Origin of the sequence: Methylorubrum sp. Q1, from assembly GCF_004683995.1 — a bacterium.
GTDB lineage: Bacteria > Pseudomonadota > Alphaproteobacteria > Rhizobiales > Beijerinckiaceae > Methylobacterium.
The window spans coordinates 1-111,088 of record NZ_SRHQ01000015.1; the positions used below are offsets into that span (position 1 = coordinate 1).

Below are 111,088 nucleotides of genomic sequence, written 5' to 3' on the forward strand. Positions count from 1 at the left end.
GCCCGGCAGGGCGAGGCAGGCGGCAAGGATCGCCAGGGCCGCAGCGCACTTCATCGGAGTCTCCATCCGGGTCGAGGCGGGGCGTAACGCCACGTCCGTCCCCTTTCCGATCGTCACGCAGTCACTGCGATCCATTGAATACGGGCCCCGGCCTGATGCTTGACTGACGCGTACGATGCGCCGACGGCCGGCGAGGGCTCACGCAGCAATGCGTCACCACCGTGGCACGGCTACGCTTATCCCCCAAATCCTGAACGTTTCGGGGTGACGGCGTCCCGCAGGACACAGCCGAGCTGTGCCGCGGTGAGATCGATCCGGGCGGGGGCCGGGCTGCCGTCCCGGCCGAAACGGAACAGGGCGTAATCCGTCGCCATCGGGCCGGATTCCGGCGGACGGAGGTCCGGCAGCGAGGGCGCATGGTCGCCGAACACGCAGAGGGTCGCCCGCCGACCGGCGAGCCCGTCGATCAGCCGCTCGATCGCTTGGCCGGTATGGGCGACGTGGTGGAGGTACTGCGCCAGCGGCGCGTCGATGGCGGAGAGCCGGCCCGGCTTCCAGGGTCCGTGATTCTCCATCGTGACGGAGAAGACGAACGTGCGGTCCTTCGCCCGCCCCTGGCCCAGCGCCACCTCCGCCAGAATGCGGTCGGCGACGGCGACGTCGCCGATATAGGGGCCGATCCGACGTGCGCCGGCGAAATCCTCCTCCATGACGAGGCGCTCGAAGCCGAGGCGCTGAAACACCCGAGCCCGGTCAAAGAAGTCGCGGTGGAAGGGGTGCACGAACACAGTCTCGAACCCGGCGGCGCGGGCGAGGCGGGCGAGGCTGGTCGGCTCCTCACCCTTGCGCGCGAGGTAGGGGTCGTAGCGGCCGAAGCCGAGGCTTTCCGGGTCGAGGCCGGTGAGGACGGCGTGCTCGGAACGCATGGTGTAGGCGCCGTGCGCGGGTACCGCGAGGCGACCGTACTGCGCCGCCAGCGCCCGGATCCGCGCCATCGCCGGGAGGTCCGGACCGCCCAGACGTGCCGGATCGAGGAAGGATTCGAGCTGGACGACCACGACGACCTCGTCATCGGGACTGCCTTCACCACGCACCGGCACCGGCCGCGCATCGTCCTCGCCGAGGCGGCGCAGGGCGTAGCCCATCATCGTCGCGACGAGCCCGTAGCGAGCGACGTCGCGGGCGAGGTCCGGGTGCGGGAAGATGTGGCGCAGGGCCCTCTGCCCGAGCGGCGTCAGGCCCGCGAGCGCCAGCGCCGCCAGCGCCGCCGGCAGGCCGAGGATCGCGAGGATGGATGCCCCCGTCCCGCTCGGCAAGGCGGCGGGTTCCAGAACATACCAAGCGACGACGACACAGACAGCGAGCAGCAGTGGCCCGGCGATCCGCAGATCGGTGATCGGCAGGGTGTAGTAGAGCTGCGGGTGGCGCGGCACCTGCGCGAGCAGCGCGAGGTCGCTGAACACCACCGGCTCACCGATCACCCGGCGCTTCAGGCGGTCCACCACCGAGAGGATGGCGAGCGTCAGCAGGCACGAGGAGGCCGCGAGCCAGGGCCGCCACGAGAACTGGAACCAGAACAGCGTGATCAGCGCGTAGCCGGCGGCTCGGATCGCCAGATCGCCGGGCCGGAGGCTCGGGCGCTGCGGCGAGGCCGCCGCCTCGATGGCGAAGGCGCCGGTGACCGCGACCGCGAGGGGCACAAAATAGGTCGCGAGGCTCATGCCTGTCTCAGCGGCCGGATTCGCTGCGCACGCCGCGGCGGGCGCGCAGGCGGCGTATGACCGGATTGATCAGGGCATAGCGCAGCCGCATCGTCGCGTGACGGACCGCGCCGAGGGCGAGACGCGAGGGCGGCGCGGCGGCTCGGGCCTCGCTGAGCCGGTCGAGCAGTTGCTCGGGCGTGCACGGTTTCATCGCCACCGGATCGAGATAGAGCGGGTAGAGGATCAGCGCACCGGCCACCAGGGCGTCGAGGGACAATGTGCGGCCGCGGTCGGCCCCCGGCGCCAGATCCTCGGTCAGCCCCCAGCCGGCATAGAAGGGGCGGCCGTGGACCGCCACGCTCAGCCCGCGGATCAGCGCCTCGAAGCCCGCCAGCGAGGTCATGGTCTCGACATGGTGGCAGCGGTCGAGCAGGTCGACGATGGAGAGGCCGCCGACGACACGGTCCGCGAGCGGCCGCACTTCCTCCTCCGGGATCGCGCCGGGACGGAACCCGGCCTCGACGTCGGGATGCGGCTTGTAGAGCAGGAAGGCGTCCGGGTTGCGGGCGCGGGCGGCCTGCAGAAGGGCGAGGTTGCCGCGCACCTTGGGCGAACCGGTCAACACCGAGGCGTCGTCCTCGACCTGGCCCGGTACCAGCACGATCCGCCGGTCCGTGGGCCAGTCCTCGCCGACACCTTCGAGGCCGACATTGTACTTGCTCAGGCGCCGCGCCACGATCGATTCGCGCAAGGCGGCGGCGCGGGCAGTCAGGCCGGGCGGGAATTCGGCCTCCTTCAGGGTGCGGGCCAGCCGGCTCTCCACCCGCGGGTCGTAATAGATGCCGAGGTCGTCCACGACGATGGAGGCACCCGGCTCCAGGCTGGCGCCGAGCCCGACCGAGCGCAGGAAGCCGTCCTCGATCCGCGCGAAGGGCAAGCCGGCTTCCGCACAGAGGCGCGGGAGCTGCTCCGGGCAGCGGGTCGCCCAGGCCTGGACCCGGCCGTCCTGCGAGCGGGCGAGCGCCACCGCCTCGTCCGCGATCATGGTGTGGAGTGGTGGTCCCGCCGGCCCGGTGGCGAAGACATCGAGCGCGGCCCGCTTCCAGCCGGATACGCCGACGAGGACGACGCGGCGGTCGTTGCCGAGGAAGCGGTCGCGCAGCCACGCCACGCGCTCCACCGCATCCGCGAGCGGGATCGGCCGGCGCGTCCACGGATCGAAGCCGTGCACGCCGATGCCGTAACGGAGCGCCAGGAACGCCGCCGCATCCGCTGGGCGCGGACCCGCCGCAGGGTCGGGGCAATGGGTCTCGAAGCCGGCCAGCGCCGGTTCGCAGGCCGCATCCCAACGCGCCACGTGGATGTGTGCCGCGAGGGGAAACAGCAGCCAGGGATCGGCTGGGTCCGCGATCACGGTCAGCCGGGGATCGGTCGGCGTGCCATTGCGCGGGCATCCGTCGGGCCCGGCGGCGACGAAGCGCGTCCCCGGATTCTCGGCGAGAAGCCGCGTCAGGAAGGTTTGCAGGGCCGCGCCCGACGCGGCGGTTTGCGGGTCGATCAGGGCGAGGGCAGGCCGCGTCTGACTCAAGAAGGGATCGGCTGCTCCATCCGGAAGCGAGCCGGCGAACCGGTTGGAGCCGGCAAGGCCGCGCGCGCGAAGAAGGTCGCCGAAGTCCGGGGAGGGGGGCTCGCCCCCGACGGGCCGGCCGGCATAGCTGAGCCGAAGGCTCGAAAGGCCGCTGTCGGGCGAATCGTAGGGGCTGAGCAGTGGGCCCGGCGCGACCCGCAGAACCGCTTTGCCGTCCGCCGCCGCAGACCACAAAGCCGGCGGGCCGGGTGAGCGGAAGGTCAGCGACGCGCCCGTTGCCGCCTCGATCTGCGCGCGCAGAAGCCGGACCGTCCGGCCGAGCGGCAGGTAGGAGCGGGGCAGCCCGGTATCGCCGTGCGGCTCGATGGGGCGCAGGTCGGTCATGGCCGGTCGATCATGGCGGGGCCTGCTCCATAGCCCAAGCCTCGTCCTGGGCCCAGGCCGGTCCGAGCATGGGCTGCAACTTCCTATGCGCCGGCACCGTCGGTACGGCGCGCTTCGGCCACGGCTGTGAAGAACGCACTTTTCCGGGGATGGATTGGCACCGGACACAACGGAGCCGCAATCTGGCGCGAGAGGTGCCTCGACCGATCGTCACAGTCGTGGCGTGATCGATCGGCAACGGAGGCTGCAAATTCTCCCGGTCGCCTCGCGCAGCGGTTGTCGTTCGCGGGGCTGTCGTGAGAGGCGTTCGGCCAGATGACGCAACGCACACCGCTTCACGACTAGGGATTGAGCGCCTGGGAATGACGCAGCCTCGTGCCCATGCCATAGGCCCCCGCGCCGCCACCTTCCTGTTCCTGCAGGGGATCGCCTCCCCGTTCTTCTCGGTCCTCGGCAGCGCCCTGCGCGAGCGCGGCCACGGGGTTCGCCGCATCAATTTCTCGGCCGGCGACTGGTTGTTCTGGCCCTTTCCCGCCGACCACTACCGCGGCAAGCGCGACGGCTGGGACGCCTATCTCGAAGCCTATATCCGCACGCACGCCGTCACCGACATCGTGCTGTTCGGCGATTGCCGGCCCTATCATCAGGCGGCGGTGCTCGTCGCCAAGCCGATGGGCGTGCGCATCCATGTGTTCGAGGAGGGCTACATCCGGCCCTACTGGATCACCTGCGAGGCCGGCGGGGTGAACGGCAACTCGACCCTGCCGAAGCGGGCGGAGGAGATCCGGGAACTCGCCCGCAAGCTGCCGCAGCCCGGACGGGCCATGCCGCTCACCGGAGACATGGGCCGGCGCAGCCTGTGGGATATCGGCTTCAACATCGCCAATATCGGCTTTCCCTACCTCTATCCGGGCTTTCGCACCCACCGGCCGAACCACATCGCTGCCGAATATGCCGGCTGGATCCGGAAGTTCGTGCGCCGCCGCCGCACCCGCCGCGAGGCGGCGCGGGTGAACGAGATCTACCACGCGATCAACGCCGATTACTTCCTGCTGCCGCTCCAGCTCGACAGCGACTACCAGATCCGCGTCCACTCGCCGTTCCTCGGCGTCGAGGGCTTCATGGACCGGGTGATCGCCTCCTTCGCCAAGCATTCGCAGGCGCCGACGCGGCTTCTGGTGAAGCTGCACCCGCTCGACAGCGGCATCATGAACTGGCGCAAGCGCGCCCGCCAATCGGCCAAGCGCCACGGCTGCAACGACCGGCTCGACTTCATCGACGGCGGCGACCTGCCCAAGCTCATCGACGGCAGCCGCGGCGTCGTGCTGGTGAACTCCACCGTCGGGATGCTCGCCCTCGAGCGCGGACGGCCGACGCTGGCCTTCGGCTCGGCGGTGTACAACCTGCCGGGCCTGACCCATCAGGGCGACATCGACACCTTCTGGAGTGCCCCGCAGGGACCCGACGCGGCGCTGATGCAGGATTTCTTCCGGGTCGTCATGCACCGCACCCAGATCAACGGCGGCTACTTCTCCCGCTCGGCGATCGAGCGGGCCGTGGCCGGCGCCGTGCCGCGTCTCGAGGCGGCGCTTCCGCCTGCCGCGCTGGCGGCCGCCCGCGACACGCTGGAGCAGGCCGGGCGCGACGAAAGCCTCTCCCCCGCCTATTGATCGCCGGCCTTCGACACGGTCACGACCCGGCTCCTCAGCGGAAAGACCCCTCTCCTTGCCCGTCATCCTGATCACCGGTGCCTCCAGCGGCATCGGCGCAGCCCTCGCGCGCTTCTACGCCGAGACCGGTGCGAGCCTCGTGCTCACGGGCCGCGATCGGGAGCGGCTGGACGCGGTGGCGCAGGAGTGCCGGACGCGCGGAGCCGAGGTTCTGACGCGGCTGATCGACGTGCGCGAGCGGGAGGCGGTCGGCGCCTGGCTCCGTGAGACCGATGCGGCGACACCGCTCGATCTCGTCATCGTCAACGCCGCGGTGAACGGCGGGCATCCGTCCGGCGGCCTGGAGACCGAGGCGACGGCCTTCGAGACGGCGGACATCAACCTGACCGGGGCGCTCAACGTGATGCTGCCCTGCGTGACCCTGATGAGCGGGCGCGGCCGGGGGCAGATCGCGCTGATCTCCTCGCTGGCGGCCTACGCGCCGCTGCCCGACGCCCCGGCCTATAGCGGCGCCAAGGCGGCGCTCCTCGCCCACGGCCTCGCGCTCCGCCAGAAGCTGAAGCCTCTGGGCGTGCGCCTCAGCGTGGTGACGCCGGGCTACGTCAAGACGCCGATGGGCGGGGTCATCAAGGGTTGGCGCCCCCTGGAAATGACGGCGGACGAAGCCGCCGCCCGCATCGCCCGCGGGTTGGAGCGCGACCAGGACGTCATCGCCTTCCCGGCGATCCTCGCCGCGCTCGCCCGCGGCGCGCTGTTGGTGCCCGAATGGCTGCGTAGCGCGGGTCTCAGCGGCTTCCGCTTCCGCAACCGGCCGCGGCGCTGATGCCGTCCCTCCGGATCGCCCTGTTCGCGCTGGAGGCGCTGCCGAACGCCCGCGCCGTGCGTCGCTTCGTGGCGGATCACGCGGCGGCGATCGCCTTCGTCGGCCTCTCCAACGCCGAGCGGCCGGCAACCGGCGGGCTCGTCGGTCAGATCCGGCGGCATCTCGCCCGGTCCGGCCCCGGCTTCCTGCCCTATCTCGGCGTGAATTTCGGGCTGCCGGACCTGCTGCGCCCGCTCTCACCCCTGACGCAGCGCCTCGCCGGCAGTCGCGCGACGCCCGAGGCGACGCCGCTCGCCGCCCTCTGCCGCCAGTTCGATATCCCGGCCTTGCGCGTCGACGACGTGAACGGCGAGGAGGTGGCTCAGGCCTTCGCAGCGCACGCGCCCGACCTGATCGTCACCTTCCACTTCGACCAAATTCTGTCCGCAGCGACGCTCGCGCGGGCGCGGCTCGGCGGGATCAACCTCCACCCGAGCCTGCTGCCGCTCCATCGCGGCCCCGTGCCGACGATTCACGCGTTGGCGGACGGGAAGGCGGAGTTCGGCGTCACCGTTCACCGCCTCGCGCCCGCGATCGATGCCGGGGCGATCCTGGCCCAGGAAGCGGTCGCGCTGCCCGACGGCACAACGGCCACACGCGCGGCCGTGCGCCTGCACGAGCACGGTCGCCTCCTGGTCGATCGCGTGCTCGGCGAGATCGCCGCCGAGGGGACGATGCCGGCGGGTCGAGCCGGTCCGGTGCTGCCCTACCGCGGCTTTCCCGACCGGGCGCTGCTGGCGCGGATGCGCCGTGAGGGCCTGCTCCTCACCGACGGGCACGACCTGCGGGACGCGCTGACGCTGTCCCGCAAGGGCTGAGGCTCACGCCCGCAGGGCGTCGTCGAGATCGTCGATGAGATCCTGCGCATCCTCGATGCCGATCGAGAGGCGCACGACCTCGGGGCCGGCGCCTGCCGCCCGCTTCTGCTCGTCCGTGAGCTGGCGGTGCGTGGTCGAGGCCGGGTGGATCACCAGCGAGCGGGTGTCGCCGATATTAGCGAGATGGCTGAAGAGCTGGAGATTCGAGACCAGTTTCACGCCGGCCTCGTAGCCGCCCTTGAGGCCGAAGGTGAATACGGCACCCGCGCCCTTGGGCGTGTAGCGCTGCGCGAGCGCGTGGTAGCGGTCGCTCGTGAGGCCGGGATAGCTCACCCAATCGACGTCAGCGTGGTCCTTGAGGAAGGTCGCCACCTTTAGGGCGTTGTCGGAGTGGCGCTGCATCCGGAGCGGCAGGGTCTCGATGCCGTTGAGGATCAGGAAGGCGTTGAACGGCGACAGCGACGGCCCGAGATCGCGCAGGCTCAGCACGCGCACGGCGATGGCGAAGCCGAAATTGCCGAAGGTTTCGGCCAGCACCATCCCGGCATATTCCGGCCGCGGCTCCGACAGCATCGGATAGCGCGCATCGCCCTGCCACGGGAACGTACCGCCATCGACGATGAGGCCACCGATGGAATTGCCGTGGCCGCCGAGGAACTTGGTGGCCGAATGCACGACGATGTCGGCGCCGTGCTCGAACGGCTTGATCAGGTACGGCGTCGCCATCGTGTTGTCGACGATGAGCGGGATGTTGTGACGCTTGGCGATCACCGAGAGGGCGGCGATGTCGGTGATGACCCCGCCCGGGTTGGCGATGCTCTCACAGAAGATCGCCTTGGTGCGCGGGGTGATGGCGCGCTCGAACGAATCCGGATCGTCGGTGTCCGCCCAAACCACCTGCCAGCCGAAGTTCTTGTAAGAGTGGTTGAACTGGTTGATCGAGCCGCCGTAGAGCTTGTTGGCCGCGATGAACTCGTCGCCCGGCCGCATCAGCGCGTGCAGGGTCAGGAATTCGGCGGCGTGGCCCGAGGCGACGGCGAGCGCGGCGGTGCCGCCTTCGAGCGCGGCGATGCGCTCCTCCAGCACCGCGTTCGTCGGGTTGGTGATGCGGGTGTAGATGTTGCCGAAGGCCTGGAGCCCGAACAATGAGGCGGCGTGGTCCACGTCGTCGAAGACGAAGCTCGTCGTCTGATAGATCGGCGTTGCCCGCGCGCCCGTGGCGGGGTCGGGGCTCGCGCCGGCGTGGATCGCGAGGGTGTTGAAGCCGGGCTGGCGGTCGGTCATCGAAAAACTCCTCAAGACGCGTCGTTTACGCCCGTGCTCTTCGGCGGTGCAAGCGCCCGAAGCCGCTTGGGCGGCTTCGCCGCGCGAAGAGTGCGGCGCGGAGCGGGCTTTTCAGGGCTTCGGTCCTGCAAGGCATCGAGCGGAGCGGCAGCCTGAGGCCGCGGAGGCGGACGCCGGCGCCCGAGGCCGGAGAAAAGAATGCAGAGCGATCGCTCTGCGGTCGGCGACCTTGCGCATCGGCCATGGGCGGCCGTCCGGGGCGGGCTCCGACGGAGGCCGAAACGCCCGGATGGTGTACCGGGGTAACGATCGGTAGCGAACGTTGCGGCACTGCACAGCGCTCAAGCGCAGCAGTCTAGACATGTTCGCATCTGACATGTCACAGAGCCGCGCGAACCAAACGGTAATCCGGTGACCCACGGTCGCATTGATTGCCCCGGCGCAATGGTGTCTGCCGTTGCGTCAGACTTTGAATTTGAAAGCCTTCAAGGTGCGCGCGGGCGAAATCGCCGGAGCGCTGCCCGGAGAGGCTCGGCGCGGCGGCTGACGGGAGGACCACCTTGGCGGACGAAGGGCCTCAGGGCACCAAGCGAGATTTCCTCTTCCTCGCGACAGGCGCGGGATTGGCTGTCGGGGCCGGCGCGGTGGCGTGGCCGTTCGTGGCCTCCATGGCGCCCGATGCGGCGACCGTCGCGGCCGGTGCGCCGCTCGATGTCGATCTCAGCCCGATCCAGGAGGGCCAGATCGTCAACGTGTTCTGGCGCGGCAAGCTGATCTTCGTGCGCAAGCTCACGGAGAAGGAAGTCACGGACATGAAGGCCGTGCCGCTCTCCGAGATGATCGACCCGGCCGCCTTCGACGCCCGCGTCAAGTCCGGCCACGATCGCTGGCTCGTGGCCTACGGCAACTGCACCCATCTCGGCTGCGTGCCGATCGGCCATTCCGGCAATTACGAGGGCTGGTCCTGCCCCTGCCACGGTTCGCAGTTCGACGCCGTCGGCCGCGTGCGCCGCGGCCCGGCGCCGACCAACCTGCCGATTCCGCCCTACGCCTTCGAGTCCGATACCAAGATCAAGATCGGCGAAGAAGGCGGCAAGGCGGTCGCCTGACAACAGGACACGAGAAGCCGGAGCGGGCAAACCGATGAGCAGCGCACACGCGACCTCGACCTACGTACCCAAGAGCCGCCTCGCGAAGTGGTTCGAGTCACGGCTGCCGCTGGTCGGGCTGGTGCACTCGTCCTTCGTCGCCTTCCCGGTTCCGCGTAACCTCAACTACTTCTGGACCTTCGGCGCGATCCTGATCGCCTTCCTCGGCATCCAGATCATCACCGGCGTCTGGCTGGCGATGCATTACGATCCGAATGCGAGCAACGCGTTCGAGAGCGTCGAACACATCATGCGCGACGTGAATTACGGCTGGCTCTTGCGCTACGCGCACGCCAACGGCGCGTCGATGTTCTTCGTGGCGGTCTACGTCCACATCTTCCGCAACCTCTATTACGGGTCGTACAAGGCCCCGCGCGAGGTGCTCTACCTCCTTGGCGTCATCATCTACCTCTTGATGATGGCCACCGCCTTCCTCGGCTACACCCTGCCGTGGGGCCAGATGAGCTTCTGGGGCGCCACCGTCATCACCAACATCCTGGCGGCGATCCCGGTCGTCGGCGACACGATCCAGAGCCTGCTCTGGGGCGGCTACTCGGTCGGCAACCCGACCATCAACCGCTTCTTCTCGCTGCACTTCCTGCTGCCGTGGATGATCGCGGGCGTCGTCGTGCTCCACGTCTGGGCGCTGCACGTCACGGGCCAGAACAACCCGGCCGGCATCCCGATCAAGTCGAGCAAGGACGCCGTGCCCTTCACCCCCTACGCGACCATCAAGGACGTGTTCGCGGTGGTGGTGTTCATGATCCTGTTCGCATGGTTCATCTTCTACCAGCCGAACTATCTCGGCCACGCCGACAACTACGTCCCGGCCAACCCGTCGGTGACGCCCGCGCACATCGTGCCGGAATGGTACTTCCTGCCCTTCTACGCGATCCTGCGTGCGGTGCCGGATAAGCTCGGCGGCGTGATCCTGATGTTCGGCGCGGTGCTGATCCTGGCCTTCGCGCCCTGGCTCGACACCTCGCGGGTCCGCTCCTGCAACTACCGTCCGGTCTACCGGGTGTTCTTCTGGGTCTTCCTCGTCAACGCCATCATCCTCGGCTGGCTCGGCGCGAAGCCCCCGGAGGGCGGCTACGTCCTCGCCTCGCGGATCTGCACCATCTACTACTTCGCCCACTTCCTCATCGTCATGCCGCTGGTCGGCCTGTTCGAGACGCCTGACCGCCTGCCGGGCTCGATTCTCGAGACCGTGACCGGTCTGGGCAAGCAGGTGAGCGGATCCGGCATGCCCGCGGGTGCTGCGGCCGAACCGGCCAAGCGCGCCTAAGGCCCGAGGGAGAGAACAACGATGCGCATCGCACGCCTCGCCGCCGCGACCCTGCTCGCGGCCTCCCTCGGTGCCGGCTCGGCTCTGGCCGATGACGGACACGGCACCAACCCGCCGCGGGAGAAGTGGAGCTTCGCCGGCATGTTCGGCCGCTTCGACCAGGCGCAGCTCCAGCGCGGCTTCCAAGTCTACAAGGAAGTCTGCGCGAGCTGTCACTCCATGCGGCTGGTCGCCTTCCGCAACCTCGCGGAGCCGGGCGGACCCGGCTTCACGGAAGGGCAGGTCAAGGCGCTCGCCGAGACCTACAGCGTCAAGGAACTCGACGATTCCGGTGCCGAGAAGGAGCGCCCGGCCCGTCCGGCCGATCGCTTCCCGTCGCCCTTCCCGAACGACAAGGCCGCCGCCGCGGCCAATGGCGGCAAGGCGCCGCCGGACTTCTCGGTTCTGGCCAAGGCTCGCACCTACGAGCGCGGCTTCCCGCTGTTCGTGTTCGATGCGCTGCCCTTCACCGGCTATTCCGAGCAGGGCGTCGATTACATCCACGCGCTCCTGACCGGCTACGAGGACGCCCCGAAGGGCTTCACGATGCCGGACAGCGGCTACTACAATAAGTACTATCCCGGCCACGTGATCGCGATGCCGAACCCGCTGAGCGAAGGGCAGATCACCTACCCGAAGAACGACAAGGGCGAGCCTGTCGTGCCGGAGACGGTCGAGCAGTACTCGCACGACGTGGCGGCCTTCATGGCCTGGGCGGCCGAGCCGCACATGATGGCCCGCAAGTCCCTGGGCCTTCGGGTGATCCTGTTCCTCTTCGTTCTGGCGGGTCTGCTGTTCTACGTGAAAAAGCAGGTCTGGAAGAAGGTCGGGGGCGAAGTTCACGGCCTCCAGCCCGAGCTGCACAAGACCTACTGAGCGAAAGCTCCCACGATCGAACCGACGAACGGGCCCCTCGCGGGCCCGTTTGCGTGTGGGGGAACGCCTACGGTAAAGGTTCCGCAGCGCCGGACGAACCGATTCGGGCGCATTCAAACCGTCATCGCCGGGACTTACGACGCTTTACGCGCAGCAGATGCGCCGCGTGCCTTCCGGCCTTGGCCACGTTCTACACACAAGGGATTTTTGCATGACGGCAGCGGTTCTCGGCGTGATCGGCGGCTCGGGCGTCTACGACCTGCCCGGCCTGGAGGATGTCCGCGAGGAGGCGATCACGTCGCCCTGGGGCGAGCCCTCCGACGCGCTGCGGATCGGCCGCATCGGTGGGACCAAGGTGGTGTTCCTGGCCCGGCACGGGCGCGGCCACCGTTTCTCGCCCACCGGCATCAACTACCGCGCCAACATCGACGTGCTGAAGCGGGCCGGTGTCACCGACATCGTTTCGCTCTCGGCCTGCGGCTCATTCCGCAACGAGTTGCATCCCGGCCTGTTCGTGCTGGTCGATCAGTTCATCGACCGCACCTTCGGGCGCGCGACCTCGTTCTTCGGCAATGGCTGTGTCGCTCACGTGCCCTTCGCCCACCCCGTCGGGCCGCTGCTGCAGCGGCGCATCGCCGCCGCGGCGGAAGCCGAGGGCATCACGGTTCACAAGGGCGGCACCTACGTCTGCATGGAGGGGCCGCAATTCTCTTCCATGGCCGAGTCGAAGCACTACAAGGCGGCGAATTTCGACGTCATCGGCATGACCAACATGCCCGAGGCCAAGCTCGCCCGCGAGGCCGAGATCACCTACGCGACCATCGCCATGGTGACGGATTACGATTGCTGGCACCCGAGCCACGACAGCGTGGACGTGGCCTCTGTGGTCGCCGTCGCCCGCGCCAACGCCGACAAGGCGGCCCAGCTCGTCTCCCGCGTCGCCTGCGATTTTCCGGCCGAGCGCGAGGAGTGCCCGGCGGGCTCGCACCGGGCGCTCGACGGCGCGATCATGACGGCGCCCTCACACCGCGACCCGGCGCTGCTGGCCAAGCTCGATGCGGTCGCCGGGCGCGTGCTGAACGGCTGACGGCTGCTTCGGGGCGGACCGTCACATCAATCAGTGACGCGTCCGCCTCTCCCAGTATGCGGAGAGAGGCAGGCGCTCGCCGTCATGGAGAGCGCCTGCAAAAAAAATCAGCGCGCGCAGCCGTTGTCGCGTTCCTGGCGCTGGATGTCGGCGATGTCGGCGCGCTGGCGGGCGGAGAGCGGCACGTCGGCCAGTGCGTCGTACTTGCAGCCGGAATTGCCGAAGGCGCGAATCGCGCGCTCGGTGCGGAAGCAGTAGCCGGCATCCTTGTAGATCGCGTTGCGCTCGCCCCACAGCTCGTCGCAGGGGAAGGCCGCGAGGGCAGGCGAGGCCGTAAGTGACACGAGAATGGCGGCGGCGAGGAAACGCATGGCTGGTGCTCCGAGCCGTCGGAGCCCGGGCGTCCTCAGGCGGTCTTGAGGGTCAGTGAGCGGTTCGGCTCGCGGCCGAACCCGCGGATCTCCAGGCGGTCACCCGCGATCTCCACCACGGCGAAGGCCGAGCTGTCCGGCGTGTCTACCATGCCGTGGAAGTTGACGTAGTGGATTCCGTCGCGCTCGGCGTAGTTGCCCGCATGATTGTGACCGTTGAAATAGGCGATAACGTGTGGCTGCCTCGCCAGCAGTCCCGTGAGCCGTCCGGCATCCCAAAGGTTGTGCGGGTTCTCGGGCGCGACGGGGTAGTGGTTGAGCACGACGACCCGCTCGCCGGCGATCCGCGCCGCCGCCAGCCTTCGCTCCAGCCACGCGAACTGCGACTCGCTGAGGGATCCGTTCCAGGGCTTGGCGTTGACGAGCCCCTCCGCCTTGGCCTGCTCCAGGCGCTCCGCCGCCAGCGTCCGGCGCGGATCGTCCGGTGGCGGGGCGAACAGCGAGACGTCGTTGCCATCGAGCACGATGAAGCGGAGGCCGGCCACCACGAAATCGTAGTACGGGCCCTCCATGCCGAGCAGGCCCGGCACCCGCCCGCGCTGTTCGGACGCCACGTCGAAATCGTGGTTGCCGAGCAGGAACCGGGTCTCGTGGCGCAGCGTCCGGTAGATCGGCAGGATGCGGTCGTAGCTCGCCACGTCGCGGTCGATTATGTCGCCCAGCGTCACGACGAAGCGCAGCTCCTCCCCATTCAGGGCCGCGACCGCGGCCCGCATCTTATCGAGGCTGTTGGCGTAGTAGCGGCCGAGCGTCAGGTTGGGCGGCGCCTCGGCATATTGCGGATCGGCGATCACGCCGAAGCGCAGCGGCCCGTCGGCGGCTCCCGCTCGGGCAGCAAGGAGCGCGGCGCTGGCGGCGAGGACGGAACGGCGGGACAGCATGCGGCTTCTCGGCATCGGTGACCCCGGCAGGCTGGCGCGCCGGCATGACCAGCGGATGACGCCGAGCGGCTTCGCGGGGCGGCTCACGCGGGATCGCCGCCAGGACCCTAAAGCAAGACCCTTCAAGACCCTTCCCCCGCCGGGCAAAACCACACTACAAGGCAGGCCCGGCCGGCCGCTGAAGGCCCGCTGCCCGTTTTCAGGATCAGACGCCCGTATCCGATGCGTACAGCCAGCATCAGCCGCCGCACGGCGGAGACCGACGTGTCCGTCTCGATCGATCTCGACGGCACCGGCAAGGCCGCGATCGCGACCGGCGTCGGCTTTCTCGATCACATGCTGGAGCTGTTCGCCCGGCACGGCCTGTTCGACGTGACGATCAAGGTCGCCGGCGACCTGCACGTCGATCAGCATCACACCACCGAGGATACCGGCATCGCGCTGGGCCAGGCGGTGGCTCAGGCGCTCGGCGACAAGCGCGGCATCGCCCGCTACGCCGACATCCACCTGCCGATGGACGAGACGCTGAGCCGCATCGCGATCGACATTTCCGGCCGTCCGTTCCTCGTGTTCCGCACGAGCTTCCGCGTCGAGAAGATCGGCCAGTTCGACACCGAACTGGTGCGGGAGTTCTTCCAGGCCTTCGCGATGAATGCCGGCATCACGCTGCACGTCGAGACTCTCTACGGCGAGAACGCGCACCATATTGCCGAGAGCGTCTTCAAGGGGCTGGCCCGGAGCTTGCGCAAGGCCGTCGCCATCGACCCGCGTGAGGATGGCCGCGTTCCCTCCACCAAGGGATCGCTCTGAGACCATTTGAGGAGGAGCGAGGATGCGGACCTACACGCTGCACGTTCCCGAGGGCTCGGTTCGGGGTGACCCGCGGGCGCTGGAACAGGCGCATCTCGTGCGCGACGGCTTCTCTTGGAGCGCCTTCGCCTTCACGGTGCTGTGGTTCCTGCGCCACCGTCTCTGGCTCGCCTCGCTCCTCGTGCTGGTGGGGCTCGTCGGGCTTGCGCTCGCGGGCCGGGCGCTCGGCCTCTCGCCCTTCGCGGCGCTGATCGTCACGGTGCTGGTGAGCCTGCTGATCGGCATGGAGGCGTCGAGCCTGCGCCGCTGGACCTATGGCCGCCGGGGCAAGCCGGCCCAGGACGCGGTGATGGCCGGCTCGCAGGAGGAGGCCGAACTGAAGGCCGCCGCCCGCTGGCTCGATGCCGCGTCGGTTCCGGGCGTCGCCGCGCCGGGTTTCGCCGCGACGGCCGTCAGCCGCCCGACCCATCGCCGCGGCGATGATGCGGTGATCGGGCTTTTCCCCGCGAGCGAGGGTGGACGGTGAGCGAGCAGACCGTCGCGATCATCGATTACGGATCGGGCAATCTCCATTCGGCGGCGAAGGCGTTCGAGCGCGCGGCGCGCGAGGCCGGGCTCGACGGCACCCGCATCGTCGTCACCGACGTGCCGGAAGCCGTGGCCGCTGCCGACCGTGTGGTGCTGCCCGGCGTCGGCGCCTATGCCGATTGCCGCCGCGGCCTCGATGCGGTGCCCGGCATGGTCGAGGCCATGACCGAGGCCGTCAGGGCGCAGGGCAAGCCGTTCCTCGGCATCTGCGTCGGCATGCAGCTCATGGCGAGCCGCGGCCTCGAATACGAGGAGACCGCGGGCCTGAACTGGATTCCGGGCGATGTCGCCCCGATCGAGCCGGCCGACCCGGCGCTCAAGATCCCGCATATGGGCTGGAACACCCTGCATCTCGACCGCGAGCACGCCCTGCTGCGCGACATCGCGATCGGGGAGGGCGGGTTGCACGCCTATTTCGTCCACAGCTTCGCGCTGAAGGCTGCCGAGCCGGCGGACGTGATCGCCCATGCCGAGTATGGCGGGCCGGTCACGGCCATGGTCGCGCACGACAACATGGTCGGCACCCAGTTCCACCCCGAGAAGAGCCAGCACCTCGGTCTCGCGCTCCTCGGCAACTTCCTGCGCTGGCGCCCCTGAAGGCCGCCTTTGTCCGACACATCGTATTCGCGAGTTGACGCGTGATCCTGTATCCGGCCATCGACCTCAAGGAAGGGCGCTGCGTCCGCCTCGTTCAAGGCGACATGGCCCAGGCCAAGGTCTTCAACGACGACCCTGCCGCGCAAGGGGCGGCCTTCGAGTCTCAGGGGTTCTCCTGGCTCCACGTGGTCGATCTCGACGGTGCCTTCGCCGGGGAGCCCCGCAACGCCGCGGCGGTCGATGCGATCCTGGCGCGGGTGAGCCTGCCGGTGCAGCTCGGCGGCGGCGTGCGCGAGATGCGCACCCTCGAAGGCTGGCTGGAAAAGGGCGTGAGCCGCGTCATCATCGGCACCGCGGCCGTGCGCGACCCCGCCTTCGTTCGCGAGGCGGCCCGTCGCCATCCGGGGCGCATCGCCGTCGGCATCGACGCCAAGGACGGGCGCGTGGCGGTGGAGGGCTGGGCCCAGACCTCCAGCATGACCGCGGAAGAGCTCGGGCAACGCTTCGAGGATGCGGGTGTCGCCGCCATCATCTACACCGACATCGCCCGCGACGGCATCCTCAAGGGCCTCAACATCGAGATGACGCTGGCGCTGGCCTCGGCCGTCAGCATCCCGGTGATCGCCTCGGGCGGCCTTGCCTCGATCGCCGACGTCGAGCGGCTGCTGGAGCCGGACTGCGCCGTGCTGGCCGGCGCCATCACCGGCCGCGCCCTCTACGACGGACGGATCGACCCGAAGGAAGCGCTCGCCGCCATCGCCCGTGCCAAGGGGGGCGCGGCATGAGCGTCGTCCGACCGCCGGCCCCGACAGCCTGAAGGCATTCACGCGTGCTCAAGACCCGCATCATCCCCTGCCTCGACGTGAAGGACGGGCGCGTCGTGAAGGGCGTGCAGTTCCTCGAACTGCGCGATGCCGGCGATCCGGTCGAATCGGCCAAGGCCTACGATGCGGCCGGCGCCGACGAACTCTGCTTCCTCGACATCACCGCGAGCCACGAGGCGCGCGGCACCCTGCTCGACGTGGTGAGCCGCACGGCGGAAGCCTGCTTCATGCCGCTCACCGTCGGCGGCGGGGTGCGAACCGTGGCCGACGTGCGCACGCTCCTGCTCGCGGGCGCCGACAAGGTCGGCATCAACACAGCCGCCGTGAAGAACCCCGATTTCGTCGCCGAGGCGGCGGAGAAGTTCGGCAGCCAGTGCATCGTGGTCGCGATCGATGCCAAGCGGGTCTCCGGTCCGGACGAGGCCGCGCGCTGGGAGATCTTCACCCATGGCGGGCGCAACCCGACCGGGATCGATGCGGTCGAATTCGCCCGCACGGTCTCCGAGCGGGGCGCGGGCGAACTCCTCGTCACCTCCATGGACAAGGACGGCACCCGCTCCGGCTACGACCTCGCGCTCACCCGTGCCATCGCCGATGCGGTGAGGGTGCCGGTGATCGCCTCCGGCGGTGTCGGCGGGCTCGACGACCTCGTGGCGGGCGTCCGTGACGGCGGCGCGAGCGCGGTGCTGGCGGCCTCGATCTTCCACTTCGGCCAGCACACGGTCGGCGAGGCCAAGACCCATATGGCCGCCGCCGGACTTGCGATGCGGCTCGATCCGTAACGGGTATCCGCTGCGCCGATGCCCGCGCCCCTTGACCGGGGGGCTGAGCCTGCGCAGGGTTCGGGGTGCCGGTATCCGATCATGCGATGCCGCATGATACGGTTTCCGCTTGCGCGCCTTATGACGAAGTTCAGCCTCGACGACCTCGCCGCCCTCGTGGACAGCCGCGCCGGCACGCCCCCCGAGACATCCTACACCGCCAAGCTGCTCTCCGAGGGGCCGGCCAAGGCCGCCAAGAAGCTCGGCGAGGAGGCGGTCGAGGCCGTCATCGCGGCCGTGCAGGGCGACCCCAAGGCGCTCGTCTCGGAAGCGGCGGACGTGCTCTACCATCTCGTCGTGACCTTGAAGGCGGCGGGCGTGCCGCTCGACGACGTGATGGCGGAACTGGGTCGGCGCACCGCTCAGAGCGGTCTCGCCGAGAAGGCGGCGCGGAGGCACACATGATCGGCGCTCCGATCCCGTCGGCGGGGATCGAACCGGAGGAGCGCCAGAATCCGGTCACCGGCCACGGGCCGGGCCGTCTCTCGCCCTATCGGATCTTTTCGCGGGACGAATGGGCGCAATTGCGCGCCGACGCCCCACTGACGCTGAGCGCCGAGGATATCGGCCGGCTGCAATCCCTCAACGATCCGATCTCGATCGAGGAGGTCGTGGCGATCTACCTGCCGCTCTCGCGCCTGCTCTCGCTCTACGTCGCGGCGACGCAGGGGCTGTTCAAGGCGACGCAGCGCTTCCTGCTCGCCGAGCACGACCACAAGGTGCCCTATATCATCGGCCTTGCGGGCTCGGTGGCGGTCGGCAAATCGACCACGGCGCGGGTGCTGAAGGCGCTGCTCGCCCGCTGGCCCAACACCCCGAAGGTCGATCTCATCACGACCGACGGCTTCCTCCACCCCAACGCCGAATTGCAGCGCATGGGCGCGATGGAGCGCAAGGGCTTTCCCGAAAGCTACGACAGCGCCGCCCTGCTGCGCTTCCTCGCCGACATCAAAGCCGGCCACAAACGGGTCTCCGCCCCGGTCTATTCCCACCTCGTCTACGATGTGGTGCCGGGCGAGGAGCAGGTGATCGAATCGCCCGATATTCTCATCGTCGAGGGCCTGAACGTCCTCCAGCCGGCACGCCTGCCGCTGGACGGCACCGCGATCCCCTTCGTTTCCGACTTCTTCGATTTCTCGATCTATCTCGACGGGCACGAGGACGACCTGCACCGCTGGTACGTCAACCGCTTCCTGCGCCTGCGCCAGACCGCCTTCCGCGATCCGCTCTCCTACTTCCGCAAATACGCCGAGGTCTCCGAGAACGAGGCGCTGGAGATCGCCGACCGGCTCTGGACGACGATCAACCTGCCGAACCTGCGCGACAACATTCTGCCCACGCGCCAGCGGGCGAGCCTGATCCTGGCCAAGGGGCCGAGCCACCGCATCGAGAGCGTGGCGTTGCGGCGGCTGTGACCGGCGACGCGCAATAGCTCGGCCATAGCCCCCGCGTCGCGCGTTCGAGCATGTGCCCATCCGGATCTCGGCAATAGAGGCTCGTCGCCCCGCTCGGCCACGCGACACGCCCTTCGATGGCGATACCCCGCGATGCGAGCTTCGCCTCCCATGCCGGCAGGTCGTCTTGCGTCGTCCCGAAACAGAGATGCAGCGGCCCTGTCCCGTCATGCGGCGGGATCGACCCGCCATGCAGGCACTGCGGTGACACGGATGCGCCGCGCCTGAACAGCAGAAGCACGTTCCGCCCGCCGACATCGTAGGCCCAGAGTGTCTCCGACTGCAGGACGCGCTCGAGACCGATGACGGTTTCATAGAACGCATGGGCTCTCTGTAAGTCATCGACGTACAGGGCCGTCTCCAAGATGCGATCGGGCCGAAGCATCGTCGAGGGCCTTCTTCCGTCGATGGTGCAACGCGGATCGGCGCGCACCGCATTCTCCTCCGATCTTGTCGGCTGTGAACCTCAACGCCGGTGGAAAACATCGGGGACAGCCGGTGAAACGGCTCAGCTTGCCTGCAAATTGCCGCGGCTTGCCCTGGGGATGCCACAACCTCGGCCGTGTTTGCGCCACATCCGGCGGCGTAAGTGTGGCCCACACGCCGCTGGCGCCATCACGAAGAGTGAGCGACGACAACGATGCAGGGCCGTTCGATCGGATCGCCGCGGACCACCAAGATTTCCTCCCACGCTCCTCGCAAGAGCGGGCGTCCCACCCCGTCCTCCGACGCCATCACCCTCAATTCCCGGACGGGGCGCGACCATGGCAGCCGCACGGCGCTGGTCCGCTCCATCCTTTCCATGACCCTGCTCGCCGGCGGCTTGAGCGCGGTTCTGCTCAATGCCGGCACTGATTTCGGCCGGGCCGAGGCCTCGACCAAGGTGTCCGACCTCGCCATGCCGAAGCCGCGCCTTCAGGCGCTCGCGCCCGAGATGCCGGTGTCGAGCGTGCTGGCCGCCTCCGCGAGCTTCCACCCCATAGGCGATCTCGACACCGAACTCGGTGCCAACACGGTCGACCGCGTCTCCTACGACTTCCTGCTCTCGCAGACCTCGACCGGCGACCCGAACGACATCCTCGAATTCGGGCCGATGAAGATCCGCCGCCACCTCGTCCAGACGATCGTGAAGGCGGCTCAGGCGGTCCAGACCGATCCGGTCCTGCTCATGGCGGTGGCCGACAAGGAGTCGAGCTTCATCACCGCCGTCCAGGCCAAGACCTCTTCGGCCACCGGCCTGTTCCAGTTCATCGAACGCACCTGGCTCGGCGTGATCCGCGATTTCGGACCCCGATACGGATACGAGAAGGAGGCCGGCCTGATCGTCCCGGACGGCAACGACCGGCCGTCGATCCAGGATCAGGCCGAGCGCTCCCGCATTCTCGATCTGCGCCGCGACCCCTACCTCTCGGCCGTCATGGCCGGCGAGATGCTGAAGCGTGACGCCGGACGCATCGCCCTGAAGATCGGCCGCGAGCTGACTCTCGGCGAGGTCTACCTCGCGCACTTCCTCGGGCCGGACGACGCCGAGAATTTCCTGTCTCGAGTGGTCGACAAGCCGACCGCCGCCGCCGCGACCCTGCTGCCGGGCCCGGCTCGGGCCAACCGGTCGATCTTCTTTGCCGGCACCACCGGCCGGGGCCGTCACCGCAAGCCCGCGAGCCTCTCGGTCGCGCAGGTGCACCAGAAGTTCGAGGCCATGATGAACGCCCGCGGCGACCGCTATCGCGACGTCCGCACCGTGGCCGGCCTCGTCGCGCTCGCCGACGCAGAGGCGGTTCAGTAGACGTGCGGCCGCCCGCCGCGCGACGGGCCCGCGACGGTGAAAATCTTCCTCCAACGCAACTGAGCGGCCCCCACCCGCTTTGTTGTGTTGTGGTGCGGCCCGGACGCGCAGGGAGGATCGTTTCGCCTTGAACGACACGTTTCGAGACCGATCGCATCGGGGGCCCGCCGATGATCCGCTTCTGCCGAGCATGAAACTCGATCAGATCGGGCAGGCGCTCGCCTCCTGCTACGACAACCTCGTCGCAGAGGGCATTCCCGACCATCTCGCTGCCCTGGTTCGGCGGGTCGATTTCGCCGAACGCGCCGCGCCGACGAAGATCGAGCGTCCGGACGCCCGCATCGCCCTCGTGGTCGAGGACGAGCGCGAAACCCGCGAACTGGCCGAGAGCGTGCTGGAGGAGACCGAGATGCGCGTGATCGGCTGCGACAGCGCCGAGCGTGCCTTGAGCGTCCTGCAGGAGAGAGGCGGCGACGTCGCTCTGGTCTTCGCCGATATCCGTCTCGCGGGGGCGATGGATGGGCTTCAGCTTGCCCGAGCCATTGCCACCCTCTGGCCGCGCACCCGGCTGGTCGTGACCTCCGGCGTCGAACCGGAACACGGCACGGCCTTGCCGGAGGGGGCGGTGTTCATCCCGAAGCCGTGGCGCGCCTTCGACGTACTGGTCGAGGCCGAGCGCGCCGCCCGCGATCCGTCGCCCCCGGTCAGTTGACCACGCGGGACGCGTGGTCTTGAGGCATCGAGGTGCCGTGCCGGGTGATCGTCAGGCCGCGACTGCGTCGCGCCGACGACGCCAAGGCAGGAAGAACAGCGCCGCCCCGATTAGTCCGACGACGCCCGCACCCATGCCGACATAGACGAGTTCCTGGTCGGTCCGCTCTTGATGCGCGGTGTCATCCAAAATGATGACGTTGTCGTCCGCTCTCCGTGATCCCGCTTCACCGGCAATGTATTTGATGGGCAGGCGGTCGCTGGCCAACTGGTTGTCGACGATGATCTGAGCGGCCAGCGCATGCGAAATCGTGACGCCTTCGGCCTTATGCCGTAGGCCGCCGCGATCCATCCAACTCAGGTCGAGCTTGTAGTTCGTTCCGTCGCGGCGGCGCTTGACCCGTGTCGCGCTGTCGATCGTCGCCTCGGTCTGGATGCCCATTGCCATCACGTCCCGCCGACGATTGCCGTCCTGCCAGCAGGCGAAAGCCAAGATCGGTCCGCCGATTGCGCAGAGAACCGTAAGCCACTTCAGTTTGCCGAGGATCCAACCGACCATACCTTCGACCTCTTCCAGGTTTCGAGGCGATCAGGCTAGGCGGGACGATCGAAGAAATCAAACGAACCGCGGATTGATTGGGTTCGGAGACGACTTTGCTGCACGAAGTCAGGGCGTTGAGCCGGCTCTATTGATGGGAGTTCTCGCGGAGCGCCACAGCCTTGCCGGCAAGCGCCGGGCCGGAGGTTTTGCCGAATCGGCGACCCGGGCAATCTCCGCGCCCCGTGCCTGACGCGCAGCGACGGCCCAGGCTGATGATGGATCGGCGGCCGACCGTCCGTGGCAGTGCCATGGTGCTCGGATGACGGCCCGAAGCGGGTCACGCGTCACGCCGGGCCGTGCCCGATTCGGGAGTAACCACATCGCTACGGCTAAGCTGATGTGAGCCGCCGCACGGCCGAATCGTGGAAAATCCGTAAACAGCGTGGAACCGACCAAGCACAGTCACGCTTGTAATGGCAAAGATTACTGCACAGGTAGGCACCTGCGATGAAGACCTTGGCATCTGTTCTCGCCGGCGTTGTCGGCGTCTGTGTTCTCACGATGGGCGCTGCAAACGCCGCCCCTTACGATCCGTTCGGCTCGGACGGCGACGATTATCAGGAGCAGTCGTCGCCGGGCGGCTGGCCTGTCTACGATCCCTACGCCACGCAGCGCGGCTCCAGCGCGCGAGGCTACGGCCAGGGATACGGAGAGGCCGAGGCCGCTCAAGCGCAGGTGGCGCGTATTCCCCGCGAAATCGTGGAGTACAATAGCCGCTACGCGCCGGGCACGATTGTCGTCTCCACGGCCGAGCGTCGTCTCTACTACGTGCTGCCGGGCGGGCAGGCCGTTCGTTACGGTGTCGGCGTCGGGCGTCCGGGCTTCACTTGGAGTGGCGTGAACAAGATCACCGCCAAGCGTGAATGGCCGGGCTGGACGCCTCCGGCGGCGATGATCGCCCGTCGTCCCGATCTGCCGCGCTATATGGCCGGCGGCATCGAAAACCCTCTCGGCGCCCGCGCGATGTATATCGGCAGGTCGGAATACCGGATCCACGGCTCCAACGAGCCGGACACGATCGGGCAGGCGGTGTCTTCGGGCTGCATCCGCATGACCAATGAGGACGTCACCGACCTCTATTCCCGCGTGAAGGTGGGTGCCACCGTGATCGTCAACTGACGCGCGGGATCATCGAGACCTTCGAGAAGAGCCGCGCCGGTCATCCCGGCGCGGCTCTTCTCATATCGGTTCGGTGCCCGTGCATCATGACGCGCCGAGCGGTGACCGACGTCGTTTGGGAAATGTTTAAGGTGAGACGCGTCCGACGGCCGTACGCGGACCGTTCAGGAACGACACCGGCATGTCGCAGAAGCAGCGGGCTCCCAGCGGGCGCGGGCCCGGCAGAGGGCAGGAGAACGGCTGCAGGCCGCTGATGCCCGATTGCACCGCATCGCAATTGAGGCCCATAGCGCGGCGCGGCGGCGGGCCATCAAAGTCGCGATCGCGATAGGCGCGCGCGCGGGGCGGAGGCGCATCGTAGCCGTCGTCGTAATATTGTGCCTGGGCGGGCGCGAGGCTTCCGGCCGCGACGGCGATCAGGGCCGCGAGGCCGAGAGTACGAACGGGACGCATCGTGTCCAAAACCTCCGCTGGGCCGCCTCAAACGGAGCCGGCGAGGTGGGGAGCCTTGCGGTGTCCCGGCGGCGGAAAAGAGGCGGAGCGGGAGACGGCTTGACTGGATGAATGTTGCATTGTGCGCCCTGAAATGAGGACGGCCCACTCCGTTGGGAGCGGGCCGTCGGCCTTACGTGCCGTTCAAACCGAAGTTCGGAGGGTGCGTCAGGAGGTGGCCTTCTGCGCGTCGTTGGCCGTCTCGCGGGCCGTCTCGACGCCCTGCTCATAGGCTTGGCGGGCGTCGGCGGCACCCTGCTGCATGACGCTCTTGGCGTTCTCGGCGCTCTGCTGAAATGCGCTCTGTGCGAGGCCACCGAACTCCTTGGCCTGCGCCTGAATTGCCGCGAACTGCGCGCGCACGAACTCGGCCTGGTGCTGCATGGCCTCCTGGACATCGCGCGAGCGCACGAGCTTCTGCGCCAGGTCGAACGCAGCGTTGACGTTCTGCTCAGCGTACTCGAAGCCGCGCGAGGAGATGCTGGTGGCGTTGTTGCGGGCGAGGTCGGTCGAGCCCTGGACGGTGTCGGCGGTGCGGCGGGCCGCGCCGATGAACGAATCGAACGCCTTGCGGGCCTGCTCGACGCTCTTCTCAGCGAAGTCGCGCATCTCGGTCGGGACTTCGTAATTCGGGGTGTTCGTCACGTCTCTCTCCTGATGTTCGCATCGAGCGCTCGTTGTGCGGCGCACAATGTGCACTGCACAATAGCGCGGGGATAACCTTTTTTCCAGCCCCGGGGGGGCAATTGAGGTTACCAGTTGATAAACGTGTGGCGGCAGGCTTCAGTGTCCACGTCTGGCCGCAGTTAAGTTACACAGGGCTCAGGTGTTCATGCCCCGAACGACCGGCGACAGGGCGATGAAGGGGTTCATGACCAGGGTTCGGATGTCGGACCGCGTAATGCAGGCTTCCTATCCGGGCGACGACGCGGCCCTTCGTGACGCGTTGGCGCGCTGGAAAGACGACGCATCGATCGCGCCTCTCGTTCGCGAGGGCAGCGCTTTGCTCGTTCTCGATGGGGCGGCCGAGCGCATCCTCTACGCCGCCGGTGCGGCGCTCCCGCTGCGGGCGGGCGTCGCCGGTTCGGACGGCGCCGTCCTGCCGGCTCTTCGCCTGTCCGAGCAGATCCGCCGCGCCGGTGCCCTGGGCACGCGGCCGCGCATGGTCCGCTTGCGCTTCGATCCCCGCGGTGTGGCGCCGCCTGTGGTCGCCCTCGCCGCGCGGGTCGAGATGGACGAGGGGCATCCGGTCCTGCTCCTCGCACCGATCGGGCCGTTGCCGGCCTTGCGGCCGTTCGACAGCGGGCCGGCCAAGGCCAGTCCACCCTCGGCGGAGGCGGGCCCGGATGTCGCGAAGCCCGAGGCTCCGTCGCCATCTCCGGCGCCGGAAGTGGAAACGGAAACGGAAACGGCGGAACTGCCGCTCCGTGTGATTTGGCGCAGCGACGCCGATGGCGTGCTGACCCATGTGTCGCGCACCCATCCCGACCTCGCCGAAGCCCTGTCCGGCCGCTCCTGGGCGATGCTCGCCGCGGACGGTGTGATCGAGGGCGCGGCGCTGACGGAAGCGCTCGCGGGCCGACGCACCTTTCGTGCCCTGTCGCTTCTCGTGCGCGGACGTGCCTACGAGCACGCGGTTGAGATCTCAGGCGCTCCTGCGGGCCGTTCGACGGACCACTTCTCCGGGTTCGGCGGCTTCGCGATCCTCGGCGAGCGTCACGCGCGCGCGACGGAGAGTCCGGTCGAGGATGAGGAGGACGGACCTGAGAACCCGCAGGAGGAGGCCCCGGTCGATGAGAGCGAGGCGGAATCCGGCCTGTCGGTGAACGAGCATGCCGCCTTCCGCGAAGTCGCGCGCGTTCTCGGATTGCGGTTCGCGCCGGACGAAGACGGGGACGACGCGGCGCCGCTGCCTGTGCGTCCCGAATCCGCACCGAGCGGCTCGGTGATGCCCTTCCCGATCCCGCAGGGCCGCCTCCCGGAGGCCGAGGCGCGCGCGCGGCTCGCACTCACCGAGCTGCTCGAAAGCCTCCCCCTCGGTGTGTTCGTCTACCGCGGCAGCGAGATGCTGTTCGCCAGCCGCACCTTCCTCGATCTCACCGGCTACGCGGATCTGCCGGCCCTGCGTCAGGCGGGCCTCGCGCATCTCTTCCGCGGCCTTCCGCCCAGGGATCGGGAGATCATCGGGCCGGTGCCCTTCGCGCGGCCGGAGGGCGGCACGGTGGCGCTCCTCGTCGATCGGGCCGGTCTCGTCTGGGAGGGGGCGGCGGCCGAGATCTGCCTTGCGCGAGCCATGCCGTCTGCCGGCGACATCCAACTCCCCGCCGTTCCGGCCAATGCCGCGCGGCTGCGGGCGGAGAAGGTGCTGGACAGTCTGGAGGACGGCGTCGTCACGCTCGATGCCGAGGGCCGCGTCGTCGGCCTGAACCCGAGCGCTGCCGAACTCGTTCATGCCCATCCCAAGGAGATCGTGGGCGGGCGCTTCGCCGACCTGTTCGCGCCCGAGAGCCTGTCGGCGCTGGAGACGGCCGTCACCGCTTCCCGCCGCTCGGGGACGAGCGAGATCCACGGCGTGACCGTGCGCACCGGGGCGGCGGCATTGCGCCTGCGTATCGCCCGGCTGCTCGGGGAGGATGCGCCGGGTTATTGCGCCAGCCTGCGCGAGATCCGCGACGAGGACGCGGCGCCTCCAGTTCCGGTCGCGGACGCCGCGCGGCGGAGCGAGCCTGAGGCGGAAGGCGCTTGGAAGGCGAACGCGCTCGCGCGGGTCAGCCGCGAGATCCGCCCTTCGCTCAACGCGATCCTCGGCCTCACCGACATGATGCTATCCGACCGCTTCGATCGGGCGGATGCCGAGCGTCTCGAGGCCTATTTACGCGAAGTGCGCCTCTCCGGCGGCCGGATCGCCGGCCTGATCGACGACTTGCGCGATCTCGCGGAGATTCAGGCTGGCCGCGGCAAGCTCACCTTCGCCGACCTTGCGCTGAACGAGCTCGTCGCTTCGTGCATCGCCGCGCAGCAGCCTCAGGCTGCGCGCGATCGCATTGTCCTGCGCACCAGCCTCGCCCCCAACCTGCCGGCGATGAAAGCGGACGCGCGTTCGATCCGGCAGGCGGCCCTGACCGTGCTCGGAAACGCGATCCGCGTGACCGAGGCCGGTGGACAGGTGATCGTCTCGACCACGCTCGCCGAGCAGGGAGAGGTCGCCCTGCGTGTGCGCGACACGGGCACCGGCATGACCGAAGACGAGCTGCTGAGCGCACTCGAGCCGTTCCGGGCCGATGTCGGACCCGCGGCGGAGGGCGACGAGAAGGGGTTCGGGCTGACGCTGACGAAGGCCCTCGTGGAAGCCAATCGCGGGCGCTTCCGCATTACCAGCCGCAAGGACGAGGGCACCCTCGTCGAGATGCTGTTCCCGGCCGCCTGACCGCCCGACCGGGGCGGGAGCCGGCCGCGCGCGGCCAGAGCTCGCCGGCTCAATTCTTACGACGCGACAAACGTTTCCCGGTCTTGCTTCAGCGGACCGGCGGTCTCTGCGCGGCCTGCAATGAATTAACGTACAACTTGATTGCGCAAAATCGCGGAACTCGACTTTTTGGTGCTTGCCGGGTGTATTCAACTGCGCTTAAGAGTTCTGAGGAAGCCCCGGCTGCGCGGACCTTCGCGATACGATCGGGCACCGGCAGGGAAGAAACCAAATGAGCGAGAAGGTCATCGACGTTCAGGATGCCTGGCGCGACCGGGCTTTGATCGATGAGGCCCAGTACAGGGAAATGTACGAAGCTTCGGTTTCCGATCCGGAGACGTTCTGGGCCGAGCATGGCAAGCGCATCGACTGGTCGACGCCCTTCACCAAGGTCAAGAATACGAGCTTCGCGCCTGGCGATGTGTCGATCAAATGGTTCGAGGACGGCAAGACCAATGTCGCACTAAACTGCATCGACCGCCACCTCGAGACCCGCGGCGACCAGACCGCGATCATCTGGGAGGGCGACGACCCCAACGAGTCGAAGCACATCACCTACCGGCAGTTGCATGCCGAAGTCTGCCGGATGGCCAACGTCCTGCGCAATCGCGGCGTCGGCAAGGGTGACCGCGTCACGCTCTACCTGCCGATGATCCCCGAGGCGGCCTACGCGATGCTGGCCTGCGCGCGTCTGGGCGCCATCCATGCCATCGTCTTCGGCGGCTTCTCGCCCGACTCGCTGGCGAGCCGGATCAAGGGCTGCGGCTCGAAGCTCGTCATCACCGCCGACGAGGGCCTGCGCGGGGGACGCAAGGTGCCGCTCAAGGCCAACGTGGACGAGGCGATCAAGCGTCTCGACAAGGATCTTGTGGACCACGTCGTCGTGGTCAAGCGCACGGGCGGCAACGTGGCGATGGAGCCGGGCCGCGACGTCTATTACCACGAGGCCGCCGAGCAGGTGACCGACGAGTGCCCGGCGGAAGCCGTCGAGGCCGAGCACCCGCTCTTCATCCTCTACACCTCGGGCTCGACGGGCCAGCCGAAGGGCGTGGTGCACACCACCGGCGGCTACCTCGTCTACGCTTCGATGACCCACCAATACGTCTTCGATTACCACGATGGCGACGTCTACTGGTGCACGGCCGATGTCGGCTGGGTCACCGGGCACAGCTACATCGTCTACGGTCCGCTCGCGAACGGCGCGACCACGCTGATGTTCGAGGGCATCCCGACATATCCGTCGAATTCCCGCTTCTGGGAGGTGATCGACAAGCACAACGTCAACATCTTCTACACCGCGCCGACCGCGATCCGCTCGCTCATGGGCGGCGGCGAGGGCCCGGTGAAGAAGACCTCGCGCCAATCCCTGCGGGTGCTGGGCTCGGTCGGCGAGCCGATCAACCCGGAGGCCTGGGACTGGTACTACCGCGTCGTCGGCGATTCCCGCTGCCCGATCGTCGATACGTGGTGGCAGACCGAAACCGGCGGCATCCTCATCACCCCGCTGCCGGGCGCGACGCGGCTGAAGCCCGGCTCGGCCACACTCCCGTTCTTCGGCGTGCAGCCGGTCATGGTCGATGCCGAGGGCAAGGCGCTCGACGGGGCCTGCGAGGGCAACCTCTGCATCAAGGACAGCTGGCCGGGCCAGATGCGCACGGTCTACGGCGACCACGAGCGCTTCGAGCAGACCTACTTCTCGACCTACAAGGATCTCTACTTCACCGGCGACGGGGCCCGGCGCGACGCGGACGGCTATTACTGGATCACCGGCCGCGTGGACGACGTCATCAACGTTTCCGGTCACCGCATGGGTACGGCGGAGGTCGAATCCTCCCTCGTTGCCCATCCGAAGGTCTCGGAAGCCGCAGTCGTCGGCTATCCGCACAACGTGAAGGGCCAGGGCATCTACGCCTACGTCACCCTCAACGAGGGTGAGGAGGGCACGGAAGAACTGCGTAAGGAGCTGGTCATCTGGGTCCGCAAGGATATCGGCCCGATCGCCTCGCCCGATCTGCTTCAATTCGCGCCGGGGTTGCCCAAGACCCGCTCCGGCAAGATCATGCGCCGCATCCTGCGCAAGATTGCCGAGGACGATTTCGGCTCGCTCGGTGACACCTCGACCCTGGCCGAGCCGGCCGTGGTCGATGACCTGATCGAGAACCGCCAGAACCGCTCGGCCTGAGCGTATCACGACAGCGCCCGCCGCACGCGGCGAGCGCCGATCCGGGCACGACCCCGATGCCTGGAATTCACGGTGCCGGTTGCCCGCTTCGGGCGGGCCGGTGCCGGTTTAGGCCGGAGCGGATGCCAACGCCTCGGTTGTCACCATCACAGAATAAGCAGCCGATCACCCGGTTCCATGCCGCGGTGAAACAGGATCGCGCGGGAGGAGATTGATGAGTAGCATCCAGACGGTGAGGCCGTCCGCGACGTCGGGCGCCCGCACACTCCAAGGGGCGGGCGCCCTCGACATGCCCGAGCCCGATCCGCGGCTCGACCGGATCGCCGAAGACCCGATCTTCAAGACGCTGGTTCACGAGCGCACGCGCTTCGGCTGGATCCTCACCGGCCTGATGCTGTTCGTCTATTTCGGCTTCATCGGCCTCATCGCCTTCGACAAGGCGCTCCTCGCGACGAAGGTCGGCGGCACGGCTTCGCTCGGCTTCTACATGGGCATGTTCGTCATCGTCTTCGCCTTCATCCTCACGGGTATCTACGTCGCCCGCGCCAACACCCGCTACGACCGGCTCTCGGCCGAACTCATCCGGAGCCTTGCGAAATGATCCGTCCCGTTTCCCGAACCGTTTCGCTCCTGGGCGCGAGCCTCACGCTCGGCGCCGGTTCGGCGCTTGCCGCCGGCCCCGACATGGGCGCCGTGCAGCAGCAGGCCACGAACTGGCCCGCGATCTTCATGTTCCTGTTCTTCGTGCTGTTCACCCTCGGCATCACCTACCGGGCGGCGAAGGGCTCGAAGTCGGCGGCCGACTTCTACGCGGCCGGCGGCGGCATCTCCGCACGCACGAACTCACTCGCGATCGCCGGCGACTACATGTCGGCGGCGTCCTTCCTCGGCATCTCCGGACTCGTCTATTCCTCGGGCTTCGACGGCCTGATCTACTCGACGGGCTTTCTCGTCGGCTGGCCGATCGTGCTGTTCCTGATCGCCGAGCGACTGCGGAATCTCGGCAAGTTCACCTTCGCCGACGTGGCGAGTTTCCGCCTCGACCAGACCTCGATCCGCATCATCTCGGCGACCGGCACCCTCGTCGTGGTGGCGTTCTACCTGATCGCGCAGATGGTCGGCGCGGGTAAGCTGATCCAGCTCCTGTTCGGCCTGCCCTACCTCTACGCGGTGGTGATCGTCGGCGCGCTGATGATCATCTATGTCGCCTTCGGCGGCATGAAGGCGACGACCTGGGTGCAGGTCATCAAGGCCTGCCTGCTGCTCGGCGGGGCGACCTTCATGGCCGGCGCCGTGCTCTACAAGTACGGCTTCAGCCCGGAGAAGCTGTTCGCGGCGGCGGTGCAGACCCATCCGAAGGGCGATTCCATCATGGCGCCCGGCGGCCTCGTCACGAACCCGATTGACTCGATCTCGCTCGGCGTCGGCCTGATGTTCGGCACCGCGGGCCTGCCGCACATCCTGATGCGCTTCTTCACGGTGTCGGACGCGCAGGCGGCGCGGAAGTCGGTGTTCTACGCCACCGGCCTGATCGGCTACTTCTACATCCTCACCTTCATCATCGGCTTCGGCGGCATCGCCCTGCTGATGTCCGACCCGAGCTACTTCAAGCTCGGCGCCGACGGTGTGGCCTACGACAAGATCAAGGACATGGTCGGCGGCACCAACATGGTGGCGGTGAACCTCGCCAACGCGGTGGGCGGGCCGTACTTCCTCGGCTTCATCTCGGCGGTGGCCTTCGCGACCATCCTCGCGGTGGTGGCCGGCCTGACGCTGGCCGGCGCCTCGGCGATCAGCCACGACCTCTACGCCCAGGTCTTCGCCCGCGGTCGCACCACGGAGAAGGCGGAGGTGAACCTCTCCAAGCTCTCCGCCGTCGGCATCGGCATCGTGGCGATCTATCTCGGCTACGTGTTCGAGAATCAGAACGTCGCCTTCATGGTCGGCCTCGCCTTCTCGGTGGCGGCGAGCTGCAACTTCCCGGTCCTGACGATGTCGATCCTCTGGCGCGGCACCACGACCTGGGGCGCCCTCATCGGCGGTCTCGTCGGCCTCGTCGCGGCGGTGAGCATGGTGGTGCTGTCCGATGCGGTCTGGGTGAAGACCTTCGGGCATCCCGCGGCCCTGTTCCCCTACGCGAACCCGGCCCTGTTCTCAATGCCGCTCGCCTTCATCACGATCTGGGGCGTCTCGCTGATGGATCGCACCCGCCGGGCCAATCGGGAGCGCGCCGCCTTCGATGCGCAGTTCGTGCGCTCGGAGACCGGCATCGGAGCCTCGGGGGCACACGCCCACTGACACGTTGCCCACCGACGCCGGTCCGGAGCTTCTGAAGATCCGGACCGGCCGCGATATCGCTCTCCTGCGCTCCAAAACATCGTAGGGACGCGCTTTCTGTCGGTGAAATAAAAAAGGCCCCGCTTTCAAGCGGGGCCTTTTTTGGTTCGATGCGTTCGTGTCAGTGCCGGAAGTGGCGCACGCCGGTGAACACCATGGCGAGCCCCGCCTCGTCGGCGGCCCGGATCACCTCGTCGTCGCGCATCGAGCCGCCGGGCTGGATCACGGCCGTGGCACCGGCCTCGGCGGCGGCGAGCAGGCCGTCGGCGAAGGGGAAGAACGCGTCGGAGGCCACCGCCGATCCCTTGGCGAGGCTCTCCGACAGCCCGAGGCGCTGCGCGGCTTCGGCCGCCTTGCGCGCGGCGGTGATCGAGGAATCCACCCGCGACATCTGCCCGGCGCCGATGCCGACCGTGGCCCCACCCTTGGCGTAGACGATGGCGTTCGACTTCACGTGCTTGGCCACCCGATAGGCAAAGCGCATGTCGGCGAGTTCCGCCTCGCTCGGGGCGCGCTTGGTCACGACCGTCAGGTCCATGTCGTCCACGCTGAGCGCATCCCGGCCCTGGACCAGGAAGCCGCCCGCCACGGTGCGGATGACCTCGCCCTTCGCCCGCGGATCGGCGAGGCCGCCCGCCAGCAGAAGCCGCAGGTTCTTCTTGGCGCCGACGATGGCGAGCGCCTCGTCGGAGGCGTCGGGGGCGATGATGACCTCGGTGAAGATCTCGACGATTTTTCTTGCAGCCTCGGCGTCGAGAGGCCGGTTGAGGGCGACGATGCCGCCGAAGGCCGAGGTCGGATCGCAGGCAAGCGCCTGCTCATAGGCCGACAGCAGATCCGCGCCTTCCGCCACGCCGCAGGGGTTGGCGTGCTTGATGATCGCCACCGCCGCCGTGCGGGCCGGGTCGAACTCGGCGACGCATTCGTAGGCCGCGTCGGTGTCGTTGAGATTGTTGTAGGACAGCTCCTTGCCCTGGACCTGCCGGGCGGTGGCGATGCCGGGGCGCAGTGTGCCGGGCAGGCGGTAGAAGGCGGCCGACTGGTGCGGGTTCTCGCCGTAGCGCAGGTTCTGGGCGAGCGTACCGCCGAGCGCCTTGAAGGTCGGGGCCTTGTCGCGTCCCTCGACCGCGGCGAGCCAGTTGGCGATTGCCGCGTCGTAGGAGGCGGTGCGCGAGAACGCCTTCTGCGCGAGCCGGCGGCGGGTCGTGGCGGTGAGGTTGCCGTCATGCGCCGCGAGTTCGGCGAGGATGGCGCCGTAGTCCGAGACATCCACCACCACGGCGACGTCGGCATGGTTCTTGGCCGCGGCGCGGATCATCGCCGGGCCGCCGACATCGATGTTCTCGACGCAGTCGTCATAGGCCTTGCCGGCCTTCAGCGTCACTTCGAACGGGTAGAGGTTGACGACGAGCAGGTCGATCGCGCCGATGCCGTGGGCGGCCAAAGCCGCCTGATGCTCGGGGTTGTCGCGGACCGCGAGCAAGCCGCCATGGACGGCCGGATGCAGCGTCTTCACCCGGCCGTCCATCATCTCGGGGAAGCGGGTCAGCTCGGAGACTTCCCGGACGGCGAGCCCCGCTTCGGTCAGCGCACGGTGGGTGCCGCCCGTCGAGACCAGTTCGACGCCCCGCTGGCTCAGCGCCGCAGCGAAGTCCGTGAGCCCGGTCTTGTCCGAAACGGAAAGGAGGGCGCGGGTGACCCGGATCTGGTCGCGCGGCATGGGGATCGCCTGTGTCGTCGGTTAAGGAGTTTGCGCGCGCGGTAGCACGGAACCGGCCGGGGCGGCCAGTTGGGGCGGATGATGTCCGGCCACAGAGGCACCTGTTTCAACCGCGACACTCAAGAGCCGCACCGAAGCCGTCGTCGGGGGCTCCCGTGCATCCGGCGGAGGCCCGCCGCTCCGCCATGTGGGTCAGACCTGCTCGATCTGCCAGCGCACCAGCGCGTCCTCGTCCACCGTCAGGTGCAGGACGATCTGCGCGGTCCGCCGCGCACCGACGACGCCTGCGAAATAGACGCTCTCCTCGATCGCCGCCGTCGCACCCTCTACCGTGAAGCGCCATCGCTCCCCGGTCGACAAGCCCAGCATCACGCTACCGTCGTCCTGAGGCTGCGTCGCGACGGCGGTGTGGAGGTGGAAGCGCACCGCCACCGGCTGGGGCCGCGAGCGCGGGCGCTTGCTGTCGCGGCGGAACGCGTCCTCGCCCGCCAGGCGCACGGGGCTGTCGGACAGGCGCCAGCGGCGCTCGTGCAGGATGCCGAATTCGGTCACGTAGCCGTCGTGACGGGCGGCGAGGACCGCGGCCCCGTTCTCCGTGCGCCGCTCGACGGCCACCGGACCGGGGCCGCGCAGGACCACGGGGCCGCGGCGGTAAAGCAGCCAGCGGGCAGCGATCCGGCTGATCCACCAATCCTCCGGCTCGTCGAGGAAGCGGCAGGAGGAGGTGTCGGCGACCGTTGCCGTCGAGTGGGCGGCGGTGCTCCGCGCCGCCCGGCGTAGCTCGCCGCCGCTCGCGGGACTGCCGCAATTGACGACGATGCGCTGCGCCCCGCTCGTGAGTTCGAAGGAGAGGCAGCCGGCGGCGGCCTCGCGCGACTGATCCATCGGCGGTGGCGCGCCGACATCGCAGACGAGCACGACCCGCCCCAGTTCGAGCCGGGCGTAGCCGGAATGGGAGGCGTACATCAGCGGCTCGGTGCCGGCCCCATCATAGACCAGCAGCGTTGCGAGATGGTCGGCCGCCGTCACGCCCATGCCGTTGAAGTGGCTGAGCGAGGCATCGCCGTGGCGCAGGAGGCGCAGCGCCGGCAGCATCCGGTCGACGGCGCGCAGGAGCGCCTCCGGCGGATCGACACTGCGGCTGAGGAAGCTCTGGCGCAGAGGCAGAAGATCGAGCAGCAGTTCCATGGCAAAGCGCGGATCGCGGGAGCGGTGGCCGCCATCCGGCAGGATCTGCGCTTCGAGTTCACGCACCAGGATGCGGGTGGCCCGGCGCAGAATCGGCTCGATGCCCTCGCAGCACAGGCCGGCATAGGTCAGCGCCACCGCCGCCAGCAGCCGCGATTGCGGCGGTGACGAGCGCCGCAGCGAGCGCTCCAGTTCCCGTGCGCCCTTGCCGACGGCCTTGAGGAAGGCCTGATAGAAGGCGTGGTCGGCGCCCTCCAGCACCAGCGGCGACTGGCACAGGAACGAGATCAGCCGGCGTGAGGCGACCGGCACCGGGCTGGCGCGGGCCGCCTCGCCGCGCCCGCTCATGAAGTCCGAGACGAAGGCGCGGGCATTGGCCCGGGCCAGCGCCGTGTCGGCAGCCCGCAGGTGGCGCAGCCAGCCGAAGCCGTAGAGCGCATCCGCCCATTCGGGGGAGGGGGGATCGTAGTCGAAGGGCGAGCGGCCGCTGACCACCAGCGATCGGCCGGCGAACACGAACAGGCCGGAATAGATGTCGTCGGCGAGCGAGGCGTCGCTGGTACGCAGGTCGTGCGGCGCGATCACGAGGCCGGTCACCCGCGCGCGGGTGAGGATCTCGGGCCGCGCCGTGAGCTGTGCCGTCCGTTCGCGAACCGCGCGGACGATCTCGTGACCGAGCAGGCGGTAGAACTGCCAGCGTTCGGGGCCCCTGCCCAAGCCGTATCCTCCGAGCCTTCGAGACGGGCCGTACGGGTTGCCGCCCGGAGCCGCACGATGGGGCACCCGGCAGCCGGCTTCGGCCAAGCTTATGCCTGTCCTCTTAACCGTCCTTTAACGCTGTGTCGTCCTCGCGGGGGCCGGCATCCCCGCAATGCACCGGCCCGACGCGGCGGCGCTTCGCCGCTCAGGCGGGGCCGGTCTCGACGGGGCGGGCGGGATCGGCACCCCATTCCGACCACGAGCCGTCGTAGAGCGCCCGCGGCTGCTTGCCCAAGGTTTCGAGTGCCAGCGCGACGATGGCCGCGGTCACGCCCGAGCCGCAGGTGGTGACGACGGGGCGGTCGAGATCGACGCCGGCCTCCGCGATCGCGGCACGCAGCGAGGCCTCGTCTCGCAGGCGGCCGTTCGCCTGGAGGGCGGCGTAATGCAGGTTCTTGGCACCGGGCATGTGGCCGGGGCGCACGCCGGGGCGGGGCTCCGCCTCCTCGCCACGGAAGCGCGGGCCGGAGCGGGCATCGACCACCTGCGTCGTGCCGCCGGCCAGGGCACGGGCGATGTCACCCGCATCCGCCACGGCGCCGTTGTCGAGCCGGGCCGTAAAATGGCGCCGGTCGCGCGGGCGGCCCTCGCCGTCCTCGGTCGGGTAGCCCGCCGCGACCCATGCCGGCATGCCGCCTTCCAGAATCTTGACCTCGCGCATGCCGAAGGTCTGGAGCATCCAGCGAACCCGCGGCGCCGAGAACAGCCCCATCCCGTCGTAGACCACGACCTGCGCCCCGTCGCCGACTCCGAGCGCGCGCATCTTCGAGGAGAACACCTCGGGTCGCGGCAGCATGTGGGGGAGGGCGGAGTCGGTGTCGCTCATCGCATCCAGATCGAAGCGGATCGCACCGGGGATGTGGGCGGCCTGATACTCCGCCGCAGCATCGCGCCCCTGCGCCGGCAGGTACCACGAGGCATCGAGCACGACGACGTCCGGCGCGTTCAGGCGCTGATGCAGCCATTCCACCGTGACGAAGGGCGATGTGGTCATGAATGTCCTCGCTGCGCGGGTCTTCGCGGGGAAGACATCACATCCGGCATTGGCGGGAATTCGGCAAGGCCGCCGGAGCAAAAGCAGGCGCGACGGTGTGGCGTCCGTTACGCCCCCTGCCACCGGCGCGATCTTCGGGTAAGCGCGGGGCGTCAGCGAGAAAGTGGATGTCCGTGCGAGAAACCTATCATATCGAAGTGCTCGGGCCGGAGGAGCCGGACGCACCGGGCGGCGTGCAGCAGCGGGTCTCCGTGCGAACAGCGAGCCCGGAGGCCGCGGCAGAGCGGGCCAAGCGGCTGTTCGCCCGTGCACGGGTGCCGCAGCGCGCGCGCACGGCCGCGGAGGCCGTCCGCGTCATCGACGGCGCGGGCATCGAGATTTTCAGCATGAGTCAATTCGACGAGGCGTGAACGCGACGCTCCAACATTCATTGACTTCGCGGGTGCAACGTCGCATATCGCATGTGCAGCGTCAGCGACCGAACGGGGTCGCTTGAGGGGGCTGCGTGACGGTTCGCGCCTTTTCCAAGGTTGTGCCCCGGCCCCTCTCTTCAACGTGTATGCACCCCAGGCCGCCCCATCACGCGGGCAGCCTCCCGGACTGATGGACCCGCCTTTGATAGTCCCGCGCGCATTGATGCGCCGGATTGCGGGTTCCGCTGCCTCGAAAGTACCGACTTGACCCAATTTACCGATTTCGGCCTCGCTCAGCCCGTGCTCCGCGCGCTGGAAGAGGCCGGCTACGTCACACCGACGCCGATCCAGTCGCAGGCCGTCCCGCCCGCGATGGAAGGCCGCGACCTGTGCGGCATCGCTCAGACCGGCACCGGCAAGACCGCCGCCTTCGCCCTGCCGATCCTGCATCGCCTGTCGCTCGACAGCCGCCGTGCGCCGCGCCGCGGTTGCCGCGTGCTCGTTCTGTCGCCGACCCGCGAACTCGCCAGCCAGATCGCCGATAGCTTCTCGGACTATGGCCGGCACCTGCCCTACACCAACACCGTCGTGTTCGGCGGTGTGAACATCACGCGCCAGGAGCGGGCGATCGCGCCGGGCGTCGACATCCTCGTCGCCACGCCCGGCCGGCTCATCGACCTCGTCGATCGCCGCGCGCTGACGCTGGAGGGCGTCGAGATCCTCGTCCTCGACGAGGCCGACCAGATGCTCGACCTCGGCTTCATCCACGCGCTCAAGCGCATCGTGAAGATGCTGCCGGCCAAGCGCCAGAGCCTGTTCTTCTCGGCCACCATGCCGAAGAACATCGCCGGGCTCGCCGACCAGTATCTCAACAACCCGGTGCAGGTGGCGGTCACGCCCGTGGCGACCACCGCCGAGCGCGTCGATCAGCAGGTCATCTTCTGCCATACCGGCGCCAAGCAGGCCCTGCTCAACCACGTCCTGCGTGATCCGAAGATCGAGCGCGTGCTCGTCTTCACGCGCACCAAGCACGGTGCGGACCGCGTCGTGCGCGGCCTCGACAAGGCCGGCGTCGTCAGCGCGGCGATCCATGGCAACAAGAGCCAGCCGCAGCGCGAGCGGGCGCTCGCCGCCTTCCGCGACGGTTCGTGCCGCGTGCTGGTGGCGACCGACATCGCCGCCCGCGGCATCGATGTCGATGGCGTGACCCACGTCGTGAACTACGATCTGCCGAACGTGCCGGAATCCTACGTCCACCGCATCGGCCGCACGGCCCGCGCGGGTGCCGAAGGTCAGGCGATCTCGTTCTGCAACGACGAGGAGCGCGCTTACCTGCGCGACATCGAGCGCACCACGCGCCAGAAGGTGCCCGTTGGCGGGTTCCCCGAGGGCTTCGTGCCGCCGACGCGCCAGGAAGCGCAGGACAATGCCGCCGAGGAGGCGCGCCGTCCGCCGCGTCAGCCGCAGGGTCGCCCCGGCCAGCGCCAGGGTCGTCCAGGTGGCGGTCGCGGCCAGGGTGGCGAGGGACGCGGCGAGCCGCGCGCCCACGACGCGCGCGGTGGTCGTCCCAGCGGACAGCCGGGCCACCGGCAGGACCAGCGCGCCGCCGGCGCACCGCGTCCCGACGGTCAGCGGCAGGACCAGCGCCGTCCCGAGCGGGCCGGCGAGGCCCGTCCGCAGGGTGCGCGTCCGCAAGGCGCCCGTCCGAGCGACGGCCGTCGCGACGGTCGTCCCGCGCGCTCCGGCGGCGAGGGCGGCCGGGCGATCGGCTGGCTCGATCGCGCACCGCGCACCTGATCGCCGGACGGCCTGACGATCCCGCGTCGAACGCCCGCCCCATCGCCCGGCGAGACGGCACGCGACCGATCGTCGGTATCGTAGCGGATCTCTGACATCGATCTTTTCGGCGCGGGATGCGTTCATCCCGCGCCGTTCTCGTTCGGAGCACGGCCTGTCAGGAGATCAGGCGTGATGCGCTACGAACTCTATCGTGATTCGGGTGGGCAGTGGCGCTGGCGCCTACGTGTCCAGAACGGCAACGTCATCGCGGATTCCGGTGAGAGCTATGTTCGCCGCGAGGATTGCGAGCGCGGCATCGAACTGGTGAAGGGCAGCGCCGAGGCGTCCGTCGTCGACATGACGACGAAGATCGCCTGACCCGATTTCACGGCTTCCTCGGGCGCTCTTTTGACGAAACCGTTTCGCGCCCTCGTGCGTTCTCGCTCGCGCGGGGCGCCGGGTTCGGCGTGTCCGTTCACGATTGCCGAAGAGGGAATGCCCACTTGATCAGAAAACTCCTCCTTGCCGCGCTGATGGTCCTGGGCCTTGCCGCGCTGGCACCGCAGGGTGCGTCGGCCGCCCCGGTCGGTCCGTCGGCCGCGCTCGTGACCGAAGCCACGCCCGCGACCATCGAGAAGGCGCAATATTACCGCCGTGGCTGGGGTCCGCGCCGCTATTACGGCCGCCGCTTCTACGGCCCGCGCCCGTTCTATCGGCGCCCGTATTACCGCCGTCCGTACTACGGCCCGCGCCGTTTCTACGGCCCGCGTCGCTTCTACTACTGAGCCGAACTGATTTCTCCGGAGTCCCCGCGGACTTCTGAAAACGGTCGTTTCCGAATTGAGCCCGGAGTGTCGCCGCTCCGGGCTTTTTCGTGTCCGTCTCCTGGGCGGCCCGATCACGTCCCGCGCTTTTCCAAAAGCCACGAGCCGATATAGGATGGTGGTCGAGCGAGTATGGCCCGCGTGAGACGGACCACTCCGGAGGACGTCCCATGATCGATCTCGTGACGCGGCAGCGGCGCGCGATTGCGCCGCCTCGTACCCTGTCCTGGCAGGACATCCCCCTCGAGCTGTTCGTTTGCGCCGCGGCGATCTTTCTCGCGGCCGGGCTGGAGCTTCTCGGCCTGATGCCCTGACGCCGTTCCGCCTCTGGCGCGGGACCGGCGCCCGTGCTTGGCTGTCGGACAACGCGCGATCGAATCGGCGCGAAGGGGGGATCGATGACGCAGGCGATCGATGTGAGCGACGAGCATCCCGTCGGCGACCTGACGGTGCGCACGATCGCCATGCCGGCCGATACCAATGCCAACGGCGACATCTTCGGCGGCTGGGTGCTCTCGCAGATGGATCAGGCCGGCGGCATCGCCGGGGTCGAGCGGGCGCAGGGGCGGGTCGTGACGGTGGCCGTCGATGCGATGACCTTCATCCGGCCCGTGCGGGTCGGCGACGTGCTGTGCGTCTACACGCGGGTCGGGCGGGTCGGGCGCACCTCGATGAAGATCCACTTGGAGGCCTGGGCGCGGCGCTTCCAGACCCGGTTTCGCGAGAAGGTCACCGAGGCGACCTTCACCTTCGTCGCCATCGACGAGATGGGCCGTCCGCGCCCGATCCCGATCGAGGGTGAGGCGGCGTCCGCTTGAGCGAGGCTGCCGGATCAGGCAGCCCGCGCGGCGACTGAGCGACGCCCGATTCGCCATTCCGAGGGATCGAGCGGATCGTGCATGAAGCGCGTCGCATTGGCGATTGCGGGCGCGACGGTCTAGAACCGGACGCAGTATCGTCATCCTCAAGCTGCCGAGTCCGTATGCCCGCCACGCCCCGCGCCGCGATCATCCCGGTCACCCCGTTTCAGCAGAATTGCACGTTGATCTGGGACGACGCCACCAAGGTCGGCGCCGTGGTCGATCCCGGCGGAGACCTGGACCGGATCGAGGCGGCGATTCGCGCGCAGGGCGTCACGGTCGAGAAGATCCTGCTCACGCACGGTCATATCGACCATGCCGGCGGCGCCGCCGAGCTGAAGGAACGTCTCGGCGTTCCCGTCGAGGGCCCGCACGAAGCCGACAAATTCCTGCTCGATTCCCTGCCCGAGACGGGCGCGAATTATGGTCTCGACGGCGCCCGCGCGATCACGCCGGATCGCTGGCTCAACGAGGGCGACACCGTCACCGTCGGCGGCCTGGCCTTCGACATCTGGCACGCCCCCGGCCACTCCCCCGGCAGCGTCGTCTTCATGAGCCGCGATGCCCGCTTCGCCCTGGTCGGCGACGTGGTGTTCCAGGGGTCGGTCGGCCGGACCGACCTGCCCGGCGGCAGCCACGAGCAACTGATCCGGATGATTCGGAAGAAGGTGCTGCCGCTGGGCGACGACGTCGCCTTCATCCCCGGCCACGGGCCGACCGGAACGCTCGGACAGGAGCGGATGACGAACCCGTTCCTGCAGGGGTGATCGGCGACGGGGGGCAGCCGAGGGACATTCGGGCCGGACGCGATCGACCGGCCCGCGAGGCCTAACGGAGGATTAACGGAACCACGTCACAAAGCGCGGTGCCGCAGCGCTTTCCAGACGCGAAAAGCGATGCAAAATCAGGGATGAACGCCTATATGGAATGGGTACCGAGATAGCAGGCATGCCCGGCCCGTCCGGGCCCGAATCAAGGCTCCCGAGCCGCCTGCCCGAGGAATTTCATGGCTGACTCCCCGAACACTGAACACGCCGACAGCTACGGCGCCGAATCGATCCGCGTGCTCAAGGGCCTGGACGCCGTCCGCAAGCGGCCCGGCATGTATATTGGCGATACCGACGACGGCTCCGGCCTGCACCACATGATCTACGAGGTGGTGGACAACGCCATCGACGAGGCGCTCGCGGGCCACGCGGATCTCGTGACGGTGACGCTCAACGCCGACGGCTCGGTGACGGTCTCCGACAACGGGCGCGGCATCCCCACCGACATCCACCGGGAAGAAGGGGTTTCGGCGGCCGAGGTCATCATGACCCAGCTCCATGCCGGCGGAAAGTTCGACCAGAACTCCTACAAGGTCTCCGGCGGCCTGCACGGCGTCGGTGTCTCCGTCGTCAACGCGCTCTCCACCAGCCTGAAGCTGCGGATCTGGCGCGCTGGCAAGGAACACCGCATGGAGTTCCGCCACGGTGACGCGGTGGCACCGCTGGAAGTCGTCGGTCCTGCGGGTGATCGGCGCGGCACGGAGGTGACCTTCCTGCCGTCGACCGAAACCTTCACCATGGTGGAGTTCGACTACCCGACGCTGGAGAAGCGTCTGCGCGAGCTGGCCTTCCTCAATTCGGGCGTGCGCATCGTCGTGACCGACGCGCGCCATGCCGAGCACAAGCGCGAGGAGCTCTGCTACGAGGGCGGCGTCGAGGCGTTCGTGCGCTATCTCGATCGGTCCCGGAAGCCGGTCGACGGCATGACGAAGCCCGTGACCGTGCTGGGCGAGCGCGATGGCATCCGCGTCGAGGTGGCGTTGTGGTGGAACGACTCGTTCAACGAGACCGTCCTGCCGTTCACCAACAACATCCCGCAGCGCGACGGCGGCACCCACATGGCGGGCTTCCGCGCCGCCCTGACGCGCCAGCTCACCGGCTATGCCGAATCCTCGGGTATCGCCAAGCGCGAGAAGGTCTCGCTCACCGGCGACGATTGCCGCGAGGGGCTGACCGCGGTCATCTCCGTGCAGGTGCCGGACCCGAAATTCTCGTCGCAGACCAAGGACAAGCTCGTCTCCTCCGAGGTCCGCCCGGCGGTCGAGAACATCCTCAACGAGGGCCTCTCGACTTGGCTCGAGGAGAACCCGGCCCAGGCGAAATCGGTGATGGGCAAGGTCGTGCTCGCGGCCGCCGCCCGCGAGGCGGCGCGCAAGGCGCGCGAGACCATCACCCGCAAGGGTGCGCTCGACATCGCCTCGCTGCCCGGCAAGCTCGCCGATTGCCAGGAGCGCGATCCGAGCAAGTGCGAGTTGCTGCTGGTGGAGGGCGATTCCGCCGGCGGATCGGCCAAGCAGGGCCGTGACCGTACCTTCCAGGCGGTGCTTCCGCTGCGCGGAAAGATCCTCAACGTCGAGCGCGTGCGCGCCGACCGGATGCTGTCCTCGGCCGAGATCGGCACGCTGATCACCGCGCTCGGCGCCGGCATCGGCCGGTCGAGCACCGACCGCGAAGGTTTCAACCCGGACAAGCTGCGCTATCACCGCATCATCATCATGACCGATGCGGACGTGGATGGCTCGCATATCCGGACATTGCTGCTGACGTTCTTCTTCCGGCAGATGCCGGAGCTGATCGACCGCGGGCACCTCTACATCGCCCAGCCGCCGCTCTACAAAGCGGAGCGCGGCCGGCGCGTCCTCTACCTCAAGGACGAGCGGGCGCTGGAGGATTACCTGATCGATCAGGGCGTCGAGGGCGCCGTGCTCCGGCTGGCCTCCGGCACCGAATTCGGGGGTGCCCAGCTCAAGACCCTGGTCGAGGAAGCGCGCGCCTTCCGTGGCATCCTGCACGGGCTCCACACCCGCTACGACCGCTCGGTGGTCGAGCAATCGGTTCTGGCCGGCGCCTTCGCCAGGGATGTGGCCGAGAATCCCGGCGAGGCGGAGGTACTGGCCGACCGCACCGCCAAGCGCCTCGACCGGATCGCCGACGAGATCGAGAAGGGTTGGACCGGGGCAGCTTCGGAGGGCGGCTACGTCTTCAGCCGGACGCTTCGCAGCGTGACGCAGGTTGCCAATCTCGACGCGACGCTGCTCGCCTCGCAGGAAGCCCGCCGTCTTGCCGAGCGGGCGGAGACCCTGCGCGAGATCTACGAGGAGCCGGTGACGCTTGCCCGCAAGGGGGACGAGACCGAACTCTACGGTCCTGTGGGCCTGTTCGAGGCGGTGATGGCGTTCGGCCGGAAGGGTCTCCAGCTTCAGCGCTACAAGGGCCTCGGCGAGATGACCGCCCAGCAGCTTTGGGAAACGACGCTCGATCGCGACGTGCGCTCCCTGCTGCAGGTGAAGGTCAAGGATACGACCGACGCCGACGACCTGTTCGTCAAGCTGATGGGTGACGTGGTGGAGCCGCGCCGCGAGTTCATCCAAGAGAACGCGCTGAGCGTCGCGAACCTCGACGTGTGACGTGCGACCCGGATGGCCGGCGACGGCCTCTCGGGTCGATGCGGGTGCCCAGGGCGGCGCGGGTCAGGCCCGTGCCGCCGACAATCCGTTCGGCAGACCTTCGAAGGAATCGACGAGGAAGGCCCGCGCGCGGCTGACGCGGCTCTTGACCGTGCCGACCTGGCAACCGAGCTGCTCGGCCGCTTCCTCGTAGGTGAAGCCCTCGGCACCGACCAGCAGAAGCGCCTGCCGCTGCGGCAGCGGCAGGGTGCCGATCAAGTTCATCACCATCCGCAGTCCCGCCGCGTGCTCCTGATCGGGGTGAGCGGTGAGCGTGCCGGCGTGGATGCCGTCGGCATCCTCGACTTCGCGGCGCCCCTTGCGGATCTCGGTATAGAACTGGTTGCGCAGGATGGTGAACAGCCAGGCCGTGAAGTTCGTGCCCGGCGTGAATCGCTCCCGGTTGGCCCAGGCCTTCACCATCGTCTCCTGAACGAGATCGTCGGCACGGGTCGGGTTGGCTGTGAGCGAGATCGCGAAGGTGCGCAGCATCGGTAGCGCCTTCACCAGATCGTCGCGGAAGATGGTTTCGACCTGTCCGCCATGGGCGGCGAGAGCCGTCTCGAACTGTCGCAACAGGGCAGCGAGCGGGCTCGGCAACGGGGCTTGCTCCGCCAGATCAAAGTAGTCCCGCAAGGCGAGAGCCAAGTGGCGCGGAACGGCTTTTGCCGCTTCGACCCGTATTACACCGGGATCATCCGGCAATTCACTGCGAATAAGTTCGTCGGGCATCCGAAAGGGCACCTCGGGATAGGGCAGGGCGTTTGAAGTAGTCACCATTCGGTAGCAAGTGAAAAATGAACTGATGCTAAACGGCGACGGAAAATTCCCCAATCCGTTCAAGCAGGCCGAGCAGACCGCCGGCACAACCCTCAGATATGTTTCGGAGTTTTTCTGAAGGATTGCCGGATCGGGGCATGATGCCGGCCGAATGATTGTGGCGCTCGGCGATCTATTTTCAGCTTAGCCGTTTGAACTGCGTCGGACTGGTTCGCTCCGCGCGGATGTGCACCGAAGCGGGGAGCCGACCGCGCCGTCCCGTCGCAAGCCGGCGATCGGCGCGGCTCCCCTTGGCGGCCACCGTCTGCGGCATAGCTTTGCACGCAACGGCCTGCGGCGGAGCCGGCGGTTCGAGGAGCCCGAGTATGTTGGAAGAGTTCAAGAAATTTGCGTTGCGCGGCAATGTGGTCGATCTCGCCGTCGGCGTGATCATCGGCGCGGCGTTCGGCGCCATCGTCAATTCGCTGGTTCAGGACGTCATCATGCCGATCATCGGCGCAGTGACCGGCGGGCTCGATTTCTCGAACTACTACATCCCGCTGTCCTCCAAGGTGCAGGCGGGCCTGCCTTACGCCGAGGCGAAGAAGGTCGGAGCGGTGATCGGCTACGGTCAGTTCCTGACGCTCGCCGTCAACTTCACCATCATCGCCTTCGTGCTGTTCATGGTGATCCGCGCCATGAACGCCCTGAAATCCCGGGAGGAGGCCAAGCCGAAGCCCGAGGCCGAGGTGCCGGCCGAGGTGAAGCTGCTGAGTGAAATCCGTGATCTGCTGGCGGCGCGACGGGTATGAACCGGTCTATTTCTTCGGATCACTGGCGTCGGGCGTGACGCCGAAGGCATCGAGAATCCGGTCGAGGGCCTGTTCGACGGCCTCGGTGCCTTCCTCGTGCGTCTTCAGCCGTGTTTCGAGCCGGCGGAGCTGCGGCTCGAATTCCTGCGGCACGGTGGGTTCGTCGCCGAGAAAGCGCGGCTCCGGCGCCGGCTCGGTGTAGACGCTCCGGAGTTCATGACCGAGATGGTCACGGACCGACTCCGGTAGCGGCGGGTTTTCGGGAAGGGTTTCGGGAAGGGTTTCGGGCGTCGTATCGGGGCCGGTCATCGTCAGTCCTGCTCGGGCGCAAACACCATCTTGGACGGATAAACGGGCAAACACCTGGAGCGTTGCGTCCGACGTCTTCGCATGCCCGCGACAGCATCACGGCGTCTGATCGGACATTGATCTTCGAGGAGAGGGCTGTCGCGCCCGAGCGACGTGCGTCGAGGGACGGCTCAGGTCCGCCGAAACCGTGATGTGCACTGTGGAACCAAGGGCCGGAACATGAAAACGGCCCCGGCAGAGTCTGCCGGGGCCGGACGAAGCCGCTCTTTGTGGAGCGGCTCGTGAACCGCGTGCTTAGTCGAGCACTTCGATGATGCGGTGACGGCCATCCACGAGCACCGGACGGTCGTTGACCACGGTGTAGCGGGTGCCGCGGGTCACGTTGTAGTCGTTCGGGACCTCGTAGTAGGTCACGCCCGACGACGGCAGGGTGGAGCCGACGACGACGCGTCCGTCATAATCGTAGGAGCGGACGTTGCGCTCGCGGACATAGGAGCGGAAGCGCGGGCGATCCTCGACGCCGAGGATGCCGCCGATCGTGCCCGTGGCCGCGCCGACCGCGCCACCGACGATGCCGCCGATCGGACCAGCCGCATCGGAGCCTTCCTGGGCGCCACGTTCGGCACCGCGCAGGGTACCCTGAGCCTGGGCTGCCATCGGCAGCGCGAGGGCGATGGCCGAAGCGGCGAGAAGGGTCTTGATCTTCATGCGAGGATCTCCGTCGTTGTGAGGTCCGCTGCGAGCCGACGCAGCGAAGCATGGCCCAGTAACGCCGCAGCCTGGAATTCGGATGCATGGAAAATCGAGAAAGGCCGAGATTGCCCCTCGATGCCCGGAAAGGAGGCGGATCTCGCGAAAGCTGCCGCCGGCGCGATTGAATTTTTCGATCTCAGCCCGGCGCGCGGTCGGAAAGGAACCGGTTCATCCGCTCCAGCGCCCGGGCGATGTTCTCGGCAGAGTTGGCGTAGGACAGCCGAAGGTAGCCCTCGCCGTGCACGCCGAAATCAGGGCCGCCGATCACCGCGACGCCGGCTTCGTCCAATAACGCGGTCGCCAGGGCCTTGGCCTTCCACCCCGTGCGAGCGATGTTCGGGAAAGCGTAGAAGGCGCCCTTGGGCGTGATGCACGAGACGTTCGGCAAGCCGTTCAGCCCGTCCACGACGAGGCTTCGACGCTGATCGAACGCGGCGACCATTGCTCCGACACAGTCCTGGGGTCCGTCGAGGGCGGTGATGCCGGCCCATTGCGTGGCGGCGTTCACGCAGGAGAAGGAGTTCACGGCGAGCTTGCGGGCGGCGTCGTAGAGCGGCTTCGGCCAGACCGACCACCCGAGCCGCCACCCCGTCATCGCGTAGGTCTTCGAGGCGCCGTCGAGCGCGATCAGCCGGTCGCGGATCTCGGGATAGGCGAGGAGCGAGACATGCGCCTCCCCGTCATAGGTCATGGAGCCGTAGATCTCGTCGGACAGCACCGCGATGCCCGGATGGGCGGCGAGACCTCGCACGAGGGCGTCGATCTCGGCCTTCGGCGTGACGCCGCCGGTCGGGTTGGCCGGCGAGTTGACGATCAGGAGGCGTGTGCGCTCCGTGATCAGCGAGAGCGTCTCCTCCGCCGAGAAGGCGAAGCCGTTGGCCTCGCGGATCGGCACCGGCACCGGGGTTGCCCCGGTGAACGCGATCATCGAGCGGTAGATCGGGAAGCCTGGATCGGGATACAGGATCTCGGCACCGGGCTCGCCGAACATCAGGATCGCCATGAACATGGTGACCTTGCCGCCCGGCACGATCATCACCGCATCGGGCGAGACCTCGACCCCGTGGCGGCGATGGAGGTCCCGCGCCACCGCCTCACGGAGCGGTGGGATGCCGATGGCCGGCGTGTAGCCGTGATGGCCGTCGCGCAGAGCCTTGATGCCGGCCTCGACGATATGGGCCGGCGTGGCGAAGTCGGGCTGGCCGATGCCGAGATTGACGATGTCGCGGCCCTGCGCCGCGAGCGCGCTCGCGCGGGCGAGAACGGCGAAGGCGTTCTCCTCGCCGATCCGATCGAAGGAGGGCACGACACGCAGCATGGCCTCGACCTTCCGTCAGACGCCGGTAGGTGCCGGGATTCGGCAGCGCCTCACGAAACGCCCGTTTGCCGAAAGTGCCTCATGTGGCACGGCCGAGCGGCGGGCGTTTCGTGAGAGATGCTCAGCCGTTGGTGCGCGCGGCGAGGCGGCTCGCGGCGAAGGAGATCGCGCCGCCGACGACGAACAGGATCGCGAAGGTCTTGACCGCTGCGTAGAACAGGGCCGGCTCGATCCCGGTATCCGTGAAGAGAACGGCGCAGACGGCTGCGATCGGAAGGAGCAGCACGACGGAAAGCGGCACCAGCGGGTTCATTCTACGTCACTCGCGTTCGTTGAGGGACCGCAGCGCGGCCCGAAGAATAATGCGAAGCGGTCTTAGCATCGCCGTTCCGCCGGAGGAAACTCCCGCAGCTTCAGAATCTCCGATCGATCCGCCAGGGTTTCGGTCGGGCAAGCGTTTCGATCAGGTGAGCGTTTCGATCAGGCGGGGATGCGCACCGTCGCCCGCAATCCGCCGAGCGGGCTGTCGTGCAGGCTGACATCGCCGCCATGCGCCCGAGCGATATCGCGGGCGATGGCGAGACCGAGCCCGGAGCCGCCGGCATCCTGGCGTGCATCGTCGAGACGCACGAACGGCTTGAACACGTCCTCGCGGCTCTCCGGCGGGATGCCGGGCCCGTCGTCGTCGATCGCGACGAGGAAGGCGCGATGCTCGCGTTTGCCCGAGATCGCCACGGTGTCGGCATAGCGGGCGGCGTTGGCGGCGAGGTTGAACAGGCAGCGGCGCATCGCATCGGGCCGCACCGTGACGAGCGGGCTGCCCTCGATCTCCACCGCCTCGACATGGGCGCCGAGCCGCTCGACGTCGCTGCGCAGATCCTCCAGCACGGTTCGCATGTCGGTCTCGGCGGCGGTCTCGGCGGAATCACCCCGCGCGAAGGCGAGATAGCCCTCGAGCATCCGGCTCATCTCGTCCACGTCGCGCTGGAGATCCTCCACCTCCGGCGTCTGCTCGACCAGGGCGAGCGAGAGCTTGAAGCGGGTGATGATGGTGCGCAGGTCGTGGCTCACCCCGTTGAGCATCGCCGTGCGCTGCTCCATGGCGCGCTCGATGCGGCGCTTCATCTCGATGAAGGCGTGCCCGGCCTGCCGGACCTCGCGGGCGCCGCGAGGCTTGAACTCGATCTCGCGGCCCTTGCCGAACCCCTCGGCCACCGCCGAGAGCCGCAGGATCGGCTTGATCTGGTTGCGCAGGAACAGGATCGCCACGCCGAGCAGCACCAGCGAGGATCCCGTCATCCAGAGCAGGAAGATGTGCGAGTTCGAGGCGTAGGCCTGATTGCGCCGGGCGGTGACCCGCATCACGCCCTCAGGGATCGCCACGCGGATCTCGATGAGGTTCGAGCGCCCCACCGTGTCGATCCAGAACGGGCGGCGGATCTGACGGCGGATCTCTTCCGACAAGACCTCGTCGAGAATCGAGAAGAACGGGCGCGGCCCCGGATTCGGCAGCTTGGCGCCTTTCAGGATGTCGATGTCGAGGTTCAGCCGCTCCCCGGCGATGCGCGAGAGCGTCTCCGCGTTCCGGTCCTGCGGATAGGACTCGTAGATGTCCATCAGCGCAGCGACGTCGGCGGTCACGGCCGCCGAGAGCCGGCGGGTCACGAGCTGCCAGTGCCGCTCCATGAAGGTGTAGGCGATCACCGATTGCAGCAGCACCATCGGCGCGATGATGATGATCAGCGAGCGGGCGTAGAGGCCCTTCGGCAAGGCGTCGCCGATGGCGCGGCTGAGGCGCCGCCAGATTTTCCGAACGCGACCGAACGCCCCGGCGAGGGTGCCGGTTCGAGACGGTGCGGTCGCGGAGGGGCGGACGGGGGCCGCCATGAAGGCCTCAATCGATGGCGAGGCGGTAGCCGACGCCGCGAACGGTGTGCAGGAAGCTCGGATTGGCCGGGTCCGGCTCGATCTTACGGCGCAGACGGTTGATCTGCACGTCGATGGTGCGCTCGGCTGCCAATCCGCCGTTGCCCGCGAGTGTCTCGCGTTCGACATTGCCGCCGCGCGCCTGGGACAGCATGGTCAGGATTTCGCGCTCGCGCTCGGTGATCTTCACCGGCTCGTTCTCGCGCCGCAGCTCACCCCGGTCGGCGCGGAAGCTGAAGGGGCCGAAGCTGACAGCCCCTTCGCCCGAGAAACGGGCATCCGGCAGGGCAGCGTGGCGGCGGATGATGTTGTTGAGCCGCAGGATCAGCTCGCGCGGCTCGAAGGGCTTGGGCAGATAGTCGTCGGCGCCGATCTCCAGGCCCGTGACCCGGTCGTTGGGGTTGGAGCGGGCCGTCAGCATCAGGATCGGCACCCGTGAGGTCTCGCGCACCGAGCGGGCATAATCGAAACCGCTCTCGCCGGGCATCATCACGTCGAGCACGAGCGCGTCGAACACGAAGCACTGGCCACGGCTGCGCGCCTCGGCCGCGTTCGCCGCGGCGGTGACCCGGAAACCCTGCTCCGAGAGGAAGCGGGACAGGAGTTCGCGCACCCGCCGGTCGTCATCGACCAGTAGGATGTGGGGCGCGTGGTCGGGAAGCTCGGGGCGCGCCTTGAGGGCGCTTTCGGCCGACATCAGGCGCGCCCCGTCGTGCGGCGCGCCATCAGCCGACGGATCGCGGCGCGCTCGGCCGGCTCGATCATCGCGAGCAGGAAATCCTGGGCGGAGGCCGCTCGGGCCTCGCGTCCGCTCTCGGCCTCGTCGTCCACGGAGGGCGCGTCGAGCGCCCGCACGATCCGGCGGACCTGAACCCGCGTCAGGTCGGCCGTCAGCGCCCGGCCGGACGGGGTGCAGAACAGGAGCCGCTGGCGCCGGTCGCTCGTGCCGGTCTGCTGCTCGACATAGCCCTGATCGATCAAATCCTTGAGTACCCGGTTGAGGCTCTGTTTGGTGATGCGCAGGATATCGAGGAGTTCGGCGATGGTGAGGCCGGGATAGCGATCGACGAAGTGCAGCACCCGGTGATGCGCCCGGCCGAAGCCGTACTGCGCCAGGATCCGGTCGGGATCACCGACGAAATCGCGATAGGCGAAGAACAGAAGCTCGATCAAATCGTCGCTGTCGCTCCCCGTCTCGTGGCAAGCTGGGCGAGGAGTTTCACAGGAAGCTTGTAGCGCCGTGTCGGCGTCTGGCGTCATCGCACGGCTCACGTCGTGAAAACCTCGTAGGACGTCGGTCGATCGCAAGGCTTCGGGCAGCCCTGGAAGCCTCGGGAAGATAAGTCAGTGTTGTTGACATATCTCAGCCCCGTTGCTACCCGTCAAGCCTGCCGGTATCCGCTCGGTGCGCCGTCCCTCGGACGGTCCACGCGCCCGCGCACCGGCTCCTGCCCCACCCCGCGACCCCGCGCATTGCCGAGGCCGCGCAGAGGAACTTCGAGAAATGTCCGTGATTCCCTTCGATGAGCGCGAAGGCACGATCTGGTTCGACGGCGTCATGGTGCCTTGGCGCGAGGCGAAAATCCACGTGCTCAGCCACGGCCTCCACTACGGTTCGTCGGTGTTCGAGGGTGAGCGGGCCTATGGCGGCCGAATCTTCAAGAGCCGCGAGCATTCCGAGCGTCTGCGCCGTTCGGCCCAGCTCCTCGATTTCGAGGTTCCGTACTCGGTCGATCAGATCGAGGCAGCCAAGGCTCAGGTGCTGGCGACCAGCGGCCTCCAAGACGCCTACCTGCGCCCCGTGGCGTGGCGCGGCTCGGAGATGATGGGCGTCGCGGCGCAGAAGAACACCATCCATCTCGCCATCGCGGCTTGGGAATGGCCGAGCTACTTCGATCCGGCGACCAAGATGAAGGGCATCCGCCTCGACATCGCCGATTACCGCCGGCCCGATCCACGCACGGCGCCCTCCACCTCGAAGGCGGCGGGCCTCTACATGATCTGCACGATCTCCAAGCATCGGGCCGAGAACAAGGGTTATGCCGACGCGCTGATGCTCGACTGGGAGGACAACGTCGCCGAATGCACCGGCGCCAACGTCTTCTTCATCGCCGACGGCGTGCTCCATACGCCTCAGGCCGACCGCTTCCTCGACGGCATCACCCGCCAGACCGTGATCGAGCTCGCCAAGCGCCGCGGAGTCGAAGTGATCGAGCGGCGCATCCGCCCCGAGGAGATGACCGGCTTCTCCGAGTGCTTCATTACCGGTTCGGCCGCCGAGGTGACGCCGGTCTCCGAGATCGGCCCCTATCGCTTCACGCCGGCGGCGCTGACCAAGACGCTGATGGACGACTATCTCGCCGAGGTGCAGCCGCGGGCGGCCGCCGCCTGAGGATCGCATGATCGACGGTTCCGGGCCCGTCAAACGGTGCCCGGAACTTAGCGGAGCGCCCTGCGTTTTTTGGAACAATCCATGAACGAAGGGTGTCCCGATGACCGGCAAGACGACCAACAAAACCACCAAGGACCAAGCTGCGGCCGAGAACCCGAAGGTCGATCCGACCGACGAGTCGAACCGGATCAAGGATCCCGACGAGTGGACGACCGGCGCGGAGCCGATGACGGGCGCGCAAGCATCCTACCTCAAGACCCTGTCCGAGCAGGCCAAGGCACCGGAAGCCTTCGAGGCCGACCTCGACAAGGCGGAGGCCTCCAAGCGCATCGACGCCTTGCGCAAGGACACCGGCAAAGCCTGACGTGGGAAAGCCTGACTGGGGCGAGAGCCCCATCTCGTCCCGGAAGGCATTGGCCGACTTTCGGGACGATGCTCGAACGTTTCGCGGGTTGATGCGGCCCCGGGTCCGCAGGGCGATGGGGCGGGGACACACGTTGAGCGATCCATCGCCCGTCGCTCCGTCAGCGGACGAATCGGCTGTCGAATGAGACAGGTCGGCGGGGAATGTCCCCGCTTTCTTCGATCCCCTTAAGCTCGCTGCAAGTTCAGGCTGGCAGGATCATGCCATTGCCGAATGTCCGGGACGATGCGCCGTGTCTTTGCTTCCTCCATCCGCGCCCGTCCCGGAGCCCACTTCGGGTTTGTACCGGTCTCTCATCCGCTTCGCGCGTCATGAATCCGGGGCGACTGCCATTGAGTATGGATTGGTCAGCACCTTCATCGGGATGGCCGTCATCGGCGCCTTCCGTGCGTATGGAACCGTCCTGGCCGACTTTCTGGCGGCGGTCGTCGAACGCATCAAGTTCGAGTAGTGACGCGAAATACAGTCGATCACTTCGGGATGGTGGATTCGGGCTTTCGCGTGATTCCGCACCGTGTTGGCACGAGGGGGCGTCTCCTGGGGCAGAGCGCGGGCTGAGCGAGTCGGGCCCCGGCTTCGATCAGGCGGAGGCCGTATCCGTTGCCAACGGCCGCGTGAACCGTCGTGGATGAAGCGAGGGCGAGCAGATCCCTGCCGCGCGCCCTCAGATGGCGAGCTTCTGCTGAGCCTGGCGAAACCAGCCGTCCTACGATTTCCTATTTCGGCCCGACCGGCTTGCGCTTGGCGGAAGCCGGCTCCCTCCCGGCGGCCGGGGAGGGGGCCGGAGCAGCTCCGGCTTCGGGCTTCGTATCCTCCGGCTTCGGCTGGCTCCAGAACGCGTCGAACGCGTCCTTCATCGCCTTGACGTTCTGCTCCTGAACCTCGGCTCCGGTCTGGAGCATCTGCTGGATCACTTCCATCGAGGCTTTGGTCGCATCCGGTGCCGGTGCCGCCTCTGCCTTACGGACGGCCGGTCGCGGCTCGGGCTTGCGCGCCGCGGGCGGGGAAGGGGAGGCCATCTGTCCCGCCGCGGCGGTGAGGCCGTTGAGCCAGTCCGTCCAGAGCGTGCCGACCGGGTAGGCGGAGGGCGGGGGCTCGGCGGCCGGCGCCCCGGCAGGCGGATTGAGGAGCAGGTGGACGATGCCGGCCACGATCATACCAGCCATGACCGGCAGCATCTGCCTGAGGGCCTGACTCCCGACGCCGCTCGCCGCCGATGCGTGCTGGATCACCGCCTGAGCGATCATGGGTGAGCCGAACAGCCCCGAAAACAGATCCGCACCGGCCTGTGGCGGCGCTTTTCCCGGCTGGCCGAGCCCGAACATGCGCCCGAACCCCATCGGATCGGCCGCAGCGTTGCGTTGCATGCCCATCGACAGGGCCGGCAGCAGCGCCTCCATGGCGCGGCGGGTCTGCTCCGGCGAGAGACCGAACTGCTGCCCGAAGGCCCGCACGCTCGCGTCGCCCTGGCTCTGCAGGATGTCGAACATCGTGTACATGGCCGGGCGCCTCAGCGAGCAGCAACGATCCGGGTGCCGAACGCCTCTGGGCCTCGCCATGACAACGCGTCCATGATGCGAGCCCATCCTCATTCCGGACGCGCCGGTGGTGACCACCGACACTCACGTCCGAAGGCTCGCCGGAACGGCCTCAGCCGAGAGTGTGTCGCAACCGGGCGAGGCTGGCCAGCGATAACCCCGATTCCGCGGCGATTTCCCTTGGAATAGCGGACGATCAGCCTGCATCGGCTTCCACCGTCGCTTTTCGGGCTACAACGACATCCCGCTCGAGGGGGCGGCCTGCACCGCCTCGTTGGCGGAGGGTGGCTCGGGTGCGGGTCCTGCCGCCACGCTCATGCCGCGTTCCAGCCGGCCCACGGTGCGGAAGGCGAGGGCGAGGCCAGCTACCCCGAAGGCGATCGAGCCGAGGCCGGTGCCGGCGATCACCCCCTCCGGCCCGTACCATGCCGCCCCCACGAGCGCGGGCGGAACGGTGCCCACCGTTGCCCGGCCCCAGTTCAGCAGGGTCGAGAGGAAGGGGAAGCCCAGATTGTTGAACGAGGCGTTGGCGAGGAACAGGAGCCCGTTGAAGAACCAGACCGGACCGCTCACCAGACAGAAGAAGGCGAACAGATCGGCCGCCACGCCCTGAAGTTCGAAGGCACCGGCCAGCGGCGCCCGCGCCAGGGTGAGGAGCAGCCAGACGACGACGACGTAGAGCGCGGTCACCCCCGTGCCGACCCGCAGGACGCCCCGCATCCGGTCGAAGCGCCCGGCACCCCAGTTCTGGCCGAGGATCGGGCCGATCGAGCCCGACATCGCGAACAGCCCGCAGAACGCGACCGGGGCGAGGCGCTCGATCACCACGTTCCCGGCGATCGCCGGAGGCCCGAAGCCGGACAGCGCGTGCGCCACGAAGGCGCTGGCGATCGAGGGGGCGAGGTTGGTGAGCACCGCCGGCCCGGCGATCCGGGTCACCAGCGGCAGATCGCCGATAACGGCCGTGAGGCGGGGCGCTTCGAGCAGCCGATAGCGGCGGACGCCGACCCAGCCGACGGCGACGAAGGTGACGCGGGCCACGCAGACCGCGAGCGCCGCTCCGTCCACGCCGAGTCCGAGGCCGAAGATCAGCAGCGGATCGACGAAGACGGTGATGACGGCGCCGCCGAGCGTCACGAACATCGCCTCCCGCGCCGCGCCGACCGCGCGCAGGAGGCCGGTGAACAGCATGCCCGGCCCGAGCAGCAGGTTCGACGGCAGGCTGATCCAGAGATAGCGCCGGGCGACGTCGAGGGTGTGCCCTTCCGCGCCGATGGCGGAGAGCAGCGGGTCGAGCCCGGCGAGCAGGAGGGCAGCCAGCAAAGCCGAGGCGATCACGCAATGGACGGTGACCGAAGTCGCGATCCGCCGGGCGTCGGCCGGATCGTTCGCTCCGATCGCCCGCGATACCAGGGCGCCGGCTGCGATCATCAGGCCGATATTGAAGGCGATGGCGAAGAACTGGACGATCGAGGCGAAGCCGACGGCGGCGGTGAGGGCTGGATCGCCGAGCTTCGAAACGTAGAACAGCGACAGCAGATCGACGGCGAAGATCGCCATCAGGCCGACGGAGCCGGTCGCGCTCATTACCACGACGTGACGCAGGATCGAGCCCGAGACGAAGCGCGCCGCGCGCCTGTCTCGCTCCGGCATGGCGCCTGTGCCCGCCTCAGGCATTCGGCTCGGTATCCTCGGCTTCGAGCGCGCGGGCGGCAGATTCGTGCGGTTGCTGCTCGATCAGGCCGCGGGTTTCGGCACTCAGCGCTCGCGAGGGGCTTTTGGGGGCGGTGAGCGGCTCGGGCCGCAGTTCCGGCGTGCCGCGCAGCCAGCCGGAGCCGTCCGGCATCGCGCCCGCCTGCTGGAGCACGAGGCGGGCGACGTCGCGCTTGCGCACATCCTCGACGCGCCGCGCGGCGGCCTCGGCGGGCAATCCCAGGCTCTCCAGGGTGGCGCGGCCGAAGCCGAGGGCGGATTCGACGGTTTCGCGAAGCTGGAAATCGACGTCGCGGTTCATGAGTTCGATGGCGTGCGTGCGGTCATAGGCCCGCACGTAGGTGCGCACGTTCGGGAACTCCTCGTGGACGATGTCGACGATCTTCAAAGCGGCCGGCGCGTCGTCGATGCAGACGCAGATCAAGTCCGCCTTGGCGAGGCCGGAGGCGCGCAGCACGTCGAGCCGGGTGCCGTCGCCGTAATAGATCCGGAAGCCGAAGCTCGTGGCGTTGCGGATCTGCTCGACGTCCTTGTCGATGACGGTGATGTTGATGCCCTCCGCCAGCAGCACCTGCGCCAGGATCTGACCGAAGCGGCCGAATCCCACCACCAGCACGCGGGTGTCGCCGGATTCCTGCGCCTCGCCGACGTCGGAGGGCGGTTCGGCTTCCTTCGGGCGGCGGGCGATGAGAGCGTCGAGGCCCTTGGCGGCGATGGGTCCGACCAGCATGGTGAGGGCGGCGAGCGCGACGCAGAAGCGGGTCACGTCCGAGGCGAGGATGCGCAGGTCGCCCGCCGCCGGCAGGATCACGAACGCGAACTCACCGGCCGGCGCCAGCACTGCCGCCCCGCGCAGGGCGTCGAGCCAGGGCGAGCCGAACAGGCGGAACAGCCCGGCGACCAGGGCGATCTTCACCGCGATCGCGGCCATGGTCGCGGCGAGCAGCGCCAGCCAGTGGTTGGTGAGCAGGCCGCCGTCGATCGACATGCCGACGCTCATGAAGAACAGACCGAGCAGCATGCCGCGGAACGGCTCGATGTCGGCCTCGAGCTGATGGCGGAAGTTCGACTCGGCGAGCATCACGCCCGCGAGGAAGGCGCCCATCGCCATGGAGAGGCCGGCCTTCTCCATCACCAGCGCCGTACCGAGCACCACGAGGAGCGCGGCCGCCGTCATCACCTCGCGTCCGCCCGCCGCCGCGAGCAGGCGGAAGAATGGGTTCAGGCCGTAGCGCCCGACGAGCACCACGCCCGCGACCGCAACCGCCGCGCGGCCGGTGGAGCGCAGGCCCTCGTCGACCCAGCCGTCCTTCGGCGTGGCGCCGGCCGATGCCAGCAGCGGCAGCAGCGCCAGGATCGCCACCACCGAGATGTCCTGGAACAGAAGCACCGCGAAGGAGCGCCCGCCATAGGGTGAGCCGAGATCGCCGCGCTCCTCCAACAGTTGGAGTGCGACCGCGGTGGCCGAGAGCGCGATGGCGATGCCGACGACGCTCGCCGCGGCCGGCGTCAGGCCGTAGGCGAGAGCGGCACCTGCGATGACGAGCGAACACAGCGCCAATTGCGCGGCGCCGAGCCCGAAGATGTCGCGCCGCATCGAGACGAGCCGGGAGATTTCGAGTTCGAGCCCGACGATGAACAGCAGCAGCACCACGCCGATCTCGGCGACGCTGGCCGCCGTCTCGGGCTCGGCGATCAGGGAGAAGCCGGCCGGGCCGATCACGACGCCGGCCACGAGGTAGCCCAGCACCGCGCTCTGGCCGAGCAGGCGCACCAGCGGAACGCCGATCACCGCCGCCGACAGGAAGGTCAGCACCGGCGGCAGGAAGCTGGCGTGGTCCGTGGCGCTCGCCATGAAAGCCCGTTGCCTCGATGGTTCCGGATGGGGGAAGGGCTCCCCTTAGGACATCGTCCCGAAAGGTGGCCACCGGCTTTCGGAAAAAGACGATGTCAAAACAAGAGGCGAGGGTGATTCGCGTGTCGTTCGTCACATGCCCGGCGCCTTCCCTTGCGGTGGCGTCGAGTCGGCACTGTTACCACAGGCAGCGGGATGCAGGCCCCCTGGGCGGATGGCGGGTGTCACGGATCGCGTCATGTATGCTAAGCAAATGACGACGGACAGGCGCAGGCCTGTCGCGGCTTTCGGGCTGGCCGCTGTTGACAGACCCGGCCACCCCTCTCCACATCCGTCGGATCATGAGCGCTGACACCATCAACCTCACCGCCGACCCGAACCGGGTCCCGCATCCGGCCGTGACGGGCGACAAGCCGCCACTGGAGATCCTCCTGTGTGCCCCCCGTGGCTTCTGCGCCGGCGTGGTGCGCGCCATCGACGTGGTGGAGCGTGCGCTGGCGATCTACGGAGCGCCGGTCTACGTCCGCCACGAGATCGTCCACAACAAATACGTGGTCGAGACCCTGAAGCGGAAGGGCGCCGTGTTCGTGCGCGAACTGGACGAGGTGCCCGATAGCGGCGCCCCCGTCATCTTCTCCGCCCACGGCGTCGCCAAGACCGTGCCGCAGAACGCCGACGCGCGCGGCCTCACCACCATCGATGCGACCTGCCCGCTGGTGACCAAGGTCCACCGCGAGGCCGAGATCCATCACAAGCGCGGGCGCCACGTCCTGCTCGTGGGCCATTCCGGTCACCCGGAAGTCGTCGGCACCATGGGCCAGCTGCCCAAGGGGTCGATCACCCTGGTCGAGGACATCGACCAGATCGATGCTCTGAACCCGCCGGCCGACCAGGCTTTGGCCTGGGTGACGCAGACGACCCTGTCGATCGACGACACCAAGCATATCGTCGAGGCGCTGAAGGCCAAGTTCACCGGCATCCACGGCCCGCACAAGGACGACATCTGCTACGCCACCACCAACCGCCAGGAAGCGGTCAAGGAAGTCGCGCCGCGGGTCGATGCGCTGATCGTGGTGGGCTCCTCGAATTCCTCGAACTCGCAGCGCCTGCGCGAGGTCGCCGAGCGGGCCGGCTGTCCCATCACCCGTCTCGTGCTGCGTGCCGAGGAGATCGACTGGGACGCCTTCAAGGACATCCGCCGCCTCGGCCTCACCGCCGGCGCGTCTGCGCCGGAAGTTCTGGTCGAAGAGATCATCGACGCCTTCGCCGCACGCTTCGACGTGACGGTGGATCAGGTGTCGGTCACCGTCGAGGACATGTCCTTCCCGCTGCCGCGCGAGTTGCGCAGCGAAGCCGCCGAGTAGGGCGGACGACGCGCCGGCCCCTGAGCCAGGCCGGCCGAACGACCTCCAGGGGCGCCCACGGCGCCCCTTTCTCTTGCGCGAAACCGGCAGCGGCACCGTGGCGGTCTACACCGACGTATCCGACGAGGCGCTGCGCGCCTTCCTCAGAGAATACGAACTCGGCGATTTGCTCTCCTACAAGGGGATCGCGGAAGGCGTCGAGAACTCAAACTTCTTCCTGCATACGAGCACGGGCAACTACATCCTCACCCTCTACGAGAAGCGGGTGAACGAGGCGGATCTGCCCTTTTTCATCAACCTGATGGGCCATCTGGCACGGGCCGGGCTCGCTTGTCCGCAGCCGGTCCGCAACCGCGCCGGCACCGCCCTCGGGCATCTCTGCGGCCGGCCTGCGGCGATCGTCACCTTCCTCGAAGGCGTGTCGTTGAGCCGCCCGAACGCCGAGCATTGCCGGGCGCTCGGCGCTGCGCTGGCCGGGCTCCACGCCGCCGGCCGCGATTTTCCGATGGTGCGCGCCAACAATCTGTCGGTGGGGGCGTGGCGCCCACTCTTCGTACAGGCGCAAGCGCAGGCCGATACGGTGGCGCCCGGCCTCGCGGCCCGAACCCGCGCCGACCTCGATTGGCTCGAGGCCTCCTGGCCTCAGGGCCTGCCGAGCGGCGTCATCCACGCCGATCTGTTCACTGACAACGTGTTCTTCATCGGCGATACCCTCTCGGGTCTGATCGACTTCTACTTCGCCTGCACCGACGCCTTCGCCTACGATTTGGCGATCGGCCTCAATGCGTGGTGCTTCGAGGCCGACGGCACCTTCCACCGCGACAAGGCGGGTGCGATGATTGCGGGCTACGATGCGGTGCGGACGCTCGAACCGGCCGAGATCGCGGCGCTGCCGATCTTGGCGCGGGGCGCGGCCATGCGGTTCATGCTGACCCGCCTCGTGGACTGGCTCAACGTGCCGCCCGGCGCCCTGGTGCAGCCCAAAGACCCGCTGGAATACGACCGCCGTCTCGCCTTCCACCGCACCGCGACCGATGCGCGGGACTACGGCTGGCAGCAGTAAGAGTGCCTCACAAAACTCCCGGTCTCCGACCGTTCTCGCTCTGGCAATGACAGCGCGGCGGGAGTCGTGTGAGCGACACCAAGGCCGGTCGAGCCCTCCCCGGTGCCGGGGAGGGCTCATGTCCGGTGGCTCAGAGCACCTTCAGCAACGCTTCGGCGCCCGAGACCTCGGCCTTGGACGGGGTGTCCTCGACGTTGAGGATCCGCACCACGCCGTCATCCACGAGCATCGCGTAGCGCTGGGAGCGCGGGCCGAGGCCGAAGCCGGAGCCGTCCATCTCCAGGCCGATCGCCTTGGCGAATTCGGCATTGCCGTCGGCCAGGAACTCGATGCCCTCGGCGCCGCTCTGCTGCTGCCACGCGTTGAGCACGAAGATGTCGTTGACCGAGGTCACGGCGATCGCATCGATGCCGCGGGCCAGGATCTCCTCGCGTTTGGCGACGAAGCCCGGCAGGTGGTTGCGGTGGCAGGCCGGGGTGAAGGCGCCCGGCACGCCGACCAGTACGACGCGGCGCCCCTTGAACACGTCGTCGGTCGTCTTGGCCTGCGGACCGTCCGGCCCGTTCACCCGGAAGGTGGCCTGGGGCAGCTGATCGCCAACCTGAATCGTCATCCGTGCTCTCCTCGCAAAAGCCACGAACCGTTAGACGCGCTTCGCGCGACTGTCGAGGCACGGCCTCGCCGCGTGCGCGTTTACCTTATGGATCAATGACGGCCGCCGCAGTAGCATAGGCCCCATGCTGACGCCCGATCCCTCGCTCAAAGACTCGGCCTATCTCGACGGCCAGTTCCTCGTGGCCATGCCAGGGATCGGCGACGAGCGCTTCGCGCGCTCGGTGATCTATCTCTGCGCGCACTCGGCGGACGGGGCGATGGGCATCATCGTCAACAAGCCGGTCGCGGATCTGAGCATGCCGGATCTCCTGATCCAGCTCGACATCGCCAGCGAGGCGGATGCGATCCGCCTGCGCGAGCGGGTCGGTCACATGCCGGTGCTGATGGGCGGCCCGGTCGATGCCAAGCGCGGCTTCGTGCTCCACACCGCCGATTTCCACATCGATCAATCGACGCTGCAGATCGACGAGGGCGTCTGCCTCACGGCGACGGTGGAGATCCTGCGCGCCATCGCCGATGGGCGCGGACCCTCGAACGCCGTTCTGGCGCTCGGCTATGCCGGCTGGCAGGCGGGCCAGTTGGAGAACGAGATTCTGGCCAATGGCTGGCTCAACTGCCCGGCCGATCCCGAGCTGATCTTCGATCCGGGGCTCGGCACCAAGTACGATCAGGTGCTCAAGGCGATCGGCATCGATCCCGCCATGCTCTCGGCAGAGGCGGGGCGGGCCTGACGCGAGGTCCGCCCGTCGCCGATCATTGCGAGGCGTTTTTACACGCGGCCGTGCACGAGGTCGTGGATGAAGCCGAGCTTCGTCACCACGGCCGGACCGAGCACGAACGGATAGAGGTCGCCCTCACCCATAGCCCGGCTGACGCTGTTCATCGCGAAGACGAAGGGCAGCCACGCGTCGATGATCTGCTCGATCGTATCGGCGCGGTAGGGGTCGAAATCCACCCGCCCGGCGAGCTCACCCCCGAGATCGGATTTCGGGTTGACCTGCATCCCGAATGCGCTCGCCATCTCCAGCGTGTCGACGATGTGGAGGTAATGCGCCCAGGTCTCGGCGAAGTCCTCCCACGGGTGGGTCGTGGCGTAGGCCGAGACGAACGTGTCCTGCCAGTTCGTGGGCGGGCCCTGGTCGTAGTGGCGCTTCAGCGCTTCGCCGTAATCCTGCGAATCGTCGCCGAACACTGCCCGGCACGGCTCCAGCTTGCCGGCATCGCGCACGAGGATGTCCCAGTAATGGTGCCCGACCTCGTGGCGGAAATGGCCGAGCAGGGTCCGGTAGGGCTCCCCCATCGAGGCGCGGCGCTTCTCGCGCTCGGCCGGGTCGGCCTCCACCAGGGCGATGGTGATGACGCCGTTCTCGTGGCCGGTCATCACCTTGGGGCCGTTCGCATCCGGCGGGTCGGCCAGGAAGTTGAAGATCAGGCCGTGCTCGGGATCCTCGGCGCGGGTCTTCAGCGGCAGGTTCCAGCGCAACAGGGTGTAGAACAGCCGGTGCTTGGCATGCTCCATCTCACGCCAGCGCTCCAGATTCACCGGGTCGTTCACATCCGGCACGGTGCCGTTATGGCGGCAGGCGAGGCAGAAAGCGTCGGTCGTGCCCGGCGGCACCATCCAGTTGCAGGTGTCGTGGGCGGCGTTGGTGCAGAGGAAGCTCGAGCGCTCCGGCGCCGCCAGCGGCGTCCAGGCGTTGTCCCCTGCAGGCTCGAGGGCCGAGATGCGGCCGAGCTGGGGCAGGTAGGCGAGGCGGTGACCGCAGCGCTCGCACGAGCGGTTCTCGAAATAGAGGATGTTGTCGCAGGACTGGCAGCGAAAGAGTTTCATCGGCTCACGGGACGTTGACGCCCTGTCCCGAATCCGGCGCTGGCCGGATCAGGAAACGGGACGCGCCGGGCACAAGGCTCGGAGGCGGCGGGGAGTGGCGGCCAACCAAGCCGCGAACACGCTCACCGTTCCGTGAGCGATGATGTTTTTGTTCCCCCCGGCCGCCCTGTTCGCGAAGGCCGGTCAGCCCGCGGCCAAGGCCTCCGCGATCGCGGCAAGTGCGGCATCCGCTCCGGCGCCGTCCGGACCGCCGGCCTGGGCCATGTCGCGCCGTCCGCCGCCGCCCTTGCCGCCGAGGTGGCCGGCACCGGCGCGCACCAGCCCGACCGCATCGTAGCGCTCGGTCAGATCCTCGGTGACGCCGACGACCAGCCCGGCCTTGCCGTCCGCGGACACGCCGACCAGGGCGACGATGCCGGAGCCGAGGCGGCTCTTGCCCTCGTCGGCGAGACCCTTCAGGTCGCGCATCTCGACGCCCTCGACCACCCGGGCCATCAACTTCACGCCGTTGATCTCGCGGGCCTCGTCGCCGCCGCCCGAAGCTCCGCCCATGGCGATCTTCTTGCGCGCATCCGTCAGTTCCTTCTCGAGCCGGCGACGCTCCTCGATGAGCGTGGAGAGGCGCTCCGGCACGTCCGAGACCGGCGCTTTGAGCAGGCCGGCGAGCTGGCTCAGCGTGCGGCTCTCGGCGGCGCGGTGGCGGCGGGCGGCGGTCCCGGTCATCGCCTCGATCCGGCGCACGCCGGCGCCGACCGCGCTCTCGCCGAGCACGGTGATCTGGCCGATCTCGCCGAGCTGCGAGACATGGGTGCCGCCGCACAGCTCGATCGAGAAGTTCGGCAGGCGGCCTTCGACTTCGCGGCCCTCGTCGTCCACGGGCCGGCCCATGGAGACGACGCGCACCTCATCGCCGTACTTCTCGCCGAACAGGGCGCGGGCGCCCGATTCGATCGCCTCGTCCACCGCCATCAGCTTGGTGACCACCGGCGCGTTCTGAAGCAGGACCGCGTTGGCGATCTCCTCGACGCGGCTCAACTCCGCCTCGTCGATGGGTTTGGGGTGGCTGATATCGAAGCGCAGGCGCTCGGGCGCGACGAGCGAGCCCTTCTGCGCGACGTGATCGCCGAGCACCTGACGCAGGGCTTCGTGGAGGAGGTGGGTCGCCGAGTGGTTGGCGCGGATCGCGGCGCGGCGCGCGTGATCGACCTTCAGTTCCACCGCCGCCCCGACGGCGAGCGTGCCTTCCTCGACCGTGACGTGATGCACGAACAGGTCGCCGAGCTTCTTTTCCGTCCCGGTGACACGCGCCCGAAGGCCGGGGCCGGAAATCGTGCCGGAATCGCCGACCTGACCACCGGATTCTCCGTAGAACGGGGTCTGGTTGACGACGACGATGCCGTTCTCGCCCGCCTTCAGGGTTTCGACTTCGCTGCCGTCGCGCAGCAGGGCGCCGATGACGGCCTCGGCCGCTTCCGTGTCATATCCCAGGAATTCGGTGGCGCCGGTGCGCTCCTTGATCCCGAACCAGACCGTCTCGGTCGCGGCCTCGCCCGAGCCCTGCCAGGCGGCCCGCGCCGCCTGCTTCTGGCGCTGCATCGCCGCGTCGAAGGCCTGCGTATCGACGCCGATGCCGCGCGCCTTCAGAGCGTCCTGCGTCAGGTCGAGCGGGAAGCCGTAGGTGTCGTAGAGCGTGAAAGCCGTCTCGCCGGACAGGTTCTGGCCGGCCGCGAGATCGCGGGTCTCGGTGTCGAGGATGGCGAGGCCGCGCTCCAGGGTCTTGCGGAAGCGGCCTTCCTCCAGCCGGAGGGTCTCGGAGATCAGCGCCTCGCTGCGGGCGAGTTCGGGAAAGGCCTGCCCCATCTCGCGCACCAGGGTCGGCACGAGGCGGTACATGACGGGATCGCGGGCGCCGAGCAGTTCGAGATGGCGCATGGCGCGACGCATGATTCGGCGCAGGACGTAGCCGCGGCCCTCGTTCGAGGGCAGCACGCCGTCGGCGATCAGGAACGAGGTCGAGCGCAGATGGTCGGCGATGACGCGGTAGGAGGCGCGCGTCGACGGCTCCGGCGCCCGCGACACGGCGTGGGCCACCGCATCGATCAGCGCGCGGAACAGATCGGTGTCGTAGTTCGAGTGGACGCCCTGGAGGATCGCGGCCATCCGCTCCAGGCCCATGCCGGTATCGATCGAGGGCCGGGGCAGGGGGTTGCGCACCCCTGGCTCGACCTGCTCGTACTGCATGAACACGAGGTTCCAGAATTCGAGGAAGCGGTCGCCATCCTCGTCCGGAGAACCGGGCGGTCCGCCCGCCAGCGTCGGGCCCTGGTCGATGAAGATTTCCGAGCACGGGCCGCAGGGGCCGGTATCGCCCATCTGCCAGAAGTTGTCGGAGGTGCCGATGCGGATGATCTTTTCGTCCGGGAAGCCGGCGATCTTCCGCCACAGGCCCGCGGCCTCCTCGTCGTCCGCGTAGACGGTGACAAGGAGCTTTTCCGGCGAGAGGCCGAACTCCTTGGTGATCAGCGTCCAGGCCAGCTCGATCGCGTCGGCCTTGAAGTAGTCGCCGAACGAAAAGTTGCCGAGCATCTCGAAGAAGGTGTGATGCCGGGCGGTGTAGCCGACATTGTCGAGGTCGTTGTGCTTGCCCCCGGCGCGGACGCATTTCTGCGAGGAGGTCGCCTTGACGTAGGGACGCTTCTCGACCCCCGTGAAGACGTTCTTGAACTGCACCATGCCGGCGTTCGTGAACATCAGCGTCGGATCGTTCTTCGGCACGAGCGAAGACGAGGGCACCACCGTGTGCCCGGCATCCCGGAAGTAGTCCAGGAAGGTCGATCGGATCTCGTTGACGCCGCTCATCGGATAGGCTCGAACATCATGTCGCGTCGGGGAGCCGGCTGAGGACAGCACGGCGGTCAGTCTCGCGCCCTCATACGGGCCCAAGCTTTGCGAGTCACGTCGGCTCATGACGCGGCCCAGCGCTACCCCTCAGTTCGGCGAGGTAGCTGCGCAGAAGCGTGACCCGCCGCGGGCGGAAGCTCGTGCCCGCCATCTGCACCGCTTCGATGCGATCCAGCCGGAACATGCGGAACGCCTCGCGCAGGCAACACCACGCCAGCAATGTCATTTTACTGTCGAGATAAACGATGGAGAGCGGCAGGATCTTCCGCTCGGTGACCGTGCCGTCCTTGTCGGCGTAGCGCAGCGCCAGGGCCTCCTCCTGCCAGCACCCGGCCCGGATCGTCTCCATGTCGGGGATCTTGGAGAAGCGGGCCTCGAAGCGGCGCACCTGCGAGACCGCGTGGAGCAGGTACGTCTCGGATCGGTCGGGCAGGGTGGCGGCCACCTTCGCGAGCGCCGATGCGGCGGCCTGGGCGAGGGCCGGGTCCCCCATCTGGCGGACCTCGGCGAGGCCGAGCACCAGCGCCTCGATCTCCGTCCGATCGAAGGTCTGCGGCGGCAGGGCGACGTCCTCGATCAGACGGTAGCCGTAGCCGCGCTCGCCCTCGATCCGGGCGCCGGCGGCGCGCAGGCTGTCGATATCGCGATAGAGGGAGCGCAGCGAGACACCGGTTTCCTCGGCGAGCCTCGCGGCGGTGACCGGCGCGGGCAGGATGCGCATCGCCTGAAGCAGCCGGAACAGTCGATCGGTTCGCGCCATCGCCCAACTGACGGAAACTGACAGGTGCCCTGGGCTACACCCTCGCTTGCCGACCCGCCAGCCAGAGGCCCCCGATGATCACGCTGTTCCACGCCCCCCGGAGCCGCTCGACCCGCATCGTCGCGCTCCTCAAGGAACTCGACGCGCACGACGCGGTGCGGATCGAATGCGTCTCGATTCCGCGCATGGACGGTTCGGGCGTGCGCGACGCACGCAACCCCCACCCGGAAGGCAAGGTGCCGCTCCTCGATCACGACGGCGTCCTGGTGCGGGAGTCGAGCGCGATCATCCAGTACCTGACCGAGCTGTTCCCCAAGACCGGTCTGGGCATTCCCACCGGTCATCCGCAGCGCGGCGCCTATCTCGGCTGGCTTGGCTGGTACGCCGGCGTCGTCGAGCCGGTCCTCACGCTCGAGGCGATCGGTCTCGATCATCCCGCCCTCGCGCGCACCTTCCGCTCCAGCGCCGAGATCAAGGCGCGGCTCGCCGCGGCGCTGAAGGATCGGCCATACCTTCTCGGTGACCACTTCAGTGCCGCCGACCTCCTGCTGCACTCGCCCTATGCGTGGTTCGGGAAGCCCGGCGAGCCGGCTCTGGACGCCTGGGTCGATCGCTGCACGGACCGGCCCGGCGCCCGCTTCGCGGCCGAGTTCGACGCGCGGCACGCGGCGGCCTGAGCACGGTCCGCCCGCGCAGAAAAAAGCCCGCCGCGATCGCTCGCGGCGGGCTTCGTCCTTCACGTCATGGCGCGGGGCGGTTTAAGCCTCGCCTTCGTCGAGATCGTCGGCGGTCGGCTTGGCGGTCTCGAGGATCCGGTCGGCGACCAGTCCCGAGTTCTGCCGGATCGAGGCCTCGATCTTGTTGGCGATGTCGGGGTTGTCGCGCAGGAAGCCCTTGGAGTTCTCGCGGCCCTGGCCGAGGCGCTGGCTGTCGTAGGAGAACCACGCACCCGACTTCTCGACGATGCCGGCCTTCACGCCGAGATCGATCAACTCGCCGACCTTCGACACGCCTTCGCCGAACATGATGTCGAACTCGACCTGCTTGAAGGGCGGCGCGACCTTGTTCTTGACGACCTTGACGCGCACCGAGTTGCCGATGGCCTCGTCGCGGTCCTTCAGCGTCGAGACGCGGCGGATGTCGAGGCGCACCGAGGCGTAGAACTTCAGCGCGTTGCCGCCGGTGGTGGTCTCAGGGCTCCCGTACATCACGCCGATCTTCATGCGGATCTGGTTGATGAAGATCACCATGCAGTTCGAGCGTGAGATCGAACCGGTGAGCTTGCGCAGGGCCTGGCTCATCAGGCGGGCCTGGAGGCCCGGCTGGCTCTCGCCCATCTCGCCCTCGATCTCGGCGCGCGGGGTCAGCGCGGCGACCGAATCGACCACCAGCACGTCGATCGCACCGGAACGCACCAGCGTGTCGGTGATTTCAAGCGCCTGTTCGCCGGTATCGGGCTGCGAGATCAGCAGGTCGTCGAGGTTGACGCCCAGCTTGCGCGCATAGACCGGGTCGAGGGCGTGTTCCGCATCCACGAAGGCGCAGACGCCGCCCTTCTTCTGCGCCTCGGCGATGGTGTGGAGCGCGAGCGTCGTCTTGCCCGACGATTCGGGCCCGTAGATCTCGACCACCCGGCCGCGCGGCAGGCCGCCGACGCCGAGCGCGATGTCGAGGCCGAGCGAGCCCGTGGAGATGGTCTCGACCTCCTGCACCTTGTCGTTCTTGCCAAGGCGCATGATCGAGCCTTTGCCGAAGGCCCGCTCGATCTGCGTCAGCGCAGCCTCGATCGCCTTGGCCTTGTCCTTGTCGGCTGCTGCCATTGTCGAGGAATCCACCATCTTCAGCGCAGGCTGGGCCATCGCAAGGCTTCCTTATGCATGGGAGGGGCACGGCGCTCAATCCGCCGGAGCTGATGGATTTCGTACTTGTTTTGTTCTCAATGCGCAAGCCTGTCGTCGCTGTTTGCGCCGGAAAGAACAGAATGTGGAAGCGAAGCCGCCGGTCGAGATTCCCTGCGACGGCGCAGGATGCTGACCGTCCTTGTGCCGAAGTCGCTCTGACCAAATTTGGAGGCGGATTCCGCCTCGCGTGCGAGCCGCGCGCCATGTCGCTTGATGGATGCCGACATCCGATATCCCGAAGGGTTTGATCGGATGTCGTACGCTCCCCTCAGGTGCGTTCAACTCGCCATCGTCTGCTTCACCGTCTCGACGAGCTGCTTGAGGCTGAAGGGCTTGGGCAGGAAGTTGAAGGCCTCGCCCTCGGGAAGGTTCTTGCGGAAGGCGTCTTCCGCGTAGCCGGAGACGAAGATCACCTTGAGGTCGGGCATGTGCTTACGCAGCTCGCGCAGCAGGGTGGGCCCGTCCATCTCCGGCATCACGACGTCGGAGACCACCACGTCGATACCGTCGGCATGCTCCTCGATCAGACGCAGCGCCTCGATGCCGGAGGCTGCCTCCAGCACGGTGTAGCCGCGGGCGGACAACGCCCGCGAATTGACCGCGCGGACCGGATCCTCGTCCTCGACGAGCAGGACGGTGCCCTGGCCGGTATGGTCCGCCGCGGGCTTCGGCGGCGGCTCCGGGGGACGGGCAGCGGGAGAGCCGGACTCCGTGCTCGATTCGGCCAATCCCGCCTCGGCATCGTCACCGGTCCCGGAGTTCGGCTCGGAAGCGCTAACTTTCGTCGATCCGGAGGCCGATCGCGGCGGCGGCAGCGGCTCGGGCAGGGCCTCGATGCCGGGCTCGTGGCGCGGCAGGTAGATGCGGAAGGTGGTGCCTTCGCCCACCGTCGACTGCACGTCGATCGCCCCGCCGGACTGGTTGACGATGCCGAACACCGTCGAAAGCCCGAGCCCGGTGCCCTTGCCGATCTCCTTGGTCGTGAAGAACGGCTCGAAGATCTTCTGGCGCACCTCCGGCGGGATGCCCTCGCCGGTATCGGTCACCTCGATCATGACGTGATCGCCCGCCGGGATGCCGACCGGCCGCTCGCCATCGACCGGGCAGTTGGCGGTGCGGATCGTCAGGCTGCCGCCGCCCGGCATCGCGTCGCGGGCGTTGACCGCGAGGTTCACGATCACCTGCTCGAACTGGTTCACGTCGGCCTTGATCGGCCAGATCTCGCGGCCGTGGCGGAAATCGAGCTGCACCCGCTCGCCGAGCAGCCGCTTCAACAGGAGGGTCAGGTCGGAGAGTGCCTCGCCGACATCCATCACCTCCGGCCGCAGGGTTTGGCGGCGGGAGAAGGCCAGCAATTGGCGCACCAGGGATGCGGCCCGGTTCGCGTTCTGCTTGATCTGCATGATGTCTTGGAAGGCGTGGTCGGTCGGCCGGTGGCTCGCGAGCAGGAGGTCCGAGTAGCCGATGATCGCCTGGAGGACGTTGTTGAAGTCGTGGGCGATGCCGCCGGCGAGCTGGCCCACCGTGTCCATCTTCTGGGTCTGGGCGACCTGCTGTTCGAGCTGGCGCTGGGCCGTCGTGTCGAGGGCGTAGAGAATCACCCGTTCACGGTCGCCGTCGCTGCCGGCCCGGGCCTCGGCATCGGGGCTCGGCGTCCCGTCGGAATCCGCCGGGCTCATCCAGACGCGGGCCGAGCGATCACCCGGCCCGGACAGGCCGACCTCGATCGGATCGAGGCCGCCGAAGCCGTTGGCGGCGCGGGCGAGCGCGCCCTCGATGACGCCACGGTCGCGCTCCAGCACCGCGTCGCGCATCATCGGATCGGGCGCGTCGCGGCCACCCTCCGCCGAAGGCTGGCGCGGCATGCCGGCGAACAGGCGCACGAACGAGGTGTTGGCGCGGATCACCCGGCCGTCCCGGTCGAGGGTGGCGATGGCGATCGGGCTGTTGTTGAGGAAGCGGGCGAGCCGCACCTCGGCCGCGCGCTGCGGCTCGTCGGCATCCGATCCGGCGGAGCGGTTGAGCACGAAGGTGCGCGAGGGGCCGGGCGCCCCGTCCTGCCCGTAGGCGACGCGATGGTAGAGCCGCGTCGGCAGCGGCTGGCCGTTGCGGCGGCGCAGGTCGATATCGTAGCGGTCGGTGCGCACCTCGCCGGGCAGGCCCGGCGAGGCGGTGAGCATGTCGGCGCCGGGTGCGATTTCGAGGAGTTTCAGCCCGCCGGAGCCGACGGTGGCGAGGTCGTAGCCGAGCCAGGAGGCGAGCGTCGCGTTCATGTAGACGATCGAGCCGGCCGCATCGATCGATAGGAAACCCGCGGGTGCGTGGTCGAGATAGTCGATCGCGTGCTGGAGTTCCTGGAAGACGTTCTCCTGGCGCTCGCGCTCGTGGGTGATGTCGCTCACCGTCCAGAGCGCGGCAGAGCCGCGGTGGCGCTGGATCGGCCGAACCGCGATGCGGTACCACGCGAAGTCGCGGTCCGCCGCGCCGCCCGGCGGCGGCGACATCCGGATCTCTTCGGCATAGGCGCGATCGTCGCGGGATGCCTGCGCGAGCCGGTAGACCGCTTCCGAGACTTCCGGCGCGCCGACGAAGATGCGCTCGATGGAGCGGAGATTCGAAAAGCTGTCGCCGCCGGCAAGGCGCATATAGGCCTCGTTGGCGTAGATCATCCGTCCGTTATCCTCGACGACGAGCTTGCCCTCGGGGGCCGCGTCGACGATGGCGCGGGTGATGTCGTCGCGCGAAGCCGGGCCGGCGAGCTGAAGCGCGCCGATCGCCAGGGCGAACAGGAAGAACACGCCCGCCATCGCGAGCAGCGCCAGCAGGGCGAGGATGAGCGGCTGCGCCTGCTCGTTGGCGACGAAGGACAATCCCACCGCCGCGCCGACGAGCAGGCCCGCCAGCATCAGCAGCAGGCCGACCCGGCCGGGACGCTCCGAACGATCGATCGAACCGGACGCCGGCACCGCTGGTCCGCTGACCTCAGCCATCAGGCCCTACCCATCCCTCGCACACGGACGGCACATGGCTGCTTCGAGCCCTGTGGGTCGTCAAATGCCGCACCTTCTGCCCGAGCATTGCCGGACAATGGTGCATAAACCGTGGCGCCTGAACGACTTCGCCGTCCCATGCGGAAGCGGATCGAGCCTCAGGCGGCTCGGCGAAGGCGAAGCACGAAACCGATGACCTCCGCAACTGCGCGATAGTGCTCGGCGGGAATCTCGGCATCGACCTCGACGGTGGCGTGGAGGGCGCGGGCGAGCGGCGGGTTCTCCATCACCGGCACGTCGTGGTCGGCGGCGACGGCGCGGATGCGCAGCGCCAGCGAGTCGACGCCCTTGGCGACGCAGATCGGTGCCGCCATCCCGGCCTCGTAGCGCAGGGCCACGGCGAAGTGGGTCGGGTTCGTCACTACCACGGTGGCGGTGGGCACGGCGGCCATCATCCGCTTCTTCACGCGGGCCTGGCGGAGTTGCCGGATCCGGGCCTTCACCTCGGGGCTGCCCTCGCTTTCCTTGTGCTCCTGCTTCATCTCCTCCTTCGTCATGCGCAGGCGCTTGTGCCAGCGGTTCCGCTGGTAGAGCGCGTCTCCGAGCGCGATGACCGCGTAGACCGCGAGCATGCCGCCCATCATCTTGAGGGCGAGCGTCAGAGTGCCCTGGAGCGCCACACCCGGATCGAGCTGGGCGAAGGATTCCGCCCGGTCGTGCTCGCTCCACAGGATCGTCCCGGCGATGGTGCCTACGACGATGATCTTGGCGAGCCCTTTGCCGAAATTCACCCAGGCATCCATGCCGAGCAGGCGCTTGGCGCCGGCCATCGGCGAGATGCGCGCGAATTTCGGCATCAGGCTCTCGGCGGTGAAGATCGGCCGATGCTGGATCAGGCCGGCGGCGATGGCCGCGAGCATCGCGATTCCCAGCGGCACGGCGAGCGCCTTGGTGCAGACCCAAGCCACGCGCAGCGCCACGCCGAGATAGGTGCCCGCATCCGAAGGCAGGCCGCCGGCATGTTCGAGGAAGCCGCGCATGTCGCGGGTCAGCCCCTCGGCCACAGGGCGCGCCGAGAGCATCAGGGCGAGGGTGAAGGCCGCCAGGATGAAGAAGGTGTTGATCTCAGGGGAGTTGGGGACGTCGCCGCGCTCGATCGCCTGCTCGATGCGCCGTGGCGTCGGGTCTTCGGTCTTGTCCTCGTCGTCGGTCTCGTCGGACACCGGCTCAGGCTCCCCTGTTCCGGATCAGCGCCCGAGGAACGCGCCGAGATAGCGGCCGAGATCGTCGAGGAACAGCCCCATGATGAGGCCGAGGGCCCCGACCAGCAGCATCATGCCGATGATGACCGAGGCGGGGACCGCGAGGAAGAACACCTGCAATTGCGGCATCAGCCGGGAGAGCACGCCGAGCCCGAGATTGAACAGGATGCCGAACACGATGAACGGTCCGGAGATCCGCACCGCCAGGGCGAAGCCGCGGCTGAACGCGTCGAGCCCGAGCTTGGCCGCATCCGCCATCGCCGGCACGCCGCTCGGCGGCAGCAGGAGGTAGCTGCGCCCGATCGCTTCGAGGGCGACGTGGTGCAGATCGGTCGCCAGGATGAGCGTGACGCCGAGCATCGCCAGGAAGTTGCCGATCGCCGCCTGCTGTCCGCCCATCGTCGGATCGACGGTCATGGCGTAGGACAGGCCGAGCTGCTGCGAGATCACCACGCCCGCCGTCTGGAGCGCGGCGACGATCATGCGTACGCAGAGGCCCAGCATCAGTCCGATCAGGATCTCGCCGATCAGCAATCCGATCAGGGTTGGCGCGGCCAAGGCCGCATTGCCGGTCGGCAGCATCGGGCGCACGGTCGGAAACAGCACCAGCGTCACCAGCAAAGCGAGGGCGAGCCGCAGGCGGCTCGCGATGAGCTGCTCGCCCAATCCCGGCATCAGCATCATCAGCGTGCCGACCCGGGCGAACGTGATGAGGAAGGCCGCCGCGAGGCCGGGCAGCAGCAGGTCGAGCGGCGTGGTCATGCGCGCTCATCCTACACGCTTGGCCCGGCCGGCGCTGCCGCCCCATCATCCGCCCGCGGCGATCCGGGCGGCGATCCGGGCCATGTAGGCGGCCATGGCATCGCCGATGAAGGGCAGCATCAGGAGCATCACCCCGAACACCGCGACGATCTTCGGCACGTAGATGAGCGTCTGCTCCTGGATCTGCGTCAGCGCCTGGAACAGCGACACGATCAGGCCGACGACGAGGGCGACGATCATCATCGGCCCCGCCACCTTCAAGAACACGAAGATGCCGTCGCGGGCGATGTCGAGGATGGCGAGGCCGGTCATGGGGCTTTGGACTTTTCGTCTGCTCTGCGGGGCATCGCCGGCCTCCCCTCGTCCCGCCTGCGGGCCGAGGGGCCAGAAAAACTAGATCGGCATCCGCATGATCTCTTCGTAGGCGGAGATCACGCGGTCGCGCACGGCGACCAGGGTCTGGAGAGCGGTTTCGCTCTCGGCCACCGCCGTCACCACGTCCACCACGTTGGCCTTGCCGGTGGCCGCCGAGAGGGCGGCGCGGTCGGCCTGCGCACCGGATTGCGCGACGTTGTCGAGGCTCTGCTGCAGGAAGCCGGTGAAGCCGCCCGGCGCGGTCAGGCCCTGGGCCATGCCTTGGACGGGTTTGACGGCGCCGGGGCGGGCGAGGCTCTGGGCCGCGCCGTAGGCGCCGGCGGCGAAGGCGGACGTCGTCATCGGGGCTACGCCTTCAGGATCTCGAGGGTGCGGGAGATCATCCGCCGGGTGGCGGTCACCATGTTGAGGTTGGCCTCGTAGGAGCGCTGGGCCTCGCGCATGTCCATGTTCTCGATCAGCCCGTTGACGTTGGGCAGGCGCACCTCGCCGCGCGCGTCCGCAGCCGGGTTGCCGGGATCGTGCTTGGTGCGGAACGGCGTGGGGTCGCGCCGCACCCGACCGGCCTCGACGACGCTGGCATTCAGCTCGTTGTCGAAGCGGCTGGTGAAGGTCGGGATCTTGCGCCGGTAGGGATCGCCGCCCGCGGTCTGGGCGGTCGAATCGGCGTTGGCGATGTTCTCGGCGATGATGCGCATCCGGCCGGACTGCGCTTTCAGGCCGGAGGCGGCGATGCCGAGGCTCTTCAAGAAATCCATGACGGTCCCCCGTTCAGCGATGTCAGCGAGCGATGTCAGCGCTTGCCGACGGCGATTTTCAGGGCGTCGAGGCTCTTCTGGTAGAGCGAGGCGACGAGCTGGTAATCGGATTGGTTGTCGCCGGCCTTCATCATCTCCTCCTCCAGGTTCACCCCGTTGCCGGACGGGCGGACCTCGAAGCCCTTGAAGCGGCGCGGGTCGGCGTTCGGACCGGCGCTCGCCGTCATCCCGATATGCGTGGAATCGGTGCGGGCCAGCCCGTCTCCGCCGACCGAGGCGCCGACCGGCGTCGCGAGTTTCACCGAGGCCGCGGACGGCTCGGCGAGATCGCGGGGGCGAAAACCCGGCATGTCGGCGTTGGCGACGTTCTCGGCGAGCAGGGCCTGGCGGGCCTGATGCCAGTGCATCCGGGTGCGCAGCATGCCGAGCAGGGGCAGGTCGGTGAGCGACATGGTGCCTCGGGGTCGGCGCGGCCGGCGATGGATTTCGGAAAGCCACAGGTCCGAACTCGGCAGAATCTGCCGCTCACATGGTTAAGGAGCCGTTAACCGGGCAAAACCTGCCGGGTGTCCGCGAGGCCGCACGTCGCCGCGGATGTTGGAATGGCCGCTGCCGCCTGCACCGAGTTGTTAACGGAGTGTCAACATACGTTGCCGGGGCGTGAAGCGGCGGCGATAATCACCCGGTGTCATGCGTGGGGCCGAGATCGCGTCTCCGCCGGCTTCGGTCACCGCCGGACGTCGCGCGGCGGCGTCGGAGCCCCGACTTAGAAAGACGCGGGTCTTGCAAGCGTTCTTCAGTTCCGAGGGCTCCTACGCCTTGCAGTTCCTGGTGATCTTCCTCGTCATCCTGGTGCTGTTCCTGATCGCCGCGCTGCTGTTCATGCGGCTGTCCGGGCGGGGGCTCGCGCTGTCCGCGAACGCGAGCCAGCGCGGACGCCAGCCGCGGCTCGGCATCGTCGACATCTACGAACTCGACCGGCAGCGCCAACTCATCCTGCTGCGGCGGGACAACGTGGAGCACCTGCTGCTGGTCGGTGGCCCCAACGATGTGGTGATCGAGCGTCACATCCAGCGCGGTGCGGGCACCCGTTACGCGCCGGACGGGAGCGCCCGGCCCGGCGGCGAGGCGGGCATGAACGATCCGGCGCTGGAGCCGCGCACCGATCCCTTCCTCGACTCTCCGATGCCGCCGACCTTCGCCATGCCGGAGGTGGTGCCCTCGGCGGTGTCCGGCGCCCAACCCAGCATCGACCGGGCGCCGCCCCTCGATCCCGGCCTGTTCGAGCCCGAGGTCGTGCCGGCCGACGCTCCGGCGAGGCCGGTCTCGCCGGTCAGCCGACTGATGCGGCGCACGGCGCCGCCGGTGGTCTCCCCCCGCCCGGAGGTCGCGTCCGAGCGCCCCGCGCGGCCGGAATCCGCGTCGGCCGAGCCGGTGCAGGAACCTGTGCCGGAGCCACCGGTCATGGCGAGTCGTGGGCCGCGATCGGTCGATCCTGCCGTTCTCTCTGACATGGCCCGCCAGCTTCAGGTGGCGCTGAAGCGTCCCTCGTCCGCGGTCACGCCCCCGCCTGCGGGCCCTGCCGAGGTGACCCCTCCTTCACCGAAACCGGTTGAGCCGGCGCCCGCGCCGCCCGACCCGATCGCTGCGGCGATGGCGGCTGAATCGGCTCCGCCCGTTCCCGCCGCGCCGCCGCCACAGGGGGCACCGGTTCAGCCGGAGCCAGCTCCCGCCCCGGTGGTGGCACCGCCGCCCCGGCCCGAGCCGAAGCCTGCGGCCCCCGTCAAGCCCGTCGCACCCCCGCCGTTCGTGGCCTCGCCCAAGCCGGACGCGGTGAAGTCCGAACCTTTCAAGGCCGAGCCGCCAAAACCGGCGTCCCCCAAACCCGAGCCGTCCAAGCCGGAGACGCCGGAGCCCGCCGCTCAAACGCAGAATCCATTTTCGGTGGAGGAGATCGAGGCCGAGTTCGCCCGCCTCCTCGGACGCCCGCTCGACAGCAAGAACTGAGACGAGCAAGCTCGTCCGCCTCTTGGCCGTAAGGCCTGTTTTTCCGGGAGCCGCCGAATCCTCGTCGCGGTGCGGCCACCCGAACGTTCGCGAGGCAGGCCGTAGGCATGGAGGCACTCGTCGTCGGGGCGGGGGTGGTGGGGCTTGCGATCGCGCGTGCCCTCGCGCGGCGCGGCGCCTCGGTGATCGTGGCCGAGGCAGCCGAGGCGATCGGCACCGGCGTGTCCGCCCGCAGTTCGGAGGTGATCCACGGCGGGATGTATTATCCCCCCGGTTCGCTGCGCGCCCGCCACTGCGTCGAGGGGCGCCGCCGCCTCGTCGATTTCTGCGAGAGCCACGGCGTGCCCTACCGGCTGTGCGGCAAGCTGATCGTGGCGACGGAGGCGGCGGAGCGTCCGGCACTCGAAGCGATCCTGTGCCGCGGGGCCGAGAACGGGGTCGAGGGCCTGACCTGGCTCGAACGCGCCGAGGCTGTGGCTCTGGAACCCGCCTTGTCCTGCGTCGCTGCGCTCCATTCCCCCGCGACCGGCATCGTCGACAGCCACGCCCTGATGTTGGCGCTCCTCGGCGATGTCGAAGATGCCGGTGGCGTGCTGGCGTTGAACACTCCCATCGAAGCGGCCGGGCGCCGGGATGGGCGCTGGGAGGTCCGCTTCGGCGGCGAGGCGCCGGACGTGTTGCAGGTCGATTGTTTGATCAATGCCGCAGGCCTCGGCGCACAGTCCCTCGCCCGCCGGATCGAGGGGGGGGCGGCGGACGGCGTCCCCCGGCAGGTTCTGGCCAAAGGCAGTTATTTCGGATGCAGCGGGCGGCCGGCCTTCACGCGGCTGATCTACCCAGCCCCGGTCGAGGGAGGCCTCGGCATCCACCTGACCCTGGACCTCGCCGGACGCATGCGGTTCGGCCCCGATGTCGAGTGGGTGGACGCCCCCGACTACGCGGTCGATCCGGGGCGCGCCGAATGCTTCGAGGCGGCGATCCGGCGCTACTGGCCCGGCTTGCCGGATGGGCGCCTGATGCCGGATTATGCGGGAATCCGGCCGAAACTCAGCGGTCCCGGCGAGCCGGCGGCGGATTTTCGCATCGACGGCCCGGGCGAACACGGATGGCCCGGCTTGGTGCAACTCTTCGGGATCGAGAGTCCCGGACTTACCGCGTCGCTCTCACTGGCCGAGGCGGTGGCCGATCACGTGATGGCGTGAGGTTACGCGGCCCGCATCAGGTCGGCTTTCGTCCCGTCCGCCACCGCATCGGTGTGAACCGCGAACGTCACCAGCCGCGCCGCACCGAAGCTCGTGGAAATCGCGCAATCCGTTGCGTCGCGGCCTCTGGCCATGACGATGCGGCCGATCCGCGGCGTGTTGTGGCGGGCGTCGAAAGTGTACCAGTGCCCGCCGAGATAGACCTCGAACCACGCCGAAAAGTCCATCGGATCGGGCACGGGCGGCACGCCGATATCGCCGAGATAGCCCGTGCAGTAGCGTGCCGGAATGTTCATGCAGCGGCAGAACGCGATGGCGAGATGCGCGAAATCGCGGCAGACGCCGACCTGCTGATTGTAGCCGTCGAAGGCCGAGCGGGTGGCATCCGCCTGCATGTAATCGAAGCGGATGCGCTCGTGCACGTAATCGACGATGGCCTGAACCCGCGCCCAACCCTCCGGCGTCTGGCCGAAGAGCGGCCACGCAATCCCGGCCAGCTTATCGGTGTCGCAGTAGCGGCTCGCCATCAGATAGAGCATCACCTCGTCGGGTAGGGCTTCCACCGGAATCTGCGCGGCCTCCGGCGCGACCGTGTCGGGCAGACCCGAATCGGCGACCAGCAGATCCGCCGAGATCGAGAGGCGGCCGGGCGGCGCGACGATGCGCGTGCAGACGTTGCCGAAGGAGTCGAGCGTCTGCCGCTGCGAAATCGGCGGATCGAAGACGATCGCTTCCGGGCTGCGCAGATCACCCTGGCGGGAGGGGTGGAGGCTGAGGAGCAACGACATCGGCGTCGCAGCATCAGTCTCGAAGGTGATGTCGTAACCAGCCTTGATCAGCATGCGACAGCTCGTGACTTCGATTTTCAATCCCGGAAAATAGAGATTGAACGGAATTAAACGTCAATTCTTAGGATTGTAATGCGTTCCGGTATCGCGCTGCACAAATGTTTCGCAGGCTGCCAGCACAAAGAGCAGGCGCCGGACGGGACGTTCGCGCGCATTGCTGCTGCAGCGCACTCGGCGGTATGGAGGCTTCCATGTGGACCGCTCTCTGGAACCGCCTCGCCCATCCCGGCCACTTCCTGCGCTGGTCGGGTGCGGCCTTGCCCTGGCTTGCCGCGGTGTCGGCCCTGCTCGCCGCCGCCGGGCTGTACCTGACTTTCTTCGTCGTGCCGCCCGACTACCAGCAGGGCGACACCGTACGGATCATGTACATCCACGTCCCTTCCGCGATTCTCGGCATGGGATTCTATGGGGCGATGACGCTCTCGGCGATCGGCACGATGGTCTGGCGCCACCCGCTCGCCGACGTGTCGCAACGCGCCGCCGCGCCGATCGGTGCGGCCTTCACCTTGATCTGCCTCGTCACCGGCTCGCTCTGGGGCAAGCCGATGTGGGGGACCTACTGGGTCTGGGACGCGCGGCTCACCTCGATGCTGGTGCTGTTCCTGATCTATTGCGGCATCATCGCCCTGTGGCGGACCATCGAGGATCCGAGCCGGGCGGCGCGCGCGGTCTCGATCCTGACGCTGGTCGGCGCGGTGAACCTGCCGATCATCAAATTCTCGGTGAACTGGTGGTCGACGCTGCACCAGCCGGCGTCGATCCTGCGCATGGGCGGCTCGTCCATCGATTCCTCGATGCTCTACCCGCTGCTCGAAATGGTGCTGGCGATGACCCTGCTGGGCGTCACGCTGCATCTTCAGGCGATGCGCACCGAGATCTACCGCCGCCGGGTGCGCACGCTGCTGATCCGGCAGGCGGAGCGTCTCGATGCCGGCGTGCAGGACGCCGCACCGATGACCCGCGCCGCGACGACCCTTCCCGTGGGCCAAGCGATCTAGGTGTCTCCCACAAAACTCCCGCTGCGCTGTCATCGCCGGAACGAGAACGGTCAGAGACCGGGAGTTTTGTGAGGCACTTCAAGACGATCGATGGGACGATCACTCTGAGACCCGCCATGGAATTCGGACCTTACGCCCCCTTCATCATCGGCTCCTACGGCTTCGCAGCCCTGGTGCTCGGTGCCTTGGCCCTCAACGGCTGGTGGGACGGGCGGGCGCAGCGCCGCGCGCTCGCCGAGTTGCAGGACGAGCGGGGAGGTCGCTCGTGAGCGCGCAGGCTCCGCAAGCGACCCCGCCCGGCACGGGGGAGCGCCCCCGCCGCTCGCTCCTCGCGCTGCTGCCGGTGCTCGTCTTCGCCGTCCTGGCCGTCACCTTCCTGGTCCGGCTGCGCTCCGGCGCCGATCCTGCGGCGCTGCCCTCGGCGCTGATCGGGAAGCCGGTCCCCGCTTTCGCACTGGAGCCGGTGCCGGGCCTCCAGGCCGCCGGCCGGCCGGTGCCCGGTTTGTCGAGTGCGGACCTCAGGGGGCAGGTGACCGTCCTCAACATCTTCGCCTCGTGGTGCGCCCCCTGCCAGATCGAGCATCCGATGCTGATGCGGCTCGCGCAGGAGCCCGGCATCCGCCTCGTCGGCATCGACTACAAGGATCCCGGCGACGCCGGACGGCGGTGGTTGGAGCGCAACGGGGTGCCGTTCGCCGCGGTCGGCGCCGACACGAGCGGCCGGGCGGGAATCGACCTCGGCGTTTACGGCGTACCGGAAACCTTCATCATCGGTCCCGACGGCCGAATCCGCGACAAGCTCGTCGGAATCCTGACGCCGGAAAACTACGCGAGCGTGCTGGAGCGTATCCGCGCCGCCGGACGGACCATCCCCGTGACCAACTGACCGGGATCAGGCGGCACGCTTGGAAACCGGGGATCGGAGGCGTATGCAGCCCGTGTCCGCTTGAAACCGTTCCAAGGTGGTGAGGCGGGGCAGCCGTCTGAAATCACGATCAGAAGAGCGCCATGCGGATCGGACTGTTCGTCCCCTGCTACGTCGATGCCTTCGAGCCCGAGGTCGGCATCGCCACGCTGGAACTGCTGGAGCGCTTCGGCCTCACCGTCGAATACCCCTACGATCAGACCTGCTGCGGCCAGCCGATGACCAATACCGGCTGCCATCAGGAGGCCGCCGCGACCGAGGCGCTGTTCGTCAAGAATTTTTCCGGGTTCGACTACGTGGTCGCCCCGTCCGGTTCCTGCGTGCATCAGGTGCGCGAGCACCTCACCGCCATCCCGCAGACCGACGAGGTCAAGCATGTGCGGGCTAAAACCTTCGAACTCGTCGAATTCCTGCACGACGTGCTCAAGATCGAGGATCTTCCCTGGGCGGCGTTCCCGCACAAGGTCGCCTACCACTCGAACTGCAACGCGCTGCGCGGCATCGGCCATGCCCGTCCGACCGAACTGAACCTGCCGTTCTTCTCCAAGCCGCTCAACCTTCTCAAGAAAGTGAAGGGGGTGGAGATCGTCGATCTGACCCGGCCCGACGAGTGCTGCGGTTTCGGCGGCACCTTCTCTGTGTTCGAGCCCGCAGTCTCGGCCAAGATGGGCTACGACAAGGTGACCGATCAGGCCCGCGCGGGTGCCCAGTACGTAGTCTCGGCCGATTCCTCCTGCCTGATGCATCAGAAGGGCTGCGCCGAGCGTCTCGGCGTCGGCCTCAAATACATTCACATCGCCCAGGTGCTGAACGGAGCCGCCGCATGAGCGCCGACGACCTGACCCCGCGCCAGACCGAGGGCGTGCTCCACCCCGAGGTGCGCGCGCCCTCCGACGAGAGCGAGCGCGGCCCCGGCGGCGAACGACTCCAGCACGCCGAAGCGGCCTCGAAGCCGATCCGTGCCGACGCGCCGCGCGAGCCGCAGCCCCGCGGCGCCAAAGTGCGCGGCAACCGGCCGATCGACCAGGCGGAGGCCGCCGAGCGCTTCCTCGCCGCGCCGATGCATCAGAAGGCCCATGACGAGCGCCTCTGGGACGTGCGCCGCAAGCGTGATGTCGCCGCCCACGGCATCCCGGAATGGGAGGAGCTTCGCGAGATTGCCTCGCAGATCAAGACGCACACGCTCACCCATCTCGACCGGTATCTCGAACAGTTCGAGGCGGCCGCACAGGCCAATGGCGTCCATGTCCACTGGGCCGAGGATGGGGCGGACCACAACCGCATCGTCCTCGACATCCTGCGGAAACACGGCGCCAAGTCGCTGGTCAAATCGAAGTCGATGCTGACCGAGGAGTGTGGCTTCCGCCACTTCATGGCAGCCCACGAGATCGATGTGATCGAGACCGATCTGGGCGAGCGCATCCAGCAGCTCGACGACGAGGAGCCGAGCCACGTGGTGATGCCGGCGGTCCACAAGACCCGCCTCGACGTCGCAGAGGTGTTCGCCCGGACGCTCGGCACCGACCCCGACAACGACGACGCCCACTACCTCGCCGAGAGCCAGCGCGAGACGACCCGTCCGCTGATCCTCAAGGCCGATGCCGGCCTCACCGGCTGCAACTTCGCCATCGCCGAAACCGGAACGGTGGTCACCTGCACCAACGAGGGCAATGCCGACCTCTCCGGCAACGTGCCGCCGCTGCAGATCCACTCGATCGGCATCGAGAAGCTGATTCCCCGCGTCGAGCATCTCGGCGTGTTCATCCGCCTGCTCTCGCGTTCGGCGCTCGGCTCGCCGATTACCCAGTACACCTCGCATTTTCGCGGGCCGCGGCCGGGCACCGAGATGCACATGGTGCTGGTCGATAACGGCCGCTCCGAGCGGCTGGGGATGGAGGAGTTCTGGACCTCCCTCAAATGCATCCGCTGCGGCGCCTGCATGAACACCTGCCCGGTCTACCGGCGGTCGGGCGGCCTTTCCTATGGCGCGACCTATTCCGGGCCGATCGGGCTCATCATCGACCCGACCTTCAACAAGCGGAAATACTCGACCCTGCCGTTCTCCTCGACCATGAACGGCTCCTGCACCAACGTCTGCCCGGTGAAGATCAACATCCACGAGCAGATTTTTGCCTGGCGCAAGGTGCTTGCCGAGGAGCACCAGATCCCGCTCCTGAAGCAGGGCATGATGAAGGCGGCCGGCGCCGTGCTGAGCCGTCCGGCCGCCTACCGCGCCGCGATCCAGACCGCCGACTCGGCCCTGCGCGTCCTGCCGCGCTTTGCCGTCTACAACCCCGCCAACACCTGGGGGAAGAAGCGTGAGATGCCGCACGCCCCGCGCCAGAGCTTCCACGCGTGGTACCGCCAGAACCGGATGAAGAAGGGGCAGGACGCGTGAGCGCCCGCGAGACGATCCTCGCTCGCTTGCGCGCCAACCGCCCGGCCGGCGACTTTCCGCTGCCGGAAGTGCCGACGTTCCCGCCCCTGGTGGGTGACGATCTCGTCGCGGAATTTACCGAGCGTCTGGGCAAGATGGGCGGGCGCGTCGAGCGTGCGGGCAGCCCGTCCGATCCCTTCGCCCCGGTGCGGTCGCGCCTGGACGGGGCGGCGGTGATCGCTTCCGCCGTGCCCGAATTCTCGGGGAACCGTGACCTCGCCGCCGTCGCCAGGCCGACCGAGGTCAACGATGTCGACGTGGCGGTGGTGCGCGCGCGCTTCGGCGTCGCAGAGACCGGCTCGGTGCTGTTCACGCAAGACGACCTGATCGTGAACGCGGTCGCCTATCTCGCTCAGCACCTGATCGTGCTGCTCGACCCCGCCGACATCCTCGTGAACGTCCAGGCCGCCTACAAGCGTCCGGATTTCGGACAGGCGGCCTACGCCGTGCTTCATACCGGCCCGTCCGCCACCGCCGACATCGAGGGCGTGCTGATTCACGGGGCGCAAGGCGTGCGCTCGCTGACCGTGCTTCTGCTGCAGCGCAAAAAACAAGCAGCCTGAAAGCGGAGCCGAACGGATCTCCGCGCGTTTGCGGCAAAACGTCTCGCGCGATCGGGGCGCTTTCCCACAAAACCCGGAGCCGTCCCCGTGCGATTCAAGCTCGGTTGCAGTCTTGCCTACGACGTCAAGGCGCCCACCACTTTCATTTTCAACGTCGAGGTCGCGAAGCTGCAAAGCCTCGAGATCGCCCGCGAAAGCCTGACCTTGGCGCCGGATCTGGCGCGGCGCGTCTACGTCACGCCGGACCTCAAGAACCGTTATCTCGGGGTGAACGTGCAGCCGGGCCCGTTCTCGCTCGAATACAATGCCGAGGTGGACCTGACCGTCGTTCGGGCCGACCCGGCGACGATCTCCGAGACGCCCGTCTCTGAACTCCCCCTCGACATCCTTCCCTTCCTGCTTCCGAGCCGCTTCGTCTCGTCGGACCGGCTCGCTGCCTTCGCCCAGGCCGAGTTCGGCGACCTTCCGAAGGGCCATCAGCGGGTCAATGCGATCTGCAACTGGATCCACGACAACATCGACTATCGACGCGGCGCGAGCGACGGCGAGACGACGGCCGACGAAAGCCTGCTGATGCGCGCCGGCGTGTGCCGCGACTTCGCCCATCTCGGTGCCGCCTTCTGCCGCGGCCTCGGCATCCCGGCCCGGTTCGTGAGCTGCTACGCCTATGGCCTCGTGCCGGGGGACTTCCACGCCGTGTTCGAGGCCTATCTCGATGGGCGCTGGTGGCTGTTCGACGCGACGCGCCAAGCCCATCTCGACGGGCTCGTACGCATCGGCATCGGACGGGATGCCGCCGAAATCGCCTTTTCGACGCCCTACGGCGACATGCAGCCGACCGGTATGGAGATCCGCATCGATCGCGCCGATGGGGCCCTGGAGCCGATGGAGCGCACGGTCGATGCGATCTCGACGGAGGAGCCGGCTCCGCATGCCGGCGCGGCCTGAACGAAACGCCTTACACTCGGCGGCGCACCCGGTGAATCCGGTCGGCCGAGGGTGATGTGAAGTTTTTTTCGTATCAGACGGATTAAACGGCATTATCGCTCGTCAATCTTATGTTCCAGGCAAGCCTGGACGAATCTCCAAACTCCGCCCGCCCGGCTCCGTCCGCGGCGGGCTTTTTCGTTCGCGCTCGTGGCAATCCCCCCGAGCAACGAACGCCGAGCCGACACATCATATGCGGTATCTAAATACCGTAATCGCAAAAGCCTTCCACGGATTGCGTTTTTCTCTCCGAGGCGTTCGCCGTCCGCCTTGACGAAGACGCAGAATCCCCCTAGTGACCCGGCCGTACGCCGCTGCGTCTTCACCCGACGCGGCGGCGCCTTGTTTCCAACGTCACCGGCACGGGAATCGGCCATGAAGACCACTTCGCTGAAGCCCGCCGACGTCGACAAGAAGTGGGTCGTGATCGACGCCGAGGGCCTCGTCGTGGGCCGTCTCGCTTCGATCGTGGCGATGCGTCTGCGCGGCAAGCACAAGCCCGCCTACACGCCCCACGTCGATTGCGGCGACCACGTCATCGTCATCAACGCGGACAAGGTGAAGTTCACCGGCCGCAAGTACGACCAGAAGGTCTACTACCACCACACGGGCTACCCGGGCGGCATCAAGGAGCGCTCGGCCAAGTTCATCCTCGAGGGCCGGTTCCCCGAGCGCGTGGTCGAGAAGGCCGTTGAGCGCATGCTGCCGCGCGGCCCGCTCTTCCGCCAGATCCTCGGCCACCTGCGCGTCTACAAGGGTGCCGCGCATCCCCACGAGGCCCAGCAGCCGCAGGCGCTCGACGTCGGCTCCCTCAACCGTAAGAACGTGAGCGCTTGATCATGGCGACCCTTCAGTCCCTCGCCGACCTCAATCGGGCGAACACCCAGACGAGCAACCCCGAGAACGAGGCGCCCGTCCACGTTCAGAAGCTGGACGCCCAGGGCCGCGCCTACGCGACCGGCAAGCGTAAGGACGCGGTCGCCCGCGTCTGGATCAAGCCCGGCAACGGCACCGTGGTCGTCAACGGCCGCCCGGTCGAGACCTACTTCGCCCGTCCGGTGCTGCGCATGATCCTGCGCCAGCCGCTGGAGATCGTGTCCCGCGTCGATCAGTACGACATCACCGTCACGGTGAAGGGTGGTGGTCTCTCTGGTCAGGCCGGCGCCGTGCGCCATGGCCTGTCCAAGGCGCTGACCTACTACGAGCCGGAGCTGCGCTCCTCGCTCAAGCGCGAAGGCTTCCTGACCCGCGATCCGCGCGTCGTCGAGCGCAAGAAGTACGGCCGCAAGAAGGCTCGCCGCAGCTTCCAGTTCTCGAAGCGCTAAGGCGTTTCATCTCCGATGGTGCAAAGGGCGGAGCCGCAAGGCTCCGCCCATTTTTGTATCTTGGATCGACGCGAGGCCGTCGCATGAAAAGGGCAGGGAGCCCGGACCGTCCGAGAAATGCAGCGCCGCCCACGGACCGCCGGGCGGTTCTGGCCGAGGCGTTGGCCCGTCTTGCGCCGCGCCTTCCGGATTTCGAGGCGGAAGCGGTGCTGAACCGGGCGTTGCGCAGCCCTGGCCTGCGCGGCGCGGTGCCGGAAACCGCGGCATGGCTCGCCCTGACCGCGCTCACCCGGCACAGCTTCACCGAGTACGACGACCTCCTCAACGAGGGCTACGACCGCGAGAGTGCCCGCCACTTCGTTCTCGAAGAGATGAACGTGCGGCTCGCTGAATGGGGCTGCCGCCGACGCGTCTCCGAAGAGGCTGACCCCGGCGAGGACGACTTCCCCGAAGCGTGAGGGGAAAGCGGGCGGCGTCCGCTTGCCGGTCTGCGGACGCTGGGGCAGGGAGGGGCACCTCAACAGCGGAGACACCCTTCGATGAAGCTCAGTGCGCGCAACGTCCTCAAGGGCAAGGTCGTTTCGGTCGAGAAGGGCTCGACCACGGCCCATGTGAAGATCGAGACCGCCAGCGGTCAGATCATCACTTCGGCCATCACCAACGAATCGGTCGATTCGCTGGGTCTGAAGGTCGGCGGCGAAGCCTATGCCGTGATCAAGAGCTCCGACGTCATCATCGCCGTCGACTGAGCCGAGCCAGGCTCACCCTTCCAGGCTCAACCTTCGATCGCCAGCGCTATCCCGTGCCGGGCGGTCGCGCCCGGCGCCAGAAGGCGCTGCGAATCACGGTTCTCCAAGGCGCCATCGAAATCGGCCCAGTCGGCATGTCCGGTCCAGGCTTCGAGCGACAGGAACGGCGCCGTCGGCTTGGTCCAGACCGCAAGATGGGGGAAGTCTTCCATCCGCATGGCGATGGCTCGGCCGCTCGGCGACACGAAGCGCATCGCCCGGCTCCGCGCGTTGAGGAAGACCAGAGCCTCGCTGAAGAGGATGGGATCGAGGTCGAGGCGTGCGCCGTCGAGGGTCAGCTCCCGCTCGCTGCGCACCAGAAGCCCGCCCGCGCCGACCTCCGGGACGAAGGGCCGCTCCGCCTCCTCGAACAGAACCGCGTAGCCGCCATCGGCGCGCCGCTCACCTCCGGCGAAAGGCCAGGGAAAGGCGGGGTGGAAACCGAGGGCGTAGGGCAGGGCGCCTTCACCCGGATTCTCGACCCGGATATCGAAGGCGAGGGTCTTTGCTGCGATTCGAGCGGCGATCGTCAACTGGAACGGGAAGGGGTAGTGCGTCCGCGTCGCCGCGCTGTCGGTCAGGCGCAGGGAAACCGCGTCCTCGCTTTGGCTGACGACCGCGAAAGGCAGATCGCGGGCAAAACCATGCTGGGCCATCGGGTAGCGCTGGCCGCCCACCTGCACGCTGCCGCCGGACGAGGCGCCGACGACGGGGAAGAGCCAGGGCGCATGCCGGTTCCAGTGCTCCGGATCGCCGCTCCAGAGATATTCGCGGACATCGACCTGCCACGAGACCGGCTCGGCGCCGTTCAGCGCGATCCGCGCCGTGCTGCCGTCATCCGCACGGATCTCGACCGTTCCGTCCATCGCTCCTGCCCCCCGCACGCTTCTGCTTCGCTTCGAAGCGATAGCCGGGCCGGGGCGGAACCGCTACCGGGCCGGTGCCACGACGGCGTTCGCAGGGGGCGGCGAAGCGGCCGGCTCCGCGATCACCTGCGAGGGCGGCCCCGAGGCGACGATCCGTCCCTCCTCGACGACATGGACCGTGTCGGCCCGGCGCAGCGAAGTCAGGCGGTGGGCAATCATGATGATCGTGCGCGTGCCGCCCAGCGCGCCGAGCGCCTCCATCACCGCGGCCTCGGTCTCGCCGTCCAGCGCACTGGTCGCCTCGTCGAACACGATGACATCGGGGTCGTGGTACAGCGCGCGGGCGATGCCGATGCGCTGGCGCTGGCCGCCGCTGAGCCGGGCACCGCGCTCGCCCACGCCGGTCTCGTAGCCCGCGGAAAGGGCCGCGATGAAATCATGCGCACCCGCCAGCCGCGCGGCGCGCTCGACGGCTGCCCGGTCGAGACTGTCCGGCGGGATGCCGAGAGCGATGTTCTGCGTGATGCTGCCATCGATCAGGAACACGTCCTGCGGCACGTAACCGATCCGGTTCTGCCAGGCCGGCAGGCTGTCGGGATCAAGTGGACGGCCGTCGATCAGAATGCGCCCCCGCGTCGGCGTGAGAATGCCGAGGATCAGGCCCACCAGCGTCGACTTGCCCGACCCGGTGCGCCCGACGAGGCCGACCGTGGTGTGGGCGGCGATCGTCAGGTCGATGCCGCGCAAGGTCGGACGACCGGTTTCGTAGTCGAACGCGACATCCTCCAGACGGATCGCCTGCGCGAAGGGCAAGCGCTCGGCGGTGCGAAGCGTGCGCTCCCGCTCGCCTGCCAACGCATCGACGATCAGGCGCACGCCGGGCAGGTGGAAGCGCAACTGCGAGACGGCGGTGAAGATGTTCTGGAAGGCCGGCAGCATGCGGTAGCCGGCGAAGGCGAACAGGCCGAGCAGCGGCAGCATGCCGGCGGTGTCGATCCCTTGCGTCAGCGCGAACAGCACCACGGCGATCACGCCGCCGAAGGCGAGCGATTCGATGACGAAGCGCGGCAACTGCCCGGTGACCAGACTCGAGGCGAGGGCGTGGGCGTAGGAGCGCGCCGGCGCATCGAAGCTGCTCGTGAACGTCTCGGCCCGGCCGTAGAGCTTGAGTTCGGTCAGCGCGCCGAAGGTCTCCTGCACCACACGGTAGCGGCCTTCGTTGCCCGCCACCGCCCGGGCGCCGAGCCGGGAAAGGCGCGCCCGCATCACGATGTAGATCGCGACGTAGAGCCCGCCGAAGCCGCCGCCGAGGATCAGCGCGAGCCGGGGCTGGTAGGCGATCAGGAAGATCACCACCGCGAGGGCCGAGGCGCCGCGCGAGGCGATCACCATAGCTGGGGTGAGCACGCCGACGACGAGGCGGTCGGTCTCGCTCAGCACGTTCTTGGCGAGTTCAGCGCTGTTGGCATGAGCGAAGAACAGGCGCTCGCGATCGACGTAGCGGGCGAGCAGGCGCTGGGCAAACCCATAGCCGACAAGGTGGGCGAACAGGAGTTGCGCATAGGCGAAGGCGGCATTTACCGCGCTGGTCAGCAGGATCGCGGCGAGCGCGGCAAACCCTGTCGCGAGCAGGAAGGTGCGGTCATCGGCGAGGCCGAAGGCATCGCGGAGGTTGCCGAGATACGGAATTCGCGCGGCCGCATCGGGATCGCCGACCAGCGTGAGGAAGGGGAGCACCGAGGCGACGCCGACCACTTCGAGCAGGGCCGCGAGCCCGAGCCCGAGTCCCAGCAGCAGGAGCCGCCTTCGGTCGTGTCGCCGCATCACCCGCAGGAGATCGAGGAGGGTCCTCAAACAGTCACCGGGGCGAGAGGGGCTGCCATCCGAAGGACCGACGCGAAAGCGCGACGACGCCTGGACAGGTGGGCTCCGGGCCGAATGCTTTCGGAGCGTTGCTTAAGTGGTTGATGACAAACGGACCCTGGACCCATTTGTGTCGAGCGCGGTCTCTAGCATGGCGGGCGGAGGGGGCGTCAAGCGCATGCAGGCCGAGCTGCAGGAGCCGGTCGCCGGATCGAACCCCTGGCCGAACGATCGGGTTGGCGGGAGCGGTTCGGAGCGTCCTGCCGGGGTCTCTCCGGGCTCCGGGTCGCGCGGGAGGTGAATGATTCGAATCGTGCGATGACAGATTCGAGCCGGGGAACCAGAACCTTGGCAGTACGTTTCGCAAGCATGGAACACTATAGATCCGTCTTCGCGACCACCGCCGTTATGGTGTTTGGTCTTCTTGCGACCTCTCCTCTCGTGAGAACGCAGAATTCGGCGCCGTCGCGCGCTGCAAGCGTGGTCGTCAGCAGCGCGGAGGCGGCCGATGGTTCCACCTGGGCCGATCCGCCGCGATACAGCGCCGGTATGGCTGCGGTGCCCGGTGCGGCGAAGCCGAGCATGGACGAAAGCGGCGGCGTGCCGGCGCCGAAGCCCGCGTCCTTCACTCTGCTGTCACCAGAGACGGTCGCGCTCCTGGCGGCCGACGACCTCGCTGGCGCCGACACGACGCAGCGGGTGCAAGCCGTGCGGCGTCACCGTGCTGCAAAGATCGCGACGCGCGTACGGCCGGCTCCGATTGCCGAGAATTCCGCTGCATTGCCGGCTTCCATCGCGGAGACGGCTGCGACCCAGCCGCAGCAAGCCGCGCGGATCGATCCGATCGGCGACCTCCTGCGGGGGCTGGGAATCGGCCGGGATAGCTGAGGCCTCCGTTCAAGCCCGGTTCCGGCCCAAACCCTTTTCGGGCAAGTCAATCTGCCGCACGGCACGCGCCATCGTCCCCACTCGTTGATTCCTAGGACGTCTCTGAATCCACGTCGTGGAGCAACCGTTATGATTCTCGCTGCCGCCATCATGATGATCGGTGCCGTTGGTGCGATCGCTATCACCGTCGCGGCACGGCCGAGCGCCGACCGCTTCCTGAAGTGGTGACGGCCCTGTGAACGCCCCTCGCGTGCCATTCCAAGGCGGTGAAACTTCCCAAGCTCCTTCCGCGTTATGGCTGCGAAGAGATGACGCGGGGATCCGACGGTGGCGGCGATAGTGATGGTGGCAGGCGTGATCGGCGCAGCAGGAACACTGATCTGCCTGATGCCGCGGCTGGACTCGTTTTTCGAGTGGTAAGGCACTCGCCCAGCCTAACTCTTGTTTCCCTAGCATTGATTCAAGCGTGTCAGTAGCTTCAGCTGAATCGTGCTTATACCTTCATTACGCAATGCAACCTTTCAGCATTTATGTTCAATCGTCTCCATGTCTAGCTGTTTCTGAGGGACGGCGTCAGCTGTAGGTGGGCGAAACCTAGTTTCTGCTCAATACTGACGCATCGCGCAGGCCTGCGCATCAAGTTTGTCACGCCATTTTTGATGCTGAGACTGGCAAAGTCGCCATCCTGCATTAGGCCCGTGCAAATAGGCATGGGAGCGAACTTGAATATCGGCCCATACCATCCGACCATGGCGCAGCTTGCGGCGGATCGAGGTGCGTCATGTCCGGTAGCCCGACTTGGTACTCATGGTTCACGTTTCCCTTTTTCGCACCGCTGAGCGGCGGCGTTAGTCAGGACATCTCGGCAGGGCCCTATCAAGGGGTCCCGGAGATTGAAGTGGCGGTCATCAAGGAGGTCGGAAGTTTCGGCCAGCAACTCGGGATCATTTCCGAAGCCGTCCGTGAACTCGCCGAGAAGGTCGGCGCGATGCCGCCCGCAAACTCGGTTCAGGAACTGGCAAAATCGGGCGAGGCATCTCGGGAGCTGACGCCACTCGAAAAGCTCGACGTTCTCATCGAACGCGTCAATCGGGTGAAAGCGGCCTACCATGAATCGGTCGAACGGGATGCGCTTCGCGCGCTGGAGCGGTTGCACCGTGTCGATCCCGAAGCTTCGAGCAAGCTCGCGGGACGCTTCAGGTGATGGGGACTGGCCGCTGTCCTGATGGATCGCGCGGAGCGGAAACGCGCGAATCCCCGCAGGTCTCGTTGACTGCCAGGAGATCGTCCCTCGACGACTCCGCCGTCGGCCGCTTAGCGAGCGCGCCGACCAAGCGTAAGGTGATCTGAGACATTGGGCACGGGCATGAACCCCGTCGGAGGGCCAGTGCGACACCGAGCAAAGCGAGTGGACCCTAGAACGGTCGGCTCAACGCTATTGATCAGAAAATCCTGACTTTCCGAGGCAAACTGCTCTTCGGAAAGATGGTGCCCAGGGACGGAGTCGAACCGCCGACACTGCGATTTTCAGTCGCATGCTCTACCAACTGAGCTACCTGGGCATCCGCCGCGTCGCACCGCGTCGTCGGCTGGCGGGGGTATAGTGAAGGGTTTTGGGCCTGTCCAGCCTTCCGGCAACCGAAGGCGAAGCTTTTTTGCCGGGTGCGGATCTCGGTCTCAGCGTGAACGATTCTCGTCGTCTGAATGGGGTGAGTAGGACATCTCGTCCTCCTCCGGACCCGGAATGACGTAGCGCTCGCCGAGCCAGCGTCCGAGGTCGATATCGGCACAGCGGGGCGAACAGAACGGCTTGGTTTCGGTCCGAGCCGGCTTGCCGCAGATCGGACAGGGAGCCAGTGGCTTGTCCGCCGCCGTCCTCTTCACCGGCCGGCTCATGTCGCGGCTCCCCAGGCGCCCCGCACAGGAAAGCCCTCACCTTCGAGCAGGCTCATCGTCTCGTACAAAGGGAGGCCGACCACCGCGCTGTGCGAGCCGACGAGCTTCACCGCAAAGGCAGCCGCCAAGCCCTGGATGGCGTAGCCGCCGGCCTTGCCGCGCCACTCGCCCGAGGAAAGATAGCCCTCGATCTCGCGGTTCGAAAGGCGCTTGAACCGCACGCGGGTCTCGACCATGCGCTCGCGGCGCCGATCCTTCGGGGACAGGATGCAGACGGCCGTGTAGACGCGGTGCGCCCGCCCCGAGAGCAGCCGCAGGCAGTCGGCAGCCTCGTCGAGCAACTCCGCCTTGGGCAGCACGCGGCGGCCGACGGCGACGACGGTGTCGGCGGAGACGAGATAGGCCTCGCGCAGGTCGTCCCGACGCCGCGCCGCAGCCTGGACTGCCTCCAGCTTTTCCCGGGCGAGGCGGCGGGCCAGATCGCGGGGCGATTCGGATTTGCGCGGGGTCTCGTCGATATCGGCGGGCAGCAGTGCATCCGGCTCGATACCAACCTGTTGCAGCAACGCCAGCCGGCGGGGAGAGGCCGAGGCGAGCACGAGAGGCGGTCGCGCAGGCCCCCCGGAAACCTGCGGCTTCAGGGCGTCGGAGGTGAGAAGCTCGTTCATCGGCGAGGTCTTACGCCCAAGCCCGGTGGCACCGCAACGCGGTGTCGCCCATCAGACGGCATCCGAGGCTTGCCAAGGGCAAAGCGGCCGTCTAAGACCCGGCACATTCCATCGGGCGTCGCTGCGACGAACCGGATGTGACGCCGCAATAGCTCAGCTGGTAGAGCACCTCATTCGTAATGAGGGGGTCGGGGGTTCGAATCCCTCTTGCGGCACCAGCACCCTTTTTCCCTTTAAAATCAATGACTTAGCCTGAGCTGACCCAAGCCATAGGCACCGTGCTTAGGCACCGCTCACTCCCAGCGCATGCGGAATTCCATCTCCGTGTTCTCGTCCGGGAAATCGAATCGTAGGGTGTTGGCGTACGGCGTCAGGGCGATGCCCCGCTCAACGCACCACGCGACCAGCGAATCGACTTCACCGTCCGGGACGGCCTTCTCCCTCAGCATGTTGTAGGGGAGGAAGCCGCGCTCGATCTCGAACGCGGTGCCGACGCGAATCGCGTGGTTTACCCCACCGAGATAGGCCGAAGCCAGATACCTCTGGCCCTCCTGAAACTGCCCGATCCATTCCGACACGTACACCATCACGAGACCTTCGCGGGTTCGAAGTCTCTGGTACGGCGTGGTCGGGGCGTAATACCGGTCCAATATCATGCACAGCCCCTTCAGATTCAGGGGGCTCATGAAGCATTTTGCATCCCTGAGGGGAACGGTTTTCCGCCACTCGCTCATTGATTGTCTTGAGATAGGCACGGGTCCGGCTCCAAGTGAAGCCGCGAGCGTACTCCCCGAATCGCTGACAAACCTTTGTTCAAATATTCAGCAGCAGTAAATCTTGTACACCTTTTCGCGAATCTGTCAAATCTGAGTATCTATACTTGGTTAGACAAGATATCCTGTACAAGTAAAAGATCACCCAATAACACACGCTTGCCATAGTCTGAAAAACGCGGCATGACTCGCGTTCGTGCTGAGCGCACGAAAAACCCGGCCCGCCCGTTCCAGGGGCAAACCGGGTTTTGATCGAATGGGGTAGGTGAAGACCCCCGTTCTCACAGATTTTTCGAAGGGGTGCAACTCCCCAGGCGAAGCTTTGTCCGGTGCGCTCGGCCCCAATGGACGGGGTCGAAGGGATGTTGATTCAGGAGTCAGCCAACCCGCGTGTGCTGGGGTGGTGGGAGATAATCCGCGGCGATCTCCGGAATCCGACCAAGGAACTGACCGAACTCACCCAGCGCATTTACGCGTCGTTGGCGAGGCGTGAGGTCTCCGAGGAAGACGCCCAGGAAGCCCTCCAAGGAATCCACGACCGCCGGAAGCGCCAGAGAGGCGCAGCGACGAGGCGCCTGTCCGTGGGTGCTCCGCTCATCAAGCGCAAGCCCACGAAGGCGGACGACCGCCCGCGCGCGCTGAAGCGCCGCTACATGGCCAAGGTCGCCTCGATTCCCGCGAACCTCGCTCGGTACTTCTCGACGGCCCAGGTGGCTGTGCTCGGCGTCGTCGGCCTTCAGGTCCGTCAGTTCGCCGCCTGCCAACTCGCCGTAGGGGCAATCGCCGCGAAGGCCGGGGTCTGTGTCCGGACCGTGCAGTCTGCGCTGAGGGAAGCCGCGAACTACGGCCTGCTCGGGATTCGCCGTCGTCGCTACGCCCCGAGCGTCATCACCATCCTCAAGGACGAATGGAAGGACTGGCTGAAAACGTCATCCTCCACCCCTCGGAAAGCCCTTGAAATGAAAGATATTTTAGACCCCCCCAAGGGTGCAAAAATGTGCGACTCTGAGCCCGAGGAGAGCCCTCCGGCCAAGGTCGTCGCGGTCGCTGAGATCGTCGAGGAGCCCATCCCTGACTCGGTGCCCGCCCAGGCCCCTCAGGAGCCCGCTGAGCCCGATGTCCTGGCTTTGGCCAAGACCGCCTTCGACCGCCGCTTGGATGCCCTGCTGGCCAAGGTGGAGCCTGTGCGGCCCGGACCGGCCCCGGTCGAGGAGTCCTACAACCCGAATCTCTCGGAGGTGATCACTCTGTGCGGCTCATGGAAGAACGCGTGGGGCTACGTGGAGGACCTGTCGCCCGCCCGATACCCGAAGGTGTATGAAAAGCCTGCCTACACGGGGCACCGGACCGGAATCAGGCAGGAGGTGCGAGACTGGCTGACGCAGCGCCACGGTGGCGAGTGGTCAATCAAATCGGCCTTCGCGGAGGACGGCCTGCGTCGCATCCTCCTGGGACTCGGCCACCACAGCCATGCGGTCGAGTTCCGGATGCGCTGGAGCGGCCGGTGAACGGAGCCGGATTCCGGTTAACGAGACGTGAGGAATCAGGGTTAACGGAATCTCATCCGAAGCGCTTGCGTAGGGCGAAGCGTTCGTTCTGGTTCACACCCAGGAGGTAGTAGATGCCTCTACGCCGCATCGGGGTGTGCTACCATCCGCCGAATTCGTACTGAGCGGCCCCGAAATGTCAGATTCGATCAACAAGCAGGAGGCTGCGCGCAGATTAATCGAGGCGTCAATCGACCTATTTTTTGACGCCAAGGACAGCCTTGTCGTCTTCAATCTTGCTTACTCTGCTTTCAAAGTGCTCTACGATTTATATCCCCATCATCAAGAAGATGATTTTGCGAAGCAGATCGATGCAGCCCTCGGCAAAAAGGGGTGGCAACATATGTCGGGAACTGCGAACTTCCTGAAGCATGCCGATAAAGACCCTCAGGACGTACTTGAGCACCACCACCCATTTCAGAGTATGGTGATTCTTGTGCTGGCAGTCATTATGTATCGCCGCACATTCGGTGAGTCGTCGGTGAAAATGATGGCTTTCGACTATTGGACGGACGAACTTGTCCACGATGAGATTGGCATCAGGGAAGTCGATGAAAATCCGGGAAGGGCTGAGTTTTCTCGGAATCTGCGAAAACAGATACAAGAACTTCCATTTGGACAGCAAATCATTGCTGGTAAGGCACTGTACGAGCAGTTCATCGAGCACTACGAATCGGTTCGCGCCGCTGTCGAACTAGGTCAAGAGAAAGGTCTCACCATAACTGAGATTATTGACCAGCAAGAATAAACTTATAGACAAAATCAGAATCGGCCTGACTGACGATGGTCAGCGCATGGTCATTTCAAGCAAGCTGGACGGGTATTTGGAAGTATAAATTGATATAGACACAAGTTTGTCCCTCAGGATAAATGTATATAGCTTATCCTGAGAGAAAGAGATGAACCGAAAAGAAACTCAATATAGAATCCTTCAAGCTTACGATTGGATCGTTGAAGATCGGGCGGGTAACGGTCGAGCGGAGCGTCTGCACGGCTACGAACAAGCAGTGCGGCATCGATCGAAGCTCGAATCCTGCGGCAGAGTTCTGACGAGTCCCTACGGGTGCGAGGTCACGCACTGGTGTCGCCGTCCGGCTTGCCCGACCTGTGCGACCTTCTGGGGACGCAAGCTCGGGCGCGCGCTGGTGGCGGCTTGTCCAGACGCCGCTCCTGACGATTATCGGATGGCGACCTTGATCCTCGGGCTCGTGCCAAGGCCGGAGGACGCCTTCGATCAATTCTGGGCTTGGCGTCGGTCCCTCGGCAACGCGATCGATTACCGGCGTCGGGCAGCAGGAATCAATCGAGCGGGATGGCGCGGATTCGGGGCGGCCGGAAGCCTCGAACTCGATCAGTTCGAGGCCGAGGAATTCCTCCGTCTCGGCACCAACAAGCAGGCGCAGTACCGGGCGTTAGGCTTCGAGCCGAAGCGGGCACGGGGGCCGCAATGGGTCACGACCGTGCACGCCCTAGTCCATGTGGGCACGCTCGGCGATGACACTGTGCGGACGTTCTTCCAGGGCGCTGCTCCGGTGGTCCACCTTCAGGGACTCCGCGAGGACAAGGACTTCATCGAGAGTGCCGAAGATATCCTCGGCTACGCGGCGAAGGTGTCGCTCGTGACTACGCTCTCGGGCGGCGAAACGCGGCCGTGGTCGCCGGACGCGATTGCGAGCTACGTCGCTGCGACCATGCAAAGCCATGGGCGTCAGGGATTCAAGGTCTTGATCCGGCCTAAAGGTTCAAGAAGAAAATCAACCGTCGAATCTGCGTTGAGTTATCTTGAGCCAATGCCGATCATTATTTGATTGATGACTTATTCAGATATATACTGTATACTATAATAGTAATAAGAGAGATATTCTATGTGCAAGTTCTACGTTAGTAAGGTGATTGCCGCGCGAGACCTCGCTCCCTTCATTGAGGCCCTCAACTCCCAGACTCGTGACGGCTATGTCGCCGATCAAACACGAGTCGCTCGCGACCTCTGGCTCCTGCGCATTGCGTGCTCTGAACGCGACGACGCTGCCCTCGTACGCGGCCTGTAGGCGATGAGAGCGTGTCGTTCAGTCAGTCACGCAGTTTTAGGCGTTGAGGGTGTTGCCTCACGCGGCTCCGGAGGTGTCTCCCAGCGCGAGTTGCCTCCGCCCTGGTAGCGCGGGCGCTTCTTCGATGGTCCGTTCTGGTAGGCATCGGGGCGGGAGTTCGATGGAGCCACGGGCTTGATGAGACCCGTGGCGTCGGATTCGGTGCAGAGGATTTCCCAGAGGCGCATCCGGTATTTAGCTACCCGCGTCATCGCCCCAGCAGGAGCGTGGTGAGTAGATTCTCCTGTCCAATCCGTCGGAACTGCGCGGCCTTCGTGGAATCCGTTTTCGGATCATACGAGCCGAGACGGCGGAACTGCGCGTCCGAAAGGGCCTGCTGTTTTTCCGCCGATGGATTGCAAAAATACACTGGACTTTGAAAGATCCAGAAGTAGTCTGGTGGGACCACATCCACGCTGCAAACTTTTTCGAGGTAAAAGTGCGAAACTTCATAATTATCCTATCATTTTTGATGAGTTCTTCTTGCGCTTTTGCAGTAGATCAAGTGTCAACCTCAAAATTTATCAAAGTGTCATGCAATCAATCCGCAGCAAGTTTATGTCAATCACAAGCTCATGGATGCATGGACCAAATTTGTAGAAATAGTCCTAACCCTGAAAACTGTCGTGCTGGATGTCTTAACACATACAAGCAATGCAAAGTTACTGCCGGATGCGGCGACTATTAATTAGATGGAGATTTTTGTGACTACTCGATTAAAATTTTGCTCACAGATAACATTGCTTTCTATTTTATTGCTGACTGCGCTAAATTCTTCATTAGTACTTGCAGCTAATGATGAGTGCTGGAGACGTTGTGACAGAAACTTTGATTCATGCACTTCCCCTTGTGGGGCAACAGGGGCTGGTATGCCCGGTATATCCGGAGATCAGCAAAATCAAATGGCAAGGTGCATTGGGGAACGGCGATGCTATCCGAACCTTGATCAATGCAGAGAGATATGCCAAAAAATGTAGAATATCCGAATGTTGACTTCGCACTTGCAGCGGCCCCGCACATAGCGAGGCCGTTCTGCCTTGTTTTAATCCTAATGATATATCCGAGCACGTAGAATCTCGCGTCTTTCAGCGTCTGACGATTCGCCATCCGCTCCTCAGCCCCGGATCGTGATCTCGACCGCCTCGGTCGTGACCCCGAAGGCGTTGGCGAGCCCTTCCTTGGCCCGCGCGATGGTGAGCGTGAACGGGGCGTCCTCGGCCTGCTCGATTTCCTCGATCTCCGCGACGGCGGCCTCGGCAGGCGCGGGCATCGGCTGGAAAGTGAGGGTGTCGGGATCGATTCCGAGGTCCTCCAGCGTCGTGTAGCGCACCGGATTGCGCCATCCCTGCCAGACCTGAGGGACCGCGACCTCAGCGTACTCGCTGATCTGGATGAGCCAGCGGTGCTCCCAGCCCGGCTCAGGCGAAGGGATGATGTCCTTCACGCGGCCGACAAGGAAGGCTGAACCGTGCGGTTCGGCCCCTTCCGCTGCCGGGTTGTTCGCGTTTCGGCAGCACACGACCCAGGGAAAGGTCCGGGCGTGCGGGCGATTGAGTGCCCACGAATTGGTGCCCCCGATCGCGAGGATATACTCACGAGACTTGAAGGTAAAAACCGCGATAGCTTTGTCTGACATGTGGATACCCTCGGCCTAATAAGCCCTTAGTTTATGCCGCATGCTGCCGTTTGGCGCAAGGGGTTATCCGCGATTTATCGGCTTTTTATCTAAAAACTATCGACCCGTGACGAGTTGCCTTCAGTGCGGCAGCGGGATGCCGTGAGCGAGGAGCCGGGCCTTGGCGGCCTCCACGGCATCGGCCGGGTAGGGTCGGCTGATTCCTATCGACGATGGTGCCGCCGCTGCTGCGCGGCGGTGACGAGGCATCCGTCATCGGAGACGACCGCGTAAACGTTGAGCCAGGGCTCGACCATGCGCAGGCTACGTGGGCCGCCGAGATGCCGGGTCAGGCGTCGGCGCGCAGCCTTGTCGAAGATCAGGCGCTCGGCGCCGCCCGCCCGGATCGGTGAGCCGAACGCCTCCAGCAACTCGATCACCAGGGGCGGAATCGCGCGCTGCTGGAGGCGTTCCTGGGCGTGGGTGCTGAGGGGACTCGCGATCATGACAGCCTCTGAAGGAGTGCGGGTCAGAGCAGGAATTCTCGTGGGAGCGCGGCTGGTCGCCCGGCCGCGCTCAGGTTCAAGGATGTAGGTCAGTCGAGGTTGAAGTACCGGCGCAGCGACTGATGCGTGATGGGGGTGACGGCGTAGCGGCAATCGCCAACGCTCCAGTCGCTCCAGGCGAGCATGAAGGCGCTGGTGTCGCCGGTCACGGTTCGGGTTCGCATCGTCGTCCGGGACTGGAAGTGCGAGGGATTCTCGATGCCCACCTCGTGCAAGAGCGAGACATCGATGATGGGGCCGTGCTCGGCGAAGACCTTCAGGCCGAGCTTCGTCTTGTCAGATGCCGCAAGCATCCACGTCTGAATCTGCTTGAACGTAAGGTCGGCCCGGTCCTCCCAATCGAACATCTTGGCGAGGGCGGGATCGATGTCGGAGGGGAGCGAGGGGGCGTATGCCTTCTCGCTCTGAGGCACGGTGGGAGCAGGAATGCCCTGCAACTGAGCCAGCAACTCGGCCTGGGTCTGGGCGCTGAGGGTGGCGAAGTCTTCAGCGGAGATTGTGATCATCATGGCGTAAGGTGGTTACCGTTTTGCCCCATCTTGGGGGGCAAGGCGAGATATACACCGAATCTCCGGGGCCACAATGCCATCTTGTCCCACGGTGGCAAATTTTTGGGTCGAGATGGTCCGCTGCCTTCGCGAGCACGACTACAGCTACTCGGGCCAGTCCTCCGACCGGCCGTAGAAGCCCAGGACGCGCCGCGTTTCGCGCTCGATCAGGTCGTCCTCGCTCTCCCAATCGGGCAGGCCCTCGCTGTCCCGCCACTGTTCGGCCAAGGCGAGGAATCCAGGGCCGGGCCGGGTGACGCCGGGCGTCTTGCGGTGGACGAGGACTGAGAGCAGGTGGCGGTCCTTCTTCGTCAGCGCCCAGGTGATCTCCGAGACGCGACCCAGGATGGCGCCGATGGCGGTGCGGTCGGCCGGGACGCGAGGCGAGAGGCCGACGAGATTCATCACGGGCTCGTAGAAGACGTGCGTCTCACCTCTGCGGGCGAGCTTCTCCAGATACGCGCGCACCACCGCGACCTTGCGCTCGAACTCATGCCGGATCGCGATCACGCTGGAGGCGCGAACGTAGCGCGTGCCATCAATGCGGACCTCGTCGAGGTGGCCCAGGCGAACCTTGCGGTCGATGGCGGCGCGGCTGACACCCTGGTGGTCGGCGGCCATCTGGAGCGGCAGGATCGCGAGCGACGGATCAACCTCCAGCCGTTCGAGGTACTCGGCGACAGTGCCGTCGAACACGGGTTTGATGGCCATGGACTTATTACCTATATAACGAATTGCTCAGCGTAGTAAGCTCTACGTCAAGTCATCCGTCAAGATAAGGATTGAAAGAATTTCTGAGCTTCGATAATGACGCTTATCGCAGCCCAGGCGGGCAGCGGCTGGCCCAGGGGCGGATCATGGCGGGAGCGGACGAGACCGGGCCGGACGCGCTCGACCGCCACACCGCCGAGGCGGCCCGGCTGCACTACGAGCAGGTCGCGCGACTCCTGCGGCCGCGGGCGCGTGGCGCGGACACCGCCCGCGCGGTCCGGCTGCTCCTCGTCCTCGGCGACTGCCTCGATGGTCTGCGCGGGCACCAGCGACGGCTTGCGGAGGCGCGGCCGTGAAGCCGACCGCAATGAGAATAGGAACGTAGCGAGATGAGGACCTATCGCCTGCATCGCGGCTGGCGCGAGCCGAACGGCCTCATCACCGATCACGTTACGCTGGGGCGTACCATCACGGCGGTCACCGCCAGCGCTGCCATGGCTGTGGCGTTGGCCGAAGGCGACTTCCTTGTCGATGACGAGACCAACCTCGCGTGGCTGACGGACGACCAGGGAGCTATGGTCTGGTCGCTCCGGCTCGATGATGAGGACATCGTGGATGCGCGGGGAGAGGCCCGATGACCATGCTCCCCGTTCCCACCTCGGCGAGCATTCTTGGCCCCGCCCTCGACCTTGATGCCGTAGTCGAGCGGGCGGCCGGGCTTGCCCGGCAGGCGCGCGCACCGAACACGCTCCGAGCCTACGAGAGCGACTGGCGAGAATTCGAGCGCTGGTGCGGTGCCCAGGGCTTCGACCCGATGCCCGCCCCACCGGCCGTGGTCGGGCTCTACCTCGCCGCGCACGAGCGCCTGTCCGTCGCCACGCTGTCGCGGCGGGTCAGCAGCATCGCCGCCCGGCACCGGCAGGCCGGACACAGCCTCGACACCCGCCACCCGGCCATCACCGACGTGCTGCGCGGACTGCGCCGCGAGCGTGGCTCCGCCCAGCGCCGTGCCGAGGCCCTAACCGTGGGACACCTCCGGCAGGTAGTGGCTGATCTCGGTGACGGTCTCGGTGATCGTCGCGATCGCGCCCTGCTGCTGGTCGGCACGGCCGCCGCGCTCCGGCGCTCGGAACTCGTCGCTCTCGACGTGACCGACGTTGCCGTGCTGCCCGAGGGACTGCGGGTGACGATCCGCCAGAGCAAGACCGATTCCGAGGGGCACGGGGCCGTGCTCGCGGTCGGCCGCACCGGCCGCCTCACCTGCCCGGTCGCCGCCTACGAACGGTGGCTCGCCGCAGCCGGGATCGTGGAGGGGGCGGCCTTCCGTGCCGTCGATCGCCACGGTCGTCTCGGTGGGCGGCTGTCCGGCAACGCCGTCGCCCTGATCGTCCAGCGCCGCGCCACCGCCGCCGGGCTCGATGCGGCAGCTTTCAGCGGTCACAGCCTGAGGAGCGGATTCGCTACGAGCGCCGCCCGCGCCGGGCTGGGCGAGTTCAAGATCGCCGCGCAGACCCGACACGCCTCGCTCGCCGTCCTGCGCCGCTACGTGCGTGAGGGCCGCCTGTTCGAGGAGAACCTCGCTCAGGAAATCGGTCTCTGAACGAGAAGGCCCGCACCGTTGCCGATGCGGGCCATTGCTGTCGGCCGATCTCGCGATCGGTGTGACGGCTACTTGGTCTTGGTCGGGTCCGTCAGGATGAACCGCTGGCCGGGGGCCTTCGTCGGGGGCAGCGGTTCGTTGCGCACCACGGTGCGCTCGATACCGGTACGCCCAGCACGGGGGCCAACGATCTCGTACTGTCCAGAGCGCCACGCAGAGGCCCTGACGATTCCCCGGCTCCGGCAGGTTCTCGACCGGATCGGAGACAGCCTCGGCGACCAGCGCGACCGTGCTCTCCTCCTCGTCGGCACGGCCGCCGCCTTGCGCCGCTCGGAACTCGTCGCCCTCGATGCCGCCGACATTACGGTGCAGACCGAGGGCCTGCGGCTCACCATCCGACGCTCGAAGACCGACCAGGGCGGCGAGGGCGCGGTGCTTCCCGTGAATCGCACCGGTCGGGTGACCTGCCCGGCCGCCTACGAGGCATGGCTGGCCGCTGCGGGAGTCAGAGAGGGGAGCGGTGTTTCGTGGCGTGGACCGGCACGGGCGGATCGGCGGGCGCTTCTCGGGGCAGGGCGTGGCCCTCATCGTCCAGCGCCGCGCCGCCGCCGCTGGGCTCGACCCGGACAGCTACTTTGGCCACTCGACGCGATCAGGGTGTACCACCTCGGCTGCGACGGCCAGCATAGAGGAGCGAGGGATAATGCGTCAGACCGGTCACCGTTCGGTCGCGGTAGCTCGCATCGCCATGTACGCGACGGCGAAGGCGGGGTGCGCAACCTCACTACTGAAGTTGAACTCCGACCGAAGCTCAAAAGTTATAAATACCTGTAACGGATTGATACTTAGTTTTATTTGATCGTGATCTTTAGCTCGCTTTTCAATTTAGTGCGCTTCGACTCAGAAATGGCATAGTATAAAACCTGTCTAAGTGCAGGCAGTTGAGTTGCAGATAGTTTGTCGCGATAAAGCGTAACAATTAGGAGAACGACCGATTCAATGGTTTTTCTCTCCCGCGTAGCCCACATTCCAATCTTTGCTGCTTCCGTTTTCCAGAGCAGTATTTCCGCTGCGCTATCCGTCATGCGAAAGCTTGCGGCGGACCCATGTACCGCCTGCGATAGAGTTGCGTATTCCTCTTTGATCGCTTCAAGCCCTGATAAAGCAGCCGGAACGCCCTGCAAGTGCGGGTGATCAAGGAAGTACTTCGTCAAGTCTGTGAATCCGATTCGGAATTTTCCTTGTCCCCACAGTTCAAGCTCGATTGGATGATCTTTGTAATACAGCGCCGCAAGGCAGTTTTCAATAAAGCTTCGCAGGGCTTTGAGGGAGGATCGCCACGCGCCAACTGAAGCATTTACATGGGAGACAAGCGTGTCATTGTGTGCCTCGAAGAAGAAACTTGCGCTATCTGGCGACAGATTAGGCATTATAATGTCGTGCTTGATGCCATTTAGCGCACTGATACGACGGTAGCTTTCAAGATAGAACTTATTGCCCTCCAGTGCCTTAACATTCTCGCTTGCCTGTTGCTTCCACTCGGTGCTGAACTTTGCGAAGTTCGCTGCCAACTCATCTTCAAAGGCGCTCATTTCACAGTCATCAGAAATTGCAATGCCTTCATTAACTCTGGCGATGTGCTTGAGCGAGATTTTTGCGCTGCCCTCGTCAGCACGTTTCTAGCCTCGGGATTGCTCTCAAGATACTTGAGTAGACGGCCCAAAATATTTCTGGACGAATCTTTCGGGCTCACAGCAACATCAAACCTGTTTTCTTTGATCAGAGTGATCCATTGATTTTTGTCGAACTCAGAAAGTGCCACAAGCATATTCAGAGCCGGGAGCGCGTTGGATTGATCTACATTGGTTTTCTTTGGGTTGATGCTGAGTGAATCAAGCTCTTGATTCGAGGCCGAGCGAAGAATGCTGGCGAGAGCTTCGAGTGCCGTGGCAAGTTCATGGGTTTTCATTTAAGGCCAAGCCCCGCAAGTATCTCAGCACTGACAGACCCGAACTCGTTCACAGCATCCTTGTCGCCCATCTGAAATACAGAGATATTTTTTGAAGTGGCTTCGCTTACTGCTGATCGTTCGCGTATCTCCGTCTGGAACACCTTGTTGCCAAAGGTAGTCCGAAGCGACTCCATTGTCTGTGCACGATAGAAGGAAGGGCGGCCCACCCGCGACATGGCTATGCCGACGTGCTTAATGGGCGACTCCAGTTCCTCAGAGAATTTCGCGACACGGGTAAGGAGTAACGCAATCCCGAGACTGGATAGGAAGTCAGGAGATACCGGAACAACATAATGTGTACTGAGCGCCAGCGCATTTTGCGTAGGAACCGTTAAGTTGGGAGGGCAATCGCAGATAACTATATCATAGTTATCGACGATGTCTTTCAATGCCCTGCGTAGTTTTGTCTCTCTCGCGTTGGCGGATCCCAAATCAAGGTCAATTGTAAACAGGTCGAGGTGATAAGGAATTAAATCAACGTTCTTGAATACATCTTTTTTTTATAACGGTAGCCGGGTCCTTTGCTGTTCCCTCTGCGCTGGAATGATTCCGGACACCAAGTAAGTCAGCAACAGTTCCGTGCTCTGCTGCGTGCTTTTGCCAATCCTCGGGCGATATGCAGGAAAATGTTGCGTTTGTCTGCGGATCGAGATCGATCAGCAACGTTTTGAGATTATTGATCCCGCAATATGCTGCAAAATTAACCGCAAGGGCGGTCTTGCCTACGCCGCCTTTCAAGTTAACGCACGCAACGATCTTAACTTTACTTGACACATGCATTCCTTTCATGGCGATACTAAAATCAAGCTTCTTTTACTTCCTCAGAAGGCTCGCCTTGATCGGAATTCACGTGGCTCGATTCACTTGTCGCACCATGGCCGCAGCCACATGGCTGCATCCGTTTCGACATCGAGTATCCTCCCCTATGCGCACGGAAAAGTCGAGGCAGACCGTCTGAGTGAGACGAGTAGCCCTCAGCCTTTTCACAAGATGCACCTGCCACGCGCGGCCTTTGAGCAGCACCGCGGTAGCGCGGTAAGGGAAGGCTACTATCGGGCGAAATCCTGATGCTATTCAGTAGCTAATTTCGTCGATCCAGCGCTTCAGCACGCGCATCGAGAACATGCCGTAGTTCCCGTGGTCGCCGTTCTCGTGACCGACAATCTCCTTCTGGATGTCGAGTGGGCACCCGACCTCCCGCAGGCGCGTGTGGACGCGGTGGCGAAGGGAGTAGACCACCTTGCGCTCGTCCTTGGTCACGAACCGACGCACCGCCCGAAGCAAGTTCTTCGAGATGTTCTTGAGGTTGGGGTCCTCGAACAGCGGACCGGTGATTTTCGCAGGGATGTGAGGGAGCAGGCAGTCGGGCAGCGGCACGCGGCGCTTGCTCGATTCGGTCTTCGCGCCGACCTTCACGTAGCGAATCCCGCCTTCCTCGAACTCCTCACGAATCGCGAACACCTCGGAATGGCGCATGCCGGTGGCGGCGAGGATCAGCCACATCAGCCGCTCATCCTTGCCGAGCTTCGGCAGCATGAGGGTGGTGGCCACCTTCATGTCGTTGGCATCGAAGCACAACCGCTCCAGCTTGTCGTCCTTGTGATCGACCACCTTGAAGAACGGATTCCCTTTCAGGTCACCCGTCTCGTTGGCGTGGTTGATTGGTGCGGCGAGGAAGTTGACCCGCTTCACCACGGTCGCGGTCTTCAGATTCTTGTTCCGAAGGAAATCCACGTAGGCACGGCCGTCGGTGCGGTCGCAATTCTTGATCAGCTTGCCCCCGGTGAACGCCTTGAACTCCGCCCAGGTCGAGCGGGCCTCCGCCGCATAGGTGCCCTCCGGATCGTGACCCTTGAAGCGTAGGTACTCATCGAGAAGCCCGAGATCGTTATCCACAGGTTTCGGCCTCGGCTTCGGTGCGTCACTCGGCTCGAAGCGCTGGGTCAGACTCAGGATGAAGTTGTCCTCCTCCCCGATCAGCACGCCGTCTTTGAGGAACTTGGCCGTCACGTTGTCGGCGAAAACCTCAGTGCCGTCCGGCAGCTTCGAGAACCCGACCGGGTGCCTCGTCTGAATCGACTGGACCTTGTACCTTCGGCCGCGCCGATTGGCCTCCTCCAGTAGGTCCATCTTGTGGGCCTGGATCATCGGCAGGGCCTTGATCTCGGCCTCGTGCCGATCGGGCGTGCCCAGGCTCTTACGAACCATGGGGCGCTCCATCGAGGCAGGGTACTGGAGCTTGATCCACCAGTTGATGGAATCGGCCTTCCGGTAGAGGTAGCCGACGCTCTTGGGCATCAGACCCACCCCTCGCGCTGGTAGGCATCGACCATCCCGAGCACACCGTCGCGCAGGCGCTCGATCTCGTTGGTCCAGTACCGGTCCTCGGTCTCCTTCGCGTGGGTCCGCAGCCCATCCTCGATGAGTTGCTGCTCACATTCCTCGGGCGTGCCGCTGTAGATGTCGTCGGCGATCTTTCGCGCGAGGCGGAGCGCCTTCGGGGGGAGATTCAGGTCCTTGAGGGTGGTCATCAGACGCTGACCTCCACGCTGGCCTCGCCGTGGTGGACATGGAATCCACCCTTCTTGGCGGCCTTCCACAGAGCGAGTTGCGTCTCCCCCTCGAACCCCTGGCGGCGCAGGTAGGTATCGATCCGCTCATGCATGTCATCCTCGCTCTGGAACAGCGAAGACCAGAGAATCCGGTTGTTCCGGACGACCGCACCGAATTTGAACGGGACACGCATTGAATCGCTCTTAGGCACCGTGGACAGGCACCCAATTTAGGCACCGTGTTAGGCACCGTAAATAGCGTTGAAATTACTGAGTAATTTCGTTGTTAAGGGGATATGGATTCCCCTCCCTCTTGCGGCACCAGCTTTCTCAAGCATTTTGCCCTTCCCTGGTGTGAGATTTCACCCTGGACATCGCTTGATGGGTTCAGTGGGGGCGCAATCGAAAGACGATCACTGCGTCGCTCGGATCGCGGGGGTTTAACGCCCCATCGAGGCGGGATGCCGAGATGATTCGGCTCCGATGCGCGCTGATACGCCAAGGCGTGTTGAACATTGTCGGCGTACCCGCGCCTGGATCAGGCGGGTAGAATCCATGGTTCGACGGTGTGTCGGGTGAATGGTGAGGCCGGACTTGTCGGCAGAGAGCCACGCGCCGAAGCAGGTCGGAACTCACATTGCCAATCTGCTGCCCGTCCAGTCCCCCGCTGTCGTCGGGCAGGCCGACGGCACCGCGTTCACAACGGACCCTGTGAAGGCGGGATTCACCAGAAGCGCCCGGTCGGCGACCGGCGGCTTCAGCTTGCCGTTCTCATCCTCCAGTTGCTTGAGGCGCGGGATCTCCGGGACGCCTACGCCGACGAACTGATTCTTCCTGTGATAAAACGTCGGTTCGGACACGCGCATCTTCCGGCAGACCTCGTCCATCGAGGTACCGCTTCACTCGGCGGCGCCGGATCGGCTGCTCTGCAGCGAGACGCAGGTTCGCACCATGTCGCTCAGCGTGAGATCCTTGGTGTCGCCGATGTTGGCGACCTCTTCCAGGCAACGCATGAAATAGCCGCTGTCGAGTCCCGGCGAGAGCGTGCTCATCGATTTCCCGACGCGGTTGGTGAAGTCGATCTTCTCGCTTGCTCCGGCGCGCGGCCATAGCGACGCCTTGTCGTCCATTTTCAGCCGGGTTGCCGCCAGCGACGGGCTGAAAAGAGTCAGCGCCGTCAGGATACCCATTGCTGCCGCTCGGCCCATCGTCGCGCTCCCTGTCGTGGCGTCGGCAGGGTTGCCGACCGACCGCGGGCCCAACGCTACGACGTTCGCTGACGTTGCACCGGGCCTCAAATACGCGAGGAAATTAAGCTATTTCTCAGAGACTTATCCGCCGTGAGAGTCGGCACGGCGCGTCCGGGTATCGTCGGCGCCGGGCCAATTTCCTAAAGCATCGTCCTGGATACTCGATCCAGGACGATGCTTGAGGCTCTTGTTTTCGCATCATCATTTTTTTCGAAAGCCGGCAACCACCTATCGGGACGATGCTCTAGCGCGAGCTGCCACCCCCGCTTCCGCCACCCGCGCTGCCCTGCGGGACGGCACGCTCCGGCTGACCGGCATTGCCGCCGGCCGCCGAGTTGGTGGTGATGGTGTCGGCGCCCGTGGCGCCGGGCGCGATGATATAGTCGACGGTATTCCCGGTCGTGTTGGTCTGGCGCTGGATAATCGTGCCCGGTGGGAACGGCCCTCCGGGGAGGCCCGGGGGGCCAGCCTGCGCGATGGCCGCGCCAGAGCCGAGGCAGCTCAGAACGGTGACGGCGAGAGTGATGCGGTGCATCGACGAGCTCCTGAGAGAAAGGGCGCCTTCGCACATCCCGAGGGCGGGCGAAGGATCCGCTATCCGCAAGGCAAGTCCTCTATCGGCCGTGCGGTTTCCCGTGAGGCCTGCGGCGTGGTGGCGACACGCGCAGGCGGCCCTGTGCGTGGTTCACCACGCGATCGTGTAGGCGACCTCCAATGAGCGCGGGCGCCCGAGAACCCAGGCGGTACCGATGCCGTTCACGGCGCTGCCATCGACCGGGTAGACTTTGTCGAACAGGTTGAAGACCCGCAGCGACAGGCGGGAGCCGGCGGTGACTTGGTGGTCGAGGCCGAGATTCACCAGCGTGTAGGCCGGTCGCCGCGCGGTGTTGCCGAAGTCGGAAAAGACTTCGCCGACATGCTGGAGGCCGACGCGCCCCTCCCAGTCGCGGGCGAAGGCCCAGTTGACCCAGAGATTGGCCACCTGCTCCGGCACGTTGATCGGCTGATTGCCGGCATAGGAGACGGCAACCCCGCCGACATTCTGGGTGAAGTCGTCGTACTGCGCGTGCAGCAAGGCCAGGTTGGCATCGATGCGCCAGCCGGGGGCGGGGAGCCAGGAGAGCGCGGCCTCCGCGCCGAGAGAGGATTGCTGGCCGACCTGAGTCGAGACCGTCGGCTGGCCCGGAACCGCCGAGATCAGGTTGTCCTTGACGATGCGGTAGCCGGCCAGGGTCCACTCGACGGCGCCGCCGAAGACGAGGCCCTTGGCGCCGACCTCGACCTGGCGACCGGTCGAGAGTTCGAAGCCGGCCAGCGATTGCGAGAGGGTGATCAGGCTGTTCACCGGATCCGTCGCGGTGGCGTATTGCGCGTAGAGCGATGTGTCCGGCGTCGGCTCGTAGAGCAGCGCGAAGCGGTATCCGAGGGCGCGGAAGGAGCGCTCGAAGGTCGCGCCGCTGCGCAGATCTTCCCGGTAGAGACGCGGCGCGTCGAAGCGCACGCCGGTGAGGAACGACAACCGGTCGGTCAGGAACAGCCGATCCTCGGCGAAGACCGAAGCCTGGTTCGTGCGCGTGGCGTAGCCCGGGCTCGCCCGCCCTTCCGGCGGAAAGAAGCCGGGATCGTAGCCGTTCAGGGGCACGCTCGTCGGCGTTTCGGAGAAAGTGAAGTTGTTGGCGTGGCGGAAGCTGACGTGATTCACGTCGAAGCCGGCCGAGAACGTGTTGGCGAACCCGAAAAGGGCACCGCGGAACGTCGCGTCGAACCGATTCCCGACCTGTTCCTGGCTATGATAGATTTCGAGATAGTCGGAGCGGTCGACGAGGCCAGTTGCCGGGTTGAAGCGGTACTGCTCGACGTCGCGCCAATGCCGGCGGCTTTGAAGACGGTAGGCAGTGTTGCGCACCGTCACATCCGCCGAGGGGGTCCACTCCGTCCGGAACTGCGTCCAGTTGTCGGTCCAGGCGATCTTGGAATCGCGGACGTTGTAGTTGTTGAAGCGGATGGCGTCGGGGACACGCCCGTTCACCAGCGGCGTGCCCCAGTAGCGGGTGGGCTCCTGGTAGCCGAGATCGTGGCTGAGCGTGAAGGCGAGATCCGGATTCGCTTGGAGCGTCAGTGCACCCGAGACCGCGAGGTTGCGGAAGTCGCCCTCCGGCGTGATCCAGCCGTCGGCACGGTTACCGCTGACATTGAGGCGATAAGCCAGGGCTTCGCCGATCGGCCCGGTCGAATCGACCGCCGCGCGGGCGATGCCGTCCTCGCCGAGCCCGAAGCGGGCGACGTTGAGCGGCGTGAACAGCGGCTTCTTCGAGACGACGTTGACGATGCCGCCGATGGCTCCGTCCCCATAGAGAACGGAGGCTGGCCCGCGCAGCACCTCGATGCGCTCCACGTTCCACGTATCGAAGGGGAAGGTGACGGTGTTGGCGCCGACGTAGAGCCGGGTGCCGTCGAACAGCGTCTGGATCGAATTCTGCCCGGCAAAGCCGCGAGCGGTGAAGAACCCGAGTCCATTGCCCGGCGAGCCGAAGGCCGTGATGCCAGTGCCGTTCTGCGACACGGCCTCCAGCACGCTGGTCTGACCGCGCAGACGTATGGTCTCGCCCGAGATGATGTCGAGACTTGCGGGCGTTTCCAGCGGCGTGAGACCGAGCCGGCTCGCCGAACGCGACGGCGTGCGCAGGTTGAGGCCGACCGGCGAGGACTGCGTCAGACTCGGCGTCCGCAGGGCTGCGGCGGCGTCCGCGCCGACGGCGTCGGCCGGTGGATTGGCGAGCAGGCCGATCCCGGCGCCGCCTTGCACCGCGATCTCATCGAGATGCGTCAGCGGTGCTTGGGCCCGAACCGGACCGGACAGAGTGAGGGGGAGGGCGGCGAAGACGGACAGGAAGGGCCGGCCGCAGGAGCGGCGGTGAAGGGGGGACATGATGGAAACGATGCCTCGGCAACGACGGTGGCACGTCACCGCGACCGAGGCCGGTCCACTGCCGGCCATGGGCCTTCAGCGTCTCGACACCTGCTGGGACACCCCGCCCGGCATGGCTCGCGTGTGACCACGGCTGACGGCAGGTCTCCTGGCTCGCGGGTCGTCGCCCTCCATCGTCTTCCCAGGCGAGGCGCGCCCAGTGACGTGGTGATGAAGGACTCTCCGCTCACAGTTGCGGGGGCAGCCGCGGGATCGAGCTCGAAAGCCCTCTACCGCGTTCCCTTTTGATCCCTCACGGGAACCGTCAACGGTCAAGCTAAGGCCAAGGCTACGCTTCGGTCAATGCGCCCGGCGCGTTTCGGGAGACCGGTGTGAGGGGC

The 111,088-nt window shown here is 66.9% G+C and carries 113 protein-coding genes, 2 tRNA genes, 1 pseudogene and 1 riboswitch; of the genes and pseudogenes, 59 read left to right on the top strand and 57 right to left on the bottom strand.

The annotated features are described in order from the left end of the window. Positions 1-236 precede the first annotated feature (236 nt). Positions 237-1,721: an LTA synthase family protein gene (locus E4V01_RS15130; protein ID WP_135298904.1), complete on the bottom strand. Its 1,485-nt coding sequence runs from the start codon at positions 1,719-1,721 to the stop codon at positions 237-239. A 7-nt stretch (positions 1,722-1,728) separates the two neighbouring features. Beyond that, the gene (locus E4V01_RS15135; RefSeq protein WP_135298905.1) at positions 1,729-3,675 is read right to left on the bottom strand and encodes a capsular biosynthesis protein; all 1,947 of its coding nucleotides are present in this window, start codon (positions 3,673-3,675) and stop codon (positions 1,729-1,731) included. Positions 3,676-4,037: 362 nt separating this feature from the next. On the opposite strand from E4V01_RS15135, the gene E4V01_RS15140 reads away from it, so the two are divergent. The 3 genes from E4V01_RS15140 to E4V01_RS15150 are packed head-to-tail and all read left to right on the top strand — an operon-like array spanning position 4,038 to position 7,025. Next, entirely contained in the window at positions 4,038-5,345 is a 1,308-nt protein-coding gene (locus E4V01_RS15140) for a capsule biosynthesis protein (RefSeq protein ID WP_135298906.1), read from the top strand. Between the two features lie 55 nt (positions 5,346-5,400). Next, positions 5,401-6,168, top strand: a complete 768-nt coding sequence (locus tag E4V01_RS15145; protein ID WP_135298907.1) for an SDR family oxidoreductase — start codon at positions 5,401-5,403, stop codon at positions 6,166-6,168. Then, positions 6,168-7,025 (top strand): methionyl-tRNA formyltransferase, encoded by an 858-nt coding sequence (locus E4V01_RS15150; RefSeq protein WP_135298908.1) that lies wholly within the window; start codon positions 6,168-6,170, stop codon positions 7,023-7,025. The genes E4V01_RS15145 and E4V01_RS15150 overlap by 1 nt, the downstream gene beginning before the upstream one ends. Positions 7,026-7,028: 3 nt before the next feature. On the opposite strand, the gene E4V01_RS15155 is transcribed toward E4V01_RS15150, so the two are convergent. After that, complete coding sequence (locus tag E4V01_RS15155) at positions 7,029-8,309, bottom strand: O-acetylhomoserine aminocarboxypropyltransferase (protein WP_135298909.1); 1,281 nt, start codon at positions 8,307-8,309, stop codon at positions 7,029-7,031. Between the two features lie 560 nt (positions 8,310-8,869). Between E4V01_RS15155 and petA the strand changes: the two genes are divergently transcribed. The 4 genes from petA to E4V01_RS15175 all read left to right on the top strand — a co-directional run bounded on the left by petA (position 8,870) and on the right by E4V01_RS15175 (position 12,747). Further along, a complete protein-coding gene (gene petA, locus E4V01_RS15160; RefSeq protein WP_135298910.1) occupies positions 8,870-9,418 on the top strand; it encodes a ubiquinol-cytochrome c reductase iron-sulfur subunit in 549 nt (182 codons plus the stop codon). 34 nt (positions 9,419-9,452) lie between these two features. Then, the gene (locus tag E4V01_RS15165; protein WP_135298911.1) at positions 9,453-10,745 is read left to right on the top strand and encodes a cytochrome b N-terminal domain-containing protein; all 1,293 of its coding nucleotides are present in this window, start codon (positions 9,453-9,455) and stop codon (positions 10,743-10,745) included. Between the two features lie 21 nt (positions 10,746-10,766). Beyond that, positions 10,767-11,660 (top strand): cytochrome c1, encoded by an 894-nt coding sequence (locus tag E4V01_RS15170; protein ID WP_060769991.1) that lies wholly within the window; start codon positions 10,767-10,769, stop codon positions 11,658-11,660. A 211-nt stretch (positions 11,661-11,871) separates the two neighbouring features. After that, positions 11,872-12,747 carry an S-methyl-5'-thioadenosine phosphorylase gene (locus E4V01_RS15175; protein ID WP_135298912.1) on the top strand — a complete coding sequence of 292 codons (876 nt, stop codon included), beginning with the start codon at positions 11,872-11,874 and terminating at the stop codon, positions 12,745-12,747. A 107-nt stretch (positions 12,748-12,854) separates the two neighbouring features. Here E4V01_RS15175 and E4V01_RS15180 read toward each other — a convergent pair whose 3' ends face one another. Both E4V01_RS15180 and E4V01_RS15185 read right to left on the bottom strand, forming a co-directional pair. Continuing rightward, a complete protein-coding gene (locus E4V01_RS15180) occupies positions 12,855-13,118 on the bottom strand; it encodes a YARHG domain-containing protein (protein WP_135298913.1) in 264 nt (87 codons plus the stop codon). 35 nt (positions 13,119-13,153) lie between these two features. Next, positions 13,154-14,059: a metallophosphoesterase gene (locus tag E4V01_RS15185; protein ID WP_135298914.1), complete on the bottom strand. Its 906-nt coding sequence runs from the start codon at positions 14,057-14,059 to the stop codon at positions 13,154-13,156. A gap of 222 nt (positions 14,060-14,281) precedes the next feature. On the opposite strand from E4V01_RS15185, the gene hisB reads away from it, so the two are divergent. The 7 genes from hisB (at position 14,282) to coaA (ending at position 19,114) form a co-directional block, all read left to right on the top strand. After that, on the top strand, positions 14,282-14,869 hold the full coding sequence (gene hisB, locus E4V01_RS15190) for an imidazoleglycerol-phosphate dehydratase HisB (RefSeq protein ID WP_060769995.1): 588 nt from the start codon (positions 14,282-14,284) through the stop codon (positions 14,867-14,869). Positions 14,870-14,891: 22 nt separating this feature from the next. Then, positions 14,892-15,395, top strand: a complete 504-nt coding sequence (locus E4V01_RS15195) for a DUF2628 domain-containing protein (protein ID WP_135298915.1) — start codon at positions 14,892-14,894, stop codon at positions 15,393-15,395. Further along, positions 15,392-16,054: an imidazole glycerol phosphate synthase subunit HisH gene (hisH, locus tag E4V01_RS15200; protein WP_135298916.1), complete on the top strand. Its 663-nt coding sequence runs from the start codon at positions 15,392-15,394 to the stop codon at positions 16,052-16,054. Before E4V01_RS15195 ends, hisH begins: the two co-directional genes overlap by 4 nt. A gap of 41 nt (positions 16,055-16,095) precedes the next feature. After that, entirely contained in the window at positions 16,096-16,839 is a 744-nt protein-coding gene (gene hisA / locus E4V01_RS15205) for a 1-(5-phosphoribosyl)-5-[(5-phosphoribosylamino)methylideneamino]imidazole-4-carboxamide isomerase (protein WP_060769998.1), read from the top strand. Between the two features lie 44 nt (positions 16,840-16,883). Continuing rightward, positions 16,884-17,660 (top strand): imidazole glycerol phosphate synthase subunit HisF, encoded by a 777-nt coding sequence (gene hisF, locus E4V01_RS15210; protein WP_135298917.1) that lies wholly within the window; start codon positions 16,884-16,886, stop codon positions 17,658-17,660. 120 nt (positions 17,661-17,780) lie between these two features. Continuing rightward, positions 17,781-18,104, top strand: a complete 324-nt coding sequence (locus E4V01_RS15215) for a phosphoribosyl-ATP diphosphatase (RefSeq protein WP_012752879.1) — start codon at positions 17,781-17,783, stop codon at positions 18,102-18,104. Next, positions 18,101-19,114, top strand: coding sequence for a type I pantothenate kinase (gene coaA / locus E4V01_RS15220; protein WP_060770000.1), 1,014 nt, complete (start codon positions 18,101-18,103; stop codon positions 19,112-19,114). Before E4V01_RS15215 ends, coaA begins: the two co-directional genes overlap by 4 nt. Here coaA and E4V01_RS15225 read toward each other — a convergent pair. After that, positions 19,002-19,538 carry a VOC family protein gene (locus E4V01_RS15225; protein ID WP_135298997.1) on the bottom strand — a complete coding sequence of 179 codons (537 nt, stop codon included), beginning with the start codon at positions 19,536-19,538 and terminating at the stop codon, positions 19,002-19,004. The two genes, coaA and E4V01_RS15225, sit on opposite strands and share 113 nt — an antisense overlap. Positions 19,539-19,793: 255 nt before the next feature. Here E4V01_RS15225 and E4V01_RS15230 point away from each other — a divergent pair, with 255 nt between their 5' ends. Next, complete coding sequence (locus E4V01_RS15230; RefSeq protein WP_060770002.1) at positions 19,794-20,939, top strand: transglycosylase SLT domain-containing protein; 1,146 nt, start codon at positions 19,794-19,796, stop codon at positions 20,937-20,939. Positions 20,940-21,129: 190 nt separating this feature from the next. Continuing rightward, complete coding sequence (locus E4V01_RS15235) at positions 21,130-21,651, top strand: response regulator (protein ID WP_135298918.1); 522 nt, start codon at positions 21,130-21,132, stop codon at positions 21,649-21,651. 51 nt (positions 21,652-21,702) lie between these two features. On the opposite strand, the gene E4V01_RS15240 is transcribed toward E4V01_RS15235, so the two are convergent. Beyond that, positions 21,703-22,209 (bottom strand): hypothetical protein, encoded by a 507-nt coding sequence (locus tag E4V01_RS15240; protein ID WP_135298919.1) that lies wholly within the window; start codon positions 22,207-22,209, stop codon positions 21,703-21,705. Positions 22,210-22,698: 489 nt separating this feature from the next. Here E4V01_RS15240 and E4V01_RS15250 point away from each other — a divergent pair, with 489 nt between their 5' ends. Further along, positions 22,699-23,370 carry a L,D-transpeptidase gene (locus E4V01_RS15250; protein WP_060770005.1) on the top strand — a complete coding sequence of 224 codons (672 nt, stop codon included), beginning with the start codon at positions 22,699-22,701 and terminating at the stop codon, positions 23,368-23,370. Between the two features lie 126 nt (positions 23,371-23,496). Here the strand turns inward: E4V01_RS15250 and E4V01_RS15255 are convergent, their stop codons facing one another. Further along, the gene (locus tag E4V01_RS15255) at positions 23,497-23,823 is read right to left on the bottom strand and encodes a hypothetical protein (RefSeq protein WP_135298920.1); all 327 of its coding nucleotides are present in this window, start codon (positions 23,821-23,823) and stop codon (positions 23,497-23,499) included. A 207-nt stretch (positions 23,824-24,030) separates the two neighbouring features. Continuing rightward, entirely contained in the window at positions 24,031-24,507 is a 477-nt protein-coding gene (locus E4V01_RS15260; protein WP_060770007.1) for a phasin, read from the bottom strand. A gap of 241 nt (positions 24,508-24,748) precedes the next feature. On the opposite strand from E4V01_RS15260, the gene E4V01_RS15265 reads away from it, so the two are divergent. From E4V01_RS15265 to E4V01_RS15280, 4 genes are all read left to right on the top strand, one after another. Beyond that, positions 24,749-27,289: a PAS domain-containing sensor histidine kinase gene (locus tag E4V01_RS15265; protein ID WP_135298998.1), complete on the top strand. Its 2,541-nt coding sequence runs from the start codon at positions 24,749-24,751 to the stop codon at positions 27,287-27,289. 271 nt (positions 27,290-27,560) lie between these two features. Continuing rightward, on the top strand, positions 27,561-29,510 hold the full coding sequence (gene acs / locus E4V01_RS15270; protein WP_060770009.1) for an acetate--CoA ligase: 1,950 nt from the start codon (positions 27,561-27,563) through the stop codon (positions 29,508-29,510). 214 nt (positions 29,511-29,724) lie between these two features. Continuing rightward, complete coding sequence (locus tag E4V01_RS15275; RefSeq protein WP_083530842.1) at positions 29,725-30,111, top strand: DUF485 domain-containing protein; 387 nt, start codon at positions 29,725-29,727, stop codon at positions 30,109-30,111. Continuing rightward, positions 30,108-31,808: a cation acetate symporter gene (locus E4V01_RS15280; protein ID WP_060770010.1), complete on the top strand. Its 1,701-nt coding sequence runs from the start codon at positions 30,108-30,110 to the stop codon at positions 31,806-31,808. The genes E4V01_RS15275 and E4V01_RS15280 overlap by 4 nt, the downstream gene beginning before the upstream one ends. Positions 31,809-31,968: 160 nt before the next feature. Here the strand turns inward: E4V01_RS15280 and purH are convergent, their stop codons facing one another. From purH to sseA, 3 genes are all read right to left on the bottom strand, one after another. After that, entirely contained in the window at positions 31,969-33,567 is a 1,599-nt protein-coding gene (gene purH, locus E4V01_RS15285) for a bifunctional phosphoribosylaminoimidazolecarboxamide formyltransferase/IMP cyclohydrolase (protein ID WP_135298921.1), read from the bottom strand. Positions 33,568-33,759: 192 nt separating this feature from the next. Continuing rightward, entirely contained in the window at positions 33,760-35,472 is a 1,713-nt protein-coding gene (locus E4V01_RS15290; RefSeq protein WP_060770012.1) for a heparinase II/III family protein, read from the bottom strand. Between the two features lie 187 nt (positions 35,473-35,659). Next, a complete protein-coding gene (sseA, locus tag E4V01_RS15295) occupies positions 35,660-36,508 on the bottom strand; it encodes a 3-mercaptopyruvate sulfurtransferase (RefSeq protein ID WP_135298922.1) in 849 nt (282 codons plus the stop codon). Between the two features lie 173 nt (positions 36,509-36,681). Between sseA and E4V01_RS15300 the strand changes: the two genes are divergently transcribed. From E4V01_RS15300 to gyrB, 8 genes are all read left to right on the top strand, one after another. Next, positions 36,682-36,918 carry a hypothetical protein gene (locus E4V01_RS15300; RefSeq protein WP_056193844.1) on the top strand — a complete coding sequence of 79 codons (237 nt, stop codon included), beginning with the start codon at positions 36,682-36,684 and terminating at the stop codon, positions 36,916-36,918. 267 nt (positions 36,919-37,185) lie between these two features. Further along, on the top strand, positions 37,186-38,718 hold the full coding sequence (locus E4V01_RS15305; RefSeq protein ID WP_135298923.1) for a DEAD/DEAH box helicase: 1,533 nt from the start codon (positions 37,186-37,188) through the stop codon (positions 38,716-38,718). 174 nt (positions 38,719-38,892) lie between these two features. Then, positions 38,893-39,078 (top strand): DUF1508 domain-containing protein, encoded by a 186-nt coding sequence (locus tag E4V01_RS15310; RefSeq protein WP_060770015.1) that lies wholly within the window; start codon positions 38,893-38,895, stop codon positions 39,076-39,078. 125 nt (positions 39,079-39,203) lie between these two features. Then, on the top strand, positions 39,204-39,485 hold the full coding sequence (locus tag E4V01_RS15315) for a hypothetical protein (protein WP_135298924.1): 282 nt from the start codon (positions 39,204-39,206) through the stop codon (positions 39,483-39,485). Between the two features lie 209 nt (positions 39,486-39,694). Beyond that, positions 39,695-39,838, top strand: coding sequence for a hypothetical protein (locus E4V01_RS25725; protein ID WP_003600739.1), 144 nt, complete (start codon positions 39,695-39,697; stop codon positions 39,836-39,838). 84 nt (positions 39,839-39,922) lie between these two features. Next, complete coding sequence (locus E4V01_RS15320) at positions 39,923-40,342, top strand: acyl-CoA thioesterase (RefSeq protein WP_060770017.1); 420 nt, start codon at positions 39,923-39,925, stop codon at positions 40,340-40,342. 164 nt (positions 40,343-40,506) lie between these two features. Next, positions 40,507-41,151, top strand: a complete 645-nt coding sequence (locus E4V01_RS15325) for an MBL fold metallo-hydrolase (RefSeq protein WP_135298925.1) — start codon at positions 40,507-40,509, stop codon at positions 41,149-41,151. Positions 41,152-41,390: 239 nt separating this feature from the next. Beyond that, positions 41,391-43,838, top strand: a complete 2,448-nt coding sequence (gyrB, locus tag E4V01_RS15330) for a DNA topoisomerase (ATP-hydrolyzing) subunit B (protein ID WP_135298926.1) — start codon at positions 41,391-41,393, stop codon at positions 43,836-43,838. A 63-nt stretch (positions 43,839-43,901) separates the two neighbouring features. Here the strand turns inward: gyrB and E4V01_RS15335 are convergent, their stop codons facing one another. Next, on the bottom strand, positions 43,902-44,609 hold the full coding sequence (locus E4V01_RS15335) for a sigma-70 family RNA polymerase sigma factor (RefSeq protein ID WP_060770021.1): 708 nt from the start codon (positions 44,607-44,609) through the stop codon (positions 43,902-43,904). A 413-nt stretch (positions 44,610-45,022) separates the two neighbouring features. On the opposite strand from E4V01_RS15335, the gene mscL reads away from it, so the two are divergent. Further along, complete coding sequence (gene mscL, locus E4V01_RS15340) at positions 45,023-45,448, top strand: large conductance mechanosensitive channel protein MscL (RefSeq protein ID WP_135298999.1); 426 nt, start codon at positions 45,023-45,025, stop codon at positions 45,446-45,448. Between the two features lie 6 nt (positions 45,449-45,454). On the opposite strand, the gene E4V01_RS15345 is transcribed toward mscL, so the two are convergent. The 7 genes from E4V01_RS15345 to E4V01_RS15375 form a co-directional block, all read right to left on the bottom strand. Next, positions 45,455-45,757 carry a hypothetical protein gene (locus E4V01_RS15345; RefSeq protein ID WP_135298927.1) on the bottom strand — a complete coding sequence of 101 codons (303 nt, stop codon included), beginning with the start codon at positions 45,755-45,757 and terminating at the stop codon, positions 45,455-45,457. 294 nt (positions 45,758-46,051) lie between these two features. Further along, on the bottom strand, positions 46,052-46,465 hold the full coding sequence (locus E4V01_RS15350) for a DUF1236 domain-containing protein (RefSeq protein WP_060770024.1): 414 nt from the start codon (positions 46,463-46,465) through the stop codon (positions 46,052-46,054). 181 nt (positions 46,466-46,646) lie between these two features. Beyond that, positions 46,647-47,828, bottom strand: a complete 1,182-nt coding sequence (locus E4V01_RS15355) for a pyridoxal phosphate-dependent aminotransferase (RefSeq protein ID WP_135298928.1) — start codon at positions 47,826-47,828, stop codon at positions 46,647-46,649. Positions 47,829-47,949: 121 nt separating this feature from the next. Beyond that, a complete protein-coding gene (locus tag E4V01_RS15360; RefSeq protein WP_135298929.1) occupies positions 47,950-48,141 on the bottom strand; it encodes a hypothetical protein in 192 nt (63 codons plus the stop codon). 167 nt (positions 48,142-48,308) lie between these two features. Next, entirely contained in the window at positions 48,309-49,715 is a 1,407-nt protein-coding gene (locus E4V01_RS15365; protein ID WP_060770027.1) for an ATP-binding protein, read from the bottom strand. A 7-nt stretch (positions 49,716-49,722) separates the two neighbouring features. Continuing rightward, positions 49,723-50,451, bottom strand: a complete 729-nt coding sequence (locus tag E4V01_RS15370; protein ID WP_060770028.1) for a response regulator — start codon at positions 50,449-50,451, stop codon at positions 49,723-49,725. Beyond that, the gene (locus tag E4V01_RS15375; RefSeq protein WP_135298930.1) at positions 50,451-51,026 is read right to left on the bottom strand and encodes a MarR family winged helix-turn-helix transcriptional regulator; all 576 of its coding nucleotides are present in this window, start codon (positions 51,024-51,026) and stop codon (positions 50,451-50,453) included. Before E4V01_RS15375 ends, E4V01_RS15370 begins: the two co-directional genes overlap by 1 nt. A 232-nt stretch (positions 51,027-51,258) precedes the next feature. On the opposite strand from E4V01_RS15375, the gene E4V01_RS15380 reads away from it, so the two are divergent. The 3 genes from E4V01_RS15380 (at position 51,259) to E4V01_RS26690 (ending at position 53,021) form a co-directional block, all read left to right on the top strand. Then, positions 51,259-52,146: a branched-chain amino acid aminotransferase gene (locus E4V01_RS15380; RefSeq protein ID WP_135298931.1), complete on the top strand. Its 888-nt coding sequence runs from the start codon at positions 51,259-51,261 to the stop codon at positions 52,144-52,146. 100 nt (positions 52,147-52,246) lie between these two features. Continuing rightward, entirely contained in the window at positions 52,247-52,510 is a 264-nt protein-coding gene (locus E4V01_RS15385) for a DUF3072 domain-containing protein (protein WP_060770031.1), read from the top strand. 403 nt (positions 52,511-52,913) lie between these two features. Continuing rightward, the gene (locus tag E4V01_RS26690; protein WP_060770032.1) at positions 52,914-53,021 is read left to right on the top strand and encodes a hypothetical protein; all 108 of its coding nucleotides are present in this window, start codon (positions 52,914-52,916) and stop codon (positions 53,019-53,021) included. A gap of 265 nt (positions 53,022-53,286) precedes the next feature. Here E4V01_RS26690 and E4V01_RS15395 read toward each other — a convergent pair whose 3' ends face one another. The 3 genes from E4V01_RS15395 to E4V01_RS15405 all read right to left on the bottom strand — a co-directional run bounded on the left by E4V01_RS15395 (position 53,287) and on the right by E4V01_RS15405 (position 57,676). After that, complete coding sequence (locus tag E4V01_RS15395; RefSeq protein WP_060770033.1) at positions 53,287-54,069, bottom strand: DUF937 domain-containing protein; 783 nt, start codon at positions 54,067-54,069, stop codon at positions 53,287-53,289. Positions 54,070-54,339: 270 nt separating this feature from the next. Further along, a complete protein-coding gene (locus E4V01_RS15400) occupies positions 54,340-55,785 on the bottom strand; it encodes an MATE family efflux transporter (protein WP_135298933.1) in 1,446 nt (481 codons plus the stop codon). Then, positions 55,778-57,676, bottom strand: coding sequence for a monovalent cation:proton antiporter-2 (CPA2) family protein (locus E4V01_RS15405; protein WP_060770034.1), 1,899 nt, complete (start codon positions 57,674-57,676; stop codon positions 55,778-55,780). Before E4V01_RS15405 ends, E4V01_RS15400 begins: the two co-directional genes overlap by 8 nt. A gap of 341 nt (positions 57,677-58,017) precedes the next feature. On the opposite strand from E4V01_RS15405, the gene ispH reads away from it, so the two are divergent. Both ispH and thrB read left to right on the top strand, forming a co-directional pair. Then, a complete protein-coding gene (gene ispH / locus E4V01_RS15410; RefSeq protein WP_003600714.1) occupies positions 58,018-59,040 on the top strand; it encodes a 4-hydroxy-3-methylbut-2-enyl diphosphate reductase in 1,023 nt (340 codons plus the stop codon). Positions 59,041-59,137: 97 nt separating this feature from the next. After that, positions 59,138-60,103: a homoserine kinase gene (gene thrB / locus E4V01_RS15415; RefSeq protein ID WP_060772268.1), complete on the top strand. Its 966-nt coding sequence runs from the start codon at positions 59,138-59,140 to the stop codon at positions 60,101-60,103. A 130-nt stretch (positions 60,104-60,233) separates the two neighbouring features. Here thrB and E4V01_RS15420 read toward each other — a convergent pair whose 3' ends face one another. Further along, a complete protein-coding gene (locus E4V01_RS15420) occupies positions 60,234-60,716 on the bottom strand; it encodes a peroxiredoxin (protein ID WP_060770035.1) in 483 nt (160 codons plus the stop codon). Between the two features lie 124 nt (positions 60,717-60,840). Here E4V01_RS15420 and E4V01_RS15425 point away from each other — a divergent pair, with 124 nt between their 5' ends. Beyond that, complete coding sequence (locus E4V01_RS15425; protein WP_060770036.1) at positions 60,841-61,449, top strand: YqgE/AlgH family protein; 609 nt, start codon at positions 60,841-60,843, stop codon at positions 61,447-61,449. A gap of 38 nt (positions 61,450-61,487) precedes the next feature. Here the strand turns inward: E4V01_RS15425 and E4V01_RS15430 are convergent, their stop codons facing one another. From E4V01_RS15430 to E4V01_RS15440, 3 genes are all read right to left on the bottom strand, one after another. After that, entirely contained in the window at positions 61,488-62,549 is a 1,062-nt protein-coding gene (locus E4V01_RS15430; protein WP_135298934.1) for a putative zinc-binding metallopeptidase, read from the bottom strand. A 183-nt stretch (positions 62,550-62,732) separates the two neighbouring features. Beyond that, on the bottom strand, positions 62,733-65,408 hold the full coding sequence (gene alaS, locus E4V01_RS15435; RefSeq protein ID WP_135298935.1) for an alanine--tRNA ligase: 2,676 nt from the start codon (positions 65,406-65,408) through the stop codon (positions 62,733-62,735). A gap of 94 nt (positions 65,409-65,502) precedes the next feature. Further along, a complete protein-coding gene (locus E4V01_RS15440) occupies positions 65,503-66,210 on the bottom strand; it encodes a YafY family protein (protein WP_135298936.1) in 708 nt (235 codons plus the stop codon). Between the two features lie 74 nt (positions 66,211-66,284). Between E4V01_RS15440 and E4V01_RS15445 the strand changes: the two genes are divergently transcribed. Next, complete coding sequence (locus tag E4V01_RS15445) at positions 66,285-66,887, top strand: glutathione S-transferase family protein (protein WP_135298937.1); 603 nt, start codon at positions 66,285-66,287, stop codon at positions 66,885-66,887. A gap of 81 nt (positions 66,888-66,968) precedes the next feature. On the opposite strand, the gene recA is transcribed toward E4V01_RS15445, so the two are convergent. The 8 genes from recA to flgB all read right to left on the bottom strand — a co-directional run bounded on the left by recA (position 66,969) and on the right by flgB (position 74,710). Further along, entirely contained in the window at positions 66,969-68,048 is a 1,080-nt protein-coding gene (recA, locus tag E4V01_RS15450) for a recombinase RecA (RefSeq protein ID WP_371688525.1), read from the bottom strand. A gap of 341 nt (positions 68,049-68,389) precedes the next feature. Beyond that, positions 68,390-71,101, bottom strand: a complete 2,712-nt coding sequence (gene cckA, locus E4V01_RS15455; protein WP_135298938.1) for a cell cycle histidine kinase CckA — start codon at positions 71,099-71,101, stop codon at positions 68,390-68,392. A 158-nt stretch (positions 71,102-71,259) separates the two neighbouring features. Continuing rightward, on the bottom strand, positions 71,260-72,324 hold the full coding sequence (gene flhB / locus E4V01_RS15460) for a flagellar biosynthesis protein FlhB (protein WP_135298939.1): 1,065 nt from the start codon (positions 72,322-72,324) through the stop codon (positions 71,260-71,262). A gap of 24 nt (positions 72,325-72,348) precedes the next feature. After that, a complete protein-coding gene (gene fliR, locus E4V01_RS15465) occupies positions 72,349-73,125 on the bottom strand; it encodes a flagellar biosynthetic protein FliR (RefSeq protein WP_060770044.1) in 777 nt (258 codons plus the stop codon). Between the two features lie 45 nt (positions 73,126-73,170). Then, positions 73,171-73,437 (bottom strand): flagellar biosynthesis protein FliQ, encoded by a 267-nt coding sequence (gene fliQ / locus E4V01_RS15470; protein WP_003603418.1) that lies wholly within the window; start codon positions 73,435-73,437, stop codon positions 73,171-73,173. Between the two features lie 81 nt (positions 73,438-73,518). Next, positions 73,519-73,842 carry a flagellar hook-basal body complex protein FliE gene (gene fliE / locus E4V01_RS15475; protein ID WP_003603419.1) on the bottom strand — a complete coding sequence of 108 codons (324 nt, stop codon included), beginning with the start codon at positions 73,840-73,842 and terminating at the stop codon, positions 73,519-73,521. Between the two features lie 5 nt (positions 73,843-73,847). Next, positions 73,848-74,258, bottom strand: a complete 411-nt coding sequence (gene flgC, locus E4V01_RS15480) for a flagellar basal body rod protein FlgC (protein WP_003603420.1) — start codon at positions 74,256-74,258, stop codon at positions 73,848-73,850. A 35-nt stretch (positions 74,259-74,293) separates the two neighbouring features. Then, positions 74,294-74,710 (bottom strand): flagellar basal body rod protein FlgB, encoded by a 417-nt coding sequence (flgB, locus tag E4V01_RS15485; RefSeq protein ID WP_060770046.1) that lies wholly within the window; start codon positions 74,708-74,710, stop codon positions 74,294-74,296. A gap of 331 nt (positions 74,711-75,041) precedes the next feature. On the opposite strand from flgB, the gene E4V01_RS15490 reads away from it, so the two are divergent. Together E4V01_RS15490 and E4V01_RS15495 are read left to right on the top strand one after the other, a co-directional pair. Continuing rightward, entirely contained in the window at positions 75,042-76,265 is a 1,224-nt protein-coding gene (locus E4V01_RS15490) for a hypothetical protein (protein ID WP_135298940.1), read from the top strand. A 107-nt stretch (positions 76,266-76,372) separates the two neighbouring features. After that, the gene (locus tag E4V01_RS15495; RefSeq protein WP_135298941.1) at positions 76,373-77,467 is read left to right on the top strand and encodes an NAD(P)/FAD-dependent oxidoreductase; all 1,095 of its coding nucleotides are present in this window, start codon (positions 76,373-76,375) and stop codon (positions 77,465-77,467) included. A 2-nt stretch (positions 77,468-77,469) separates the two neighbouring features. On the opposite strand, the gene E4V01_RS15500 is transcribed toward E4V01_RS15495, so the two are convergent. Then, the gene (locus E4V01_RS15500; RefSeq protein WP_135298942.1) at positions 77,470-78,309 is read right to left on the bottom strand and encodes a transglutaminase family protein; all 840 of its coding nucleotides are present in this window, start codon (positions 78,307-78,309) and stop codon (positions 77,470-77,472) included. Between the two features lie 197 nt (positions 78,310-78,506). Between E4V01_RS15500 and E4V01_RS15505 the strand changes: the two genes are divergently transcribed. The 11 genes from E4V01_RS15505 (at position 78,507) to E4V01_RS15555 (ending at position 86,299) form a co-directional block, all read left to right on the top strand. Then, positions 78,507-79,313: a heme ABC transporter permease gene (locus E4V01_RS15505; RefSeq protein WP_135298943.1), complete on the top strand. Its 807-nt coding sequence runs from the start codon at positions 78,507-78,509 to the stop codon at positions 79,311-79,313. A 116-nt stretch (positions 79,314-79,429) separates the two neighbouring features. Then, a complete protein-coding gene (gene ccmD, locus E4V01_RS15510) occupies positions 79,430-79,582 on the top strand; it encodes a heme exporter protein CcmD (protein WP_060770051.1) in 153 nt (50 codons plus the stop codon). Further along, on the top strand, positions 79,579-80,199 hold the full coding sequence (locus tag E4V01_RS15515; RefSeq protein ID WP_135298944.1) for a DsbE family thiol:disulfide interchange protein: 621 nt from the start codon (positions 79,579-79,581) through the stop codon (positions 80,197-80,199). Before ccmD ends, E4V01_RS15515 begins: the two co-directional genes overlap by 4 nt. Positions 80,200-80,321: 122 nt before the next feature. Then, positions 80,322-81,065: a (Fe-S)-binding protein gene (locus E4V01_RS15520; protein ID WP_135298945.1), complete on the top strand. Its 744-nt coding sequence runs from the start codon at positions 80,322-80,324 to the stop codon at positions 81,063-81,065. Then, the gene (locus tag E4V01_RS15525) at positions 81,062-82,636 is read left to right on the top strand and encodes a lactate utilization protein B (protein WP_135298946.1); all 1,575 of its coding nucleotides are present in this window, start codon (positions 81,062-81,064) and stop codon (positions 82,634-82,636) included. The genes E4V01_RS15520 and E4V01_RS15525 overlap by 4 nt, the downstream gene beginning before the upstream one ends. Further along, a complete protein-coding gene (locus E4V01_RS15530) occupies positions 82,633-83,238 on the top strand; it encodes an LUD domain-containing protein (RefSeq protein WP_135298947.1) in 606 nt (201 codons plus the stop codon). Before E4V01_RS15525 ends, E4V01_RS15530 begins: the two co-directional genes overlap by 4 nt. A gap of 87 nt (positions 83,239-83,325) precedes the next feature. Beyond that, positions 83,326-84,186 (top strand): transglutaminase family protein, encoded by an 861-nt coding sequence (locus tag E4V01_RS15535; protein ID WP_060770056.1) that lies wholly within the window; start codon positions 83,326-83,328, stop codon positions 84,184-84,186. A gap of 414 nt (positions 84,187-84,600) precedes the next feature. Next, positions 84,601-85,062, top strand: coding sequence for a 50S ribosomal protein L13 (rplM, locus tag E4V01_RS15540; protein WP_004446860.1), 462 nt, complete (start codon positions 84,601-84,603; stop codon positions 85,060-85,062). Positions 85,063-85,064: 2 nt separating this feature from the next. After that, positions 85,065-85,550 (top strand): 30S ribosomal protein S9, encoded by a 486-nt coding sequence (gene rpsI, locus E4V01_RS15545; RefSeq protein WP_004446858.1) that lies wholly within the window; start codon positions 85,065-85,067, stop codon positions 85,548-85,550. An 83-nt stretch (positions 85,551-85,633) separates the two neighbouring features. Next, the gene (locus E4V01_RS15550) at positions 85,634-86,008 is read left to right on the top strand and encodes a DUF2293 domain-containing protein (protein ID WP_135298948.1); all 375 of its coding nucleotides are present in this window, start codon (positions 85,634-85,636) and stop codon (positions 86,006-86,008) included. 81 nt (positions 86,009-86,089) lie between these two features. After that, on the top strand, positions 86,090-86,299 hold the full coding sequence (locus tag E4V01_RS15555; RefSeq protein ID WP_135298949.1) for a molybdopterin-binding protein: 210 nt from the start codon (positions 86,090-86,092) through the stop codon (positions 86,297-86,299). 26 nt (positions 86,300-86,325) lie between these two features. Here E4V01_RS15555 and E4V01_RS15560 read toward each other — a convergent pair whose 3' ends face one another. Together E4V01_RS15560 and E4V01_RS15565 are read right to left on the bottom strand one after the other, a co-directional pair. After that, positions 86,326-87,204, bottom strand: a complete 879-nt coding sequence (locus E4V01_RS15560; RefSeq protein ID WP_135298950.1) for an aldose 1-epimerase family protein — start codon at positions 87,202-87,204, stop codon at positions 86,326-86,328. A 63-nt stretch (positions 87,205-87,267) separates the two neighbouring features. Then, complete coding sequence (locus tag E4V01_RS15565) at positions 87,268-89,058, bottom strand: ABC transporter ATP-binding protein (protein ID WP_135298951.1); 1,791 nt, start codon at positions 89,056-89,058, stop codon at positions 87,268-87,270. A 357-nt stretch (positions 89,059-89,415) separates the two neighbouring features. Between E4V01_RS15565 and E4V01_RS15570 the strand changes: the two genes are divergently transcribed. Continuing rightward, positions 89,416-89,955: a hypothetical protein gene (locus E4V01_RS15570; protein ID WP_245517576.1), complete on the top strand. Its 540-nt coding sequence runs from the start codon at positions 89,416-89,418 to the stop codon at positions 89,953-89,955. Positions 89,956-90,736: 781 nt separating this feature from the next. Continuing rightward, on the top strand, positions 90,737-91,159 hold the full coding sequence (locus E4V01_RS15575; RefSeq protein ID WP_193763208.1) for a hypothetical protein: 423 nt from the start codon (positions 90,737-90,739) through the stop codon (positions 91,157-91,159). A 282-nt stretch (positions 91,160-91,441) separates the two neighbouring features. Here the strand turns inward: E4V01_RS15575 and E4V01_RS15580 are convergent. From E4V01_RS15580 to E4V01_RS15590, 3 genes are all read right to left on the bottom strand, one after another. Further along, a tRNA-Phe gene (locus E4V01_RS15580) sits at positions 91,442-91,517 on the bottom strand. A 115-nt stretch (positions 91,518-91,632) separates the two neighbouring features. Beyond that, complete coding sequence (gene yacG / locus E4V01_RS15585) at positions 91,633-91,851, bottom strand: DNA gyrase inhibitor YacG (protein WP_060770063.1); 219 nt, start codon at positions 91,849-91,851, stop codon at positions 91,633-91,635. After that, positions 91,848-92,519, bottom strand: coding sequence for a Maf-like protein (locus tag E4V01_RS15590; protein ID WP_135298952.1), 672 nt, complete (start codon positions 92,517-92,519; stop codon positions 91,848-91,850). The genes yacG and E4V01_RS15590 overlap by 4 nt, the downstream gene beginning before the upstream one ends. 142 nt (positions 92,520-92,661) lie before the next feature. Here E4V01_RS15590 and E4V01_RS15595 point away from each other — a divergent pair. Beyond that, positions 92,662-92,737: transfer RNA gene (locus tag E4V01_RS15595), tRNA-Thr, on the top strand. Between the two features lie 75 nt (positions 92,738-92,812). Here the strand turns inward: E4V01_RS15595 and E4V01_RS15600 are convergent. Next, the gene (locus E4V01_RS15600; protein WP_135298953.1) at positions 92,813-93,205 is read right to left on the bottom strand and encodes a hypothetical protein; all 393 of its coding nucleotides are present in this window, start codon (positions 93,203-93,205) and stop codon (positions 92,813-92,815) included. Between the two features lie 431 nt (positions 93,206-93,636). Here E4V01_RS15600 and E4V01_RS25730 point away from each other — a divergent pair, with 431 nt between their 5' ends. From E4V01_RS25730 to E4V01_RS15620, 3 genes are all read left to right on the top strand, one after another. Beyond that, positions 93,637-94,800, top strand: coding sequence for a hypothetical protein (locus tag E4V01_RS25730; protein WP_210234750.1), 1,164 nt, complete (start codon positions 93,637-93,639; stop codon positions 94,798-94,800). Positions 94,801-94,975: 175 nt separating this feature from the next. Then, positions 94,976-95,587 carry a hypothetical protein gene (locus tag E4V01_RS15615; RefSeq protein ID WP_135298956.1) on the top strand — a complete coding sequence of 204 codons (612 nt, stop codon included), beginning with the start codon at positions 94,976-94,978 and terminating at the stop codon, positions 95,585-95,587. Positions 95,588-96,023: 436 nt separating this feature from the next. Further along, entirely contained in the window at positions 96,024-96,647 is a 624-nt protein-coding gene (locus E4V01_RS15620) for a hypothetical protein (protein ID WP_135298957.1), read from the top strand. A 1,393-nt stretch (positions 96,648-98,040) separates the two neighbouring features. Here the strand turns inward: E4V01_RS15620 and E4V01_RS15630 are convergent. The 4 genes from E4V01_RS15630 to E4V01_RS15645 form a co-directional block, all read right to left on the bottom strand. Then, a complete protein-coding gene (locus E4V01_RS15630; RefSeq protein ID WP_135298959.1) occupies positions 98,041-98,562 on the bottom strand; it encodes a hypothetical protein in 522 nt (173 codons plus the stop codon). 203 nt (positions 98,563-98,765) lie between these two features. Then, a complete protein-coding gene (locus tag E4V01_RS15635) occupies positions 98,766-99,047 on the bottom strand; it encodes a hypothetical protein (protein ID WP_135298960.1) in 282 nt (93 codons plus the stop codon). 89 nt (positions 99,048-99,136) lie between these two features. Further along, a complete protein-coding gene (locus E4V01_RS15640; protein WP_153227048.1) occupies positions 99,137-99,616 on the bottom strand; it encodes a hypothetical protein in 480 nt (159 codons plus the stop codon). A 144-nt stretch (positions 99,617-99,760) separates the two neighbouring features. Continuing rightward, positions 99,761-100,366, bottom strand: coding sequence for a hypothetical protein (locus tag E4V01_RS15645; protein ID WP_135298962.1), 606 nt, complete (start codon positions 100,364-100,366; stop codon positions 99,761-99,763). Positions 100,367-100,512: 146 nt separating this feature from the next. On the opposite strand from E4V01_RS15645, the gene E4V01_RS15650 reads away from it, so the two are divergent. The 3 genes from E4V01_RS15650 to E4V01_RS15660 are packed head-to-tail and all read left to right on the top strand — an operon-like array spanning position 100,513 to position 101,966. Continuing rightward, complete coding sequence (locus E4V01_RS15650) at positions 100,513-100,722, top strand: hypothetical protein (RefSeq protein ID WP_135298963.1); 210 nt, start codon at positions 100,513-100,515, stop codon at positions 100,720-100,722. Positions 100,723-100,755: 33 nt separating this feature from the next. Beyond that, complete coding sequence (locus E4V01_RS15655) at positions 100,756-101,004, top strand: hypothetical protein (protein ID WP_135298964.1); 249 nt, start codon at positions 100,756-100,758, stop codon at positions 101,002-101,004. Further along, complete coding sequence (locus tag E4V01_RS15660) at positions 101,001-101,966, top strand: site-specific integrase (RefSeq protein ID WP_135298965.1); 966 nt, start codon at positions 101,001-101,003, stop codon at positions 101,964-101,966. The genes E4V01_RS15655 and E4V01_RS15660 overlap by 4 nt, the downstream gene beginning before the upstream one ends. Positions 101,967-102,817: 851 nt before the next feature. Here the strand turns inward: E4V01_RS15660 and E4V01_RS15670 are convergent. The 11 genes and pseudogenes from E4V01_RS15670 to E4V01_RS15720 all read right to left on the bottom strand — a co-directional run bounded on the left by E4V01_RS15670 (position 102,818) and on the right by E4V01_RS15720 (position 110,708). Continuing rightward, positions 102,818-103,558: a hypothetical protein gene (locus E4V01_RS15670; protein WP_135298967.1), complete on the bottom strand. Its 741-nt coding sequence runs from the start codon at positions 103,556-103,558 to the stop codon at positions 102,818-102,820. After that, the gene (locus E4V01_RS15675; protein ID WP_135298968.1) at positions 103,555-103,935 is read right to left on the bottom strand and encodes a hypothetical protein; all 381 of its coding nucleotides are present in this window, start codon (positions 103,933-103,935) and stop codon (positions 103,555-103,557) included. The genes E4V01_RS15670 and E4V01_RS15675 overlap by 4 nt, the downstream gene beginning before the upstream one ends. Continuing rightward, the gene (locus tag E4V01_RS26570) at positions 103,932-104,447 is read right to left on the bottom strand and encodes a ParA family protein (protein WP_135298969.1); all 516 of its coding nucleotides are present in this window, start codon (positions 104,445-104,447) and stop codon (positions 103,932-103,934) included. Before E4V01_RS26570 ends, E4V01_RS15675 begins: the two co-directional genes overlap by 4 nt. Positions 104,448-104,451: 4 nt before the next feature. After that, positions 104,452-104,766: a ParA family protein gene (locus E4V01_RS26575; RefSeq protein WP_256371261.1), complete on the bottom strand. Its 315-nt coding sequence runs from the start codon at positions 104,764-104,766 to the stop codon at positions 104,452-104,454. 285 nt (positions 104,767-105,051) lie between these two features. Then, positions 105,052-106,275, bottom strand: coding sequence for a tyrosine-type recombinase/integrase (locus tag E4V01_RS15690; protein ID WP_135298970.1), 1,224 nt, complete (start codon positions 106,273-106,275; stop codon positions 105,052-105,054). Further along, positions 106,275-106,508 (bottom strand): hypothetical protein, encoded by a 234-nt coding sequence (locus tag E4V01_RS15695; protein WP_135298971.1) that lies wholly within the window; start codon positions 106,506-106,508, stop codon positions 106,275-106,277. Before E4V01_RS15695 ends, E4V01_RS15690 begins: the two co-directional genes overlap by 1 nt. Then, entirely contained in the window at positions 106,508-106,723 is a 216-nt protein-coding gene (locus E4V01_RS15700; protein ID WP_135298972.1) for a hypothetical protein, read from the bottom strand. Before E4V01_RS15700 ends, E4V01_RS15695 begins: the two co-directional genes overlap by 1 nt. A 537-nt stretch (positions 106,724-107,260) precedes the next feature. Beyond that, positions 107,261-107,428, bottom strand: a pseudogene (locus E4V01_RS15705) (transposase); the annotation flags it as partial. Beyond that, positions 107,429-107,719 (bottom strand): hypothetical protein, encoded by a 291-nt coding sequence (locus E4V01_RS15710; protein ID WP_245517577.1) that lies wholly within the window; start codon positions 107,717-107,719, stop codon positions 107,429-107,431. A 304-nt stretch (positions 107,720-108,023) separates the two neighbouring features. Then, entirely contained in the window at positions 108,024-108,314 is a 291-nt protein-coding gene (locus E4V01_RS15715; RefSeq protein WP_060770065.1) for a hypothetical protein, read from the bottom strand. A gap of 150 nt (positions 108,315-108,464) precedes the next feature. Beyond that, complete coding sequence (locus E4V01_RS15720; protein ID WP_135298973.1) at positions 108,465-110,708, bottom strand: TonB-dependent siderophore receptor; 2,244 nt, start codon at positions 110,706-110,708, stop codon at positions 108,465-108,467. 120 nt (positions 110,709-110,828) lie between these two features. Further along, positions 110,829-111,029: riboswitch (cobalamin riboswitch) on the bottom strand. Positions 111,030-111,088: the final 59 nt, after the last annotated feature.

What these genes read in the sequence shown, in the direction of transcription:
- E4V01_RS15130 (WP_135298904.1), bottom strand. Translation starts at nt 1,721, where the DNA reads ATGAGCCTCGCGACCTATTTTGTGCCCCTCGCGGTCGCGGTCACCGGC.
- E4V01_RS15135 (WP_135298905.1), bottom strand. Translation starts at nt 3,675, where the DNA reads ATGACCGACCTGCGCCCCATCGAGCCGCACGGCGATACCGGGCTGCCC.
- E4V01_RS15140 (WP_135298906.1), top strand. Translation starts at nt 4,038, where the DNA reads ATGACGCAGCCTCGTGCCCATGCCATAGGCCCCCGCGCCGCCACCTTC.
- E4V01_RS15150 (WP_135298908.1), top strand. Translation starts at nt 6,168, where the DNA reads ATGCCGTCCCTCCGGATCGCCCTGTTCGCGCTGGAGGCGCTGCCGAAC.
- E4V01_RS15155 (WP_135298909.1), bottom strand. Translation starts at nt 8,309, where the DNA reads ATGACCGACCGCCAGCCCGGCTTCAACACCCTCGCGATCCACGCCGGC.
- E4V01_RS15165 (WP_135298911.1), top strand. Translation starts at nt 9,453, where the DNA reads ATGAGCAGCGCACACGCGACCTCGACCTACGTACCCAAGAGCCGCCTC.
- E4V01_RS15170 (WP_060769991.1), top strand. Translation starts at nt 10,767, where the DNA reads ATGCGCATCGCACGCCTCGCCGCCGCGACCCTGCTCGCGGCCTCCCTC.
- E4V01_RS15175 (WP_135298912.1), top strand. Translation starts at nt 11,872, where the DNA reads ATGACGGCAGCGGTTCTCGGCGTGATCGGCGGCTCGGGCGTCTACGAC.
- E4V01_RS15180 (WP_135298913.1), bottom strand. Translation starts at nt 13,118, where the DNA reads ATGCGTTTCCTCGCCGCCGCCATTCTCGTGTCACTTACGGCCTCGCCT.
- E4V01_RS15185 (WP_135298914.1), bottom strand. Translation starts at nt 14,059, where the DNA reads ATGCTGTCCCGCCGTTCCGTCCTCGCCGCCAGCGCCGCGCTCCTTGCT.
- hisB (WP_060769995.1), top strand. Translation starts at nt 14,282, where the DNA reads ATGCGTACAGCCAGCATCAGCCGCCGCACGGCGGAGACCGACGTGTCC.
- E4V01_RS15195 (WP_135298915.1), top strand. Translation starts at nt 14,892, where the DNA reads ATGCGGACCTACACGCTGCACGTTCCCGAGGGCTCGGTTCGGGGTGAC.
- E4V01_RS15215 (WP_012752879.1), top strand. Translation starts at nt 17,781, where the DNA reads ATGACGAAGTTCAGCCTCGACGACCTCGCCGCCCTCGTGGACAGCCGC.
- coaA (WP_060770000.1), top strand. Translation starts at nt 18,101, where the DNA reads ATGATCGGCGCTCCGATCCCGTCGGCGGGGATCGAACCGGAGGAGCGC.
- E4V01_RS15225 (WP_135298997.1), bottom strand. Translation starts at nt 19,538, where the DNA reads ATGCTTCGGCCCGATCGCATCTTGGAGACGGCCCTGTACGTCGATGAC.
- E4V01_RS15230 (WP_060770002.1), top strand. Translation starts at nt 19,794, where the DNA reads ATGCAGGGCCGTTCGATCGGATCGCCGCGGACCACCAAGATTTCCTCC.
- E4V01_RS15235 (WP_135298918.1), top strand. Translation starts at nt 21,130, where the DNA reads ATGAAACTCGATCAGATCGGGCAGGCGCTCGCCTCCTGCTACGACAAC.
- E4V01_RS15240 (WP_135298919.1), bottom strand. Translation starts at nt 22,209, where the DNA reads ATGGTCGGTTGGATCCTCGGCAAACTGAAGTGGCTTACGGTTCTCTGC.
- E4V01_RS15250 (WP_060770005.1), top strand. Translation starts at nt 22,699, where the DNA reads ATGAAGACCTTGGCATCTGTTCTCGCCGGCGTTGTCGGCGTCTGTGTT.
- E4V01_RS15255 (WP_135298920.1), bottom strand. Translation starts at nt 23,823, where the DNA reads ATGCGTCCCGTTCGTACTCTCGGCCTCGCGGCCCTGATCGCCGTCGCG.
- E4V01_RS15265 (WP_135298998.1), top strand. Translation starts at nt 24,749, where the DNA reads ATGTCGGACCGCGTAATGCAGGCTTCCTATCCGGGCGACGACGCGGCC.
- acs (WP_060770009.1), top strand. Translation starts at nt 27,561, where the DNA reads ATGAGCGAGAAGGTCATCGACGTTCAGGATGCCTGGCGCGACCGGGCT.
- E4V01_RS15275 (WP_083530842.1), top strand. Translation starts at nt 29,725, where the DNA reads ATGAGTAGCATCCAGACGGTGAGGCCGTCCGCGACGTCGGGCGCCCGC.
- E4V01_RS15280 (WP_060770010.1), top strand. Translation starts at nt 30,108, where the DNA reads ATGATCCGTCCCGTTTCCCGAACCGTTTCGCTCCTGGGCGCGAGCCTC.
- purH (WP_135298921.1), bottom strand. Translation starts at nt 33,567, where the DNA reads ATGCCGCGCGACCAGATCCGGGTCACCCGCGCCCTCCTTTCCGTTTCG.
- sseA (WP_135298922.1), bottom strand. Translation starts at nt 36,508, where the DNA reads ATGACCACATCGCCCTTCGTCACGGTGGAATGGCTGCATCAGCGCCTG.
- E4V01_RS15310 (WP_060770015.1), top strand. Translation starts at nt 38,893, where the DNA reads ATGCGCTACGAACTCTATCGTGATTCGGGTGGGCAGTGGCGCTGGCGC.
- E4V01_RS25725 (WP_003600739.1), top strand. Translation starts at nt 39,695, where the DNA reads ATGATCGATCTCGTGACGCGGCAGCGGCGCGCGATTGCGCCGCCTCGT.
- E4V01_RS15320 (WP_060770017.1), top strand. Translation starts at nt 39,923, where the DNA reads ATGACGCAGGCGATCGATGTGAGCGACGAGCATCCCGTCGGCGACCTG.
- E4V01_RS15325 (WP_135298925.1), top strand. Translation starts at nt 40,507, where the DNA reads ATGCCCGCCACGCCCCGCGCCGCGATCATCCCGGTCACCCCGTTTCAG.
- gyrB (WP_135298926.1), top strand. Translation starts at nt 41,391, where the DNA reads ATGGCTGACTCCCCGAACACTGAACACGCCGACAGCTACGGCGCCGAA.
- E4V01_RS15335 (WP_060770021.1), bottom strand. Translation starts at nt 44,609, where the DNA reads ATGCCCGACGAACTTATTCGCAGTGAATTGCCGGATGATCCCGGTGTA.
- mscL (WP_135298999.1), top strand. Translation starts at nt 45,023, where the DNA reads ATGTTGGAAGAGTTCAAGAAATTTGCGTTGCGCGGCAATGTGGTCGAT.
- E4V01_RS15345 (WP_135298927.1), bottom strand. Translation starts at nt 45,757, where the DNA reads ATGACCGGCCCCGATACGACGCCCGAAACCCTTCCCGAAACCCTTCCC.
- E4V01_RS15350 (WP_060770024.1), bottom strand. Translation starts at nt 46,465, where the DNA reads ATGAAGATCAAGACCCTTCTCGCCGCTTCGGCCATCGCCCTCGCGCTG.
- E4V01_RS15355 (WP_135298928.1), bottom strand. Translation starts at nt 47,828, where the DNA reads ATGCTGCGTGTCGTGCCCTCCTTCGATCGGATCGGCGAGGAGAACGCC.
- E4V01_RS15360 (WP_135298929.1), bottom strand. Translation starts at nt 48,141, where the DNA reads ATGAACCCGCTGGTGCCGCTTTCCGTCGTGCTGCTCCTTCCGATCGCA.
- E4V01_RS15365 (WP_060770027.1), bottom strand. Translation starts at nt 49,715, where the DNA reads ATGGCGGCCCCCGTCCGCCCCTCCGCGACCGCACCGTCTCGAACCGGC.
- E4V01_RS15370 (WP_060770028.1), bottom strand. Translation starts at nt 50,451, where the DNA reads ATGTCGGCCGAAAGCGCCCTCAAGGCGCGCCCCGAGCTTCCCGACCAC.
- E4V01_RS15380 (WP_135298931.1), top strand. Translation starts at nt 51,259, where the DNA reads ATGTCCGTGATTCCCTTCGATGAGCGCGAAGGCACGATCTGGTTCGAC.
- E4V01_RS15385 (WP_060770031.1), top strand. Translation starts at nt 52,247, where the DNA reads ATGACCGGCAAGACGACCAACAAAACCACCAAGGACCAAGCTGCGGCC.
- E4V01_RS15395 (WP_060770033.1), bottom strand. Translation starts at nt 54,069, where the DNA reads ATGTACACGATGTTCGACATCCTGCAGAGCCAGGGCGACGCGAGCGTG.
- E4V01_RS15400 (WP_135298933.1), bottom strand. Translation starts at nt 55,785, where the DNA reads ATGCCTGAGGCGGGCACAGGCGCCATGCCGGAGCGAGACAGGCGCGCG.
- E4V01_RS15405 (WP_060770034.1), bottom strand. Translation starts at nt 57,676, where the DNA reads ATGGCGAGCGCCACGGACCACGCCAGCTTCCTGCCGCCGGTGCTGACC.
- ispH (WP_003600714.1), top strand. Translation starts at nt 58,018, where the DNA reads ATGAGCGCTGACACCATCAACCTCACCGCCGACCCGAACCGGGTCCCG.
- E4V01_RS15420 (WP_060770035.1), bottom strand. Translation starts at nt 60,716, where the DNA reads ATGACGATTCAGGTTGGCGATCAGCTGCCCCAGGCCACCTTCCGGGTG.
- E4V01_RS15425 (WP_060770036.1), top strand. Translation starts at nt 60,841, where the DNA reads ATGCTGACGCCCGATCCCTCGCTCAAAGACTCGGCCTATCTCGACGGC.
- E4V01_RS15430 (WP_135298934.1), bottom strand. Translation starts at nt 62,549, where the DNA reads ATGAAACTCTTTCGCTGCCAGTCCTGCGACAACATCCTCTATTTCGAG.
- alaS (WP_135298935.1), bottom strand. Translation starts at nt 65,408, where the DNA reads ATGAGCGGCGTCAACGAGATCCGATCGACCTTCCTGGACTACTTCCGG.
- E4V01_RS15440 (WP_135298936.1), bottom strand. Translation starts at nt 66,210, where the DNA reads ATGGCGCGAACCGATCGACTGTTCCGGCTGCTTCAGGCGATGCGCATC.
- E4V01_RS15445 (WP_135298937.1), top strand. Translation starts at nt 66,285, where the DNA reads ATGATCACGCTGTTCCACGCCCCCCGGAGCCGCTCGACCCGCATCGTC.
- recA (WP_371688525.1), bottom strand. Translation starts at nt 68,048, where the DNA reads ATGGTGGATTCCTCGACAATGGCAGCAGCCGACAAGGACAAGGCCAAG.
- cckA (WP_135298938.1), bottom strand. Translation starts at nt 71,101, where the DNA reads ATGGCTGAGGTCAGCGGACCAGCGGTGCCGGCGTCCGGTTCGATCGAT.
- fliR (WP_060770044.1), bottom strand. Translation starts at nt 73,125, where the DNA reads ATGACCACGCCGCTCGACCTGCTGCTGCCCGGCCTCGCGGCGGCCTTC.
- fliQ (WP_003603418.1), bottom strand. Translation starts at nt 73,437, where the DNA reads ATGACCGGCCTCGCCATCCTCGACATCGCCCGCGACGGCATCTTCGTG.
- fliE (WP_003603419.1), bottom strand. Translation starts at nt 73,842, where the DNA reads ATGACGACGTCCGCCTTCGCCGCCGGCGCCTACGGCGCGGCCCAGAGC.
- flgC (WP_003603420.1), bottom strand. Translation starts at nt 74,258, where the DNA reads ATGGATTTCTTGAAGAGCCTCGGCATCGCCGCCTCCGGCCTGAAAGCG.
- flgB (WP_060770046.1), bottom strand. Translation starts at nt 74,710, where the DNA reads ATGTCGCTCACCGACCTGCCCCTGCTCGGCATGCTGCGCACCCGGATG.
- E4V01_RS15495 (WP_135298941.1), top strand. Translation starts at nt 76,373, where the DNA reads ATGGAGGCACTCGTCGTCGGGGCGGGGGTGGTGGGGCTTGCGATCGCG.
- E4V01_RS15500 (WP_135298942.1), bottom strand. Translation starts at nt 78,309, where the DNA reads ATGCTGATCAAGGCTGGTTACGACATCACCTTCGAGACTGATGCTGCG.
- E4V01_RS15505 (WP_135298943.1), top strand. Translation starts at nt 78,507, where the DNA reads ATGTGGACCGCTCTCTGGAACCGCCTCGCCCATCCCGGCCACTTCCTG.
- ccmD (WP_060770051.1), top strand. Translation starts at nt 79,430, where the DNA reads ATGGAATTCGGACCTTACGCCCCCTTCATCATCGGCTCCTACGGCTTC.
- E4V01_RS15520 (WP_135298945.1), top strand. Translation starts at nt 80,322, where the DNA reads ATGCGGATCGGACTGTTCGTCCCCTGCTACGTCGATGCCTTCGAGCCC.
- E4V01_RS15525 (WP_135298946.1), top strand. Translation starts at nt 81,062, where the DNA reads ATGAGCGCCGACGACCTGACCCCGCGCCAGACCGAGGGCGTGCTCCAC.
- rplM (WP_004446860.1), top strand. Translation starts at nt 84,601, where the DNA reads ATGAAGACCACTTCGCTGAAGCCCGCCGACGTCGACAAGAAGTGGGTC.
- rpsI (WP_004446858.1), top strand. Translation starts at nt 85,065, where the DNA reads ATGGCGACCCTTCAGTCCCTCGCCGACCTCAATCGGGCGAACACCCAG.
- E4V01_RS15550 (WP_135298948.1), top strand. Translation starts at nt 85,634, where the DNA reads ATGAAAAGGGCAGGGAGCCCGGACCGTCCGAGAAATGCAGCGCCGCCC.
- E4V01_RS15555 (WP_135298949.1), top strand. Translation starts at nt 86,090, where the DNA reads ATGAAGCTCAGTGCGCGCAACGTCCTCAAGGGCAAGGTCGTTTCGGTC.
- E4V01_RS15560 (WP_135298950.1), bottom strand. Translation starts at nt 87,204, where the DNA reads ATGGACGGAACGGTCGAGATCCGTGCGGATGACGGCAGCACGGCGCGG.
- E4V01_RS15575 (WP_193763208.1), top strand. Translation starts at nt 90,737, where the DNA reads ATGTCCGGTAGCCCGACTTGGTACTCATGGTTCACGTTTCCCTTTTTC.
- yacG (WP_060770063.1), bottom strand. Translation starts at nt 91,851, where the DNA reads ATGAGCCGGCCGGTGAAGAGGACGGCGGCGGACAAGCCACTGGCTCCC.
- E4V01_RS15590 (WP_135298952.1), bottom strand. Translation starts at nt 92,519, where the DNA reads ATGAACGAGCTTCTCACCTCCGACGCCCTGAAGCCGCAGGTTTCCGGG.
- E4V01_RS15600 (WP_135298953.1), bottom strand. Translation starts at nt 93,205, where the DNA reads ATGAGCCCCCTGAATCTGAAGGGGCTGTGCATGATATTGGACCGGTAT.
- E4V01_RS25730 (WP_210234750.1), top strand. Translation starts at nt 93,637, where the DNA reads ATGGACGGGGTCGAAGGGATGTTGATTCAGGAGTCAGCCAACCCGCGT.
- E4V01_RS15615 (WP_135298956.1), top strand. Translation starts at nt 94,976, where the DNA reads ATGTCAGATTCGATCAACAAGCAGGAGGCTGCGCGCAGATTAATCGAG.
- E4V01_RS15620 (WP_135298957.1), top strand. Translation starts at nt 96,024, where the DNA reads ATGGCGACCTTGATCCTCGGGCTCGTGCCAAGGCCGGAGGACGCCTTC.
- E4V01_RS15630 (WP_135298959.1), bottom strand. Translation starts at nt 98,562, where the DNA reads ATGTCAGACAAAGCTATCGCGGTTTTTACCTTCAAGTCTCGTGAGTAT.
- E4V01_RS15635 (WP_135298960.1), bottom strand. Translation starts at nt 99,047, where the DNA reads ATGATCGCGAGTCCCCTCAGCACCCACGCCCAGGAACGCCTCCAGCAG.
- E4V01_RS15640 (WP_153227048.1), bottom strand. Translation starts at nt 99,616, where the DNA reads ATGATGATCACAATCTCCGCTGAAGACTTCGCCACCCTCAGCGCCCAG.
- E4V01_RS15645 (WP_135298962.1), bottom strand. Translation starts at nt 100,366, where the DNA reads ATGGCCATCAAACCCGTGTTCGACGGCACTGTCGCCGAGTACCTCGAA.
- E4V01_RS15650 (WP_135298963.1), top strand. Translation starts at nt 100,513, where the DNA reads ATGGCGGGAGCGGACGAGACCGGGCCGGACGCGCTCGACCGCCACACC.
- E4V01_RS15655 (WP_135298964.1), top strand. Translation starts at nt 100,756, where the DNA reads ATGAGGACCTATCGCCTGCATCGCGGCTGGCGCGAGCCGAACGGCCTC.
- E4V01_RS15660 (WP_135298965.1), top strand. Translation starts at nt 101,001, where the DNA reads ATGACCATGCTCCCCGTTCCCACCTCGGCGAGCATTCTTGGCCCCGCC.
- E4V01_RS15670 (WP_135298967.1), bottom strand. Translation starts at nt 103,558, where the DNA reads ATGAGCGCCTTTGAAGATGAGTTGGCAGCGAACTTCGCAAAGTTCAGC.
- E4V01_RS15675 (WP_135298968.1), bottom strand. Translation starts at nt 103,935, where the DNA reads ATGAAAACCCATGAACTTGCCACGGCACTCGAAGCTCTCGCCAGCATT.
- E4V01_RS26575 (WP_256371261.1), bottom strand. Translation starts at nt 104,766, where the DNA reads ATGAAAGGAATGCATGTGTCAAGTAAAGTTAAGATCGTTGCGTGCGTT.
- E4V01_RS15690 (WP_135298970.1), bottom strand. Translation starts at nt 106,275, where the DNA reads ATGCCCAAGAGCGTCGGCTACCTCTACCGGAAGGCCGATTCCATCAAC.
- E4V01_RS15695 (WP_135298971.1), bottom strand. Translation starts at nt 106,508, where the DNA reads ATGACCACCCTCAAGGACCTGAATCTCCCCCCGAAGGCGCTCCGCCTC.
- E4V01_RS15700 (WP_135298972.1), bottom strand. Translation starts at nt 106,723, where the DNA reads ATGCGTGTCCCGTTCAAATTCGGTGCGGTCGTCCGGAACAACCGGATT.
- E4V01_RS15710 (WP_245517577.1), bottom strand. Translation starts at nt 107,719, where the DNA reads ATGGGTATCCTGACGGCGCTGACTCTTTTCAGCCCGTCGCTGGCGGCA.
- E4V01_RS15715 (WP_060770065.1), bottom strand. Translation starts at nt 108,314, where the DNA reads ATGCACCGCATCACTCTCGCCGTCACCGTTCTGAGCTGCCTCGGCTCT.
- E4V01_RS15720 (WP_135298973.1), bottom strand. Translation starts at nt 110,708, where the DNA reads ATGTCCCCCCTTCACCGCCGCTCCTGCGGCCGGCCCTTCCTGTCCGTC.